The organism is Cereibacter sp. Soil_C_27, assembly GCF_057657095.1.
Genome location: NZ_JBDGJD010000002.1, coordinates 166,652 through 276,440, shown reverse-complemented (window position 1 = coordinate 276,440; position 109,789 = coordinate 166,652). Strand labels below are relative to the sequence as shown.

General features: G+C 69.2%; 106 protein-coding genes and 2 tRNA genes (2 of these 108 cut by a window edge). 77 read left to right on the top strand and 31 right to left on the bottom strand.

Annotation, left to right across the window (positions count from 1 at the left end):
- The 3 genes from AC3A5Z_RS08245 to AC3A5Z_RS08235 all read right to left on the bottom strand — a co-directional run.
- Positions 1 to 1,529 carry the 5' portion of a TRAP transporter large permease gene (locus AC3A5Z_RS08245; protein ID WP_487518891.1) on the bottom strand. The gene continues 424 nt to the left of window position 1, outside the view, so only the first 1,529 of its 1,953 coding nucleotides appear in the window; it begins with the start codon at positions 1,527 to 1,529; its stop codon lies beyond the left edge, outside the window.
- Complete coding sequence (locus AC3A5Z_RS08240; protein ID WP_487518890.1) at positions 1,526 to 2,110, bottom strand: TRAP transporter small permease subunit; 585 nt, start codon at positions 2,108 to 2,110, stop codon at positions 1,526 to 1,528. Before AC3A5Z_RS08240 ends, AC3A5Z_RS08245 begins: the two co-directional genes overlap by 4 nt.
- 208 nt (positions 2,111 to 2,318) lie before the next feature.
- Positions 2,319 to 3,572 carry an Hsp70 family protein gene (locus AC3A5Z_RS08235; RefSeq protein WP_487518889.1) on the bottom strand — a complete coding sequence of 418 codons (1,254 nt, stop codon included), beginning with the start codon at positions 3,570 to 3,572 and terminating at the stop codon, positions 2,319 to 2,321.
- A gap of 214 nt (positions 3,573 to 3,786) precedes the next feature.
- Here AC3A5Z_RS08235 and AC3A5Z_RS08230 point away from each other — a divergent pair, with 214 nt between their 5' ends.
- From AC3A5Z_RS08230 to AC3A5Z_RS08170, 13 genes are read left to right on the top strand one after another with little or no spacing between them, the layout of a single operon-like run.
- Positions 3,787 to 4,170 (top strand): NADH-quinone oxidoreductase subunit A, encoded by a 384-nt coding sequence (locus AC3A5Z_RS08230; protein ID WP_487518888.1) that lies wholly within the window; start codon positions 3,787 to 3,789, stop codon positions 4,168 to 4,170.
- Positions 4,167 to 4,787 (top strand): NADH-quinone oxidoreductase subunit B, encoded by a 621-nt coding sequence (locus AC3A5Z_RS08225; protein WP_487518887.1) that lies wholly within the window; start codon positions 4,167 to 4,169, stop codon positions 4,785 to 4,787. The genes AC3A5Z_RS08230 and AC3A5Z_RS08225 overlap by 4 nt, the downstream gene beginning before the upstream one ends.
- Positions 4,784 to 6,526 (top strand): NADH-quinone oxidoreductase subunit C/D, encoded by a 1,743-nt coding sequence (gene nuoC, locus AC3A5Z_RS08220; RefSeq protein ID WP_487518886.1) that lies wholly within the window; start codon positions 4,784 to 4,786, stop codon positions 6,524 to 6,526. Before AC3A5Z_RS08225 ends, nuoC begins: the two co-directional genes overlap by 4 nt.
- Positions 6,523 to 6,996, top strand: coding sequence for an NADH-quinone oxidoreductase subunit NuoE (gene nuoE, locus AC3A5Z_RS08215; protein WP_487518885.1), 474 nt, complete (start codon positions 6,523 to 6,525; stop codon positions 6,994 to 6,996). Before nuoC ends, nuoE begins: the two co-directional genes overlap by 4 nt.
- A complete protein-coding gene (locus tag AC3A5Z_RS08210) occupies positions 6,993 to 8,270 on the top strand; it encodes a complex I 51 kDa subunit family protein (RefSeq protein WP_487518884.1) in 1,278 nt (425 codons plus the stop codon). Before nuoE ends, AC3A5Z_RS08210 begins: the two co-directional genes overlap by 4 nt.
- Positions 8,267 to 10,822, top strand: coding sequence for a 2Fe-2S iron-sulfur cluster-binding protein (locus AC3A5Z_RS08205; protein WP_487518883.1), 2,556 nt, complete (start codon positions 8,267 to 8,269; stop codon positions 10,820 to 10,822). The genes AC3A5Z_RS08210 and AC3A5Z_RS08205 overlap by 4 nt, the downstream gene beginning before the upstream one ends.
- A complete protein-coding gene (gene nuoH, locus AC3A5Z_RS08200; protein WP_487518882.1) occupies positions 10,819 to 11,781 on the top strand; it encodes an NADH-quinone oxidoreductase subunit NuoH in 963 nt (320 codons plus the stop codon). The genes AC3A5Z_RS08205 and nuoH overlap by 4 nt, the downstream gene beginning before the upstream one ends.
- Positions 11,778 to 12,293: an NADH-quinone oxidoreductase subunit NuoI gene (gene nuoI / locus AC3A5Z_RS08195; RefSeq protein ID WP_487518881.1), complete on the top strand. Its 516-nt coding sequence runs from the start codon at positions 11,778 to 11,780 to the stop codon at positions 12,291 to 12,293. Before nuoH ends, nuoI begins: the two co-directional genes overlap by 4 nt.
- Complete coding sequence (locus AC3A5Z_RS08190) at positions 12,290 to 12,775, top strand: NADH-quinone oxidoreductase subunit J family protein (protein ID WP_487518880.1); 486 nt, start codon at positions 12,290 to 12,292, stop codon at positions 12,773 to 12,775. Before nuoI ends, AC3A5Z_RS08190 begins: the two co-directional genes overlap by 4 nt.
- A complete protein-coding gene (gene nuoK, locus AC3A5Z_RS08185) occupies positions 12,772 to 13,080 on the top strand; it encodes an NADH-quinone oxidoreductase subunit NuoK (RefSeq protein ID WP_487518879.1) in 309 nt (102 codons plus the stop codon). The genes AC3A5Z_RS08190 and nuoK overlap by 4 nt, the downstream gene beginning before the upstream one ends.
- Before the next feature lies 1 nt (position 13,081).
- Positions 13,082 to 15,121, top strand: a complete 2,040-nt coding sequence (locus AC3A5Z_RS08180; protein WP_487518878.1) for an NADH-quinone oxidoreductase subunit 5 family protein — start codon at positions 13,082 to 13,084, stop codon at positions 15,119 to 15,121.
- Entirely contained in the window at positions 15,112 to 16,557 is a 1,446-nt protein-coding gene (locus tag AC3A5Z_RS08175) for a complex I subunit 4 family protein (protein ID WP_487518877.1), read from the top strand. The genes AC3A5Z_RS08180 and AC3A5Z_RS08175 overlap by 10 nt, the downstream gene beginning before the upstream one ends.
- Complete coding sequence (locus tag AC3A5Z_RS08170; protein WP_487518876.1) at positions 16,554 to 17,903, top strand: NADH-quinone oxidoreductase subunit N; 1,350 nt, start codon at positions 16,554 to 16,556, stop codon at positions 17,901 to 17,903. Before AC3A5Z_RS08175 ends, AC3A5Z_RS08170 begins: the two co-directional genes overlap by 4 nt.
- A gap of 16 nt (positions 17,904 to 17,919) precedes the next feature.
- Here AC3A5Z_RS08170 and AC3A5Z_RS08165 read toward each other — a convergent pair whose 3' ends face one another.
- Positions 17,920 to 20,700: a pyrroloquinoline quinone-dependent dehydrogenase gene (locus tag AC3A5Z_RS08165; RefSeq protein ID WP_487518875.1), complete on the bottom strand. Its 2,781-nt coding sequence runs from the start codon at positions 20,698 to 20,700 to the stop codon at positions 17,920 to 17,922.
- A 155-nt stretch (positions 20,701 to 20,855) separates the two neighbouring features.
- Here AC3A5Z_RS08165 and AC3A5Z_RS08160 point away from each other — a divergent pair, with 155 nt between their 5' ends.
- The 3 genes from AC3A5Z_RS08160 to AC3A5Z_RS08150 all read left to right on the top strand — a co-directional run bounded on the left by AC3A5Z_RS08160 (position 20,856) and on the right by AC3A5Z_RS08150 (position 23,348).
- Entirely contained in the window at positions 20,856 to 22,331 is a 1,476-nt protein-coding gene (locus AC3A5Z_RS08160; protein WP_487518874.1) for a phospholipase D-like domain-containing protein, read from the top strand.
- Complete coding sequence (locus tag AC3A5Z_RS08155; protein ID WP_487518873.1) at positions 22,331 to 22,696, top strand: DUF4112 domain-containing protein; 366 nt, start codon at positions 22,331 to 22,333, stop codon at positions 22,694 to 22,696. Before AC3A5Z_RS08160 ends, AC3A5Z_RS08155 begins: the two co-directional genes overlap by 1 nt.
- 91 nt (positions 22,697 to 22,787) lie before the next feature.
- Positions 22,788 to 23,348, top strand: coding sequence for a DUF2585 domain-containing protein (locus AC3A5Z_RS08150; protein ID WP_487518872.1), 561 nt, complete (start codon positions 22,788 to 22,790; stop codon positions 23,346 to 23,348).
- Here the strand turns inward: AC3A5Z_RS08150 and AC3A5Z_RS08145 are convergent, their stop codons facing one another.
- From AC3A5Z_RS08145 to AC3A5Z_RS08120, 6 genes are all read right to left on the bottom strand, one after another.
- The gene (locus tag AC3A5Z_RS08145; RefSeq protein ID WP_487518871.1) at positions 23,349 to 25,979 is read right to left on the bottom strand and encodes an AAA family ATPase; all 2,631 of its coding nucleotides are present in this window, start codon (positions 25,977 to 25,979) and stop codon (positions 23,349 to 23,351) included.
- Positions 25,976 to 27,091 carry a metallophosphoesterase family protein gene (locus AC3A5Z_RS08140; protein WP_487518870.1) on the bottom strand — a complete coding sequence of 372 codons (1,116 nt, stop codon included), beginning with the start codon at positions 27,089 to 27,091 and terminating at the stop codon, positions 25,976 to 25,978. The genes AC3A5Z_RS08145 and AC3A5Z_RS08140 overlap by 4 nt, the downstream gene beginning before the upstream one ends.
- A 71-nt stretch (positions 27,092 to 27,162) precedes the next feature.
- Positions 27,163 to 28,293 (bottom strand): ABC transporter permease, encoded by a 1,131-nt coding sequence (locus AC3A5Z_RS08135; RefSeq protein WP_487518869.1) that lies wholly within the window; start codon positions 28,291 to 28,293, stop codon positions 27,163 to 27,165.
- Complete coding sequence (locus tag AC3A5Z_RS08130; protein ID WP_487518868.1) at positions 28,290 to 29,225, bottom strand: ATP-binding cassette domain-containing protein; 936 nt, start codon at positions 29,223 to 29,225, stop codon at positions 28,290 to 28,292. The genes AC3A5Z_RS08135 and AC3A5Z_RS08130 overlap by 4 nt, the downstream gene beginning before the upstream one ends.
- Positions 29,222 to 30,157: an HlyD family secretion protein gene (locus tag AC3A5Z_RS08125; RefSeq protein ID WP_487518867.1), complete on the bottom strand. Its 936-nt coding sequence runs from the start codon at positions 30,155 to 30,157 to the stop codon at positions 29,222 to 29,224. Before AC3A5Z_RS08125 ends, AC3A5Z_RS08130 begins: the two co-directional genes overlap by 4 nt.
- Positions 30,158 to 30,792: 635 nt before the next feature.
- Positions 30,793 to 31,314, bottom strand: coding sequence for an autoinducer binding domain-containing protein (locus AC3A5Z_RS08120; RefSeq protein ID WP_487518866.1), 522 nt, complete (start codon positions 31,312 to 31,314; stop codon positions 30,793 to 30,795).
- A gap of 53 nt (positions 31,315 to 31,367) precedes the next feature.
- Here AC3A5Z_RS08120 and AC3A5Z_RS08115 point away from each other — a divergent pair, with 53 nt between their 5' ends.
- The 18 genes from AC3A5Z_RS08115 (at position 31,368) to AC3A5Z_RS08030 (ending at position 48,284) form a co-directional block, all read left to right on the top strand.
- The gene (locus AC3A5Z_RS08115; protein WP_487518865.1) at positions 31,368 to 31,988 is read left to right on the top strand and encodes a helix-turn-helix transcriptional regulator; all 621 of its coding nucleotides are present in this window, start codon (positions 31,368 to 31,370) and stop codon (positions 31,986 to 31,988) included.
- Between the two features lie 132 nt (positions 31,989 to 32,120).
- Positions 32,121 to 32,822, top strand: a complete 702-nt coding sequence (locus AC3A5Z_RS08110) for an autoinducer binding domain-containing protein (RefSeq protein ID WP_487518864.1) — start codon at positions 32,121 to 32,123, stop codon at positions 32,820 to 32,822.
- 90 nt (positions 32,823 to 32,912) lie between these two features.
- Positions 32,913 to 33,545 (top strand): acyl-homoserine-lactone synthase, encoded by a 633-nt coding sequence (locus AC3A5Z_RS08105; RefSeq protein ID WP_487518863.1) that lies wholly within the window; start codon positions 32,913 to 32,915, stop codon positions 33,543 to 33,545.
- Between the two features lie 155 nt (positions 33,546 to 33,700).
- Positions 33,701 to 33,967, top strand: coding sequence for a hypothetical protein (locus AC3A5Z_RS08100; RefSeq protein WP_487518862.1), 267 nt, complete (start codon positions 33,701 to 33,703; stop codon positions 33,965 to 33,967).
- Between the two features lie 302 nt (positions 33,968 to 34,269).
- The gene (locus tag AC3A5Z_RS08095) at positions 34,270 to 35,871 is read left to right on the top strand and encodes an OpgD/OpgG family glucan biosynthesis protein (protein ID WP_487518861.1); all 1,602 of its coding nucleotides are present in this window, start codon (positions 34,270 to 34,272) and stop codon (positions 35,869 to 35,871) included.
- A complete protein-coding gene (locus tag AC3A5Z_RS08090) occupies positions 35,871 to 36,077 on the top strand; it encodes a hypothetical protein (protein ID WP_487518860.1) in 207 nt (68 codons plus the stop codon). The genes AC3A5Z_RS08095 and AC3A5Z_RS08090 overlap by 1 nt, the downstream gene beginning before the upstream one ends.
- Before the next feature lie 3 nt (positions 36,078 to 36,080).
- On the top strand, positions 36,081 to 37,868 hold the full coding sequence (mdoH, locus tag AC3A5Z_RS08085) for a glucans biosynthesis glucosyltransferase MdoH (protein ID WP_487518859.1): 1,788 nt from the start codon (positions 36,081 to 36,083) through the stop codon (positions 37,866 to 37,868).
- Positions 37,861 to 39,063, top strand: coding sequence for an OpgC family protein (locus AC3A5Z_RS08080; RefSeq protein ID WP_487518858.1), 1,203 nt, complete (start codon positions 37,861 to 37,863; stop codon positions 39,061 to 39,063). Before mdoH ends, AC3A5Z_RS08080 begins: the two co-directional genes overlap by 8 nt.
- A gap of 58 nt (positions 39,064 to 39,121) precedes the next feature.
- Positions 39,122 to 39,196: transfer RNA gene (locus AC3A5Z_RS08075), tRNA-Gly, on the top strand.
- Between the two features lie 141 nt (positions 39,197 to 39,337).
- Positions 39,338 to 39,411 (top strand) — tRNA-Cys (locus tag AC3A5Z_RS08070).
- A 139-nt stretch (positions 39,412 to 39,550) separates the two neighbouring features.
- On the top strand, positions 39,551 to 39,922 hold the full coding sequence (locus tag AC3A5Z_RS08065; protein ID WP_487518857.1) for a VanZ family protein: 372 nt from the start codon (positions 39,551 to 39,553) through the stop codon (positions 39,920 to 39,922).
- Positions 39,923 to 40,103: 181 nt separating this feature from the next.
- The gene (gene kdpF / locus AC3A5Z_RS08060; RefSeq protein ID WP_487519593.1) at positions 40,104 to 40,190 is read left to right on the top strand and encodes a K(+)-transporting ATPase subunit F; all 87 of its coding nucleotides are present in this window, start codon (positions 40,104 to 40,106) and stop codon (positions 40,188 to 40,190) included.
- 9 nt (positions 40,191 to 40,199) lie between these two features.
- Positions 40,200 to 41,882, top strand: coding sequence for a potassium-transporting ATPase subunit KdpA (kdpA, locus tag AC3A5Z_RS08055; RefSeq protein ID WP_487518856.1), 1,683 nt, complete (start codon positions 40,200 to 40,202; stop codon positions 41,880 to 41,882).
- An 11-nt stretch (positions 41,883 to 41,893) separates the two neighbouring features.
- A complete protein-coding gene (gene kdpB / locus AC3A5Z_RS08050; protein WP_487518855.1) occupies positions 41,894 to 43,918 on the top strand; it encodes a potassium-transporting ATPase subunit KdpB in 2,025 nt (674 codons plus the stop codon).
- A 12-nt stretch (positions 43,919 to 43,930) separates the two neighbouring features.
- A complete protein-coding gene (kdpC, locus tag AC3A5Z_RS08045; RefSeq protein WP_487518854.1) occupies positions 43,931 to 44,509 on the top strand; it encodes a potassium-transporting ATPase subunit KdpC in 579 nt (192 codons plus the stop codon).
- A gap of 9 nt (positions 44,510 to 44,518) precedes the next feature.
- On the top strand, positions 44,519 to 47,206 hold the full coding sequence (locus tag AC3A5Z_RS08040) for an ATP-binding protein (RefSeq protein ID WP_487518853.1): 2,688 nt from the start codon (positions 44,519 to 44,521) through the stop codon (positions 47,204 to 47,206).
- Entirely contained in the window at positions 47,206 to 47,895 is a 690-nt protein-coding gene (locus tag AC3A5Z_RS08035) for a response regulator (RefSeq protein WP_487518852.1), read from the top strand. The genes AC3A5Z_RS08040 and AC3A5Z_RS08035 overlap by 1 nt, the downstream gene beginning before the upstream one ends.
- Positions 47,896 to 47,954: 59 nt before the next feature.
- The gene (locus AC3A5Z_RS08030) at positions 47,955 to 48,284 is read left to right on the top strand and encodes a hypothetical protein (RefSeq protein ID WP_487518851.1); all 330 of its coding nucleotides are present in this window, start codon (positions 47,955 to 47,957) and stop codon (positions 48,282 to 48,284) included.
- Here AC3A5Z_RS08030 and AC3A5Z_RS08025 read toward each other — a convergent pair.
- From AC3A5Z_RS08025 to AC3A5Z_RS08015, 3 genes are all read right to left on the bottom strand, one after another.
- A complete protein-coding gene (locus AC3A5Z_RS08025) occupies positions 48,271 to 49,314 on the bottom strand; it encodes a YeeE/YedE family protein (RefSeq protein ID WP_487518850.1) in 1,044 nt (347 codons plus the stop codon). The two genes, AC3A5Z_RS08030 and AC3A5Z_RS08025, sit on opposite strands and share 14 nt — an antisense overlap.
- A 45-nt stretch (positions 49,315 to 49,359) precedes the next feature.
- Positions 49,360 to 49,719 carry an ArsR/SmtB family transcription factor gene (locus AC3A5Z_RS08020; RefSeq protein ID WP_487518849.1) on the bottom strand — a complete coding sequence of 120 codons (360 nt, stop codon included), beginning with the start codon at positions 49,717 to 49,719 and terminating at the stop codon, positions 49,360 to 49,362.
- A gap of 98 nt (positions 49,720 to 49,817) precedes the next feature.
- The gene (locus AC3A5Z_RS08015; protein WP_487518848.1) at positions 49,818 to 50,183 is read right to left on the bottom strand and encodes a thioredoxin fold domain-containing protein; all 366 of its coding nucleotides are present in this window, start codon (positions 50,181 to 50,183) and stop codon (positions 49,818 to 49,820) included.
- A gap of 80 nt (positions 50,184 to 50,263) precedes the next feature.
- Between AC3A5Z_RS08015 and AC3A5Z_RS08010 the strand changes: the two genes are divergently transcribed.
- The 11 genes from AC3A5Z_RS08010 (at position 50,264) to AC3A5Z_RS07960 (ending at position 60,406) form a co-directional block, all read left to right on the top strand.
- Entirely contained in the window at positions 50,264 to 51,001 is a 738-nt protein-coding gene (locus tag AC3A5Z_RS08010; RefSeq protein ID WP_487518847.1) for a cytochrome c biogenesis CcdA family protein, read from the top strand.
- 14 nt (positions 51,002 to 51,015) lie between these two features.
- Positions 51,016 to 51,579, top strand: a complete 564-nt coding sequence (locus tag AC3A5Z_RS08005; protein ID WP_487518846.1) for a thioredoxin family protein — start codon at positions 51,016 to 51,018, stop codon at positions 51,577 to 51,579.
- Between the two features lie 112 nt (positions 51,580 to 51,691).
- Positions 51,692 to 52,165 (top strand): sulfur oxidation c-type cytochrome SoxX, encoded by a 474-nt coding sequence (soxX, locus tag AC3A5Z_RS08000; protein ID WP_487518845.1) that lies wholly within the window; start codon positions 51,692 to 51,694, stop codon positions 52,163 to 52,165.
- Positions 52,166 to 52,192: 27 nt separating this feature from the next.
- Positions 52,193 to 52,612, top strand: coding sequence for a thiosulfate oxidation carrier protein SoxY (gene soxY, locus AC3A5Z_RS07995; protein WP_487518844.1), 420 nt, complete (start codon positions 52,193 to 52,195; stop codon positions 52,610 to 52,612).
- Positions 52,613 to 52,635: 23 nt separating this feature from the next.
- Complete coding sequence (gene soxZ / locus AC3A5Z_RS07990; RefSeq protein ID WP_487518843.1) at positions 52,636 to 52,965, top strand: thiosulfate oxidation carrier complex protein SoxZ; 330 nt, start codon at positions 52,636 to 52,638, stop codon at positions 52,963 to 52,965.
- 27 nt (positions 52,966 to 52,992) lie between these two features.
- Positions 52,993 to 53,856: a sulfur oxidation c-type cytochrome SoxA gene (gene soxA, locus AC3A5Z_RS07985; protein WP_136792964.1), complete on the top strand. Its 864-nt coding sequence runs from the start codon at positions 52,993 to 52,995 to the stop codon at positions 53,854 to 53,856.
- A 113-nt stretch (positions 53,857 to 53,969) separates the two neighbouring features.
- A complete protein-coding gene (soxB, locus tag AC3A5Z_RS07980) occupies positions 53,970 to 55,664 on the top strand; it encodes a thiosulfohydrolase SoxB (protein WP_487518842.1) in 1,695 nt (564 codons plus the stop codon).
- Between the two features lie 21 nt (positions 55,665 to 55,685).
- Positions 55,686 to 56,957 (top strand): sulfite dehydrogenase, encoded by a 1,272-nt coding sequence (soxC, locus tag AC3A5Z_RS07975; protein WP_487518841.1) that lies wholly within the window; start codon positions 55,686 to 55,688, stop codon positions 56,955 to 56,957.
- A complete protein-coding gene (locus AC3A5Z_RS07970; protein WP_487518840.1) occupies positions 56,941 to 58,128 on the top strand; it encodes a c-type cytochrome in 1,188 nt (395 codons plus the stop codon). Before soxC ends, AC3A5Z_RS07970 begins: the two co-directional genes overlap by 17 nt.
- 97 nt (positions 58,129 to 58,225) lie before the next feature.
- Entirely contained in the window at positions 58,226 to 59,488 is a 1,263-nt protein-coding gene (locus AC3A5Z_RS07965) for an FCSD flavin-binding domain-containing protein (protein WP_487518839.1), read from the top strand.
- A 15-nt stretch (positions 59,489 to 59,503) separates the two neighbouring features.
- On the top strand, positions 59,504 to 60,406 hold the full coding sequence (locus AC3A5Z_RS07960) for an MBL fold metallo-hydrolase (RefSeq protein ID WP_487518838.1): 903 nt from the start codon (positions 59,504 to 59,506) through the stop codon (positions 60,404 to 60,406).
- Between the two features lie 11 nt (positions 60,407 to 60,417).
- Here AC3A5Z_RS07960 and AC3A5Z_RS07955 read toward each other — a convergent pair whose 3' ends face one another.
- A complete protein-coding gene (locus AC3A5Z_RS07955) occupies positions 60,418 to 61,479 on the bottom strand; it encodes a YeeE/YedE family protein (protein ID WP_487518837.1) in 1,062 nt (353 codons plus the stop codon).
- A 290-nt stretch (positions 61,480 to 61,769) separates the two neighbouring features.
- On the opposite strand from AC3A5Z_RS07955, the gene AC3A5Z_RS07950 reads away from it, so the two are divergent.
- The 7 genes from AC3A5Z_RS07950 to AC3A5Z_RS07920 all read left to right on the top strand — a co-directional run bounded on the left by AC3A5Z_RS07950 (position 61,770) and on the right by AC3A5Z_RS07920 (position 66,992).
- On the top strand, positions 61,770 to 62,222 hold the full coding sequence (locus AC3A5Z_RS07950) for a c-type cytochrome (protein WP_487518836.1): 453 nt from the start codon (positions 61,770 to 61,772) through the stop codon (positions 62,220 to 62,222).
- A gap of 2 nt (positions 62,223 to 62,224) precedes the next feature.
- Entirely contained in the window at positions 62,225 to 62,842 is a 618-nt protein-coding gene (locus AC3A5Z_RS07945; protein WP_487518835.1) for a cytochrome b/b6 domain-containing protein, read from the top strand.
- Positions 62,839 to 63,504 carry a Crp/Fnr family transcriptional regulator gene (locus AC3A5Z_RS07940; RefSeq protein WP_487518834.1) on the top strand — a complete coding sequence of 222 codons (666 nt, stop codon included), beginning with the start codon at positions 62,839 to 62,841 and terminating at the stop codon, positions 63,502 to 63,504. Before AC3A5Z_RS07945 ends, AC3A5Z_RS07940 begins: the two co-directional genes overlap by 4 nt.
- Before the next feature lie 79 nt (positions 63,505 to 63,583).
- Positions 63,584 to 64,144 carry a L,D-transpeptidase gene (locus AC3A5Z_RS07935; protein WP_487518833.1) on the top strand — a complete coding sequence of 187 codons (561 nt, stop codon included), beginning with the start codon at positions 63,584 to 63,586 and terminating at the stop codon, positions 64,142 to 64,144.
- Between the two features lie 9 nt (positions 64,145 to 64,153).
- Positions 64,154 to 64,804 (top strand): winged helix-turn-helix domain-containing protein, encoded by a 651-nt coding sequence (locus tag AC3A5Z_RS07930; protein ID WP_487518832.1) that lies wholly within the window; start codon positions 64,154 to 64,156, stop codon positions 64,802 to 64,804.
- Complete coding sequence (locus AC3A5Z_RS07925) at positions 64,801 to 66,153, top strand: ATP-binding protein (protein ID WP_487518831.1); 1,353 nt, start codon at positions 64,801 to 64,803, stop codon at positions 66,151 to 66,153. The genes AC3A5Z_RS07930 and AC3A5Z_RS07925 overlap by 4 nt, the downstream gene beginning before the upstream one ends.
- Positions 66,154 to 66,221: 68 nt before the next feature.
- Entirely contained in the window at positions 66,222 to 66,992 is a 771-nt protein-coding gene (locus AC3A5Z_RS07920) for a L,D-transpeptidase (RefSeq protein WP_487518830.1), read from the top strand.
- Between the two features lie 19 nt (positions 66,993 to 67,011).
- Here the strand turns inward: AC3A5Z_RS07920 and AC3A5Z_RS07915 are convergent, their stop codons facing one another.
- From AC3A5Z_RS07915 to AC3A5Z_RS07895, 5 genes are read right to left on the bottom strand one after another with little or no spacing between them, the layout of a single operon-like run.
- On the bottom strand, positions 67,012 to 69,132 hold the full coding sequence (locus AC3A5Z_RS07915) for a heavy metal translocating P-type ATPase (RefSeq protein ID WP_487518829.1): 2,121 nt from the start codon (positions 69,130 to 69,132) through the stop codon (positions 67,012 to 67,014).
- Between the two features lie 3 nt (positions 69,133 to 69,135).
- Entirely contained in the window at positions 69,136 to 70,164 is a 1,029-nt protein-coding gene (locus AC3A5Z_RS07910; protein WP_487518828.1) for a c-type cytochrome, read from the bottom strand.
- A complete protein-coding gene (locus AC3A5Z_RS07905) occupies positions 70,154 to 71,386 on the bottom strand; it encodes a c-type cytochrome (RefSeq protein ID WP_487518827.1) in 1,233 nt (410 codons plus the stop codon). Before AC3A5Z_RS07905 ends, AC3A5Z_RS07910 begins: the two co-directional genes overlap by 11 nt.
- Positions 71,386 to 72,021 (bottom strand): cbb3-type cytochrome c oxidase subunit II, encoded by a 636-nt coding sequence (locus AC3A5Z_RS07900; RefSeq protein WP_487518826.1) that lies wholly within the window; start codon positions 72,019 to 72,021, stop codon positions 71,386 to 71,388. Before AC3A5Z_RS07900 ends, AC3A5Z_RS07905 begins: the two co-directional genes overlap by 1 nt.
- Positions 72,018 to 73,595 (bottom strand): cbb3-type cytochrome c oxidase subunit I, encoded by a 1,578-nt coding sequence (locus tag AC3A5Z_RS07895; RefSeq protein ID WP_487518825.1) that lies wholly within the window; start codon positions 73,593 to 73,595, stop codon positions 72,018 to 72,020. The genes AC3A5Z_RS07900 and AC3A5Z_RS07895 overlap by 4 nt, the downstream gene beginning before the upstream one ends.
- A gap of 177 nt (positions 73,596 to 73,772) precedes the next feature.
- Here AC3A5Z_RS07895 and AC3A5Z_RS07890 point away from each other — a divergent pair, with 177 nt between their 5' ends.
- From AC3A5Z_RS07890 to AC3A5Z_RS07875, 4 genes are all read left to right on the top strand, one after another.
- On the top strand, positions 73,773 to 75,212 hold the full coding sequence (locus tag AC3A5Z_RS07890) for a bifunctional metallophosphatase/5'-nucleotidase (RefSeq protein WP_487518824.1): 1,440 nt from the start codon (positions 73,773 to 73,775) through the stop codon (positions 75,210 to 75,212).
- A gap of 73 nt (positions 75,213 to 75,285) precedes the next feature.
- A complete protein-coding gene (gene dsbD / locus AC3A5Z_RS07885) occupies positions 75,286 to 77,073 on the top strand; it encodes a protein-disulfide reductase DsbD (RefSeq protein WP_487518823.1) in 1,788 nt (595 codons plus the stop codon).
- On the top strand, positions 77,070 to 77,870 hold the full coding sequence (locus AC3A5Z_RS07880; RefSeq protein ID WP_487518822.1) for a redoxin domain-containing protein: 801 nt from the start codon (positions 77,070 to 77,072) through the stop codon (positions 77,868 to 77,870). Before dsbD ends, AC3A5Z_RS07880 begins: the two co-directional genes overlap by 4 nt.
- Positions 77,871 to 77,924: 54 nt before the next feature.
- Positions 77,925 to 78,530, top strand: coding sequence for a DsbA family protein (locus tag AC3A5Z_RS07875; RefSeq protein ID WP_487518821.1), 606 nt, complete (start codon positions 77,925 to 77,927; stop codon positions 78,528 to 78,530).
- Positions 78,531 to 78,532: 2 nt separating this feature from the next.
- Here the strand turns inward: AC3A5Z_RS07875 and AC3A5Z_RS07870 are convergent, their stop codons facing one another.
- Positions 78,533 to 78,841 (bottom strand): metalloregulator ArsR/SmtB family transcription factor, encoded by a 309-nt coding sequence (locus AC3A5Z_RS07870; RefSeq protein WP_487518820.1) that lies wholly within the window; start codon positions 78,839 to 78,841, stop codon positions 78,533 to 78,535.
- Here AC3A5Z_RS07870 and AC3A5Z_RS07865 point away from each other — a divergent pair.
- From AC3A5Z_RS07865 to AC3A5Z_RS07835, 7 genes are all read left to right on the top strand, one after another.
- Entirely contained in the window at positions 78,835 to 79,401 is a 567-nt protein-coding gene (locus AC3A5Z_RS07865) for a YeeE/YedE family protein (protein WP_487518819.1), read from the top strand. The genes AC3A5Z_RS07870 and AC3A5Z_RS07865 overlap by 7 nt on opposite strands.
- 3 nt (positions 79,402 to 79,404) lie before the next feature.
- Positions 79,405 to 79,833 carry a DUF6691 family protein gene (locus AC3A5Z_RS07860; protein WP_487518818.1) on the top strand — a complete coding sequence of 143 codons (429 nt, stop codon included), beginning with the start codon at positions 79,405 to 79,407 and terminating at the stop codon, positions 79,831 to 79,833.
- Between the two features lie 2 nt (positions 79,834 to 79,835).
- Positions 79,836 to 80,753 carry an MBL fold metallo-hydrolase gene (locus AC3A5Z_RS07855; RefSeq protein ID WP_487518817.1) on the top strand — a complete coding sequence of 306 codons (918 nt, stop codon included), beginning with the start codon at positions 79,836 to 79,838 and terminating at the stop codon, positions 80,751 to 80,753.
- A 4-nt stretch (positions 80,754 to 80,757) separates the two neighbouring features.
- Positions 80,758 to 82,512: a SulP family inorganic anion transporter gene (locus tag AC3A5Z_RS07850; protein WP_487518816.1), complete on the top strand. Its 1,755-nt coding sequence runs from the start codon at positions 80,758 to 80,760 to the stop codon at positions 82,510 to 82,512.
- Positions 82,513 to 82,604: 92 nt separating this feature from the next.
- Positions 82,605 to 82,838, top strand: coding sequence for a DUF378 domain-containing protein (locus tag AC3A5Z_RS07845; protein WP_487518815.1), 234 nt, complete (start codon positions 82,605 to 82,607; stop codon positions 82,836 to 82,838).
- Positions 82,839 to 82,959: 121 nt separating this feature from the next.
- Entirely contained in the window at positions 82,960 to 84,747 is a 1,788-nt protein-coding gene (locus tag AC3A5Z_RS07840; RefSeq protein ID WP_487518814.1) for a YbhB/YbcL family Raf kinase inhibitor-like protein, read from the top strand.
- A gap of 45 nt (positions 84,748 to 84,792) precedes the next feature.
- Positions 84,793 to 85,644, top strand: coding sequence for a methylenetetrahydrofolate reductase (locus AC3A5Z_RS07835; RefSeq protein WP_487518813.1), 852 nt, complete (start codon positions 84,793 to 84,795; stop codon positions 85,642 to 85,644).
- 7 nt (positions 85,645 to 85,651) lie between these two features.
- Here AC3A5Z_RS07835 and AC3A5Z_RS07830 read toward each other — a convergent pair whose 3' ends face one another.
- The 4 genes from AC3A5Z_RS07830 to AC3A5Z_RS07815 all read right to left on the bottom strand — a co-directional run bounded on the left by AC3A5Z_RS07830 (position 85,652) and on the right by AC3A5Z_RS07815 (position 87,788).
- Entirely contained in the window at positions 85,652 to 86,095 is a 444-nt protein-coding gene (locus AC3A5Z_RS07830; RefSeq protein ID WP_487518812.1) for a DUF305 domain-containing protein, read from the bottom strand.
- A 73-nt stretch (positions 86,096 to 86,168) separates the two neighbouring features.
- Positions 86,169 to 87,407 (bottom strand): cytochrome P450, encoded by a 1,239-nt coding sequence (locus AC3A5Z_RS07825; RefSeq protein WP_487518811.1) that lies wholly within the window; start codon positions 87,405 to 87,407, stop codon positions 86,169 to 86,171.
- A 21-nt stretch (positions 87,408 to 87,428) separates the two neighbouring features.
- A complete protein-coding gene (locus AC3A5Z_RS07820; protein ID WP_487518810.1) occupies positions 87,429 to 87,584 on the bottom strand; it encodes a hypothetical protein in 156 nt (51 codons plus the stop codon).
- A 12-nt stretch (positions 87,585 to 87,596) separates the two neighbouring features.
- Positions 87,597 to 87,788 carry a hypothetical protein gene (locus tag AC3A5Z_RS07815; RefSeq protein ID WP_487518809.1) on the bottom strand — a complete coding sequence of 64 codons (192 nt, stop codon included), beginning with the start codon at positions 87,786 to 87,788 and terminating at the stop codon, positions 87,597 to 87,599.
- Between the two features lie 175 nt (positions 87,789 to 87,963).
- Between AC3A5Z_RS07815 and AC3A5Z_RS07810 the strand changes: the two genes are divergently transcribed.
- Positions 87,964 to 88,686: a DUF4336 domain-containing protein gene (locus AC3A5Z_RS07810; protein WP_487518808.1), complete on the top strand. Its 723-nt coding sequence runs from the start codon at positions 87,964 to 87,966 to the stop codon at positions 88,684 to 88,686.
- On the opposite strand, the gene nadE is transcribed toward AC3A5Z_RS07810, so the two are convergent.
- From nadE to AC3A5Z_RS07785, 5 genes are all read right to left on the bottom strand, one after another.
- A complete protein-coding gene (gene nadE, locus AC3A5Z_RS07805; protein ID WP_487518807.1) occupies positions 88,683 to 90,212 on the bottom strand; it encodes an NAD(+) synthase in 1,530 nt (509 codons plus the stop codon). The genes AC3A5Z_RS07810 and nadE overlap by 4 nt on opposite strands.
- 118 nt (positions 90,213 to 90,330) lie before the next feature.
- Positions 90,331 to 90,768 carry a DUF4142 domain-containing protein gene (locus tag AC3A5Z_RS07800; protein WP_487518806.1) on the bottom strand — a complete coding sequence of 146 codons (438 nt, stop codon included), beginning with the start codon at positions 90,766 to 90,768 and terminating at the stop codon, positions 90,331 to 90,333.
- Positions 90,769 to 90,840: 72 nt separating this feature from the next.
- Positions 90,841 to 91,356: a ferritin-like domain-containing protein gene (locus AC3A5Z_RS07795; RefSeq protein WP_487518805.1), complete on the bottom strand. Its 516-nt coding sequence runs from the start codon at positions 91,354 to 91,356 to the stop codon at positions 90,841 to 90,843.
- Between the two features lie 135 nt (positions 91,357 to 91,491).
- Positions 91,492 to 91,851 (bottom strand): HIRAN domain-containing protein, encoded by a 360-nt coding sequence (locus tag AC3A5Z_RS07790; protein WP_487518804.1) that lies wholly within the window; start codon positions 91,849 to 91,851, stop codon positions 91,492 to 91,494.
- 9 nt (positions 91,852 to 91,860) lie between these two features.
- The gene (locus AC3A5Z_RS07785; protein WP_487518803.1) at positions 91,861 to 92,685 is read right to left on the bottom strand and encodes a manganese catalase family protein; all 825 of its coding nucleotides are present in this window, start codon (positions 92,683 to 92,685) and stop codon (positions 91,861 to 91,863) included.
- 150 nt (positions 92,686 to 92,835) lie between these two features.
- Here AC3A5Z_RS07785 and AC3A5Z_RS07780 point away from each other — a divergent pair, with 150 nt between their 5' ends.
- Positions 92,836 to 93,405: a hypothetical protein gene (locus AC3A5Z_RS07780; protein ID WP_487518802.1), complete on the top strand. Its 570-nt coding sequence runs from the start codon at positions 92,836 to 92,838 to the stop codon at positions 93,403 to 93,405.
- Between the two features lie 42 nt (positions 93,406 to 93,447).
- On the opposite strand, the gene AC3A5Z_RS07775 is transcribed toward AC3A5Z_RS07780, so the two are convergent.
- Together AC3A5Z_RS07775 and AC3A5Z_RS07770 are read right to left on the bottom strand one after the other, a co-directional pair.
- A complete protein-coding gene (locus tag AC3A5Z_RS07775) occupies positions 93,448 to 94,491 on the bottom strand; it encodes a Gfo/Idh/MocA family protein (RefSeq protein ID WP_487518801.1) in 1,044 nt (347 codons plus the stop codon).
- The gene (locus AC3A5Z_RS07770; protein WP_487518800.1) at positions 94,482 to 95,495 is read right to left on the bottom strand and encodes an MDR/zinc-dependent alcohol dehydrogenase-like family protein; all 1,014 of its coding nucleotides are present in this window, start codon (positions 95,493 to 95,495) and stop codon (positions 94,482 to 94,484) included. The genes AC3A5Z_RS07775 and AC3A5Z_RS07770 overlap by 10 nt, the downstream gene beginning before the upstream one ends.
- A 187-nt stretch (positions 95,496 to 95,682) precedes the next feature.
- Between AC3A5Z_RS07770 and AC3A5Z_RS07765 the strand changes: the two genes are divergently transcribed.
- From AC3A5Z_RS07765 to AC3A5Z_RS07710, 12 genes are all read left to right on the top strand, one after another.
- Positions 95,683 to 96,789 (top strand): NAD-dependent epimerase/dehydratase family protein, encoded by a 1,107-nt coding sequence (locus AC3A5Z_RS07765; protein WP_487518799.1) that lies wholly within the window; start codon positions 95,683 to 95,685, stop codon positions 96,787 to 96,789.
- Positions 96,786 to 98,783 (top strand): NAD-dependent epimerase/dehydratase family protein, encoded by a 1,998-nt coding sequence (locus tag AC3A5Z_RS07760; RefSeq protein WP_487518798.1) that lies wholly within the window; start codon positions 96,786 to 96,788, stop codon positions 98,781 to 98,783. Before AC3A5Z_RS07765 ends, AC3A5Z_RS07760 begins: the two co-directional genes overlap by 4 nt.
- Complete coding sequence (locus tag AC3A5Z_RS07755; protein WP_487518797.1) at positions 98,780 to 99,883, top strand: glycosyltransferase family 4 protein; 1,104 nt, start codon at positions 98,780 to 98,782, stop codon at positions 99,881 to 99,883. The genes AC3A5Z_RS07760 and AC3A5Z_RS07755 overlap by 4 nt, the downstream gene beginning before the upstream one ends.
- Positions 99,884 to 99,894: 11 nt before the next feature.
- Positions 99,895 to 101,013: a CgeB family protein gene (locus AC3A5Z_RS07750; RefSeq protein WP_487518796.1), complete on the top strand. Its 1,119-nt coding sequence runs from the start codon at positions 99,895 to 99,897 to the stop codon at positions 101,011 to 101,013.
- On the top strand, positions 101,013 to 102,101 hold the full coding sequence (locus AC3A5Z_RS07745) for a CgeB family protein (RefSeq protein WP_487518795.1): 1,089 nt from the start codon (positions 101,013 to 101,015) through the stop codon (positions 102,099 to 102,101). Before AC3A5Z_RS07750 ends, AC3A5Z_RS07745 begins: the two co-directional genes overlap by 1 nt.
- Positions 102,098 to 103,183, top strand: a complete 1,086-nt coding sequence (locus AC3A5Z_RS07740) for a CgeB family protein (protein ID WP_487518794.1) — start codon at positions 102,098 to 102,100, stop codon at positions 103,181 to 103,183. The genes AC3A5Z_RS07745 and AC3A5Z_RS07740 overlap by 4 nt, the downstream gene beginning before the upstream one ends.
- Positions 103,184 to 103,195: 12 nt before the next feature.
- Positions 103,196 to 104,212: a UDP-glucuronic acid decarboxylase family protein gene (locus AC3A5Z_RS07735; RefSeq protein ID WP_487518793.1), complete on the top strand. Its 1,017-nt coding sequence runs from the start codon at positions 103,196 to 103,198 to the stop codon at positions 104,210 to 104,212.
- 89 nt (positions 104,213 to 104,301) lie between these two features.
- Positions 104,302 to 104,775 (top strand): DUF421 domain-containing protein, encoded by a 474-nt coding sequence (locus AC3A5Z_RS07730; RefSeq protein WP_487518792.1) that lies wholly within the window; start codon positions 104,302 to 104,304, stop codon positions 104,773 to 104,775.
- A gap of 195 nt (positions 104,776 to 104,970) precedes the next feature.
- On the top strand, positions 104,971 to 106,197 hold the full coding sequence (locus AC3A5Z_RS07725; RefSeq protein WP_487518791.1) for a quaternary amine ABC transporter ATP-binding protein: 1,227 nt from the start codon (positions 104,971 to 104,973) through the stop codon (positions 106,195 to 106,197).
- Positions 106,181 to 107,113 (top strand): ABC transporter permease, encoded by a 933-nt coding sequence (locus AC3A5Z_RS07720; RefSeq protein ID WP_487518790.1) that lies wholly within the window; start codon positions 106,181 to 106,183, stop codon positions 107,111 to 107,113. Before AC3A5Z_RS07725 ends, AC3A5Z_RS07720 begins: the two co-directional genes overlap by 17 nt.
- A 73-nt stretch (positions 107,114 to 107,186) precedes the next feature.
- On the top strand, positions 107,187 to 108,218 hold the full coding sequence (proX, locus tag AC3A5Z_RS07715) for a glycine betaine/L-proline ABC transporter substrate-binding protein ProX (RefSeq protein ID WP_487518789.1): 1,032 nt from the start codon (positions 107,187 to 107,189) through the stop codon (positions 108,216 to 108,218).
- 121 nt (positions 108,219 to 108,339) lie between these two features.
- Positions 108,340 to 109,789: the 5' portion of a mechanosensitive ion channel domain-containing protein gene (locus AC3A5Z_RS07710; protein ID WP_487518788.1), read on the top strand. The gene runs 944 nt beyond the window's last position; 1,450 of the gene's 2,394 nt are visible here — the first part of the coding sequence; its start codon is at positions 108,340 to 108,342; its stop codon lies beyond the right edge, outside the window.

Genomic DNA, 109,789 nt, shown 5'->3' with positions numbered 1-109,789 from the left:
ATCACGGCCGCCACCATCAGGATCTGGATGCAGACGAAGGGCACCGCTCCCCAGTAGATCTGCCCCGTCGTCACCGGCGCCGTCCTGAGTCCCGTCACCTTGTCGACGTAGGAGGCCTTGGGGGCCACCGAGCGCAGGTAAAACAGCGCGAACCCGAAGGGCGGGTGCATGAACGAGGTCTGCATGTTCACCCCGAGGATGATCCCGAACCAGATCAGGTCGATCCCCAACGCACTCGCCGCCGGAGCCAGCAGCGGCACGATGATGAAGGCCAGCTCGAAGAAGTCGAGGAAGAAGGCGAGGAAGAACACCAGCACCGAGACCGCGATCAGGAAGCCGGTCTCCCCCCCCGGGAGCGAGGTCAGCAGATGCTCGACCCAGATATGCCCGTTCACCCCGTAGAAGGTCAGCGAGAACACCCGAGCGCCCAGAAGGATGAACATGACGAAGGCCGAGAGCCGCGTCGTGGCGGTCAGTGCCTGCGAGACGACGCCAAAGGTCAGCCGCCCCTTGATCGCCGCGAGCAGGATCGAGCCCACCGCGCCCATCGCCCCGCCCTCGGTCGGCGTGGCGATGCCGAGGAAGATGGTGCCCAGAACGAGGAATATCAGCGCCAGCGGCGGGATCAGCACGATGATGACCTGCTGTGCCAGCCGCGACATCAGCCCCAGCTTCAGCCCCTTGTCGATCAGCGCGACGATGTAGATCACGACGACACCGACGGTCGCGCCGAGAATGTCGGCGTTCTGGCCCTGCGACTCGTAGAGCCAGAGGTGCGCGCCATAGGCGATCAACCCTGCGGCAACGAGCGCCACGACCAGCGACAGCACCCCATGCCCCAGCGTCCGCGCCTCGAGCGGCAGGGCGGGCATCGACTTCGGCGAGACGATCGAGACGACGAGCACATAGCCCATGTAGAGCCCGGTCAGGATCAGGCCGGGGATCATCGCCGCCTTGTACATGTCGCCCACCGAGCGGCCGAGCTGGTCGGCCAGCACGATCAGCACGAGGCTCGGCGGGATGATCTGCGCCAGCGTGCCCGAGGCGGCGATGACGCCCGAGGCCACGCGCCGGTCATAACCGTAGCGCAGCATGATCGGCAGCGAGATCAGCCCCATGGCAATCACCGAAGCCGCCACTACCCCCGTCGTCGCCGCCAGCAGCGCGCCGACGATGATCACCGCATAGGCCAACCCGCCCCGGATCGGCCCGAACAGCTGACCGATGGTATCGAGCAGGTCCTCGGCCATGCCGGAGCGTTCCAGCACGATGCCCATGAAGGTGAAGAACGGAATGGCCAGAAGCGTCTCGTTCGAGAGAACCCCCCAGAAACGGTCGGGCATGGTGCCGAGCAGGTTCCAGCTGAGCGTGATCGTGCCTTCGGAGAGCGGCGCGAGCTCCACCCCGATGAAGAAGAACAACAGACCATTGGCCGCCAGCGCAAAGGCGACCGGGTAGCCGATCAGCATGAAGACGATGAGGGAGGCGAACATGATCGGCGCCATGTTCACCGCGATGAATTCCATCATTTCTCCACCTCGCCCGCCAGCAGCCGACCTTCCAGTTCGGCCTGTTCATGCGCCGAGATGAAGGGGTTCGGATCCTCGATCACCCCGCGCATCACGGCGATCTTCTTGATGATCTCGGAAATGCCCTGCAGCGCCAGCATCGAGAAGCCGATCAACAGCAGCGCCTTGGCCGGCCAGATCGTCAGCCCGCCGGCGTTGTTGGACACCTCGCCGTTGCGGTAGGACAGGCTGACGTAGGGCACGAAGTACCAGATCATCAGCAGGGTGAAGGGCATGAGGAACAACAGGTGCCCCATGAGGTCGATCCAGTGCTGCACCCGGCGCGGGAAGGCGCCATAGACGATGTCGATCCGGATATGCTCGTTCTGCTTCAGCGTATAGGCCGCGGCCAGAAGGAAGGCCGCGCCGAACAGATACCATTGCAGTTCGAGCCAGCTGTTGGACGAGACGTTGAAGATCTTGCGGATCACGGCATTCGTTGCGCTGACCAGAATGGCGATGAAGATCAACCAGGCCACGCTCTTTCCGATGATCTCGTTCACGCGGTCGATCACCCGCGACAGGCCGAGTAAGCCCCCCATTCTTCCTCCCGTTCCGGTGCTCTGTTGGCGGATCTGTGCGGCACCTGTGCGATTAGCTATGTCCGAGGGCAGCACGCACGTCAATGTGGCTGCAGCGCGCCCGGGCGGCAGAAAGCGCCGGAAAACGGCGATTTCCGCTACGGAAACGACATGGCGGCGTCGTTTCGTCCGCCCTGCGCGCAATTTAGTTGCGCGAGCGCGGCCCGCCTCAGCCGAAGCGGCGCCGTGCATCCAGCGCGAGCCCGGTGCCGACGCTGCCCAGAAGATCGCCCGTGGCAATCGGCGCATCGGGTAGCGCCTCGGTCACCGCCGCGCGTAGAACCGGCAGGCTGCTGGACCCCCCGGTCATGAAGACCGTGCCGATATCGGCTGCGGCCAGCCCGGCTTGCCGCAGCACCTCGCCCAGCATCGCGCCGACCCGCGCCACCGGCGCCTCCACCGCCTGATCGAAGGCCGCGCGCGGCACCCGCACCGACGGGCCGCCGGTGAATTTCGCGATCCGCAGGATCGAGGTCTCTTCGGTCGACAGTTCCACCTTCGTCGCCTCCGCCGCCATCGCCAGCGAATGCCCGGCGCGGTTGGTGACGACGCGGATCATGCGTTCCAGGAGTTCCGGTTTCTCGGCGGTCTGGCGCAGGGCGCGCAGGTCGCTCAGCGTGCGGGTGGTGTAGAGCGCGTTGATCCGGTGCCACGTCGCCAGATCGATGTAGTAATGGCGCGGCATCAGCCCCTTGCCATTCGCGCTGCGCGAACCGAAGCCCAGATGCGGCATGATCTGCCGCAGGCTCAGAAGCCGGTCGAAGTCGGTGCCGCCGACGCGGATACCGTCATTGGCAAGAATGTCGTCCTGCCGGTCGGGCTTCCGCGCCCGCTCGGGCGAGACGCGGACGATGGAAAAGTCCGAGGTGCCGCCGCCGATGTCGACGATCAGCACCAATTCCTCCGCCGCGATCCCCTGCTCGTAATGCAGCGCCGCGGCGATGGGCTCGTATTGGAAGGCGATCTCGCGGAAGCCCAGCTTGGCCGCGATCTCCTGCAGCACGTCCTGCGCCGCGGCATCGCCTGCCGCATCGTCCTCGACGAAATGCACCGGGCGGCCCAGCACCACCTTGTCGATCCCCGGCGCCACGCGGTCGAGCCGGGCGCGCATATGGCCGAAGAATGCGCCGACGATATCGGTGAAGGGCAGTGCGCGATTGCCGACGCGGGTCTTCTCGTGGATCAGCGACGAGCCGAGCGTACTCTTCAGCCCGCGCATCAGCCGTCCCTCCTCGCCCTCGACATAGGCGGCGATGGCCGCGCGGCCGAAAACCGGCGGCTCGCCCTCGCTGTCCCAGAAGACGGCGCTGGGCAGCGTCGGCTGATCGCCTTCCAGATCGATCAGCCGCGCGCCCTGCCCATCCGCCAGTGCCACCGTGGAGTTCGAGGTGCCGAAATCAATGCCGCAGGGCGGGGGGTTCATGGTGTGACCTTCGGCTGCCGCATCGATCTTTGGGGGGTCGGGCGCGCTGGATAGCCCGAGCAAATGCCGCTGTAAAGCCGAAGCTGCACGGCAAGCGCGCGATCTGATCGAGATCAATGTGTCGCATATGCACCAAAGATAATCAGGGGGAGAAAGTCACGGAAACGGCATTTGGGACGCCAGCCCAGCCGGTCAGCCGGAAGGAGGCCACCCCATGCTCCAGCTCGTGCAATCGCTCGACTCCCGCGCCGCTCTGGCGCTGCACATCCTCCTTGTCATCCTCACCGTCACGGCGATCCTGCTGGTGGCCGGCGCGCTGCGCGAACCCAGCCGCGACGGTTTCGGCACCTATGAAAGCGGCGCGCCATCGGGCCAGCCGCTGCGCGGGCATCTGGCGGCGCAGTATTTCCTCATCGCCGTCTTCTTCATGATCTTCGACGTCGAGGTGGCGATCCTCTTCGCCTGGGCGCTGACCGCGCTGGAGCTCGGCGTGCCCGGCATGGTCGCCGCCACCGTCTTCATCCTCGTGCTCTTGGCGGCGCTCGGCTATCTCTGGATGGACGGCGCGCTGGAAACGGCCCCGGAGAAACGGTCATGAGCTGGAGCCTGAACCGCCCCGGCGCGGAACCTGCGCCCGGCGACAGCATGGCCGGCGGCCAGCTTTTCACCCGGCTCGACGATCTGGTGGCCTGGTCGCGCAAGCACAGCCTCTGGCCGTTCAACTTCGGCCTCTCCTGCTGCTATGTCGAGATGGCGACGGCCTTGACCCCGGTCTTCGATCAGGCCCGCTTCGGCGCCGAGGTGATCCGCGCCACCCCGCGCCAAGCCGACCTGCTCATCGTCTCGGGCACCGTCTTCCGCAAGATGGCCGTGCCGCTGCAACGGCTCTACCAGCAGATGCGCGAGCCGCGCTGGGTAATCTCGATGGGCGCCTGTGCCAATTCGGGCGGGATGTATGACATCTATTCCGTGGTGCAGGGCGTGGACTCCTTCCTGCCGGTCGATGTCTACATCCCCGGCTGCCCGCCGCGCCCCGAGGCGCTGATGGACGCGCTTGTGCTGTTGCAGGGCAAGATCGCGGCGGAACGGCAGCCGCTGCAGATCGTCATGGGCGAGACCGCGGGCCCCCGCCCTTTCGCCCCGCTGCCACGCCGCGACGCGAAACGCGCCGAGCGCAGCGCCATGACCCACCTGCCCGACCCGGAGGCGTCATGAGCCTCGACATGATGACCGGCGATGTGGTGCAGGCGCTGCGCGACCGTTTCGGCGCGGGCATCGTTTTCGCGCAGCCGACGGGCGAGGCCTTTCCGGTGCTCTGGCTTTCGCCCGAGATCTGGGTCGCCGCCCACCGGATGCTGCGCGACGAGATCGCGCAGCCCTTCCCGCTGCTGGCCGACCTCTGGGTGATCGACGAGACCACCCGGCAGGACCGCGAGGGCCAGCCCGCCTCGACCCTGACGCTCTGCAGCCATCTCACCTCACTCGCCCGCAACGCCGACCTGCGGCTGAAGCTGGCGACAGCAGGCAGCGCCCCGTCGCTGGTCCCGGTCTATGCCAATGCCGACTGGTACGAGCGCGAGGCCTTCGACATGTTCGGCATGGATTTCGGCCGCGAGACCCGCCGCATCCTGATGCCGCCGACATGGGACGGCCACCCGCTGCGCAAGACCCATTACGCGCGCGCCACCGAACGCCCGCCCTTCGTGATGACCGATGCCTTCTTCGCCGCCGAAGAACGCGCCACGCCGACCGATCCCGCGGAACTGGGGCTCCCCGCGATCCGCGACGGCGAAGAGCTGATGGTGCTGAACTTCGGCCCGCACCACCCCTCGACCCACGGCGTCTTCCGCATCCTTCTCGGCCTCGATGGCGAGGAGGTCGTCTGGGCCTGGCCCGACATCGGCTATCACCACCGCGGCGTCGAGAAGATGGCCGAGCGGCAGACATGGCACGGCTTCATCCCCTACACCGACCGGGTGGATTACCTCGGCGGCGTCATGTCGGAGCTGCCCTACCTGATGGCGGTGGAAAGCCTCTGCGGCATCACCGTCCCACCGCGGGCGCAGATGATCCGGGTCATGCTCTGCGAGTTCTACCGCATCATGAACCACCTCCTGTTCTACGGCACCATGGCGCAGGACGTGGGGCAGATGTCGCCGGTGTTCTACATGTTCACCGACCGCGAGAAGGGCTACGACCTGATCCAGACCGTGACCGGCGCGCGGATGCACCCGGCCTTCTTCCGTATCGGCGGCGTGGCGATGGACCTGCCTGCGGGCTGGGACGCATTGGTGCGCGACTTTCTCGACTGGATGCCGGCGCGGCTCGACGATTACGAGCGGATGGTGCTGAACTCCCGCCTGTTCAAGGCGCGGACGGTGGGCGTCGGCGCCTATGACACGGCGACGGCGCTGAACTGGGGCACCACCGGGCCGGGGCTCAGGGCCACCGGCTGCGACTGGGATCTGCGGAAGCGCCGGCCCTATTCCGGCTACGAGCAGTTCGACTTCGACGTGCCGACCGGCGCGCGCGGCGACTGCTTCGACCGGACGCGGGTGCGCGCCGACGAGATGCGCGAGAGCCTGAAGATCATCGGCCAGTGCCTCGTCCACATGCCCGCGGGGCCGGTGAAGGCCGACCATCCGCTGACCACCCCACCCCCGCGCAAGGCGATGCAGCGGGATATCGAGACGCTGATCACCCATTTCCTGCAGATGAGCTGGGGCACCAACGTGCCGCGCGGCGAGGCGACCGGTCAGGTCGAAAGCCACCGGGGCCTCTCGCAGTATTCCATCGTCTCCGACGGCGGCGCGCAGAGCTACCGCACCCGGATCCGCACCCCCTCTTTCGCGCATCTGCAGATGCTGCCGACCATCCTGCCGGGCATGACGGTGGCCGATCTGGTCGCCCATGTCGCCAGCCTCGATTTCGTCATGTCGGATGTGGACAGATGAGCCTTTCTCCCGACCTCCTCGCCCGCATCCGCGACGCTTCCGCCCATCACGGCGGCCCGCGCGCCGCCATGCTGGAGGCGCTCAGGATGATCCAGCAGGAGCACGGCTGGGTCTCCGACGCACATCTGGCCGAGGCGGCGCAGACCCTCGGCGTCGGCCTTGCCGAGATCGAGAGCCTCGCCACCTTCTACAGCCTGATCTTCCGCCAGCCGGTCGGCGAGACGGTGATCCTGCTCTGCGACGGGGTCTGCTGCTGGCTGAACGGGGGCGAGGAGGTGCGCGACGCGCTGATGGCCCGTCTGGGCATCGGCTTCGGCCAGACCACGGCCGACGGGAAGTACACCCTGATCAACATCGCCTGCGTCGGCGGCTGCGACCGCGCCCCGGCGGCGGTGCTGGGCCGCGACCGCAGGCTGGTCGGGCCGCTGTCGCCCGAGGGCGTCGCGGAACTGCTGGAGGGCGGGCTGTGACCGACCTCAAGCCGAACACCCTGCCGCTGACCGGGCGCGCCCGCGCCGACCGCCGCCCGCACAGCCTCGCCGAATGGCAGGCGCTCGGTGGCTACCGGGCAGTCGAGGCGGCGCTGAAGCTTTCGCCCGCCGAGGTGGTGGCGCAGGTCGCCGCCGCCCGGCTGAACGGGCGCGGCGGCGCGGGATTTCCGGCGGCGCAGAAATGGCGCTTCATGCCGGAGCCGGGGCAGTCTCCCGGCACGGGGCCGAGCTATCTCATCGTCAACGGCGACGAGATGGAGCCCGGCGCCTTCAAGGACCGGCTGCTGCTGGAAGCCCTGCCGCATCAGGTGCTGGAGGGCGCGGTCATCGCCGCCCATGCCACCCATGCGACCGAAGCCATCGTGTTGATCCGCGACGCCTACCGCCCTGGCATCACCGCGATGGAGCATGCCATTCAGGAAGCACGAACGGCGGGGTTGCTGGGCGGGCTGACCATCCGCGTCCACCCCTCCGCCGGGCGCTACATCGTCGGCGAGGAAACCGCGCTGATCGAGGCGCTGGAAGGCAATCGCGCCGTGCCGAGGAAGCGCCCGCCCTTCCCCGCCGCCTCCGGCCTCTGGGGCCGCCCGACCACGGTGAACAACGTCGAGACGATCTCACTGGTGCCGCATGTGATCAGCATGGGGCCCGAGGCCTTCTCCGGCCTCTCCTGGACCGACGAGGGCGGCACAAAGCTCTACGGCGTCTCGGGCCGGGTGAAGCGCCCGCAGCTGATCGAGGCGCCGATGGGCACCACCGCGCGCGAGCTGATCGAGCGCTGCGGCGGCGTCTCCGGCAACGGCAGGCTGCTGACCTTCCAGCCCGGCGGCGGCGCCACCGGCTTCCTCGGGCCGGAGCATCTCGACCTGCCGCTCGACTTCGGCCATGTCGCCAAGGCAGGCTCGATGTTCGGCACAGGCACGCTGATCGTGCTGGACGAGACCGCCTGCCCGATCGGCGCCGTCGCCCGGCACATGCGCTTTTACGCCCGCGAAAGCTGCGGCTGGTGCACCCCCTGCCGCGAGGGTCTGCCCTGGGCCTCGCGCATCCTCGACGCGCTGGAGGCGGGCACGGCAAGCGCCGCCGATCTCGACGCCCTGCGCATGATCGCCGTCGAGGGGGGCCCGCGCGGCCGCGCCTTCTGCGACCTGATGGGCGGCGCCATGGCCCCGCTCGCTTCGGCCCTCGCCCGCTTCGGCGACCGGTTCGAGGCGCATCTGACGGGCGGCTGCCCGCAGCGGAGGCTGGCATGAAGCTCACTCTCAACGGCCGCGAGATCGAGGCAGAAGCCGGGCGCGACCTGCTGACCACCTGTCTGGAGAACGGCGTCGACGTGCCGCATTTCTGCTGGCACGGCGATCTCGGCTCGGTCGGCGCCTGCCGTCTCTGCGCGGTGCGGGTCTATGACGGGCCCGAAGACCAGGTGGGCCGCATCGAGATGTCCTGCATGACCCCGGCGAAGGAAGGCCAGCGCGTCGAGACCGCCGACCCCGAGGCCGAGGCCTTCCGCGCCCATGTCATCGAATGGACGATGCTGAACCACCCGCATGATTGCGCGGTCTGCGAGGAGGCGGGCGCCTGCCACCTGCAGGACATGACCGTGGCGACGGGTCACCACACCCGCCGCAGCACCGCGCCGAAGCGGACGCATCGCAATCAGGATCTCGGCCCGCTGCTGACGCATGAGATGAACCGCTGCATCGCCTGCTACCGCTGCGTCCGCTTCTACCGCGACTACGCGGGCGGCACCGATCTGGAGGTCTTCGGCGCGCATGACCGGGTGTATTTCGGCCGCGCCACAGACGGCGCGCTGGAAAGCCCCTTCGCCGGCAATCTGGCCGAGCTCTGCCCGACCGGCGTCTTCAACGACAGGCATTGGTCGCGCCACTACGCCCGGCGCTGGGACATGAGGACGACGCCTTCGATCTGCGCCCATTGCGCCGTCGGCTGCAACGTCACGCTGTTCGAGCGTGGCGGCACGCTGCGGCAGGTGCAGAACCGCTATCATGGCGCGGTGAACGGCTCCTTCCTCTGCGACCGGGGCCGGTTCGGCATGCTGCATGCCGAGGCCCCGCGCCCCCAGCCGCGCGTTGACGGAGCGGTGGTGACGCCAGAGGTGGCGCTGGAGGCGGCGCGGGCGTTGCTGCCGGGGGCCATCGGCGTAGGCTCCCCCCGCGCCTCGGTCGAGGCGAATTTCGCGCTGCGCGATCTGGTCGGGGCGGACCGCTTCTTCGCCGGGGTGACCGAGGCCGAGGCGGCGCTGGTCGGACGGATGGCGGCGATCCTTGCCGCGGGTCCGGCGCGGATCGCCTCGGTGAAGGACATCGAGAGCGCCGATGCCGCGCTGATCCTCGGCGAGGATCTCACCGGCACGGCCCCCCGCGCCGCCCTCGCCCTGCGGGTGATGGCGCGCGGCGCTTCGCGCGATCTCGCTGCGGAGAAGGGCGTGCCGGCATGGATGGAAGCCGCCGCGCGGGTGGCGGGCGAAGGCCGGCGCTCTCCCGTGGCGCTGGTGACGCCGCTGCCCGATGCGCTCGACCCGCTCGCCGAACTGCCGCTGCGCCGCGCGCCGGAGGAGATCGGCCACTTCGGCCAAGCCGTCGCCGCCGTGCTGCGCGGCGGAGAGAGCGGCGATCCGGAAGTGCGCGCCGTCGCCGCCCTGCTGCGCGGGGCCAAGACGCCGTTGGTCATCGCCGGGGCAGGCCTCGGTCTCGCCGGGCCGGTGGAAGCGGCGGCGGCCATCGCGCTGGCGCTGGGGCCGAAAGCGCGGCTCGCGCTCTTCGCGCCGGAGGCCAACAGCATGGGTCTGGCGCTCCTCGGCGCGCCGGGGCTGGAAGGGGCCGTGGCGGCACTGGAAGCCGCGCCCGCACCGGTCATCGTGCTGGAGAACGACCTCTTCCGCCGCGCCCCGGTGGAGCGGCTGATCGCGGCGGCGACGCAGGTCATCGCGCTCGACTCGCTGGACACCCCGCTGACCGCCCGCGCCGATCTGGTGCTGCCGGTGGCGGCGCAGGCCGAGGCGGCGGGCACATTCGTCAACCATGAGGGCCGGGCCCAGCGCTTCTTCGCAGGCCGCCCGTCGAAGCTGCCCGCGGCATGGCGGCTGCTGGCGACCCTGGGCGGCAAGTCTTCAGACAGCTTCGACGCGCTGCTGGCGCGGATCGTGGCGGAGATCCCGGCGTTGGCAGGCATCGTCGACGCGGCTCCGGCAGCCGACACAGGGCCGATCCCGCGCGCCCCTGCCCGCTGCTCGGGCCGCACTGCCGACGACCTCGCCGGCCGCGTGGCGGAAGGCCAGCCGCACAACGACCCGGACTCGCCTTTCGTCTGGTCGATGGAAGGCAAGGCCGTGCCTCCCGCCCTCCTCCCCGCCCCGCAGCGCGCCGGGATGCATTCGGTCAGCGCCGTCTATCAGGCGATGGAGCGGATCGGCGGCCCGTTGAAGGGCGGCGATCCGGGGGCCCTGCTGCTCACCCACGCCACCCCTGCAGGCCCGGCCCTGCAGGATGTGCGACCGGCTGGCGAAGGGCTGATCCTCCTGCCGCTGCACGATCCGTTCCGCGGCAGCGAGACCGATGCGGCAAGCGCCATCCTCGCCGCCCGCGCCCCCGCCCCCCGGCTGGTGCTGCACCCCGAGGATGCCGCCGCGCTCGGCCTCGCCGAAGGCGCCGCCCTCCGGCTCGACGGCCAGCCCTGCCCCGCGCCGCTGAGCCTTGATCCGGCCTTGCCGCGCGGCCATGTCGGTGTCTCCGCCGGTCTCACTGCCCGCGGCGCCCGCCGCGTCAGGCTGGAGGTCCTGACATGACGCTGCTCGCCTGGCTCCTCCTCGCCACCGCCTCGATCGTCCTCCTCGCGCTTCTCATGGTCGCCGCCGGTGTCTTCACCTGGGTCGAGCGCCGGGTGCTCGGCTTCCTGCAGGAGCGGCTCGGGCCGAACCGGGTGGGGCCCTTCGGCTTCCTGCAATGGGTCGCCGACACGGTGAAGCTGATCACCAAGGAAGACGCAGCCCCCGCAGGGGCCGACCGCGCGGCCTATATCCTCGCCCCGGCCTTCGCCGCGATCCCGATGCTGGCGGGCTTCGGCGTCGTGGCCTTCGGCGAGGGCTGGGCGGTGGCCGAACTCGACATGGGCGTGGTCTTCGTCATGGGGATGCTGGCGCTCACCGTCTATGCGCTGGTGCTGGGCGCCTGGGCCTCGCGCAACCGCTATGCCATGCTCGGCGGGCTCCGGGCGGCGGCGCAGATGCTGGCCTACGAGAGCTTCCTCGGCCTGTCGCTGATGGGCGTGGTGCTGATGGCGGGCAGCTTCCGGATGTCCGACATCGTCGCGGCGCAGGACGGCCTCTGGTTCATCCTGCTGCAACCCCTCGGGGCTGCGCTCTTCTTCACCGCCGGCATCGCGGCGGCGCACCGCCTGCCCTTCGACCTGCAGGAATCCGAGAACGACCTCGTGGCCGGCTTCATGACCGAATATTCAGGCATGAGCTTCGCGCTGTTCTTCCTCGGCGAATACATCGCGGTGATGCTGGTCGCGGCCTTGGGCACGACGCTGTTCCTCGGCGGCTGGCATGGCCCGCTGCTGCCCGGCCCGGTCTGGTTCGGGCTGAAGGTTGGCGTGATCTGCCTCGCCTTCATCTGGATCCGCGCCGCACTGCCGCGACCGCGCTACGACCAGCTGATCGGCTTCGCTTGGAAGGTCGCGCTGCCGCTGGCGCTCCTGAACCTGCTCGTCACCGGCTGGATCGTCGTGGGGAGGGCCGGATGAAGACCGTGGCCGACAGTCTCTGGCGCATTGGGCGGATGCTCTTCGCCCCGAAACGCACCCGCGCATACCCCGAGGCGAAGCCCGAGCTTCCGCCGCGCTACCGCGCCCGGATCGTGCTGACCCGCGATCCCGACGGGCAGGAGCGTTGCGTCGCCTGCAACCTCTGCGCCGCCGTCTGCCCGGTCGATTGCATCGCCGTCGAGAAGGCCGAGACCGAGGACGGGCGCTGGTATCCCGAGACCTTCCGCATCAACTTCGCCCGCTGCATCTTCTGCGGCTTCTGCGAAGAGGCCTGCCCGACCTCGGCGATCCAGCTCACCCCGGATTTCGAGCTGGCCGATTATCAGCGCGCCTCGCTGGTCTATGACAAGCCCGACCTGACCATCGCCGGCGAGGGCAAGCATCCGGGCTACCGCTACTGGGATGTCGCGGGCAAGGCGATCACCGGCAAGGCCAAGGGCGAAGGCGCGCAGGAGGCGCCCCCCGTCGATCCGAAGGACCTGCGGCCATGAGCGGCTTCATCACCCTCTGGTGCGCCTCGGCGGCGCTGGCCTCGGCGCTGCTCGCGGTAACGCGGCCCGGCGTCGTGCACGGGCTGATGTGGCTGGTGACGGCGCTTCTGTCGCTCGCCGGCTGTTTCTACGCGCTGGGGGCCAGCTTTGCCGGGGCGGTGCAAGTGCTGGTCTATGCCGGGGCCATCGTCGCGGTCTTCGTCTTCGTGGTGATGACGGTGGACGCCACCCCCGAGGCGCTGGCCGAGGAACGCGCCCGGCTCGCCGGCGCCTGGCGGCTTCCGGCGGGTGTGGTGGCGCTGGTGGCACTGCCGCTGCTGCTGGGGCCGAACAGCACGGGGCTCCAGCCCGGTCCCGCGACAGTGCCGGTGAAGGCGCTGGGGGCGCTCCTCTTCGGGCCCTGGGCCATCGGGGTGGAGATCGCTTCGGCGCTGCTTCTGGCGGCGCTGATGGGCGCAAGACATCTGGGGAGGCGGCGATGAGCGGGATGACCTTCATGGCGCTCCTGGGGATCGCGGGCGGTCTCTTCGCCACCGGCCTCTTCGGCGTGCTGGCGCGGCGGACCGTGCTGTTCCAGCTGATCTCGCTGGAGATCATGCTGGGCGGCCCCGCGCTGGCCTTCATCGCCTCGGGCAGCTTCCACGGCGATGCGCAGGGACAGGGGATGTTCGTCCTGATCCTCGTGCTGGCGGCGGCCGAGGTGGCGCTCGGTCTCGCGCTCTATCTCGCGCTGCGCCGGGTTGCCGGCACCGACGACAGCGACGCCCTCAATCGGTTGAGGCGCTGAGATGCTGGACTGGCTCACCTGGTATCACATCCTCCTCCTGGTGCCCTCGCCGCCGCTGGCCGCCTTCCTCGTGCTCGGGCTCGACCCGTTCAAGCTGGGCAAGCGGGCGGTGCAGGGCATCGCGCTGCTCGGCGGCGTGGCGCCCTTCCTGATCATGGCGCCGATGACCGGCTTCTGCATCGCGGGCTCCTGCGATGGCATCGTGCCGGTCTTCACCCTCTACTTCGGCCAGTCCGAGGTGGCTCTGGCGCTGCTGCTCGATCCCCTGAGTGCGCTGGTCGCGATCACCGTCGCCACCATCGGCGCGGCGGTGATGATCTATGCCATCGACTACATGTCGGACGCCAAGATTGCCGACCTGCGCCGCTTCTTCGCGCTGATGAACCTGTTCATCGCCGCCATGCTGACCATGGTTCTCGCCGATGACAGCATCACCTTCTTCTTCGGCTGGGAGCTGATGGGGCTCTGCTCCTTCTTCCTGATCGCCTACAACACCGGCTCGTCGCAGGCCATCGCCGCCGGGCGCAAGGCCTTCATCATCACCCGCGTCGCCGACGCCTTCCTGCTCGCCGGGCTGCTTCTGCTGTTCCTCGAGGCGAACTCGGTCCGGCTGGAAACACTGATCCCGGTCGGTGCCGCCATCGACGGCAGCCGCCGCACCATCATCGCGTTGCTGCTTCTGGGCGGAGCCTTGGGCAAGTCGGCGCAGGTGCCGTTCCACACCTGGCTGCCCTCGGCCATGGCCGGGCCGACGCCGGTCTCGGCGCTGCTGCATTCGGCGACCATGGTGGCGGCGGGGGCCTTCCTTCTGGTGCGCTTCGCCCCGGTGCTGGATGCCGAGCCCTTCGTGCGCACGCTGACCGCGCTCTTCGGCACGCTGACCGCCGGGTTCGGCGCGCTCCTGGCGCTGTTCCAGACCGATGTGAAGCGGCTGCTGGCCTATTCCTCGATCAGTCAGGTCGGCTTCATGGTCTTCGCCGTGGGTCTCGGCGCGCCCGAGGTGGCGGTGGCGCATTTCGTGGTTCATGCCATGTTCAAGTCGCTGCTGTTCCTTGCGGCGGGCGACGTCACCCACGGTTCAGAATACGGCACGGCGATGGTGGCGATGCAGGGTGCGCTGCAACGCCGCCCCGCCACCTATGCCGCCTATATCGTCGGCGCGGCCTCATTGGCCGGGGTGCCCTTCATCACCGCCGGCTGGTGGTCCAAGGAGGCGATCCTGTCGCGCGCCTGGAACCTCGGCCTGCCCGGCTTCGTGCTCTGGGCGCTGGCACTGGCAACGGCGGTGCTGACCGCGGCCTATGCCTTCCGCCCGGTGCTCGCCGGGCTCGTGCCCGCGCCGCGCCAGACGGTGCAGGTGCGCCACGGGCATCAGGTGGCGCTGGCCTCGCATTACCGCGCCAGGATGCCCGGGCCGCTGATCCTCGGGCCGCTCATCGCGCTGTCGATCGGGTCGGTGCTGGGCGGGCTTCTCGTCGCGCCGATCGTCGATTTCCTCGGCGGCGTGCTGCCCCATGCCGAGCCCGGCCCGGCGCTGGCGGCGGGGATGGCGCCGCTGGGCGGGCTGGTGATCGCGGCACTCCTGACCTTCGTGCCGAGGCTTTCGGCCGGGCTCGCCAGCGCCAAGCGGATGCGGCGGGCGACGACGCTCGACCACATGGCGCAGGGCACGATCATCGAGCCCTTCGTGCGGCTGGTGCGCCACCTGAGCCGGGGCGCGCGGATCGACGCGCTCTATCAGGCGAGCTTCGTGCGGCCCTTCGTCAACCTGGTGCGCTGGCTGAACGGCTATCGCGGTGGCACGGTCGACCCGGTCGGCACGCTGCCGGTGCTGTTTGCGCTGCGCATGAAGGAGGCGGTGGTCGCGCGGATGGCCGAGGACGGCTTCGACCGGCGCTGGATGGGTTTTGCCAACGGGATGGTCCGGCTCTGGGTCGGGGCCCGCCGGGTGCAGACCGGGCGGACGAGAGACTATGCGCTGAGCCTCGCCTTGGGGATGGCCGCGCTCTTGATGCTTGCATGGGGAACGACATGGAACTGAATGCGCTGGTGCTGCTGCCGTTCTTCGGCGGGGTCGCGGCCCTCTTTGCCGGGCGCTTCGGGCGCGATGCGGAACGCTGGGTGGCCATCGGTGCGCTGGCGCTGGCGCTGCTGATACTCCTCCTGACCGTCACCGACCCGAGCGCCGGGCGCTGGCTGGCGGTCAGCCGCACCGAATGGGCGCCCGCCCTCGGGGTGCAGATCATCTTCGCGATGGACGGGCTCTCAGCGGCGCTGCTCGCGATCTCGCTGGTGCTGGGGATCGTCTCGGTCATCGTCTCGTGGAAGATGACCGAGTATGCGGGCCTCCTCAACGCCTGCCTCTGCTGGACGGTCGCGGCATCGAACGGGGTGTTCCTCTCCTTCGACCTTCTGGTCTTCGCTTTCTTCTGGGAGCTGATGATCGTTCCGGCCTTTCTTTTGATCTCGATCTGGGGCCATGGCGAGCGCGAGGCGGCGGCGCTGAAGTTTCTCGTCTTCAACGCGGTGGCCGGGCTGGGGCTGCTCGCCGCCGTCTTCTACATGGGCTCTCTGGGCGATCCCGTCACCTTCGACGCCTTCGTGCTGGCCAAGCGCGAGATCCCGCATCACGTGCAACTCTGGCTGCTTCTGGGGTTCTCGCTGGCCTTCCTCGTCAAGCTGCCCGTGCCGCCGCTGCACGCCTGGCTGCCCGACGCCCATACCCAGGCGCCGACGGCGGGCTCGATCCTGCTGGCGGGGCTTCTGCTGAAGACCGGCGCCTATGGCCTCTTCCGCTTCCCCGCCATGCTCTTTCCCGATGCGGCGGTGACGCTCGCGCCCTTCGGCCTCGCGCTGGGGGCCTTCGGCTCGATCTATGGCGCGCTACTCGCCTGCGGGCAGACCGATGCCAAGCGGCTGGTGGCCTATACCTCGGTCGCGCATATGAGCATCGTGCTGATGGGCATTTCCGGCGGGGTCTATTTCTCGATGATGGGGGCGGCGATCGAGATGGTTGCCCATGCCTTCTCGGCCTCGGCGCTGTTCCTGCTGATCGGCGCGCTCTACGACCGCACCGGCACCCGCGACCTGCGGCTCCTGGGCGGGCTGCAGCAGAGCGCGCCGCGCTTCGCCGCCGCCTTCGCGCTGTTCTTCTCGGCGGCGCTGGCCATGCCCGGAACCGCGAACTTCCTCGGCGAGGCGCTGGTCATCACCGGCATGTTCCAGGTGAACTGGATCTTCGCCTCGATCACGCTGATCTCGCTGGTGATCTCGGTCGTCTACGCCACACGGCTCTTCAAGCGGGTCGTCTTCGGCAAGACCCGCAAGACCGAGACCCCGATGACAGACCTTTCGCTGCGCGAGATGGGGCCGATCGTGCTTCTGGCGGTCTGCACGCTGCTCTTCGGCATGCTGCCGCAGCTCCTGATGGGCGTGCTGGAGCCTGCGGTCGGCGCGGCGCTGGTGATAGGCAGATGATGCAACCCCTTGCCCCGCTCGGGCCGGTGATGGCCCTCGGCCTTGGTGCCGTGCTGGCGATGCTTCTGGCCCCGCGCCAGCCGGGGCTCGCGCGGCTCGCGGCGCTTCTTGCCTTCGCGCTGGCGCTGATGCTGCTGCTCCTGCGCTGGCAGGCGCCCGCCCTGCCCTCCGCCCTGCTGCGCGACGACGCCCTGGCGCGGTTCGGGATGCTGCTGGCGATCCCGAGCGGGCTTGCCAGCCTCGTCTTCCTGCGTCCCGCCCTGCCTGCCCGCGAGGGCCCTGCGCTGGCGTTGCTGGCGACGCTGGGGGCTTTGGTGCTCTGCGATGCGGGCCATGCGGCAGCGGTGTTTCTCGGGATGGAGCTGGTCACGCTGTCGCTCATCGCGCTCTTCGTGCTGCCGCGCGACGCGCTGGCGCTGGAGGCGGGCTACAAGTTCCTGATCGTCGGCGCGGCGGGGGCGGCGACGCTGCTCTTCGGCTTCGCGCTGACCTATGCGGCCACGGGGGCGCTGGAGCTTTCGGCCTGGTCGGCGCGCGGTGTCCTCGTCAGCCTCGGCGCGGCGTTGCTGCTTGTCGGGCTCGGCTTCAAGTTCGCGCTGGTGCCCTTCCACATGTGGACGCCCGATGCCTTCTCCGGCGCGCCCGCCGCGGCGGCGGCACTGGCGGGGGTGGCCTCGAAGATCGGCGTGCTGATCGTGCTGCTGCGGATCGACGCCGCAGGCCCGCCCGAGCCGGTCTGGAGCCTCGGGCTCGGCGCGATGGGTGCGGGGTCGATCCTTGTCGGCAACCTTCTGGCGCTGCGGCAGGAACAGCTGGTGCGGATGCTCGGATATTCCTCCATCGCCCATTCCGGCTACCTTGCCGTGGCTCTGGCCTCGGGTGCCGCAAGCGCCCCGGTGGCGGTGCTCTTCTACATCGTCGCCTATGCTCCGGCGCTTCTCGCCGCCCTCTGCCTCGCCGCCCGGCTCGGCCCGCAGACGGGGCTCGAGGATCTGCGCGGGCTGGTCTGGCGCAACCCGCTCGCGGGGCTGGCTCTCGGGCTCGCGCTGCTGTCGATGGCCGGGCTGCCGCTGGCCGCCGGGTTTCTGGGGAAGTATTTCATCTTCACCGCGCTGATCGAGACCGGGCAATGGGCCCTGCTGATCGCGGCGATCCTCGGCTCGGCGCTCGGGCTCTTCTACTACCTGCGCTTCCTCGCCGTCGCCTTCCGCCGGGCGCCGGATCGGCCCGCGCTGCCGATGCCCCCTGCCGACAGCCTGCTCCTGGCCGCCAGCGCCGCGCTGACCGTGGGCTTCGGCCTCTACCCGCAGCCCCTGGTCGAGGTGATCCGCGCCGCCCTGCCCTGAGGGCGGCGCGGGATGATCAGTTCTGCACCGGCAGCGCCCAAGCCATCACAGCGTCCGAGATCGGTGTCTCCATGAAGTGGTGGCCGCCCGGCGCCAGCACGACATATTGCCGCCCGCCGGTCTCGTAGACGATGGGCGTGGTCTGCCCGCCGCCCGGCAGATCCGCCGACCAGAGCTCCTCGCCCGTCTCGATGTCATAGGCGCGGAACTTGTTGTCGGTGGTCGCTGCGATGAAGATCAGCCCGCCCGCCGTCACCACAGGCCCGCCGTTGTTCGGCGTGCCGATATCCAGCGGCAGGAAGGACGGCAGACCGAAGGGGCCGTTGCGCTCGGCACTGCCGAAGGGATGGTCCCATTTCGTCTCGCCGGTGGTCAGGTCGATGGCGCGGATCCAGCCATAGGGTGGCTCCTTGCACAGGAGACCCGTCCCCGGCACCCGCCAGCCCGCGTTCACGTCGATCGCATAGGGCGAGCCCCACATCGGATTGCCCACCTCGCCACCCGGCTCGGTCAGCGGCTGGATGCCCTGCTCGTCGGCCTCCTCGCGCGGGATCAGCTGGTTGAAGTTGGGCATGTCGTTGTAGTTCAGCACCAGAAGATTGCGCTCGGGGTCGATCGCCACGCTGCCCCAATCCGACCCGCCGTTGTAACCGGGATACTGGATGAAGGGCTTGTCGACCGTCGGCGGCGTGTATTCGCCGTCATACTGGGCACGGCGGAACTGGATGCGGCAGTAGAGCTGGTCGATCGGGCTCATCCCCCACATGTCGCGCTCGGTCAGCACCGGCTTTTCCATATCGGCAAAGCCGGAATAGGGCTGGGTCGGCGACAGGTTCTCGGGCTCCACCCCGCCCGAGGGCACCTCGCGCTCCTCCACCGGATGCATCGGCTCGCCGGTCTCGCGGTTGAGGATGTAGATCTGGCTCTGCTTCGTCGGCAGGATCAGGGCGGGCACGGTGCCGTCTTCGGTCGGCATGTCGAACAGCGTCGGCTGCGAGCCGAGGTCGTAATCCCAGACATCGTAATGCACGGTCTGGAAATGCCACGCAGGCTGGCCGGTGGTCACGTCGAGCGCGACCAGCGATGTCGCATAGTCGTTCTCCACCTCGCTGCGCAGCGCCCCGTAATAATCGACGGCAGAGTTGCCCATCGGCAGGTAGACGTGACCCAGCTCCTCGTCGCCCGCGGCGATGGTCCACATGTTCGGCGTGCCGCGGCTGTAGGCCTCACCTTCGGGCGGCATGCCGGTGAGCTCCGGGTTGGCCATGTCCCAGGCCCAGAGCAGATCGCCCGTCACCGCGTCATAGCCCCGGATCACGCCCGAGGGAGCATCGCGGTGCTGGTTGTCGCTGACCTGAGCCCCCACCACAGCCACGCCGCGCACGATGGTCGGCGGCGAGGTCACGGCATACCAGCCGGGCGCGGTCTCGCCCATGCCCTCGTTCAGATCGACCATGCCGTTGGTGCCGAAATCGGCGCAGGGCAGCCCGGTCTCGGCATCCACCGCGATCAGCCGGGCGTCGAGCGTGCCTTCGATGATCCGCGCGGCACAGGCGCCGTTGGCCTCGGGCTCGGCGTGATAGGCAACACCCCGGCAGGTCGCGCCATAGGGGATCGACTCCGGCTGGACCTGCGGGTTGTAGCGCCATTTCTCCGCCCCGGTCGCCGCGTCGAGCGCCATCATGATGTTCATGCCGGTGCAGATATAGAGGCTATCGTCAATCTTCAGCGGCGTGTTCTCGGGCGAGTATCTGCCATCCGCCTCCGGTCGCGGCATGTCGCCGGTGTGGAAGACCCAGGCCTGCTCCAGATCGGCCACGTTGTCGCGGGTGATCTGGGTCAGCGGCGAATAGCGGGTGCCGTGGAGATCGCCGCCATAGGCCGGCCAGTCGGCGCCGATGGTCATCATCTCGCGCGGACCGCGCTCGGCCACCGGCTGCGGCTGCGGCTGCGGGCTCGGCTCGGTCGCCACCGGAGCGGCGGCATCGGGAGCCTCGGCCTGCGGAGGGGGCTCGGACGGGGCCGGAGCCGCCGCCTCGGGCGCCGGAGCGGGTGCTGCCGGAGCAGGCTGCGGCACGGGCTCGGTCGGGACCGGCGCAGAGTCGGGCGCAGCCTCGGTCGGCGCCGGTGTCGCGGCTTCGGGTGCGGGGGATTCCGGTGCGGGCGCCGGGGCTGCGGGCGCAGGCGCTTCCGGCGAGGCAGCCGGAGCCTCGGGCGTTTCCGCGTCAGCTGCGGGCGCATCCGGAGCAGGCGCGTCGGGCGCCGGAGCCTCGGGCGCGGGCACTTCGGCTTCGGGAGCCGGGGCGTCAGGGGTCTCCGCCGAGGGCTCGGCCGGCGTCTCGTCCTGCGCCAGCGCGGGCACCGGGGCGCCGGTCAGGCCGATGGCAGCCAGGAGCGCGATCGTCGCCGGGCCGGCCATGCGGCGCAGGCGCGCGCGGTGCAGGCCGGGGATCGTCAGCAGAACCAGCACCAGCATCACCGTCGGTGCCACGATGCGCGGCACCAGTGCCCAGCCGTCCAGCCCGACCTCCCAGAAGGCCCAGACCAGCGTCAGCACCCAGACGATGAAATAGATCGGCACCGCCTCGCTGCGGCCCTGCAGCATCGTGCCGCCGCTCAGCATCAGGCCAAGCCCTGCGAACAGGTAATACCATGAGCCGCCCAGCAGGGCGAGCCACAGCCCGCCGACGCCAAGGATCACCCCCAGCACCACCAGAACGACACCGAGCACCTTCGCCCACCACCACGAGGGACCGCGATAGGTGGGATCGAGGGGCGTACGGGTCATGTAGGTCATAAGATTGGGGTCCTTTGACGAATGCGTGAGCGCGACGTTACCTTGCGAACGGCGGAACGCCGCCGAAAGTTCCCGTTCCGCCGGGGGAACCGTCGCCCGGCTGAGGCATTGGGAGGCGCAACCCGGCTGGCTGCCGCCCCACCTGCACCGGACACATGCCCTTAGAAAAATCTCTCCTCCGCCCCTCCGAAACCTGCTGGCGCATCGAACCTTCCGAGCGCCTCAGCGTCATCGTTGATGCCGCCGACTACTTCGCCACGATCCGCTCGGCGGTGCAGCTGGCCAAGCATTCGGTGCTGATGATCGGCTGGGATTTCGACACCCGCATCGAGCTGGAACCGGGGGCCGATACGTCGGAGGTGCCGACCCGGCTCGGCGACTTCCTGAACTTCGTGGTCGAGGCGAACCCCGACCTGCATGTGCATGTGCTGAAATGGGATCTCGACTGGCTGCCCGCGCTCGGCCGCGGCTCGACGCCGCTGATGGTGCTGGACTGGATGACCAACGAGCGCATCCGCTTCAAGCTCGACGCGGCGCATCCGGTGGCCTCGGCGCATCACCAGAAGATCGTGGTGATCGACGACGCGCTCGCCTTCTGCGGCGGTATCGACATGACCGGCGACCGCTGGGACACGCCCGACCATCTCGACGATCACCCCCACCGCCGCCGCCCGACCACCCGGCGGCGCTATGGTCCGTGGCATGACGTGACGACGGCGGTGAACGGCGAGGCGGCGCGCGCCTTGGGCGATCTGGCGCGGCAACGCTGGAAGGCGGCCACCGACGAGGATCTGGCCCCGCCGCCGCAACGCGAAGCGCTCTGGCCCGAGGGCCTGGAGCCGATGCTGGAGGATGTCGATGTCGCCGTGTCGCGCACCCTGCCCGCCCATGGCGAGCGCGAGGGCGTGCACGAGATCGAGAAGCTCTATCTCGCCGCCATCGCCGCGACGCAACGGACGATCTATATCGAGAGCCAGTATTTTGCCTCGCGCAAGGTCGCCGAGGCGATGGCCGCGCGGCTGCGCGAGGATGACCCGCCCGAGATCGTGGTGGTGAACCCCGAGACCGCGGACGGCTGGCTCGAAGAGCAGGTCATGGGCTCATCGCGGGCAATGCTGCTCAAGATGCTGCGCGAGGTCGATCACCGCGACCGCTTCCGCATGTATACCCCGGTCACCTTCAAGGGCGTGCCGATCTATGTCCATGCCAAGGTGCTGGTGATGGACGACAAGCTGCTGCGCGTCGGCTCCTCCAATCTCAACAACCGCTCGATGGGCTTCGACACCGAGTGCGACCTGTCGGTCGAGGCCCGCCCCGACCGGCCCGAGCTCAGCGAGAAGATCGTCGACCTGCGCACCCGGCTGCTGGCCGAGCATCTGGGTGTGACGCCCGAAGCCATCGTCTCGACCATGGAACGCAAGGACGGCTCGTTGATCGCCACGATCGAGGCGCTGCGCTCGCCCGGGCGGTCGCTGGTGCCTTTCGTGCCGCCGGATCTGAACGGGCTGCAGGAGACGGTGCTGGCCGACAGCGACCTGCTCGACCCCGAGCGCCCCTCGCACATGTGGGGCAAGCGCCGGCGCCGCAAGGCGCGGCTGCAATGGCTGCCCTTCTTTGGAAAAGACGCCTGATGCCCCAGACCAACCTGACCCCCGAACAGCGCGACGCCGAGATTGCCCGGCTCGACCAGCTGGCCCGCCTGCTCGACTCGCAGTTCGGCATCCTCGGCTTCCGCTTCGGCTGGGACGGCATCGCCAGTCTCGTGCCGGTGGTGGGCGATGCCGCGACCATGCTGCCCTCGGCCTATCTGATCTGGCGCGCGCGCGAGCTCGGCCTGCCGGCCTCGGTCCTGCGCAAGATGGCCTTCAACACTGCCTTCGACTTCGTCGGCGGCAGCGTGCCGGTGCTGGGCACGGTGTTCGACCTGATGTTCAAGGCCAATCTCAAGAACATGGCGCTGTTGCGCAAGCATCTGAACGACCTGCCGCCGCGCTGAGCTTCGCCCCGCAAGCAACTGTCCAGCCGCCGTTTTTCAGTCACGACGAAAGCTGTGGACGGCGCGCGGGCGATATGCTTGGCTCCGCCGCATGTCGAACCGCCTCCTGCCCTACTGGATCGTCACCGGCCTCGTGCTGGCCACCGCCCTCTGGCTGCTCTGGGCCGGGCGCGTGCCGATCTGCGACTGTGGCTACATCAAGCTCTGGCATGGCGAGACCATGAGCTCCGAGAACTCGCAGCATCTGAGCGACTGGTATACACCCTCGCATCTGCTGCACGGCATCCTCTTCTACGGCGCGCTCTGGCTCGTCGCCCGCCGCCTGCCCGTCGGCTGGCGGCTGCTGCTCGCCACGGCAGTCGAGGCGGCTTGGGAGATCGTCGAGAACTCCGACGCGATCATCGAACGCTACCGCGCGGTGACGATCTCGCTCGACTATTACGGCGACTCGGTCGTCAACTCCGTGGCCGACATCCTCGCGATGATCGCAGGCTTCTGGCTGGCGCGGGCGATTCCGGTCTGGGCCTCGGTGCTGATCGTCATCGGCTTCGAGGCGCTGACCGCCGTGGTGATCCGCGACGGGCTGGCGCTGAACGTGCTGATGCTGCTGCATCCGCTGGACATGGTGCGCGACTGGCAGGCGGGCGGCTGATCAGGCCGGCCCGATCCGCACCACCGCCCGCTCGCCGCCCAGCCCCGCGAAAGCGCGCTGGCGGCAGGTCAGCACGAGGATCTGCTGATCCTTCGCCACCCGGTGCAGCGCGGTGAACATCGCCTCGATCCGCGCATCGTCGGAATGGACCAGCGCATCGTCGAGGATCAGCGGCACAGGCTGGCCGTTGCGGGCGAAGAGCCGGGCGAAGGCCAGACGGGTCAGGATGGCGAGCTGCTCGCGCGTGCCGCCCGACAGCACGGCCAGATCCTCGGCCACCCCATTGCGGTGCAGGGCGGCGGGCAGCAGCGTGCGATCGTCAAGATGCAGCTCCGCCCCGTCATGCAGGATGGCGAGCAGCGGCGCCAACTCCTGTGTCACAGGGCCGAAATAGGCGTCGCGCGCCGCCACCCGCGCCTCTTCCAGCGCGCGGCGCAGGCGGGCGAGCGCCGTCACCTCGGCCTCGTAGCGCGCGGCACGGGCACGGGCGGGCGGCAGCGCACCGCGCACCTCCTCCAGCTCCTCCTCGATCCCGGCATCGGCCTGGATCCGGATCGCCCCTTCCAGCTCGGCGATCCGCTGCGCCAGCCGGGTGCGGTCGCGGGCCGCGAGATCGACGACGCTCTGCGCCCGGTCGCGGCGGGCAAGCGCGGTGTCGAGGTCGGGCGCGGCGGCGATCAGCGTTTGCAGCGCCGCCTCGCGCTCGGTCCGCAGCGTCTCGGCCTCGGCCAAGCGGCTGCGCGCTTCGGCGCTGCGGCTGGCGTGCAGCGCCGGGTCACCCGCCTCGGCCCGCGCCGTGTCGAGCGCTGCTCGGGCGGCATGGTCGGCGGCCTCGGCGCGGGCCAGACGGTCGCCCGCCTCCACCGCTGCCTGATGCGCGCCGCGGGCCGTGGCCAGCGCCCCGGCCTCCGCTGCCTCCGCCGCCTGCAGCAAGGGCTCCAGCAGCGCCGGGTCTTCGGCCTCGGCGCCGCCCGATCCTGCCTCGGCTTCGGCCCGGGCGAGCGACTGGCGCAGCGCCTCGATCCCCTGCGGCGCGGTGTTGGCGAGAAGCTCCGCCGCCTGACGGCTCTCCTCCCGCGCCGAAGTTGCGGCTGTCAACTTTTGCCGCGCCTCGGCCAGGGTCTCGGCCGCACAGGCCGCCAGCGCGCGGGCCAGCGCGGATTCGGCGGCGGAAAGACGGGCGGGCAGATCGTCCTCCGCCCGCTCGCCCGGATCGACGGTGAGCTGGCCCAGCCCCGGCAGATCCAGCAGGCTGCGCCCGGTGAGCCGCAGCGGCTCCAGCACCGGCGCGCCATCCTGCAGGGCGCGGGCCGCGCCGGAATAGGCGAAGTGCAGCGTCACCGCCCGCGCCCCGGCGATGGCGGTGAGCCGGTCACGCTCCGCCGCCGCCACTTCGGCAGCGGCCAGCGCCTTGGGCGTGACCGGCAGGGCAGCGGCGCGGGCCTCGGCGGCCTCCTTGCGGCTGCGGAAAGCCTCGGCGCGCTGGATCGCATCGCGGAGCGAGGTTACCGCCTGCGCCGCCTTGGCCGCCAGCGCCGCGCGCTGCGCCAGTTGCAGCCGCGACCGCAGCCCGGCCACCGCGGCGCGAGCCGCCTCGCCCGCCGTGGTGGCATTGCGATCCTCGTCGCGCACGGCCTGCGCCGCCGTGGCCAGCCGCGCGACCTCGCCCGCCGCAGCAGCCTGCCGTGCCTCGGCGGCGACCAGCCGCCCGGCCAGCGCATCCAGCGCCTCGAGATCGCGCCTGCTGCCCTGCCCGGTCAGCACCGCCATCTGCACCGCCTGCCGCGCGCGCTCCACCTGTTCGGCATGGGCCAAGGCCGCTTCATGGGCGGCGCGAGCCTCGCGCAGGCTGGCCTGCCGCGCGGCCTCGGCCTCCGGATCGTCGAGCGCCGTGCGCTGCCGCTCGGCCTCGCGCCGCTCGCGCAGCGCGCCGGAGAGGGCGGCAGCCTTGGGGGCCAGCAGCGCCTCGCGGTCCTCCAGCGCCTTCACCTCGGCCTGCGCCCGGTGCCACTCGCCCCCCGCCTTGGGGCGAAGCTGGCTGGTAGCCAGCCGGTCCAGCTCCGCCGCGCTGCGCGCTAGAACCGCATCCATCCGCCGCCCGCCGGTCATCATGTCGATCTCGCCCGCGACCGAAGACAGAAGACCGCGCCGGGTGGCGAGCAGGCTCTCGCGCTCGTTGCGCTCGGCGGCGGAGGAGCCCTCCGGCTCCAACCCCAGAAGGCCCTGACGGACCCAGAGGAGGCCGGAGGGGCCCGAGAGCCCGCCGTCGATCAGCCGGTCGATCCAGGCCTCGGCCTCGTCATCCTGCGCGAGGATGCGGCCCGTGGCGTCCAGCACCCGGGCGCTGGCGCGGCCGAGCCAGCGCTTTTCCAGACGGAAGCGACCGTCCTTCGTGTCGACCTCCACCGCCACCTCGGGCGTGGCGCCGGAATGCGGCTGCAGGGATTTCACCGCCGCCGCCTTGCTGCGGTGGCGTTCGAAGAACAGCGCGTGCAACGCGTCGAAGAAGGTTGATTTGCCGAATTCGTTCGGCTCGGCCAGGACGGTGATGCCGTCGCCGATCCCGTCCAGCGTGGCGGTCTGACCGGCGAAACGGCGGATGTTGGTGAGGGAGATCGACCTGAGCTTCATGCCGCAACCTCTTGCGCGAACGAGAAAAGCCGCGACAGCGCGATGGCCGCCGCCTCGCGCGCCGGGGGGGATAGCGAAGTATCGTTGGTTTCGGCCAGCAGCGCCTCGGCGGCGGCGCGCAGGGCGCCGGCGCGGTCGATGAGATCGAGATCCTCGGGCCGCGCCTCGGTGCCCAGGGCGGTGAGGTCGCTGGAGAACCAGCCGAAATCCGGGGCCGCCGCCTCCAGCGCCGTCTCGAGCTCAGCGCGCTCGGGCAGCGTCAGACGGCCCTGTGCCTGCACCCTGAGCAGCGTGTCGCGGCGCTGGCCGAGCGCGGGCAGCGTGGCGGCCAGCCGCTGCGCCAGCGCCTCGCCGGGCAGCAGGTCGAGCGCCAACGTATGCCACCGCAGGCTGCCGGTCGCGACCCGCTCCACCACCGGCGGCGCGCCCGGCGCCGCGAGCGCGACGACCAGCGCGCCCGCCGCATCGGCATGCTTGAACCCGTCGGCCTCGGGCGTGCCGGAATAGCGGGTGCGGTCGCCGACGGCGAGCGCCCCGTGCCAGTCGCCCAAGGCGAGATAGTCGAGCCCCGCCCGCTGCGCGCGGTCGGGCGGGATGATGCCGGGCACGCCCTCGTCGGTGAAATCGGTGACGGCGCCATGGGCAAGGCCGATGCGCAGCCCCTCGCCGCCCGGCTCCATCCAGTCGGTCAGGTCGCGCCCCGGACGGCGCTGGGTGCAGGGCGCGGGATAAAGCGTGACGCTGGGGGTCAGGGCCAGCGGCTGCGGCTCCAGCGCCAGCCGGAGGTTCGGCGCGGCATCGCCGGCGATGCGGCGCCAGAGCTCGGTCGCGGCAAGGCTGTCGTGGTTGCCGGGCAGCAGCACCCAAGTCAGGTCGGGCGCGGCCGCCATCGCCCGCAGCGCCTGACGCAGCGTGTCGGGCGCGGGTGTCTCGGCGTCGAACGTGTCGCCCGCCAGCAGCACCACCCCCGCGCCCCCTGCCCGCGCCGCTTCGGCCAGCCGGGCGATCGCGCCATGCCGCGCCTCGCGCAGCCGGTTGCGGATGCCCTCGGGATAGCCGCCAAAGGGCTTGCCGAGATGCAGGTCCGAGCTGTGCAGAAAGCGGAAGGTCATGGCGGCTCCTGAGATTCGGGAAGCCGCATCCTGACCGATCGGCTGCCGGGGTGTAAGAACCCCTCGGGCCGCTAGTCCAGCGTCTGGCGGTAGCGGCGCAGCGCGATGGCGACGATGACCAGCATGATCGCCCCCAGCGCCAGCATGTCGGGCGCGATCTCGGAGAGCCCCGCGCCCTTCAGCATGACCTTGCGGGTCACGCGCAGGAAATGCGTGGCGGGAATCGCCGCACCGAGCACCTGCGCCCAGCCCGGCATGCCGGCGAAGGGGAACATGAAGCCCGAGAGCAGGACCGAGGGCAGGATGGTGAAGAACGAGAGCTGCATCGCCTGCATCTGCGAGCGCGCTACGGTGGAGATCAGGAAGCCGAGGGCGAGATTGACGATGATGTAGAGGTTGAAGCCGGCGAAGAAGGCCAGCGGGTCGCCGAGGAAGGGCACGTCGAAGACCAGCCGTGCCGACAGCAGGAAGACTCCCGTCTGCACGTAGCCGACGAGGATATAGGGGGTGATCTTGCCCAGCATCACCTCCAGCGGGCGGACGGGGGTGGCGATCAGCGTCTCCATCGTGCCCTTCTCGCTTTCGCGGACGATGGCGACGGCGGTGATCATCACCATGGTCATCGACAGGATGACGCCGAGAAGGCCCGGGACGATGTTGGTGGCGGTGCGCTGTTCCGGGTTGAACTGGCGGTGGATGGTCACCGCGAAGGGCGGCGGGCTTGCGGCGCTGGCGGCGAGCGGGCCGGTCAGAGTGTCCTGCATCGCCCGCTCGACGATGCCGCTCATTGCCGCCGCGGCGCCGCCGGTGACGGCGGGGTCGGAGGCGTCGGCGGAGAGCAGGACATGGGGCGAGAGGCCGCGCAGCGTGTCGCGCTCGAAGCCGGGCGGGATGACCACGACGAAGCTGGCGCTGCCGTCGCGCAGGGCAAGGTCGCCCTCGGCGCGGCTGGTCACGATGTCCTGAAAGTCGAAATAGTCAGAGGTCTGCATCCCCATCAGCACCGCGCGGGTGACCGGGCCGGTATCGGCCATCTCGACCAGCGTCGGCAGGTGCTTGGGGTCGGAGTTGATGGCGAAACCGAAGAGGAAGAGCTGCGTGATCGGGATGCCGATCATCATGGCGAAGGTGACGCGGTCGCGCCGCATCTGGACGAATTCCTTCACCAGCACCGCCAACAGCCGCCCGAGCGAGAAGCTCATGGCGCGGCCCCAGCGAAATTGTCCTTCGCGCTGGCCATGAGATAGATGAAGGCCTCCTCCAGTCCGCCCTTCTGCCGCTGCCAGCGATGCGTTCCGCGCGCGGCGCCCTCCTCCGCCACCCGGTCGAGCGCCGGCGCGTCGGTGCCCGAGACATGCAGCACCGCGCCGAAGCGGGCGACCTGCTCGACCCCGGGCCGCTTGCGCAGCTCGGCCTCCAGCGCCGCGATGTCGGGGCCCTCCACCCGCCAGGTGACGAGGCCGATCATGCCGGGGATCTTGGTCGCGGGGCCGGCGATCAGTTTGCGGCCATAGGCGATGTAGGCGATGAAGTCGCATTGCACCGCCTCGTCCATGTAGTGGGTCGAGACCAGCACGGTGACGCCCGCCGCCGAAAGACGGCGGATCTCGTCCCAGAAGTCGCGCCGCGCCTTGGGGTCCACCCCCGCCGTCGGCTCGTCGAGAAGCAGCAGGCGCGGCGCGTGGATCATGCAGGCGGCCAGCGCCAGCCGCTGCTTCCAGCCACCGGAGAGCGTGCCCGCCAGCTGCCCCGCGCGGTCGGTGAGGCCGAGGCCCGCCAGCGCCTCCTCGACCTTGGCGCGGCGGTCGGGCACGCGATACATGCGGGCGATGAAGGCAAGGTTCTCGCGGATCGTCAGATCCTCGTAGAGCGAGAAGCGCTGGGTCATGTAGCCCACGTTCTCCTTGATCCGCTGCGACTGGGTCAGGATGTCGTAGCCGAGGCACTGGCCGCTGCCCGCCTCGGGGGTCAGCAAGCCGCACATCATGCGGATCGTCGTCGTCTTGCCCGAGCCGTTCGGACCGAGAAAGCCGTAGATCGCGCCCTTCGGCACATCCATGTCGAAACCGTCGACCACCTTGCGCCCGTTGAAGACCTTGGTCAGCCCGCGGACGGAGATGGCGAGCCCGGTCATGGCGCGAGCGAGACCGGCTGGCCCGGCAGCAGCCCCGACCCCGGGCTGAGCCGGGCCTCGGCGCGGAACACCAGCCGGTCGCGCTCGTCGCGGGAGTAGAGGATCGGCGGGGTGAACTGCGGATCGGAGGCGAGCCGCGTGATGCGGGCGGTGATGCCCGGCGTGCAGCCGTCGCAGGTGACGGCGAGCCTGTCGCCGAGGGCGGTGGCGGCCCGCTTCGGCTCGGGGATGAAGAAGATCGCCTTCAACTCGCCCGGCTCGAAGATCGCCAGCACCGGGGCACCGGAGGCCGCGACCTCGCCCACCTCGAAGAAGCGCCGCTCGACGAGGCCCGAGATCGGCGCGGCGAGGCTGCGGTCGCGCAGCGCGATGCGGGCGGCCTCGGCCTCGGCCCGCGCCATGTCGAGGCTGGCCTCCGCCGCCAGCCGCTGCGCATCGCGGGCGGGAAGCTGCGCCACCTCCAGCTCGGCCGAGAGCTGCTCCAGCTGCGCCTCGGCACTCTCCACCGCTGTCAGGTCGCGGTCCACCTCGGCCTGCGGCACGCGGCCCTGCTCCAGCAGGCGCTGCGAGCGGGCGAGCGTGGTGCGGGCAAGATGCAGATCGGCCTCGGCCCGGTGCAGCGAGGCGCGCACCACCGCGATCTCGGCGGCGCGGCTGCCGGTCTGCAGGTTGTCGAGATTGGCCCGCGCCACGGCAACCGCCGCCGTCGCTGCCGCGAGGGCAGCGGTCTGGCTGTCGCTTTCCAGCGTGACGAGGATCTGACCGGCGCTCACCGCCTCGCCCTCGGCCACCGCCAGCGAGACGATGCGACCCGCGGTCAGGGGGGAGACGTAGACGTAATCGGCCTCGACATAGCCGTTGTAGACCGGCTCGGCGGTGCCGAAGCCAAGGGAGGCGAAGCCGGCGAGAAGGGAGTCGAGCAAGCCGCTCATGGAAGGACCGGATCGATTCGCGGTGGCGGAGGAAGACATACTTTGGTCGGGGGCATCGGTCGGATGCGACCTATGCGTGTAGGTGAACCCGGTCGAGAGGATGGCGGAAATGTGGGGATAATATCGGCGCTTGGCGGGTGGCATGCCAATTCGGACGGGTGCGGTGTTATGGCGAAGCGCTTAATCGGAAGCCGGTCCAAGAGGGTGGCGCGGGGCTGTCGCTGATCGTGACGCAACGTTATCGGGCGAAGGTGCAATGCGCCCCGGAAGACACACGCATTCAATTGCGCGTGTTCGCCCGGGAGCATCAACCGGGCTCGCGCCGGGCAATTCCGACCTGTGGAGACATTCGACGTGAGGGCAACTGCGGGACGCAACGGGGACCCCGCGGTTGCGCAGGGTGAAGCATCGGCATGCCCGCCCGCGCGACGACGGGGCGTCGAGCGAGGGGAAAACCAGCGGTTGGGGGCTTCGACCTGCGGCATGGCCGAGTGATAGCCGACGACTCGGGACGCGACCAGCTTGCCGGCGGGATGCCGATCCGCAGCGCGAAAGCTATCTTCTTGAGCACCAATGGCTTACAGGGGGTTCTTCAGGCCCGCTATGAGCTGCGGCATAGTGCCGCAGACCAAGGCTCAGTCGTGCTTCAGCCCGACCGCCAGACCGCGCAGGGTCACCAGCGTCTCTTCCGTCGCGCTGCCCAGCGACTCCGTCGCGTCATGCATGCGCTGCACATGGTCGGCGGCATAGGCGATTTCCGCTTCGGTCAGAGGGCGTTCGGCGTGGCAGAAGAAGCCCAGCGTGCGCGAGCCGGCATCGCCGACGGAGACGACAATACCGTAGCGCAGCCCGTATTCCGCAGCCTTCACCATCATTCCCGCCTCGTCGTCGGCGCGAAGATCGTCCCAATTGCAGATGCCGGTGTGGCTCAAACCCCATCGAATCGTGGGATCGGTAAAAATAAGCGCATTGCCGTTGTAATAGTCGATCCACGCTTGCGGATAGGTCTGATACAAGAGCGTCGGATTGGCGAAGCGGATTCTCACGCCGATGGCAAAGCGCCAGTCGGAATGGTCGTTGAGGTCACGAAGGATATCTCGGACGTTGGTAACGCTCACCATGGTTGGCACATGCCCATAGGTTGTGTATCTCGACAAGGCGCGGCATCATCACCGTGCGATATGCACACTCTACGGTCTGCCGGACAACAATGGAACAGCTTAAGCTCATGCACCTGTCAGATATGAAAGGGGCATTCGCGCGCGTGGCACCTGCCGGCTTCTATGTCGCACTCCGCGTCGGATTCTACGCCCCGGAGGACGAGCTGAATGCCTTTCCCGAGGACTGGGTGGAGCACTACACCACCCGCGGCCTTGCCGTGCAGGACCCGTTGATGCGCTGGACCTTCAGCAACCACGGCGCCCGCCGCTGGAGCGAGATCGACCTGCCCGACCCGTCGCATGTGCTCAACGGCTACCGCGACTACCAGCTGCGCTACGGCGTGACGGTCTGCCTTCCGGGGCGCGGCCCCTCGCCGAAAAAGAGCTTCGGCATGTTCGCCCGATCGGACCGCGAAATGCAGGATCAGGAGATCGAGGAGCTGACGCATCTGCTCTCGGCGCTGCATGTGACCGAGCAGCAGGCCCTGACCGAGAGCCAGGTCGAGGTGCTGCGCATGCTTTCGACCGGCATGCGCTACAAGCAGATGGCCTATGAGCTGGGGATCTCGGAAAGTGCGGTGAAGGCGCGGCTGAAGAGTGCGGCGCTCAGGATGAACGCCAAGACGGCGGCGCAGGCGGCCTCGGTCGCGGCGAGCCGGGGGATGCTCTAGGTTGCGCCGATGCGGCCGGGGAGATGACGCGAAGAAGACACAATTGTGGCACTCCCCGCCCGCGGGGTTAGGTGATATAAGGCCCGAACTGCAACGAACGCAGCGCGCGCTGTTAGCCGGAGTGCCGGAGGCATGGACATCATCGACCTGAGTGTGGCGACGAAGACGTCGGAGAACTATCTTGGGTTTCTCGATCAGGTCTGCGACCGGCTGGAGCTGGACTTCGCCTCCTATGCCACGACGAGCCCGATGACCGGCGCCGTGCAGGGCTATGCCAACTATCCCGACCGCTGGAAGATGCATTACATGCAGCGCAACCTGCATCGGGTGGACCCGACGATCCACAAGTCGGCGCTGAGCATCGCGCCGGTGGACTGGAACCGCTTCGAGCGGGACGAGAAGTTCAAGGCGGTGTTCTTCGCGGCGGGCGATTTCGGCATTTCCACCCAAGGGCTTACCGTGCCGATCCGCGGCCCCTACGGCGACCGCGGGCTCTTGAGCGTGACGCGCAGCTGCACGCGCGAGGAATGGGACAAGCTGAAGCGCAACGTGATCGGCGAGCTGCAGGTGGCGGCCGTCCATCTGCATGACGCGGTGATGCGCTCGGACGTGATCTCGCAGGCGCTGCGCCAGCCGAAACTGTCGCGGCGCGAGAAAGAAATCCTGCAATGGGTTGCAGCCGGCAAGTCGCAGGTCGATATCGGAGACATCTTGTGCATCTCGCATCGGACGGTCGAGGTGCATCTGAGATCGGCGCGCGAGAAGATGGGCACCCTCTCCACCGTGCAGGCTGTCGGGCGGGCCATCGGGCTGGGTTTGATCTACCCCCGGTAAATCGTTCGATCTACGGGTTTCCCCTCATTTAAGATTGGCAAGAAGCCGCGCATCTTACCTGCAGGCCACAAACCGCAGGGGACCGCAACCATGATCTTCGTTATCGACTCGTTGAATAAACACGAGTTTCCCGCCCTTCTTGACGATATGTTCCGCCTTCGCAAGCGCGTGTTCGCCGACCGGCTCGGCTGGGACGTCCGCGTGTCGAACGGCATGGAGAAGGACAAGTTCGACGATCTCGACCCCGCCCATGTGATCAGCGTCGACGACAACGGCGAGGTCGTGGGCTGCATGCGTCTGCTGCAGACGACCGGCCCGCACATGCTGTCTGACATCTTCGGCGAGCTGCTCGATGGCGAACCGCCGCTGCGCAGCGCCACCGTCTGGGAGGCCACCCGCTTCTGCGTGGACACAGAGCGTCTGACCCGCGGGATGGAGCGCAACTCGATCTCCTACGTCACCAGCGAAGTGATGATCGGCGCCTTCGAGTTCGCCATGTCTGCCGGTATCAGCGATGCTGTCGCCGTGATCGACCCGGTGATGGACCGCGTGCTGAAGCGCTCGGGCAACGCCCCCTACGGTTACCTCGGCTCGCCCAAGCCGATGGGCAAGGTGACGGCGCTGGCCGCGCTGATGGACTGCTCGGAAGAGCGCATCCGCTCGATCCGCGACTATGCCGGCATCCGTCACGACGTGACCCTGCCCCAGCGCGTCAACGCCTGATCTCCCCTCCTGTGGCCGCAGGGGCGGCGGAACACCGCCGCCTCCTGCACCTCTCTCTGGTAAAGGGCATCGCTTGCCCTAGGTTTGAAGGATGAATGATCCTTGAACCCACCATGAGACGAGTGATGGCCCTCCCCACGCGAAACAGATCCAACTTGACGCGCTTGCGGCCCCGCCGCAGCACCGCGCATGGGCCCGGCCCCGGATCCGACCGTCACGCCTGGATGGTGCCGCATCTCATCTCGTTGATCCGCTACGCCGAACTGAACGGCCTGCGCGATGCCGAGCTTGCCCTGACCGAGGCTACCGAGATCATCGCGCCCACGGTCCACCCCTCGAACCAGCCCCCATCCCCGCCGCCGCGACGTCCCGACGCAGCCCCGGCGCAGGTCGTGCAGATGACCGATCTGCGCAGGCCCTGAGGCCCGCGACTCTCCCCGTCCGATGACTGTTTCCCCATCTTTTCCACCCTTTGCGGGTTGCCGTTAAATCGCGCACAAATCGGCAGGTTTTGCCCCGGCAAGAGCTTTCTGCACGCGCAAAGCGAGTATCGCCCGGAAAGCGAGCGAACTCTGCCACATAGTTTGGCAAATTAACGCTCAGACAGGCGGCAGACCAGTGCCCGACCTTGCAACGTCACCCTCGCCGACCATATAGCAAGTGCCGACGCGAATCTGCCAGCTGCACAACGCAAGCCCTTGGAAAACAAACCCAGTTGCACCATATGACCATATCAGCGACCTCCCCCTCCCGGTTGACACGTCGCCGCCTGCTCATGGCGGCGTCCTCCTCCGTCGCGCTGGCCTCCGGCGCTGCGCTGGCATGGCCCGCCCTTGCCCAGGATGCCGCGGCGCCCGCCGCTGCACCGCAGCAATTCAGCTTCGACACGCTCGCCGAAGAGATGCGCGTCGCCGCGACCGAGCCCTTTGTGCCGGGCGAGAAGCCGACGGGCTTTCTGGGCGATCTGAAATACGACGATTACCGTCAGATCCAGTTCAACCCCGAGAAGGCGCGCTGGGAGGGCACCGACAGCCTGTTCCGCGTGCAGGCCTTCCACATGGGTTGGCTCTTCGGCGAGCCGGTGCGGATGTTCGAGGTGGCCAATGGCGCCGCGACCGAGATCCAGTTCTCGACCGACGACTTCATGTATTACAACGAGCTGGCCGCCCGGGTGGCGCCGCACACGCCGCTGCCCGGCGTTGCGGGATTCCGGCTGAACATGCCGCTCAACCGGCCCGACATCTACGACGAGCTGGTGGCCTTCCTCGGCGCCAGCTACTTCCGGGCGCTGGGTCAGGGCAACTCCTACGGCATCTCGGCCCGCGGTCTGGCGATCAACACCGCCTCCTCCGAGCCCGAGGAATTCCCCCGCTTCTCGCGCTTCTATCTGGAGCGTCCGGCAGCTGGCAGCCATACGGCGGTGGTCTATGCCACGCTCGACAGCCCCAGCGTGACCGGCGCCTACCGCTTCGTCATCACGCCCGGCGCCGAGACGGTGATGGACGTGACGGCGCGGCTGTTCTTCCGCACCGACGTGGCGCAGCTTGGCGTCGCCCCGCTGACCTCGATGTTCCTCTTCTCCGAGAAGAACCGGGCGCTGTTCGACGACTACCGCCCCAATGTGCATGACAGCGACGGGCTGCGCATCCGCCGCGCGGATGGCGACATCCTGTGGCGTCCGCTGAACAACCCGCCGCGTCTGTCTGGCAGCTATTTCGCCGAGGAGTCGCCGCTGGGCTTCGGCCTCTACCAGCGCGACCGCGCCTTCGACAACTATCAGGACACCGAAGCGCATTACGAGCGCCGGCCCTCGGTCGAGGTCGAGCCGCTGGGCACCTGGGGCAAGGGCGCCGTGCGTCTGGTCGAGATCCCGACCGAGTTCGAGGTGAATGACAACATCGTCGCCTTCTGGGTGCCCGAGGGCGCCGTGAAGTCCGGCGATGCGCGCGAATTCGCCTACCGTCTGCGCTGGGGCATGATGGAGGAAGATCCGCGGGCACCTCGCGCGCATGTGCACGAGACGCGCTCGGGCCATGGCGGGGTCTCGGGGGTGGAGAACACCAACGAGTCGCGAAAATTCGTGATCGATTTCAAGGGCGGGATGCTGGCGGCGCTGCCTGCAGATGCCGAGGTGGAGCCGATAGTCACTGCACGCAATGCGGATATTCATTCTGCGACGCTTGAACGGATCGAAGGAACCGACATATGGCGTATCGTGCTGGACGTGGCCGCTGCAGAAGGCGCCACTGTGGAACTCGGGGCTCATGTCGCGGGTTACGGTAGCAAGCTCACAGAAACCTGGCTCTATCAGTGGATCAAAGCATAATGCTGAACCATTCTGCCCTGTCGCGCGCCGAAGATGACGCCCAGCTTCAGGACGCCGCGCTTGATATCGACGCCCTCGTCGAGGGTCTTGGCGCCCCTCCCGTGGCGCCCTGTGCCATGCCCAAGCAACAGCTCGAGGCGGATCGGCCCGCCTGGCTCTCGGCTCTGCGCCTCTTCGGAGCGCGCGCTCCGAGGGCGAGGCTCTGATCCATGTCCGGGGCCCGGCCCCTTGGTGCCAGTGTGCTCGTCGCGCGGGGGATCGCCTTTGCGATCAGCCTGCTTGCGGCGGCCGGGGCCTTCTTCCTGTTCCTGCAGTTCGGGGCCGCTGACGGCCTCGACTCGATGGACATCGTCCGCAGCGTCCTGATCCTCGCCTCGACCTCTTGGCTGGCTTGGGGCGCGACCCATGCCATCCTCGGCCTCTTCACCCGCCCGCGTCCCCCCGCCAATGTCGTGCCCGGCGCGCCGATCAGCGGGCGCACGGCGATCCTCGTGCCGGTCTACAACGAAGATCCGGTCTCGACCTTCTCGCGCATCGCGGCGATGGATGCCTCGCTGGCCGCCACGCCCTATGCGCATCTCTTTCATTTCGCCATCCTGTCCGACACACGCGACGAGGCTATCGCCGCGCGCGAGCGGCTGTGGTTCCTGCGGCTGCTGCGGGACCGCGATGGCGAGAAGCGCATCTTCTACCGCCGCCGCACGGTGAACAAGGGCCGCAAGGCCGGCAATATCGAGGATTTCTTCCAGCGCTCGGGCGGCGCCTACGAGTTCGCCGTGATCCTCGACGCCGACAGCCTGATGGACGGCGAGACCATGGTCGAGATGGTCCGCCGGATGGAGGCGCAGCCCGACATCGGTCTCCTGCAGACGCTGCCGGTCGTCACCCGCGCCCGCGCCCGCTTCGGCCGCGCGATGCAGTTTTCAGGCGCGCTGCACTCGCCGGTCTTCGCGCGCGGTTTGGCGATGATGCAGGGCAACACCGGCCCGTTCTGGGGCCACAACGCCATCGTCCGCGTCCGCGCCTTCGTCGAGAGTTGCGGCCTGCCCGAACTCAGCGGCCCGCCGCCCTTCGGCGGTCCGGTCATGTCGCATGACTATGTCGAGGCGGCGCTGCTGGCCCGTGCAGGCTGGACGGTGCGACTCGACGACGATCTGAAGGGCTCGTTCGAGGAAGGGCCCGAGAACCTGATCGACCACGCCAAGCGCGACCGCCGCTGGTGCCAGGGCAACCTGCAGCACTCGCGCATCGTCGGCGCGCCCGGGCTGCTGCCGTGGAACCGCTTCGTCTTCGTGCAGGGCATCCTATCCTACATTGCGCCGCTGTTCTGGCTCGGCTTCATCATGGCCAGCATCGCCGCGCCGTTCTTCGCCCCGCCGCTCGACTATTTCCCGGTGCCCTACTGGCCCTTCCCGGTCTTCCCGAGCGACGAGACCTGGAAGGCCATCGGCCTTGCCGTCGGCATCTTCGGGCTCCTGCTGCTGCCCAAGCTGGCGATCGCCTTCAACGCGATCATCGCCGGTCGCGCCAAGGGCTTCGGCGGCGGCTTCCGCGTCGTGGTCTCGACGCTGGCGGAGCTCGTCTTCTCCAGCATCACCGCGCCGATCCTGATGATGTTCCAGACCCGCTCGGTGGTGCAGGTGGTCATGGGCCGCGATAGCGGCTGGCCCACCAACAACCGCGGCGACGGGGGGTTGAGCCTAGGCGAGGCTTGGTCGGGCAGCCACTGGATCGTGACTTGGGGCGTGCTGGGGCTTGGCGCGACCTACGGCTTTGCGCCGGGGCTAGTGCCGTGGCTGCTCCCGGTGGCAATCCCGATGATCCTGTCGCCGGCCATCATCGCGCTGACCTCGCGCCCCAGCCGCTCGGCGCTCTTCACCTCGCCGATGGATATCGACCCGGCGCCGGTCATGCTGGCCCAGACCGCCATCCTCGAGGCGTGGCAGAGCACGGAGCAGCCGCAGCCCTCTTCCGAACTGGCGGCACAACATGCCTGACACCTTCCGCCCCCTGCCCGCAACCGGACGCGATCAGCGTCTGGATGCGTTCCGCGGCCTTGCGCTGGTGATGATCTTCATCAACCACGTCCCCGGCACGATCTACGAGCATCTGACGAGCCGCAACTTCGGCTTCTCCGACGCGGCCGAGGGATTCGTGGTGATGTCGGGCATCGCCGCCGGTCTGGCCTATTCCGCCGGGTTCCGGCCGCAGCCGACTTGGCTCGGCGCGCGCAAGATCTGGCGGCGGGCCTGGACGCTCTACATGGTGCATCTGCTGACCAGCATCTGGGCCATCGCCGTCTCGGCGGCGGCGGCGCTCTGGTTCGCGGCACCGCAGCTGCTGCACGAGAATCAGGTCTGGATCCTGTTCAAGAAGCCGCTCGGCTTCCTCGTCGGCCTGCCGATGATGACGCATCAGCTGGGCTACACCAACATCCTGCCGCTCTACACGGTGCTGCTGATCGTGGCCCCCGCACTGCTGATCGTCGGGCTGCGCTGGCCGAAGCTGCTGCTGGCGGGCTCGATCCTGCTCTGGGCGGCCTCGGGCCAGTTCCGGCTGAACCTGCCGAACTTCCCCAATCCGGGCGGTTGGTTCTTCAACCCCTTCTCCTGGCAACTGCTTTTCGTCGTGGGCCTGCTGACCGGGATCATGATGAAGCAGGGCCGCCGCTTCGTGCCTGTGCTGCCTTGGCTGCAATGGGCGACCGGGGGCTTCCTGCTCCTGTCGCTGATCTGGTCAAAGACACCCGCGGTCGCGGCGGTGCTGGGGCATGGCATGTGGATGCTGGATCAGGCGGGGCTGCCATGGTTCATCACGGTTTTCGACAAGACCTTCGTCACCGCGCCGCGGCTGCTGCATATCCTCTCGCTGGTCTATCTGATGTCCACGCTGGGTTGGGTGCGGCGCGCGGCGGCCTCGCAGGCCATGCGGCCGATCGCTCTGCTGGGGCGGCATTCGCTGCCGGTCTTCGCCACGGGCACGGTGCTCTGCTTCGCGCTGCAGGGCGTGAAGGACGTGCTGGGCGATCATTTCCTGCTCGACACGCTGCTGCTCGCCGGCGGGTTGGCCATCCAGTATGTGCTGGCGCTGCTCACCGAGCGCTGGACGGTGAAGCCCGGCAAGGCCCCCGTCGCCGCGCCGCAGGCGGTGGTCGAGCTGCCGCGTCAGGCCCCTGCTCCGCAACCCGCATGAAGCTGCGGAAAGGGGCTTGCAGCCTCCGCGAACAGGCGCTATCACGCGGCCACGGAGTGCGGGCGTAGCTCAGGGGTAGAGCATAACCTTGCCAAGGTTAGGGTCGTGAGTTCGAATCTCATCGCCCGCTCCAGATACCAGATCGGAAAGTGGTCGCCTCGGGCGGCCATTTTCGTTTGTGCCAAGCCCTCGGCGATCCTCTGCGATAAACGTGCCCGGCGCATGATAACGGCTTGACGTTCGCCGGTGGAAAACCTAATCAAACCCCGGCTCCGGCGGGTTGGCGGAGAGGTTACGCAGCGGATTGCAAATCCGTGAAGACCGGTTCGATTCCGGTACCCGCCTCCAGATCTCCTTGGCTCCATTCGCCCGGATATCGTGCGCCTTGCTTCGCCCTCGGGCAAACCGGCGCCTGCTCCCTGCCTTGCACAAGAATGTCAGCCGGCGTGGCTTGTCGTCCCGCCTGTCCTGCCGCTAGAAGCGCCGGATGCATCGCACCTCCCCTCTCTCGCTCCGCCTGTCGCTTGCGGTCACCTGCGCCCTCGCGGCGGTGATCGGCTATGGCACGCTGTTTCCCGGCGCAGCGTCGCCGGTGGCCGGGGGCAACGACAAGCTGCAGCATTTCCTCGCCTTCGCCGGGCTCTCGATGCCGATCAGCCTCGCCCGGCCCCGCTGGGCGATCTGGACGGTGGTTCTGGCGCTGGTCTACGGCGGGGTGATCGAGGTGATCCAGCCCTTCGTCGGGCGCGACCGCAGCCTTCTCGATCTCCTGGCCGATGTGATGGGCGCCTCCTGCGGCGCGGGGCTGGCCATCGCGCTCAACCTGCTGCTCACCCGGACGCGCGCGCTGAACCGCTGATCTTTACGCTTTCTTGACGCCGCCCCCGAGCTTCCGAATGGCGCCTTTACGCGCGCCGGGAGGAGGATCGGGCGACCGTCAAGGAGCATTCACATGACCGACCTCATCTACCTGACCCTCGGCCTCGCCGGGTTCGGCGCCTTCGCGGCGGCGACCCGCGCCATCGGGCGGCTCTGATCCCATGTTCGAGCTTGGTTTTGGCCTCGCCGTCGCGGCGGGGATCTTCGGCTTTCTGATCCTCGCGCTGCTGCGCCCCGATCGGTTCTGAGGTGCCGCGATGACAGAGATTTCCGCCCTCCTCCTCTTCCTGCTGGCGCTGACCCTCGGCGGTTGGCTCCTCGCGCGCCATATGGCGCGCGTCTATTCCGGCGACCACACCCTGCTGTCGCCCCTGCTCGCCCCCGTGGAGCGGGGGCTGGTGACCTTGGCGGGCGCCGCACGTCCGCAGGGCTGGGCAGACTATGCCATGGCCGTGCTGGCCTTCAACGCGGCAGGGTTCCTGCTGCTCTATGCGATGCTGCGGCTGCAGGGCGTCTTGCCGCTGAACCCCGACGGCATTGCCGGCATGGCGCCCGACCTCGCCTTCAACACCGCCGTCAGCTTCGTCACCAACACCAACTGGCAGGCCTACTCGGGCGAGGCGCAGGCCAGCTACTTCAGCCAGATGCTCGGGCTGACCGTGCAAAACTTCGTCTCGGCGGGCACCGGCATGGCGGTGGGCGTCGCGGTGATCCGCGGCTTCACCGCGCCGAGGGGCCGGACACTCGGCAATTTCTGGACCGACCTGATCCGCTCGGTGCTCTATATCCTGCTGCCGCTGGCGGCGGTGCTGGGGATATGCCTTGCGCTTCAGGGCGTGCCGCAGACCCTACTCGGCGCAGTGAAGGCCACCATGCTGGAAGGCGCCGAGCAGGTGATTGCCCGCGGACCCGCCGCGGCGCAGGTGGCGATCAAGCAGCTCGGCACCAATGGCGGCGGCTTCTTCGGGGTGAACTCGGCCCATCCGTTCGAGAATCCGACGATCCTGTCGGACCTGCTGCAGACCTACGCAATCCTGCTGATCCCCGTAGCCTTCTGCTTCCTCTTCGGCCGCATGGCGGGCGATGCCCGGCAGGGCTGGGCGATCTTCGCCGCGATGGGGGCGCTGTTCGTCTCGGGCCTTGCGGTGATCGTCTGGCAGGAAAGCGCGGGCAACCCGCTGCTGCAGTTGACAGCTGGCAACATGGAGGGGAAGGAGCAGCGCTTCGGCCCGGTTCTCTCTGCCCTCTGGGCGGTGGCGACCACGGCGGCCTCCAACGGCTCGGTCAATGCGATGCATGACAGCTTCATGCCGCTGTCCGGGCTGGTGATGCTGCTGAACATGCAGGTGGGCGAGGTGATCTTCGGCGGCGTGGGCGCCGGGCTCTACGGCATGCTGGTCTATGTCGTGCTGGCGGTGTTCCTTGCCGGGCTGATGGTCGGGCGGACGCCGGAGTACCTCGGGCGCAAGATCGAGGGGCGCGAGGTGGTGCTGGCGATGCTGGCCTTCCTGTCAATGCCGCTGGGCATTCTCGTGGGCTCGGCGCTGGCCGCCAGCCTGCCCTCGGCCCTCGCCTCGGTGCAGGATGCGGGGCCACATGGCTTTACCGAGATCCTCTACGCCTATTCCTCGGCCACCGGCAACAACGGCTCCGCCTTCGCTGGCTGGGGGGCGGCGCTGCCTTGGCAGACGACGGCCATCGGGCTTGCCATGCTGCTCGGGCGCTATGCCATCATCGTGCCGATGCTGGGCATCGCCGGGTCACTGATCCGCAAGCAGCCCGCCGCCGCCACCGCGGGCTCCTTCCCCACGCATGGGCCGCTCTTCGTGACCCTTCTGGTGCTGACCGTGCTGATCCTCGGCGCGCTCACCTTCTTCCCGGCGCTGGCGCTGGGGCCGATCGCCGAACTTCTCGCCCTGGCTTCCGGCCAAAGTTTCTGAGGGACAGACCCATGACCAAATCCTCCCAACCTGATGCCGCGATGACGGGGCTCTTCCCGGCGGCCTTCCGGGCCTCCTTCGGCAAGCTGAACCCGCTTCAGCTGATGAAAAACCCGGTGATCTTCGTCACCGCCGTCGTTGCGGCGATGACCACCCTGCTCGGGCTCGCAGGGCTGCCCACCGACCCGGGCAAGGCGGTGCTTGCACTGCATATCTCGCTCTGGCTCTGGTTCGCCGTGCTCTTTGCCAATTTCGCAGAGGCGCTGGCCGAGGGCCGGGGCAAGGCGCGGGCCGACAGCCTGCGCGCCAGCCGCAGCGACACCATGGTGAAGCTTCTGGCCGACCCGGAGGCGCAGGAGGCGACGCATGTCTCCTCCGCAGGGCTGCGCAAGGGCCAGATCGTGCTGGTCGAGGCAGGCGACCTGATCCCGACGGACGCCGAGGTGATCCGCGGCGTCGCCTCGGTGGACGAGAGCGCCATCACCGGCGAGAGCGCGCCGGTGATCCGCGAGAGCGGTGGCGACCGCTCGTCAGTCACCGGCGGCACGCGGATCGTCTCGGACAGTCTGGTGCTGCGCATCACCGCCGAGCCAGGCAGCAGCTTCCTTGACCGGATGATCGCACTGGTCGAAGGGGCCGAGCGGAAGAAGACCCCGAACGAGATCGCGCTGAACATCCTGCTCGCCGGGCTGACGCTGATCTTCCTCTTCGTCACCGTCACGCTGGAGCCCTTTGCCCGCTTTGCCGGGGCCTCGATCCCGGTGGTGTTCCTCGGCGCGCTCTTCGTTACGCTGATCCCGACCACCATCGGCGGGCTGCTCTCGGCCATCGGCATCGCCGGGATGGACAGGCTGGTCCGGGCAAATGTCATCGCCAAGTCGGGGCGCGCGGTCGAGGCGGCGGGGGATGTGGACACGCTGCTGCTCGACAAGACCGGCACGATCACCTTCGGCAACCGCATGGCAGCCCGCTTCTTGGCCGCCGACGGCATCACCGAGCGGCATCTGGCGGCGCGGGCAATGCTCGCCTCGCTGGCCGACGAGACGCCGGAGGGCAAGTCGATCGTCGAGAAGGCGCGCGGGCTGGCGGGGGCGGTCACTGCCGGCGGCACACCCATCGTCTTCTCGGCGCAGACCCGGCTCTCGGGGGTCGACCTGCCCGACGGCACGCGGCTCCGCAAAGGGGCGGTTGATGCGGTGCTGCGCCACACCGGGCAGATGCCCGATGCCCGGCTGACCGCCGAGGTCGAGGCCATCGCCCGGTCGGGCGGCACCCCGCTTCTGGTGTCGGAGGATAACCGCATCCTCGGCGCGATCCATCTGAAGGACGTGATGAAACCCGGCGTCCGTGCCCGCTTTGCCGAGCTGCGCAGCATGGGCATCCGCACCGTGATGATCACCGGCGACAACCCCCTGACCGCCGCCGCCATCGCCGCCGAAGCCGGGGTCGACGATTTTCTGGCCGAGGCCACGCCCGAGATGAAGCTCGACTACATCCGCAAGGAGCAGGCGGGCGGACGCATGGTTGCCATGTGCGGCGACGGCTCGAACGACGCCCCCGCCCTCGCGCAGGCCGATGTCGGGGTGGCGATGAACTCGGGCACACCGGCGGCGAAGGAGGCGGCGAACCTGATCGATCTCGACAGCGATCCGACCAAGCTGATCGAGGTGGTGATGGTGGGCAAGCAACTGCTGATCAGCCGGGGCGCGTTGACGACCTTCTCGGTGGCCAATGACGTGGCGAAATATTTCGCCATCCTGCCCGCCATGTTCATCGCCGCCTATCCCGGTCTTGCCGCACTGAATGTCATGAGTCTTGCGAGCCCGCAGAGCGCGATCCTGTCGGCGGTCATCTTCAACGCGCTGATCATCGTCGCCCTGATCCCGCTGGCGCTGCGCGGTGTCGCCTACCGGCCCGCCTCGGCGGCGGTACTCTTGAGGCGCAACCTCGCGATCTACGGGCTGGGCGGGATGGCGGTGCCCTTCGTCGGGATCAAGATCATCGACCTGGGCCTCGTCGCCCTCGGCCTCGCCTGAAAGGAGCTTTCCATGCTTGCCATCCTCCGCCCAGCGCTGACCATGCTCGGCGCCATGACCCTCCTGACCGGGCTTGCCTACCCGCTGGCGATGACCGGCATCGCCGGGGCCCTCGCTCCCGAGGCGGCGCGAGGCAGCCTGACCGAGCGCCAGGGCACTGTCATCGGCTCGGCGCTGATCGGTCAGGGCTTCGCCGGGCCAGCCTATCTCCACTCCCGCCCCTCGGCGAGCGGTTGGAACGCCGCTGCGACAGGAGCCAGCAACCTCGGCCCCACTTCCGCGGACTTGCTGGCCGCGGTGGCCGAGCGTCGCGCGGCCTATGAGGCCGAGACCGGCGCGCCGGCGCCGATCGATGCCGTGACAACGTCAGGCAGCGGGCTCGATCCGCATGTCTCACCCGAGAACGCCGCCGCTCAGGCCGCCCGCATCGCCAAAGCCCGCGGCGTCGATCCGGCAGCGGTGCGCGAGATCATCGCCGCACGGGTCGAGCAGCCGTGGCTCGGGCTCTATGGGCTCGCGCGGGTCAATGTGCTGGCGGTGAACCTCGCCCTTGACGAACGCTTTGCGCCCGCGTCCCTTGCGAGCCAGTGAGGAGGCGCCATGCCCGAAGTCGACACCCGCCCGGAACCCGAGGCTCTGCTGGCCGAAGCCGGGCGCGAGGGGCGCGGGCGGCTGAAGATCTTCCTCGGCGCCGCCCCCGGCGTCGGCAAGACCTTCGCCATGCTGGAGGCCGCCCGCGCCCGGCTGGCCGAAGGCGTTGACGTGCTGGCGGGGGTGATCGAGACCCACGGGCGGGCCGAGACCGAGGGCCTGCTGCGCGGCATCCCCGAGGTGCCGCGCCGCCCCAGCTACTACCGCGGTCGCATCCTGTCGGAGATGGACACCGACGCGCTGATCGCCCGCCATCCGCAACTGGCGCTGATCGACGAGCTGGCGCACAGCAACGTCCCCGACAGCCGGCACGAGAAGCGCTGGCAGGATGTGGAGGATGTGCTTGCTGCCGGGATCGATGTCTGGACCACGCTGAACGTGCAGCATGTCGAGACGCTGAACGACATGGTGACGCGGATCACCGGGGTCAGGGTGCGGGAAACCGTGCCGGACCGCATCCTCGACACCGCAGACGAGATCGAGCTGGTGGACCTGCCGCCGGACGAGCTGATCGCGCGGCTGCGGGCGGGCAAGGTCTATGTGCAGGATCAGGCGGCGCGGGCGGTGCAGAACTTCTTTGCCAAGGGCAACCTGACCGCGCTGCGCGAGCTTGCCATGCGCGCAGCCGCCGACCGGGTGGATGCGCAGCTGCGCGAGCACATGGCGCTGAATGCCATACCCGGCCCCTGGCCCGCGCAGGAACGGCTGATGGTCTGCGTCTCCGACAGTCCCGCCGCGCGCAATGCCATCCGGGCGGCGAAACGTTCCGCCGACCGGGCGCGGGTGGAATGGATCGCGGTATCCGTCGCCTCGCCCCGCACCGAGGCGCTGCCCGAGGCCGCGCGGGAGGCGCTGGCACAGTCCCTGCGGCTGGCCGAGCGGCTGGGCGCCACGGTGGCGAGCCTGCAGGCGGAGGCCGATGTGGCGCAGGAGATGCTCGACTTCGCCCGTCGCAACAATGTGCGCCGCATCATCCTCGGCCGCCCCCGCAAGCGCGGGCCGCTGGCGCGGCTGCTGCACCCGTTCCGCGCCTCGGTGGCGCAGCGTCTGCTGGAGGGTGCGACCGATTTCGAGGTGACGCTGGTCTCGGCAGAACGCGGCAGTCCGCGCAACGCGCCGCAACGTCCGTCGGTCCGGCTTCAGGGCTGGGAGGAGGCGGTGCTCTGGGCGGTGGCAGTGGCGGGCGGGACAACGGCAGCCTCATGGATCGTCGACCGTCTGGTGCCGGTGGCCAGCCTGTCGCTGATCTACATGACCGGGGTGATCCTCGTCGCGACGCGGGTCGGACGCCGGGCCTCGGCGCTGACGGCGATGCTGGGCTTTCTCGCCTACAACTTCTTCTTCACCGATCCCCGCCTCACCTTCACCGTCACCCGGCAGGACCAGATCCTGACCTTGATGCTCTTCCTTGCCGCCTCGCTGCTGACCGGCAGTCTCGCGGCGCAGCTGCGCTCGCGGATGATCGCGCAGCGCGCCGCCGCTGACCGGACCAGCAAGCTCTACGACTTCAGCCGCCGCGTCGCCGTCGCAGCTCAGGCCGAAGAGGTGATCTGGGCGGCGGTCAGCCATGTGAGCATGACGCTCGGCTGCCGCAGCGTGCTTCTGGCGCCGGACGGGGCGGAGGCGCTGCGGGTGGCCGGGGGCTTTCCGCCCGAGGACCGGCTGGAGCTGCGCGACATGACGGCTGCCACCTATGCCTGGGAACGGGGCGAGGAGGCCGGGCGCGGTTCGGCCACCCTCCCCGCCGCCGATTGGTTCTTCCTGCCGATCCGTTCCGGCGACCGCCGTCTAGGGGTGATCGGCGTCAGCTACGACGACGGGCGCAGCTTTTCGCCGGTGGACCGGCGGCTGCTGGAGGCGCTGATCGATCAGGTCGCGCTGGCGATGGAGCGCATCCGCTTGGCCGAGGATCTGGAGGATGCGCGGCTTGCCTCGGAGACCGAGCGGCTGCGCACGGCGCTCCTGTCCTCGGTGAGCCACGATCTGCGCACGCCGCTCGTCACCATCATCGGCGCAGCGGGCAGTCTTGCCGCGCCCGCCGTGGGTCTGTCGGATGCCGGGCGCATCGCACTGGCCGAGAGCATCCGCGACGAGGGTGAGCGGCTCGATCGCTATGTGCAGAACCTGCTCGACATGACCCGGCTCGGCTATGGCGCGCTGAAGACCAAGGCGGTGCCGACCGATCTGGCGGATCTGTTCGGCTCGGCGCGGACCCGGTTGGCAACCGTGCTGCGCGACCATCCGCTGCGCATGGACCTGCCGCCCGACCTGCCACCGTTGCAGATCGACCCGGTGCTGACAGAGCAGATTCTGGTCAACGTTCTGGACAATGCCGCGAAATACGCGCCGCCCGGAACGGCGGTGTGGGTGGAGGCACGGGTTGACGCCGGGCACGCGGTGATCTCGATTGCCGACGAGGGGCCGGGGATTCCGGTGGCGGCGCGGGAGAAGGTCTTCGACATGTTCTATCGGGTGGAAGGCGGAGACCGGCAGCGGGCGGGCACCGGGCTCGGGCTTGCGATCTGCCGCGGGCTGACCGAGGCGCAGGGCGGCACGATCCATGCCGAGGCGGTGGAGGCAAGCGGCCGCGGCACCCGCATCGTCCTCGCCCTTCCGCTGGCAATGGAGCGCGGCTGATGCCGGGGAGCCGCATCCTCGTCGTCGATGACGAACCGCCGATCCGCCGCTTCCTGCGCGTGGCGCTGGAGGCCGAGGGCTATCACGTCACCGAGGCGGGCACGGCGCGGGAGGCCATCGACCGCACCGCGCTCGACCAGCCCGCGCTGGTGATCCTCGATCTGGGCCTGCCCGACCGCGACGGGCTGGAGGCACTGCGGGCGATCCGCGAGTGGTCCACTGTGCCCGTACTGATCCTGTCGGTGCGCAGCGACGAGGCGGGCAAGGTGGCGGCGCTCGACGCAGGCGCGCAGGACTACGTGACCAAGCCCTTCGGCATACAGGAGCTCTTGGCCCGGCTGCGCGGCCTCCTGCGCGACCGTGGTGCCGCCGAGGGACCGGGGGCGGTAATCGAGGTGGGCGGGCTGCGCATCGATCTGGCGGCGCATCGCGTGGCGATCGACGGGGCGGAGGTGAAGCTGACGCGGCGCGAGTTCGACCTGCTGCGAATGCTTGCGGCCCAGCCGGGGCGGCTGGTGACGCAGGCCTCGATCCTGCGGACGATCTGGGGCGCGGCCCATGCCGAGGACACGCAGTACCTGCGGGTCTACATCCGGCAGCTGCGGGCCAAGATCGGCGACGACGCCACCAACCCTCGCTGGATCTTCACCGAGCCGGGCATCGGCTACCGTTTCCGCGATCAGGGCTGAGGGCCGGGGAACGCAGCGGCGCTTCGAGGCATTTCCCCGGAGCCTGTGCCGGAGACACGATGCCCCTTCTCACCCCCGACAAGCGCTACATCGTCGTGCGCGGCAGGCTGTGGCGTGCGGCCAATCCGGGGCTTCCCGAAGAGGAGCGCGCGCGGCTCGTCTCGGCGCTGATGGCGGCGCGGCGGGCGGTGAAGACGGCGCGGGGTGCGGGCGACCGGGAGGCCGAGGACGCGGCGCATGACGCGGTGGAGGCCGCGAAGGTGGGGCTGGGGGAGCGCGGCCCGGTCTGGTGGCGGGACGGCGCGCCGGACCTCAACCGCCGGATGGCCCGCACGACGCCCTATGCCGAGTGGTTCGCGGCAGAGGAGCCGAGGCTCAGCCCGGATTGAAGCCCGCGATCAGCTGGCGCAGCCCTACCATCGCGCCGATGATGATGGCGATCAGCGTCACCGGCCCCGACCATGCAAGCGCCGCCATCGCCGAGACGCCCTGCCCGATCGAGCAGCCCATCGCCACCACGCCGCCGATGCCCATCAGCACCGCCCCGCTGACCTGCCGCCCGAGCTCGCGCGGGTCCTCGCAGGCCTCCCAGCGGAAGAGCCCGCGCAGCAGCGAGCCGAGCAGCGCCCCGAGCATCACGCCGAGCACCGAGCCGACCGAGAAGTTGATCCCGCCGGCGGTCGAGGTCATCAGGAACAGGAGCGTGCGCCCGACCGGGGCGGTGAAGGAGGGCCCCTCGACCCCGACCTCGCCAAGGCTCTCGTTGAAGATCCAGGTGGTGCCGGCGAAGCACCAGACCACCGCCAGCCCTGCGGCCACGGCCCAGGCCATCGTCGCCGGACGCGCGCGCAGCGGCGCATGCGACAGCGCCCAGCCGACAAGCGCCAGCGCGATCACCGCCACCACCAGCAGCGGCGGCAGGCCGATCCGCCCGAGATCGTGCAGGATGCCCTGCGGCCCGGTCGCGGGGGGCTGCGGGAACAGGACCTCGCGCAGCGGCGCCAGCGGCCCCGACAGGGCAATGAAGCCGAAGATGCCCATCACCACCACCACGACGAGCGAGCGCAGATCGCCGCCGCCAAACCGCACCAAGGCGCCGAAGCCGCAGTTCCCGGCCAGCGCCATGCCATAGCCGAAGACCAGCCCGCCGATGATCGAGGCGGCAGGATTCCAGCTGATCGCGTGGTAGAAGGTCGCGCCGAGCTCGATGAAACCGGCCATCGCCAGAAGCTGCGTGCCCAGAATTGCCGTGCCGAGCACCAGCCCCCATATCCGCAGCCGCGTCTGGTCCTGACCGTAGACGGCCGCCTCCAGCGCGCCCAGCGTGCAGAAGTCGCCCAGCCGCGCCGCAAGACCCAGCACGACCCCACCGACCAGCCCCACCATCGCGGCCAGAAGCCCCGTCGGGAATGCCTCCATCTCCGTCTCCTCCCTTCCAAACCCTGTCGTCGGACAGGGGCAGTCTCAGCCCGGACGCCGGTCTTTCGCCGGTTCGGCAAACAGCAGGGCAAGCAATTCGATGAGCTCCGTCACCTTTGGATCGAGGAGCGAGTAGTAGATCGCCTGACCTTCGCGCCGGGCACTGACCAGACCTTCGAGCCGAAGCCGGGCGAGTTGCTGGCTGACGATAGCCTGACGCGACATCAGCAGGTTTTCAAGCTCGGTCACGCTCTTGGGGCCGTCCCTGAGATGGCACAGGATGGTGAGCCTCCCCTCGTGCCCCAGGGCCTTCAGGAAGGTCGACGCCTCCTCGGCGCGGCGAACCAGACAATCCAGCGGCGGTCGTGCCGGGTTTTCGTCAAGATTGTCGCCCACTTCGCCCACGTGCCGCCCCGGTTGCCCTGTCACGGGACACGTTATCCCGGCTCGGCGGAAATCGAAACATCACTCGGCAGAGATTTCCCTTTCGGGGCATCCCGGGCTCACCCCGGGGGCGGCGACGCCTTCTCGATGAGCGCGCCGAGAAGCGGCCAGAAGAATTCCTCGCCGGGATAGCCCTCGAGCCGGCCCAGTTCCTGCCCGTCGCGGGCGAGGACGAAGGTCGGGGTAAAGACCGGCGGCGCCTTGAGCGTGACATCGGCGGGCAGCGGATCGCGCAGTTGCAGCCGGCGCAGCGGGGCGGCGCGGCCCTCGTCGGTGAGCGGGTATTCCGGCGCCACCTCCTCGTTCCAGCGGGCGCAATAGATGCAGCCGGGCTGCTCGAACATCAGAAGCTCGAGCTCCGCCGCCGGGGCAGCCGAGGGAAGCATCAGGACGGAAGCGATGAGGATCTTGCGGAAGCGGCCCACGTTGACAGCCTTATTGAAACATAGGAATATACTAATGTAACTTTGCCATAGGGGCAAGGCACCGCTTCGAGGAGGGGGCGATGCTGGAGATGACCTTTGGCGGGGCCGCGCTGGCGGGACTTCTGTCCTTCCTGTCGCCCTGCATCCTGCCCATGGTGCCGTTCTACCTGTCCTACATGGGTGGCCTGTCGGTGCGCGAGCTGCGCGACGGCGGCGCGATCGCGCCCGGTGCGCAGGCGCGGCTGGTGCTGCAAGCGGTGCTCTTCGCACTTGGCGTGACGACGATCTTCGTGCTGCTGGGCCTCGGAGCCACGGCGCTCGGCGGGGTCTTCGTGCAGTGGCGCGGCGTGCTGTCCTGGGTTGCGGGCGGGGTGCTGATCCTGTTCGGGCTGCATTTCCTCGGCCTCCTGCGCATCGGGCTGTTCTACCGCGAGGCACGGGTGCAGACGCAGGCCAAGCCGACCACGCTGGCGGGCGCCTATCTGATGGGCCTCGCCTTCGGCTTCGGCTGGACGCCCTGCGTGGGCCCTGCCCTCGCCGCGATCCTGATGGTGGCGAGCGGGATGGGCGAGATCTGGCGGGGCGGGGCGCTGCTTCTGGTCTACGGGCTGGCGATGACCCTGCCCTTCGTGATCGCCGCGCTCTTCGCCGTTCCCTTCCTCGGCTGGATCGCCCGCCACCGCGCAATGATGGGCCATGTCGAGAAGGCCATGGGCGTCATGCTCATCATCTTCGGAGTGCTGATCGCGACCAACTCCGTCAACCTGATCGCCGACTGGATGATCCGCAACTTCGACTGGTCCGCGACGCTGAGTTAAGGGAAGGACATACCGTGAAACGATTTGCCCCGCTAGCCGCTGCCCTCTGCCTGATCGCCTCGCCGCTGCTTGCGGTCGAGCTGGGCGACGACGGGCTGCACAAGCCGACATGGCTGCGCGAGACCTTCAAGGACCTGCGCGAGGATCTGGCCGAGGCCAATTCCGAAGGCAAGCGCCTGCTGATCAGCATCGAGCAGCGCGGCTGCATCTACTGCACCAAGATGCATGAGGAGGTCTTCCCCGACGCCAGGATCGACCAACTGATCCGCGACACTTACTTCGTCGTGCAGATCAACCTCTTCGGCGATGTCGAGGTCACCGACTTCGACGGGACGGTGCTGCCGGAGAAGGACATGGCGACTCGCTGGGGCGTGATGTTCACCCCCACGCTGGTCTTCCTGCCCGAGGACGTGCCGGAGGGCGAGACCGCCGCCGACGCTGCAGTTGCGATGATGCCGGGGGCCTTCGGCAAGGGAACCACGGCGGCGCTGCTGACCTGGGTGAAGGACCACGGATACGAGAATGGCGAGCATTTTCAAAAGTTTCTGGCCCGCCAGATGACCCCCGTCGAAGAGTGACGCAATGCCGCAGCGCAGAATATAGAAATATTCGCAGATTACTATATTCCTGTTGCGTTGGGTCAGTCTCCGCTTCTATTCTCGACTAAAGGAAAGATCAGGGAGGATCGCAATGACTCGCCGGCTTTGGTCGGCGGCCTTGGCGGCTTTGTGCGCCGCCACGCCCGTCGCAAGTGAAACCGCCCCCAAGGACGTCGCCTTTCACGAGGGGGCGGTCGATGCTCCCCTGTCCGGCACTCCGGGGAATCCCGAAGCCGGCGTGAAGGTGATGACGACCAACGCCCTAGGAAACTGCGTGGCCTGCCACACCGTCGCGGCGCTGCCCGATGTGCAGTTCCCCGGCAACATCGCCCCGCCGCTGGACGGCGTCGCGGACCGCTATTCCGAGGCGCAGCTTCGTGGCATCGTGGCCAATGCCAAGATGACCTTCGAGGGCAGCTTCATGCCCGCCTTCTACAAGACCGACGGCTTCGTCCGCCCCGGCGACGGTTTCACCGGCAAGGCTGCCGAGGGCGAGTTGCCGCCCATCCTGAATGCACAGCAGATCGAGGACGTGGTCGCCTACCTCATGACACTCAAGGAGTGAGGCGACCCAATGCTCAAGGAGATCAGAATGAACCTGTCCAGACGTGACACCCTGATGTTCGGCCTCGGTGGTTTCGCCACCCTGGCCCTGCCCGGCGCGCTCTCGGCCGCCACGGTCGAGGAACTCGCCGCGCCCTTCACCGGCGGCGCGACGCCCGGCACCGGCGGCATCACCCTGACGATGCCGGAGATCGCCGAGAACGGGAACACCGTCCCGGTCGAGGTCGACGCCCCCGGCGCCGTGGCCATCCTGCTCCTGGCCAGCGGCAACCCCGAACCGGCCGTCGCCACCTTCACCTTCGGGCCCGCCGCCGCGAACCAGCGCGCCGCCACCCGCATCCGGCTTGCCCAGACGCAGGACGTGATCGCGATGGCCAAGATGGCGGACGGCTCCATCGTGCAGGCGTCGGCGACCGTCAAGGTCACCATCGGCGGCTGCGGCGGCTGAACCAAGGGATCGAGGAGAGAAACATGGCAGAAGATGCAAAACCCCGCGTGAAAGTGCCGAAGTCGGCTTCGGCCGGCGAGGCCGTGACGATCAAGGCCCTGATTTCGCACAAGATGGAATCCGGCCAGCGCAAGGATGCGGAAGGCAAGCTGATCCCGCGCTCGATCATCAACCGCTTCACCTGCGACTTCAACGGCGCGAATGTCGTCGACGTGGCGATCGACCCGGCGGTCTCGACCAACCCCTATTTCGAATTCGACGCCAAGGTCGATGCGGCAGGGGAATTCAAGTTCACCTGGTATGACGACGACGGCTCTGTCTACGAAGACAGCAAGTCGATCGAGATTGCCTGAGCGGACGGGACATTAGGGAGGATAGCCATGCACCGCACAGCCAAGTCGATCGCCGCACTGGCCCTGGGCCTCGCCCTGACGGGCATGGCGTCCGCCGACCCGGTCGAGGACACGCTGACCGTCGAGACCGATGATGGCCCGCTCACGCTGACCACCATGACCTCGGCGCCGGACCATCTGAAGGATACGATGGATACCATCTGGTCCGGCTGGCACTACCGCGAAGACGATACCCGCGACATGGAACGGGACGACTTCGACAATCCGGGCATGGTCTTCGTCGACCGTGCAATCGACAGCTGGAACGCGCCGCAGGGCGCCAAGGGCGAAAGCTGCGCCGGCTGCCACGAGGGGCCGGAGAGCATGGCCGGGCTGCGCGCCGTCCTGCCGCGCGTCGATCCGGAGAGCGGCAAGCTGATGCTGATGGAAGACCACATCAACAGCTGCGTCACCGAACGGATGGGTCTCGAAGCCTGGAAGCTGACCGGCGACGAGATGAAGGACATGCTCGCCCTCATCTCGCTGCAGTCGCGCGGCCAGCCGGTGAACGTCGCCATCGACGGCGCCGCCGCCCCCTTCTGGGAGAAGGGCAAGGAGATCTACTACACCCGCTTCGGCCAGCTCGAGATGTCCTGCGCGAACTGCCACGAGGACAACCAGGGCATGATGATCCGCGCCGACCACCTGAGCCAGGGCCAGATCAACGGCTTCCCGACCTACCGGCTCAAGGATGCAGGTCTCCTGTCCTCGCAGCAGCGCTTCATCGGCTGCGTCCGCGACACCCGGGCCGAAACCTTCAAGGCCGGCTCGGACGAGTTCAAGGCGCTGGAGCTCTACGTCGCCTCGCGCGGCAACGGACTGTCGGTGGAAGGCGTCTCGGTGCGCCACTGACACCGTCGCGGCCGCCCGCCGGCCGCGACAGCATGTGAAATCACGTTACGGATCGGCCCGGTCGGCGTCATGATGGAGCCCGGCCTGCCATTCCCGACGACAGGGAGACGCGCATGATCACGCGCCGCGAGTTTTTTCAGGCCGCATTGGCCACGTCGGCGCTGTATGGCGCGTCCGGGCTCGGCAACTGGGCGCGGCTTGCCGCCCAGCAGGCGCTGACGCAGGACCAGCTGCTGCAGTTCGACGACTTCGGCAATGTGACCCTGATGCACATCACCGACATCCACGCCCAGCTGAAGCCGATCTGGTTCCGCGAGCCGGAGGTCAACATCGGCGTCGGCGAGGCCAAGGGTCATGTGCCGCATGTCACCGGGCTCGAATTCCAGAAGATGTTCGGCATCGCACCGCAATCGCCCGAAGCCTATGCGCTGACCTATCCGGATTTCGAGGCTCTCGGTCGCGCCTATGGCAAGATGGGCGGCATGGACCGCGTGGCCACGGTGGTCAAGGCGATCCGCGCGGCGCGGCCCGACGCGATCCTGCTCGACGGCGGCGACACCTGGCACGGGTCGATGACCAGCTTCCTGACCAAGGGGCAGGACATGGTCAACGTGATGAATGCCCTCGGCGTCGAGGCGATGACCAGCCACTGGGAATGGACCTACGGTTCGGACCGGGTGAAGGAGATCGTCGAGACCCAGCTGAAATTCCCCTTCCTCGGCGCCAACATCTTCGACGCCGAATGGGACGAGCCCGCCTTCGAGCCCTACAAGATCTTCGAGCGCGGCGGCCAGCGCATCGCCGTGATCGGTCAGGCCTTCCCCTACATGCCCATCGCCAACCCGCGCTGGATGTTCCCCGAATACAGCTTCGGCATCCGCGAGGAGCGGATGCAGGAGATGGTCGACGAGGTGCGCGCCGAGGGGGTGGATCTGGTGGTCTGCCTCAGCCACAACGGCTTCGACGTGGACAAGAAGATGGCCTCGCGCGTCAAGGGGATCGACGTGATCCTGACCGGCCACACCCATGACGCTGTGCCCGAGCCGGTGCTGATCGGCGAGACGATCCTGATCGCCAGCGGCTCCAACGGCAAGTTCCTGTCGCGCGTCGATCTCGACGTGCGCGACGGGCGAATGATGGGCTATCGGCACAAGCTGATCCCGATCTTCTCGGATGTCATCACCCCCGACCCCGAGATGGCCAGCCTGATCGACGCCGAGCGCGCACCATTCAAGGCGGATCTGGAGGAGAGGGTCGGCACCACCGAAACCCTGCTCTACCGCCGCGGCAGCTTCAACGGCACCTGGGACGACCTGATCTGCGAAGCGATCCGCTCGGAGCGCGACGCGCAGATCTCGCTCTCGCCCGGCGTGCGCTGGGGCACCACGCTGATGCCCGGCGACGCGATCACCCGCGAGGACATCCACAACGTGACCTCGATGACCTATGGCGCCTGCTACCGCAACGAGATGACCGGCGAGACGCTGAAGACCGTGCTCGAGGACGTCGCCGACAACCTGTTCAACACCGACCCCTACTACCAGCAGGGCGGCGACATGGTGCGGGTCGGCGGGCTGTCCTATGCGATCGACGTGTCCAGGCCGATCGGCACGCGGATCTCGGATCTCAGGCTCACCGACAGCGGCGAGGCGATCGAGCCGTCCAAGGCCTATACCGTCGCGGGCTGGGCCTCCGTCAACGAGGGCACCGAGGGGCCGCAGATCTGGGATGTGATGGAATCCCACATCCGCAAGCTCGGCACCGTGACCTTGCAGCCCAAGAACCCGGTCACCGTGACCGGCCTCTGACAGACGAAGGAGAGTTCGCCAATGACCGACGAACCAAAGAGCGGCACGTCGCGCCGCGGATTTCTGCGGACGTCCGCCCTCGCGGGCGCAGGCCTCGCCGCCGGGGCCACCGCCGCCCGCGCGGAAGCCGCCGACCCGCTCATCACCGAGGTGCAGGACTGGGCCAGCGCCTTCGGCGATCCCGTCGACGCCACGCCCTACGGCATGCCGATCAAGTTCGAGAGCCATGTGGTGCGGCGCAACGTGTCCTGGCTGACCGAGAGCCCGGTCTCCTCGATCAATTTCACGCCGATCCACGCGCTGGAAGGCACGATCACCCCGCAGGGCTGCGCCTTCGAGCGCCACCACTCGGGCGCGATCGAGATGTCGAAGCAGGACTACCGGCTGATGATCAACGGTCTGGTGGACCGTCCGCTGGTCTTCACCTTCGAGGATCTCTTGCGGTTCCCCCGCGCCTCGACCACCGCCTTCCTCGAATGCGCGGCGAATGGCGGGATGGAATGGGCGGGCGCCCAGCTCGAAGGCTGCCAGTTCACCCAGGGCATGATCCACAACATGGAATACGTCGGTGTGCCGCTGCGCGTCCTGCTGGAAGAGGCCGGCGTGAAGCCCGAGGGCAAGTGGATCTATGCCGAAGGCGCCGATGCCTCCTCCAACGGTCGCTCGATGCCCTTGGAAAAGGCCATGGACGACGTGATCGTCGCCTTCTTCGCCAATGGCGAGGCGCTGCGCAAGGAGCATGGCTATCCCGTGCGCCTCGTGGTGCCGGGCTGGGAAGGCAACATGTGGATCAAGTGGCTGCGCCGGATCGGGGTCTACGATCAGGCGGTGGAAAGCCGCGAGGAAACCTCGAAATACACCGACCTCATGCCGGATGGCCGGGCGCGCAAGTGGACCTGGGTGATGGACGCGAAATCCGTCATCACCGCGCCGAGCCCGCAGGTGCCGATCCGGCACGGCAAGGGCCCGCTGGTCATCACCGGCCTCGCCTGGAGCGGCAATGGCGCGATCAGCCGCGTCGATGTCTCCACCGACGGCGGCAGGAACTGGCAGACCGCGCGTCTGACCGGCGACTCCAAGCCCAAGGCGCTGGTGCGCTTCCACCTCGACATCGACTGGGACGGCGAGGAGATGATGCTGCAGTCGCGCGCCCTCGACGAGACCGGCTATGTCCAGCCGACCAAGGATGCGCTGCGGGAGATCCGCGGCCTGAACAACGTCTATCACAACAACGGCATCCAGACCTGGTGGGTCAAGGCGGATGGGGAGGTCGAGAATGTCGAAGTCGCGTAATCTGGCGCTCGGCGCAACGATCCTCTCGGCCCTCGCCGCCCCGGTCGCCGCCGACCCGCTCGGCCTCGGTCGCCCTGCCCTGCCGGAAGAGGTCACGGCCTGGGACGTGAGCGTGCTGCCCGACGGCACCGGCCTGCCTGAGGGCTCGGGCGACGTGCTGACCGGCGAGGAGGTCTTCGCCGAGAAATGCTCCTCCTGCCACGGCGAATTCGCCGAGGGGCTCGACAGCTGGCCGGTGCTGGCGGGGGGTGAAGGCACCCTGACCGACCGCCGGCCGGTGAAGACGGTGGGCAGCTATTGGCCCTATCTCTCCACCGTCTTCGACTACATCCACCGCTCGATGCCCTTCGGCGCGGCGCAGACGGTGAGCGTGGACGAGACCTATGCGATTACCGCCTTCCTGCTCTATTCCAACGGGCTGGTGGAGGATGATTTCGTCCTGTCGAAGGCGAATTTCCTGGAAGTGGCGCTGCCCAACGCCGAAGGCTTCTACGCCGACGACCGGCCCGAGGCGGAATACGCGCTGTTCAAGGGCGAGCCCTGCATGACCGATTGCGCGACCGAGGTGACTGTCACCAAGCGCGCGGCCGAGCTGAACGTGACGCCGGAAGACCCGGACGGGCGTCCGGCGGGCACCCTGCCCGACCTGCGGATGGCCGCGGCCGAGACCGCCCCGCCCGCGTCGCCGGACGCCGAAGCGACAACGCCCGAGGCGCCCGCCACCCCGGTCGTCGCAGGCGACGCCGCCCCGGCCAGCGCGCCGGAAGCCGAGGCGCCTGCGCAAACTGCCGCCGCCGAGGCCCCCGCGGCAGAGGCTCCTGCCGCCGAAGCCGCTCCGGCCGCTGCCGATCCGGCGCTGATCGCGGCGGGCGAGACCGTGTTCAAGAAATGCGCCGCCTGCCACAAGGTCGGGGAAGGCGCCAAGAACGGGGTTGGCCCCTCGCTGAACGGCGTGGTGGACGGCCCGGCAGCGCATGAGGAAAAATTCAAATATTCCAAGGCGCTGCTCGAACAGGCCGAGGCCGGTCTGGTCTGGGATCACGCCTCGCTCGACGCCTTCCTCGCCAATCCGAAGGCCTTCCTGAAGGGCACCAAGATGTCCTTCCCGGGGCTGAAGAAGGAAGAGGACCGCACGGCGATCATCGCCTATCTCGCGTCGATCCCGAAGTGAGCCGAGCGCCGGTGCCGCCCCCGTGGCGGCGCCGGTTTGCCGCTGGAACAGCCGCCGTCCCGGCTCCGTCGGGCCGGCCTCCTCTGGAGGTGACGACATGACCCTGACGCGACGCCTGTTCATCGGCGCAAGCTGCGCGGCCTCCGGCCTGCTTGCCGCTCCGGCGCTCCGGGCCCAGACGCGCCCCCATGTCGTCGTCATCGGCGGCGGCGCCGGCGGCGCCACCGTCGCCCGCTACCTCGCCCGCGACAGCGGCGGCGCGCTCGACGTGACGCTGGTCGAGACGAACCCGGTCTACACCACCTGCTTCATGTCGAACCTCTACCTCGGCGGCATCCGCAGCTATGAAAGCCTGCAGCACGGCTACGGGGCGATCGGCGCCGGGGTGACGGTGATCCACGACACCGCGACGGCCGTCGACCGCGAGCGCAAAAGCGTGACGCTGGCCGGGGGCCAGACCCTCGCCTACGACCGGCTGGTGCTGGCGCCGGGGATCGACTTCGTCGAGGATGCGGTGCCCGGCTGGTCGGTTGAACGTCATGCAGAGATCATGCCCCATGCCTACAAGGCCGGGCCGCAGACCCAACTGCTCAAGTCCATGGTCGAGGCGATGCCGCAGGGCGGCACCTTCGCGCTGGTGGCCCCGCCCGACCCCTACCGCTGCCCGCCCGGCCCCTACGAGCGCGTGAGCATGATCGCCACGCTGTTCAAGCGGACGAACCCCACGGCCAAGATCCTCATCATCGACCCGAAGGAAGGCTTCTCCAAGCAGACGCTCTTCGAGAATGCCTGGCTGAAATACTACGATGGCATGATCGACTGGATCGGCCCCGACTTCGGCGGCGATCTCGTCGAGGTGCGGCCCGAGACGATGGAGCTGGTGATCGACGGCGAGGTGCAGAAGGTCGACGCCTGCAACGTCATTCCCGCGCAGGTGGCCGGGCGCATCGCCGCCGCCGCCGGGGTGACGGATGACAGCGGCTGGGCTCCGGTGGCGCCCGAAAGCCTGCGATCGAAGATCGACGAGACGGTCTTCGTGCTGGGCGACAGCGCGCGGCAGGGCGACATGCCGAAATCGGCCTCGGCGGCCAACAGTCAGGCGGCAGTGGTGGTGCGGGCAATCCGGGCCGACCTGCTCGGAACCGAGCTTCGCAAGGCGGACTATGCCAACACCTGCTGGTCGCTGCTGGCGCCCGACGACGGCGTGAAGGTCGGCGGCACCTACGAGGCCACGCCCGAGAAGATCGCCTCGGTGCATCATTTCATCAGCGAGGCGCATGAAGATGCAGCCCTGCGCAAGGCCACCTACGAGGAAAGCATCGGCTGGTATGACGGCATCACCGCCGACATCTTCGGCTGATCCGGGAGAACGACCATGCTGAGCCGCCGCCACTTCCTTGCCACCGCCCTAGCCGCGCCGCTCGCGCCGCGCAGGCTCTGGGCCGCCTCGACGCTGACCTCGGGCTCCTGGCAGCTCGACACGCTGTCGGATGGCAACCTGATGCTGCCCGGCGATTTCGTGCTGGGTGGCATGCCCGAGGCCGAGATGCGGGAGATCGTCAGCCGCTACGGTCTGGCCACCGACCAGCTGACCCCGCCCTGCAACGTGACCCTGCTGCGCGACGGCACGAACACGGTGCTGTTCGACGTCGGCGCCGGGCCGGATTTCCAGTCTTCCGCAGGCAAGCTGGCCGAGAGCCTCGAGGCGCTTAGCGTGGCGCCGGAGGACATCACCCATGTTCTCTTCACCCATGGCCATCCCGACCACCTCTGGGGTCTGCTCGACGAGTTCGACGAGCCGGTCTTTGCCAATGCCGAATATGCCATCGGTCAGGCGGAGTTCGACTACTGGACCGACCCCGAGACGGTGGACAGCATCGGCGAGGCGCGCACCACCTTCGCGGTGGGCGCGGCGCGGCGGCTGGCGGTGATCGCGGACAGCGTGCGCAAGCTCGGCGATGGCGAGGAGGTGCTGCCCGGCGTCGCCGCCCGGCTGACCCCCGGCCACACGCCGGGACACATGTCCTTCGAGCTGGCCGCGCCCTCGCCCGTCATGGTGCTGGGCGATGCCATCGGCAACCACCACATCGGCTTCGAGCGCCCGGACTGGGCGTCGAACTCCGATCAGGACAAGGATCTTGCCGCGACCACCCGCAGCGCGCTGCTGGAGCGGCTGGCGGCCGAGCAGATGATCCTGATCGGCTATCACCTGCCCGGCGGCGGCATCGGCCGGGCCGAGAAGGCGGGCAGCGGATACCGCTACGTCGCCGATCTCTGACGGGGGCCAGCTCAGGCCGCCAGCGGGGCGCGGCGCTGATCGACGAGAAAATCGGTCAGCCCCGCCCCGATCCACATGCAGAGCAGCGCGAGCCATGCCGTCGCCACGAAGATCGAGCTGCCGGTGACGCCGGAGCCGATGGCGCAGCCGCCGGCCAGCATGGCGCCGAATCCCATCAGTACCGCACCCAGCATCGAGCGCCGCATCTGGCTTTCACCGTCGAAGCCCTGAAACCGCAGCTCGCGCTTCTGCCCGGCCGAGATCAGCGCCCCGAGGAACACCCCCGGCACCAGCCCGATATCGAAGTCGAGCGCCGGGGAGTCGGTAAGGAAGAACATCAGGAAATTCGCGGAAGGCCCCGAAAAGGTTGCAGAAGTCACCGTCGTCGGCTCGAAGGCGACCTGCGACAGGCTGAAGGTCAGCACCCAGCCCAGAGCGACGGCGAAGCCCACGCCCGAGGCGAAGACCAGCGCCTGCCAAGGCATCTGCCGATGGGCCGCAAGCCACAGCGCCACGGTGGCAAAGCCGAGCCCGATCACCAGCCCCGCCGCATCGGGCAGGCCCGCCAGCGCCAGCAGGTTCACGTTCGCCCCGCCCGGCGTCACCCAGAGCCCGGCAAGCCATTGCCTGAGCGGCGCGAGCCAGCCATGCAGCGACATCTGCGCCACCACGGCGAAGATCAGCCCCGAGATCACCGAGCGCAGGTTGCCGGTTGCCGCCAGCACCAGAAGCCGCCCCGAACAGCCGCGCGCCAGCACCATTCCCGCGCCGAACATCAGCCCGCCCAGCACCGCGCCCGACCACGAGCCGGTCACCGCCATCATCCGCGCCTCCTCGGCGCGGAACAGGCCGAGCATCTGCGCGCCCTGCACCCAGATCATCGCGGTGGAGAAGGTCAAGAGCCAGACCGCGACCCGGTCGCCCAACTGGCCGCGGGCGAATTCGACCGTCGCCGCCCGCAGGCAGAAGGAGGAGCGATGCGCGGCGATGCCGAAGACCAGCCCGGTCAGCACGCCGATCAGCGCGGCCAGGGTGGCCTCGTCCACCAGATCGAGAAACAACGTCACGTCCATGCCGACCTCGCGGGAAATCCTCTGCCCCGGAATAGCCGAGAGCAGGGCAGGAAAACTTGATTCATCTCAATCCCTTTTCCGCTCCGCCGGATTTTCCGCGCCCTGCAGGACCGATCGCCGCATGGCGCCGCAAAGACATATGCATCATTGAAGATATGTCGTCCCGCTGCGCCGCTGCCGCCGCGCCAACTTGCCGCAGGCTGCGGCGGGCAAGGCCGCGACGGATCGCGGCGGGGCGGGCCGTTACAGCTCCGACTGCACGTCGCAGTTCTGTCGAAAGGAAAAAGTGAATGCGTCCTCTCCTCCTGTCCTCCCTCCTCGCCCTGCTGCCGCTGACAGCCGTGGCCGACCCCGGCGAAACGGTCGAGGCCCGCCGCGGCTATTTCGCGCTGGTTGGCACCGAATTCGGTCCGCTCGCCGCCATGGCCAAGGGCGAGATGCCCTATGACGCGGCGTTGGCCAAGGCCCATGCCGCCGACCTCGTCGCGCTGGCGAGCTATACCCAGGGCGATCTGCTGCTCCCCGGCACCTCCAGGGCCGAGATGCCCGGCAAGACCCGCGCCACGGCGAAGATTTTCGAGGACCCGACGGATTATGCCGCCAAGGGCACGGCCTTCCATGAGGCGGTGATGGCGCTGAACACGGTGGCGGGCGAGGGTCAGGCGGCGCTCGCCCCGGCGGTTGGCAAGCTCGGCGGCACCTGCAAGGGATGCCACGAGGATTACCGCGCCAAGGACTTCTGAGCATGGGCAGCCCGGACACCCCTCCCGCCGTCAAGACGCTCCGGCTCTGGGACCCGCTGTTGCGGCTGTTCCACTGGGCGCTCGCGCTCTGCGTCGCCGCCGCATGGGGGCTCGGCCATTTCGGCCCCGACGTGATGACGCTGCATTTCGCCTTCGGCTATGCGGTGCTCGGGCTGCTCGCCTTCCGCCTGCTCTGGGCGCTGGTCGGGCCGCGCCCGGCGCGGCTGTCCAGCCTGATCTACGGGCCACGCCGCATGCTGCGCTACCTCGCGCATCTGTTCCGGCGCAGCCCCAGCGGCTGGCGCGGCCACAACCCCCTGGGCGGGCTCTACATCCTCGTGCTTCTGACGGTGCTGCTGGCGCAGGGTCTGACCGGGCTTTTCGCCGATCCGGAAGATTACATCAACACCGGCCCTCTTGCCGCGCAGGTGCCGATCGGCTTGTCTCGGACCTCCCTTGGCTGGCATGATCGGCTGGGAAACATCATCGCCGGACTGGTCGCGCTGCATCTGGCGGCGATCGGCTTCTACCGCTTCTGGAAACACGAGGATCTGATCCGCCCCATGATCACCGGGAAGAAGACCTGCCTGACCGATGCCGATGCGGGGCCTGCCGCATGACATGGATCGACGCCATGGGCCCCTTCGAGCCGCGCGACCGCGCCCGGCTCGAGGCGCTGCTGCCGATGCCCGTGCCGCGCGGCACGGTGCTGTTCCGGCCCGGCGACCCGGCGCAAGGCTTCGTCGTCATCCTTTCCGGCCGGGTCGAGGTCTTTCTCACCGGCCCGACCGGGCGCGAGATCCTGCTCTACGCGGTGGAGCCCGGGCAGAGCTGCGTGCAGACCACGCTCAGCCTGATCGGCGACGAGGTCTATGCCGGCGAGGCGATCGCCGCCACCGACTGCCGCATCGTCGTCATCCCGAAGCCGCTGTTCCTGCGCCTGCTGAACGAGAGCGCCCCCTTCCGCCAGTTCGTCTTTGCCGCCTTCGCCGCGCGGATGCAGGACATGACCGCGCTTCTGGAGCGCGTCGCCTTCCAGCGCATCGAGATCCGGCTGGCCGCGGCGCTTCTCGCCGCTGCTTCGGGTGACCGGGTGGCTGCCACGCAATCCGATCTGGCCGCCCGCATCGGCACCGCGCGCGAGGTGGTCTCGCGCCAGCTCGACAGTTTCGCCAAGCGCGGCTGGGTGCAGACCGAGCGCGGCTCGATCCGGCTGTTCAACCTGCCCGAGCTGCGCCGCATCGCCATGGCCGATGCCCCGGCGCATCCGGCACGGGGCTGAAGACGCCGCGCATCTCTTAAGGCCCGCTTAAGTTCCGGCAGGCACTGGCTTGGACCGATCCAAGCAAGGAGATCCAGCCATGTCCTCTCACCAGCCACCCCGGCCCCTGTCGCGCCGTGCCTTCGGGCTCGGGACCGTGTCGGTGCTGCTCGCGGCGCCGAGCCTCGTGCGGGCCGATGCGCGCTCGAACATCTCCAGCTTCCGCACCCAGCACTGGAGCGACCATTTCGACCAGCTGGGCCGCGGCGTGATCCTGGCCGACCTGACCTCGCGCGCCGTGCATTACTGGGGCCCGAAGGACGACACCTACCGGCTCTACCCCAGCTCGATCCCGATGCGCGAAGACCTGACCAAGCGCGGCAAGACCGAAATCGTGCGCAAGCGCGTCGGCCCGGACTGGACGCCGACGCAGTCGATGATCGCCGAGAACCCGGAGCTGCACTACATGCCGCCCGGCCCCGACAATCCGCTCGGCACCCATGCGATGTATCTCAGCTGGCCCGCCTATCTGATCCACGGCACGCATGATACGCGCAAGATCGGGCGGGAGTCTTCCTCCGGCTGCGTCGGGCTCTACAACGAGCATATCGCCGAGCTCTATTCCATGGCCGAGGTCGGCACCCAGGTGCTGCTGTTCTGAAGAGAGAGAATGCGGATACTCATAGTCGAGGATGATGCCGTCTTGCTGGTCGGTCTGCGGCTGGCCGGGTTCAGCCCCGAAGCGGTGACCAGCCTCGACGACGCCCGCGGCGCGCTTGCCGCGGGCCAGTTCGATGCGGTGGTGCTGGACCTGATGCTGCCCGACGGCTCCGGCCTCGACCTGCTGTCCGAGCTGCGCGCCGCCCGCGATCCGGTGCCGGTCCTGGTGCTGACCGCGCGGGACCGGCCCGCCGACAAGGTGCGCGGGCTCGATCTCGGGGCGGACGACTATCTGGGCAAGCCCTTCGAGCTGACCGAGCTTGCGGCGCGGCTGCGCGCCTTGGGCCGCCGCCCCCCCGCCATGACCGACGCGCAGCCGACGTGGAACGGAGTGACGCTCGATCTGGCCTGCCTGCTGGCCCGGCGCGGCGACGAGCCGATCCCGCTGTCGCTGCGCGAATTTTCCGTGCTGCGCGCACTGATGACCCATCCCCGCGCGGTGCTGAGCAAGAGCCAGCTCGAAGAGCGGCTCTATGGCTGGCAGGAGGACGTGGAAAGCAATACGATCGAGGTGCATGTCCACAAGCTGCGCGCCAAGCTCGGTCACGGCTTCATCGAGACCGTGCGCGGCGCGGGCTACCGTCTGGCGGAACCGGAATGACCTCGATCCAGCGCCGGCTCTTCGTCGTGCTTATGGCGGCCACCGGCGCGATCTGGCTGTCGGCGGCGGTCTGGATCCAGTCCTCCACGCGCAGCGAGTTGAACCGGGTGCTCGACAACCGCCTGGCCGAGGCCGCGCGCATGGTGGGCAGCCTCGTCGACGAGGACGGGCTGCAGTTGAACGCGGCGATGGATCTCGCCGCCCCCGCCCTGCCCGGCGAGGCGGCGCACAGCTATGCCCGCCAGCTCTCCTGCCAGGTCTGGGGGCTGGACGGCACCCGCCTCGCCGGCTCGTCGCAGGCGCCCAAGGCTCCGCTCTCCACCTCGCCGCAGGGCTTTTCCGAGCGCGAGGTCGAGGGGCTGATCTGGCGTGTCTATACCCATGTGGACGAGGCGCGCGGCATCCGGGTGATGGTGGGCGACAGCCTGCAGATCCGCGAGCGCCTGCTGACCGACATGGTGATGGGGCTGATGTGGCCCACGCTCTTCATCCTGCCGCTGCTCGCCGCCGCGATCTGGATCAGCCTGCGCCGGGGGCTCAGCCCGCTGCGCCGCATCGCCGAACAGCTCGGCCGCCGCGGTGCCGACGATCTAGCGGCGCTCGAGGCCGAAACTCCGCGCGAGGTGGCGCCCATGGTGACGGCGCTGAACGGGCTCTTCGACCGGGTGCAGGCGACGCGGCGGCGCGAGCAGGAGTTCACCGCCTATGCCGCGCATGAGCTCAAGACCCCGCTCGCCGGGCTGAAGATGCAGGCCGAGGTCGCCCGGCTCGCGCCGGACGCAGCGACGCGCGATCACGCGCTGGCCCAGATCCGCCGCGCCGTCGATCGCTCTGACCGGCTGGTGCATCAGCTGCTCGACATGGCCTCGGTCGATCAGGGCGCCGAGGAGGGCCATCCACGCAGCCTGGGCGAGATCGGCGCCGAGGTGCTGGAGCTTGCCACCCCAGTCGCCCGCGCCCGCGGCGTCGTCCTGCGCCCGCGCTGTGACGACAGGCTGGCCCGGCAGGCGCATCCGACGCCGGGGCTGCTGATCGCCGCGCTGCGCAATCTGGTGGAGAACGCGATCCACGCCAGCCCCGAAGGCGGCACGGTGGAGCTCGAGATCCGGGCCGAAGGCGCTGGCTGGCTAGCCGAGGTGCGTGACGAGGGCCCGGGCATCGCCGATGCCGACCGGGCGCGGATCACCGAGCGCTTCTACCGCGGCAGCGCCACCGGCGAGGGCAGCGGGCTCGGCCTCGCCATTGTCGAGGCGGCGGCGCGGCGGATGGGCGCGAGGCTGACGCTGAGACGCAAGGGCCCGCGTGGCGAGATTGCCCGGCTGAGCTTCGATGGGATCGCGGAGGTTTAAGGCGGGCTTAAGCAAGGCGCGCGAGGGGGAAGGTCGTCCCGCACCCTGCGATCCAGAAGGAACCCCGAATGCGTCTTGCCACCTCCCTCTCCCTTCCCCTCATTCTCGCGCTTGCGGCCTGTGCCCAACCCACCGTCACCGCCACCCCGCAGCCAACCGCCACCGCCGTCGATCCCGAGCTGGTCTCGATGTATGCCCAGCTGCCCGACGGCGACGTGACCATCCCGGCGATTTCGCCGAAATGGCTCTCCGAGCGCAACAAGCGCACCGAGGTCGATTACTGGACCGACGAGAAGCCCGGCACCATCATCGTCGATCCCTTCGCGCGCTATCTCTATCTGGTCGAGCCGAACAACCGCGCCATGCGCTATGGCGTGGCCGTGGGCGAGGAAGGCCGGGGCTTTTCCGGCGAGGCGACGATCCCCTTCACCCGCGAATGGCCGCGCTGGACGCCGACGCAGAACATGATCAAGGAAGACCCCGAGCAATACGGCCCCTATGTCGGCGGCATGGACGGCGGGTTGCAGAACCCGCTGGGCGCGCGGGCGCTCTATCTCTTCCGCGGCGGCAAGGACACGTTCTACCGCATCCACGGCACCTCGAACCCCTGGTCGATCGGCCATGCCACCTCGGCAGGCTGCATCCGGCTCTACAATCAGGACATCGTCGATCTGCACGAACGGGTGAAGCCCGGTGCGCATGTCGTCGTGCTGACCGAGGCCGAGACCGGCAAGGGCACCGTGCCCCCCGGCACGCCGCTGCCGCCGGTCGACTATTCCGAGACGCTGGCCGCGAGCGATCCGGGCGCCACGGCTGCCACGATGCCTCCGGCCCAGTGATGGCCGGGGCGGCGCGGGATCAGCCCTCCAGCGCCGCCCGCGCCACCACGGCCTTCCGCGGCTTTCTCTGCCGCAGGCCGAGCCGCAACGTGTTGGCGACGACCGACAGCGAGCTCGCCGTCATCGCCAGCGCTGCAAGCTCGGGTCTCAGCAGCCCCAGCGCCGCGGCCGGCAGTGCCACGGCGTTGTAGCCCACCGACAGCACGAGGTTCTGCCGCGCGATCCGCCGCGAGGCCCGCGCCAGCGCGAGGATCGCGGGCAGCCGCTCGATCCCGCCCGAGACGATGGCCACATCCGCCGTCTGCCGCGCAGCCCCATGCGCTCCCGCGATCGACAGGCCGCAGGCGCTGGCGGCGAGGGCCGGCGCGTCGTTCACCCCGTCGCCGATGAAAGCCACCGGCCCCGCGAGCTCCCGCACCAGCGCTGCCTTGTCCTGCGGCGTGCAGCCGGCATGGACATCCGCGATGCCGAGCGCCCGCGCCACCCGCTCTGCCGGGGCTGTGGCGTCGCCTGTCGCCATATGCAGCCGCAGCCCCGCGGCGCGCAGGCGCCCGGCCACTTCAGCGCTCTGCTCCAGCAGCACATCCTCCAGCACGATCTCACCCAAAGTCACCCCGTCGCGGCTGACTGCCAGCCGGCTCCGCCCGTCGGGCGAGAGTGCCGCGGTGCCGACATGAATGTGCCGCCCCGCCTCGTCTTCGGCCTCGGCATGGCGCATCCCGCGCCTGCCGCCCGTCCCGAGCTCGCCATGCCGCGCGATCACCGCCCGGGCCACCGGATGCTCGATCCCGGTCTCGGCCCGCGCTGCCGCCGCCAGAAGCTCGGCCTCGGGAATGCCCGGCGCGGGCTCCAGCGCCACGATGCGCGGGATGCCCTCGGTGAGCGTGCCTGTCTTGTCGAAGACGATGTCGCGCGCATCGGCCAGCCGCTCGAAGGCGAAGGGCTCACGGATGCGCACCCCCATCCGCGCGGCACACCCCGCCGTGCGCAGCCGCACCAGCGGCACCGCCACCGCCAGCGCGCAGGGGCAGAGCCCGGCCAGAAGTGCCAGCCCCTGCACCAGCGCCGCCTCCACCGGGCGGCCAAGGGCGAGCCCGAGCGCGACCGAGGCCAGCGCCAGCAGCAGGATGCCCCGCACCAGCCAGCCCGACCAGAGCTCGGCCATGCCACGCTCGGCGCCCCCGCGGGCGATCTCCAGCGCGATGGCCCCGCCCATCCGGTCGATCTCGCGGTCGCCGGGTTCGCGGTCCACCTCGACCACCAGACGCGCGCTCAGGTTGACGCTCCCGGCCTCGATCCGCGCACCCGCCGCCACGGCGACCGGGCTGCTCTCGCCCGTCAGCACGGCGCGGTTCACGAGGCTCTGGCCGGAGACCACCACCCCGTCGACCGAGGCCGCCTCGCCAGCATCGACGATCACCCGCGCGCCCAGCGGCACCTCGGCGGCGGCGACGCGGCGGCGGTCCGCCTGCAACGTCGCCAGCTCGGGCGCGGCCTCCTCCATCGCCCGCAGCGCCGTCAGGGCCGAGCGGCGGGTGGCGGTGTCTATAAGCCGCGCCAGCAGGAGAAGCGTGACCAGCATCGTCGCCGTGTCGAACCAGACCACCGGACTGCCGCGCAGCAGCGCCGCGACCGAGAGCAGCATAGCCCCCAGCGCCCCTGCGGAAACCAGCAGGTCCATCCCCGGATCGCCCAGCCGGATCGAGCGCCAGCCCATCCAGAGAAACCCCGCCCCGGCCCAGAACACCACCGGCAGCGCGAAGAACCCCGAGCCAAGCGCGATCCACCAGGCGGTCTCGGGGGCAAGACGGGCGAAGTAGAGCACCAGCGCCAGCGCCATCGACCACATGCCCGCGACCACGGCCACCGCCAGACGGATGGCAAGCTGCCGCGCCTGCGCCGCCAGCAGCGCCTCGAGCTCCTCCGGGCGGCGGTTGTCCACCAGCCGGTAGCCTGCCTTGGCCACCCGTCCAGCCAGGGCCGCGCGGTCGGTTGCCGCCTCCTCCCAGTCGATCAGCGCCGAGGCGGTCAGATAATGCACCCGCGCCAGCCGCACCCCGGGCAGCGCCGCAAGCTGGCGCTCGAGGCCCCGCGCGCAGCCCGCGCAGGCCAGCCCCTCGACCGCGAAGAGCCGACGCATGGCTCAGTCCGCCCCGGCTTCGGTGCCCGTTCCCAGAAGATGGCCATCGACCATCTGGCCATAAAGCGTCTCGTCGCCGTCGTGGTTTTTCAGCCGGTTCTCCTCGATGGTGCCCTTCTGGCGCGGGTCCTTCGGGCGTTCGTGGCTGTCGACGAAGGCCGCCACGTCCCAGGCTTCCTGATCGCTCAGCCGTCCCGGCTGCGACAGCGGCATGTTGTGCTTGATGAAGGCGGCGGCGGTGTCGATCCGCCCCATGCCCGCACCCCAGTTGTAGCTGTCCGGTCCCCAGAGCGGCGGGAAGATGTAGCGGCCGTTGATGTCCTTCTGACCCTGCCCCTCGGCGCCGTGGCAGACGGCGCAATTGGCGGTGAAGACCTCGGCCCCGCGCCCGAGGTCATAGCCGCCCTCGGGCTTCTTCACGCTGCCGAAGCCGATGCCGTCAAGCTTGGTGTTCGTCGGCGCGCCCGAGGCCAGCCAGTAGAAATAGCTTTCCAGATCGCGGTAGATGTCGTCCCCGTGCGGCGGCGCCTTGCCAGAGGGCGAGGCCTGCGCGTTCATCGAGTAGTTGAAGCAGCCCATCACCCGGTCTTCCATGGTGTTGATCTGGTCGTTCTTGGAACGGTATTTCGGATAGGTGACCCAGGCCGCCCACATCGGCGCCGATTGCGGCTGCCGCCCGGCGTCGAGGTGGCAGTTGGAGCAGGACAGCCCGTTGCCGACATGATCGGCAGCATTGGTGCCGGTGTTGGTGAAGATCGCCATGCCGCGCTTCACCGCATCGCCGAACTTGTCGTCGGGAATGGTCGCCGGATCGGGCGGCACGAAGCGGCCCTCCTCGGGCTCGGCGGCGGCGGTCTCGCGCACCTCCTCGCCGGTGATCCAGCGCGGCGCCAGCTCCAGCTCCACCGCCAGCGTGCCGAGGGCGACCAGCGCAAGCCCGCCCCCGGCGGCCCAGATCAGGCGGCGGGCGGCATCGCCCTTGCCGACCTTGTCGGATTTGGCGTCAGGACGGCTTTCCGGTTCATTGCGCATCGGGAACTTCCCTGTTCAGGGCCATCTCTCCCGCCGGGACCGGCGGCAGCGAGGCCAGATAATCGGCAACCGCGCGACGGTCGGCGGTCGAGAGCGCCTCGGCGATGCGCTGCATCAGGCCGAGCGGCGAGTTGGTGCGATGCCCGCCCGCCCATGCGGCGAGCTGCGAGGCGGTATAGGGCGCGTGCTGCGCCGCCAGCGCCGGGAAATTCGGCGTGACCCCGAAGCCCGAGGAGCCGTGGCAGGTGAAGCAGGCCGGAACGCCAAGCGACCAGTCGCCGCGCAGCGCCAGCTCCTCGCCCCGCGCCAGATCGGCGGAGAGCGTCGGGCGGGCGGTGCTCGGCACCCTGAGACCGGCGAAATAGCGGCCCAGCGCCAGACCCTCGGCCTCGTCCAGCCCCTGCGCCACCAGACGCATCGACTCGTTGCTGCGGCTGCCATCGCGGAAGGCGGCGAGTTGGTCGGCCACATATTCCGCCGGAAGCCCGGCCAGCCGGGGTGTGTTCTCGTTGCCCTGCCCCAGATCGCCATGACAGCTGGCGCAGGCCCAGATCGAGCCGCGGCCCTGGAACACCAGCCCCAGCGTTGCGGCCTCCGGCGCGTCGGGGGCGGGCAATGAGGGCACTGCGGGCTGCGGCGGAAGTCCGGGGACCAGCGTCGCGATCTCCTGCCCGCCGCGGAAGCTCGGCGCATCGCCCACATCCAAGCGCACCGCGGCCACGTCCTCCTCGCTCAGCCGCGCCGCGGAACCGCCGAAGCCGGTCCCGACATAGGTCGCGATCTGCGCGATCTCGTCATTGCTCAGCGCGCTGGCAAAGCTCGGCATATGGCCGTCGAAGCTCTTGCCCGCGACGGTGATCGGCCCGTCGATACCGCGCAGCAGGATACGCGAGACCACTTCAGGCCCGCCCGCCACCACTTCCGACCCGGCGAGCGGCGGCACCGCATCGTGCAGGCCCAGCCCGTCGGGCTGGTGGCAGGTGGAGCAATTGGCCAGAAACAGCGCCCCGCCCTCGCCCAGCGGCGGATCGGTGGCGGCGACATGCTCCTCCACCCGCTCGTCCTGCGCGGTCACCACATCCTGCCCGGTGTCATAGAGCATGAAGGCGCCCCAGATCGCCAAGGCGATGGCGATCCACAGGACCGGCAGCGGGATGCGCGAATATTCCTCGTAGGGCTCGAAGGTCTCGTCGGGGCGGAGGTTCTTCGTTTCGTCGGCCATCACTCGGTCTCCCCTTCGCCTGCGGGTGCTTCACTGGCGTAGCCGTCGTCGCGCAGCGAATCCGGCGGCGCGAGATGGGTGCGGTCGAGCGACCGAAGATAGGCGACCAGATCCAGCGCCTCCGGCCCGGCCACGACCACACCACTTGCGGGGCCGAACCCCTCGGGCAGTGCCACCACGGTATCGCCCGGCGCGGCCTCGGCCTTCTCCCCGAAGAGGAAGGGATAGGCGGGCATGATCGACCAGTCGAAGATCGCCCGCGGCTGGTAGAGATGCGTCAGGTGCCAGGCCTCGGAGGGCAGCCGCGCGCCGACGTTCAGCAGGTCCGGCCCCGTGCGCATGGTGCCGAGCTGATGCGGCGCGTCATAGGCGTAATCCGAGGCCACCGCCGGCCGGCCCCAGCCGCGCTCGCCATCCGGCGCCTGATCGGCGGAGCGGGGCTGCTGGCTGTGGCAATAGACGCAGCCGAGCGACACATAGACGTCGCGGCCGCGCTGCTCGGCCTCGGTGTAGGGCCGCAGCGCCTCGGGAACGGTGCGGGCGTTGATCTGCATCCCTGGCGCAATCACCAGCATCAGCGTGGCGAAGGCGAGGATGGCGAGCGACAGCAGCGCGAGCGGGAAATAGCGGTTCATGCTGCGGCCTCCGGGCGCACGGCAGGCGCGCGCGCGGCAAGGGCGATGCCCAGAAGGTTGAGGGCGAAGACGATATGGCCCAGCGTCATCAGGGTTCCGCCAAGGCTGCGGGCCTGCAGATAAGGCAACATCAAGGTCACGCTGTCCGAGAAGGGCCGCGCCGCGTCGAGCATCGCCAGCCCCTGCAGCACCCCGCCGATGGAGAGCGAGAAGAAGTAGATGGCGAAGCCGATCGTCACCAGCCAGAAATGCAGCTTCAGGAGCCCCGGCCAGGGGAAGGCCCGGCCCGTCGCCCGCGGCAGGATATGATAGGCCGCGCCGAACAGCACCAGCGACACGAAGGCATAGGCGCCGAGATGGGCATGGCCCACGGTGTAATGGGTGAAATGGGTGATGGTGTTGACGGAGCGAAGCGCCTCGATCGAGCCCTGGAACGAGGCCAGCGTGTACATCAGCGCCCCGAAGGAGATGAAGCGCAACGGCACGGATTCCTTCAGCGCCCAGAAGTTGCGGGCCACGGTCACATGCTGGTTGATCGCCACCGCGATCACCGGCACGAACATCATCACCGAATGCACGACCGAGAGCGTCACGACCCAGGTGGGCACCGGCCCGCCGATCAGGTGGTGAATGCCCACCTGGCTGTAGAACAGCGCCAGACCCCAGAAGCCGAGGAGCGAGACTGAATAGCTGTAGATCGGTTTGCCGATGATCTTGGGGATGAAGTAATAGGCCGTCCCCACCCCCAGCGGCGTGAGCCAGAGCCCCAGCACGTTATGGGCAAACCACCAATTCACCGTGGCCTCCTCGACGCCCGAATGGAGGCCGGGGATATTGGCCACCACGAAGAGCACCGGGAACCACAGGATCGCGGCGAGGAAATACCAGCCCGAGACGTAGATGTGATGCACCTGCCGCGCCCGCGCGGTGCGGATCAGCGGCGCGACGAAGCACGCGCCCGCCGCCGCCAGCAGCATGTCCACCTGCCACGGGATCTCCAGCCACTCCTCGCCATCGGTCCAGCCCGAGGCGATGGCCAGCCCGCCGCAGACCACGGCGATGTTCCAGAGCACCGTTCCCAAGATCACCATGCGCGGCGCGCGCAGCGGCGTGTGGAAGATGCGCGGGATGATCCACATGACGCAGGCGACCCCGGCCTGCGACAGCCAGCCGTAGATCACCAGATTGAGATGCAGCGTCCGCATCCGCCCGAAGGTCAGCGGCGCCGTGAAATCCAGCCAGTCCGGCCAGTGCAGCTTCAGCGAGGCGATCAGCCCGAAGACCGAGCCCGCCACCAGCCAGACCGTCGCCGCCGCGATCAGCGCCAGCACCGGCGGCGCCGAGACGGCGTCGATGCCCGAGCGCACCGGATCGTAGTGATGCGGCTTCAGCGCATCGCCCTCCTCGGTGCCCTCGCTGTCGAGATGGCCCTGCTCGCCGGGCCGGAAGATGGTCTCGGCATCGGACTGGTCGATGGTGATCTGGCGGTTGGCGATCGCCCAGATCAGGAAGGCGAGCGCGAGCAGCGAGACGACGAAACTGAGGGCCAGCAAGAGGCCGAGTGTAATGGGCATGGTACCTTCCGGGCAACTGGAGCCGTCCGGCCGGGCCGGACAAGGACGGGCTGTTGGGCCCCGAGTCTTAAGGCAAGCTTAAGCTCGGCCGTCCGTTGGCCTGCCCGGAACGGCGGTCTTCAGATGCGGTTAAGCTTCCACCGGCAGCCTCGCCTGCCCAGACGAAGGAAAGACGCCATGCCCACCCGCCTCACGCTCCTGCAGATCAACGACACCCACGGTTACCTCGAGCCGCATGCCGAGCTGTTCTGGACCGCCGGGGACCCCGAAGTGCGCACGGCCGGCGGCTTCGCCCGGATCGCCTCGATCTTCGCCGAGGCGCGGCAGGAAAACCCCGGCGGGGTGCTGGCCTTCGACAATGGCGACACCTTCCACGGCACGCCCGAACTGGTCGAGAGCCGGGGCGCCGCGGCCGTGCCGATCCTGAACGCGCTGGGGCTTTCCGCGATGACCGGGCATTGGGATTTCGCCTATGGCCCCGCCCGCGCCGCCGAACTGGCGAGCGCGTTGCGCTACCCCTTCCTCGCAGCCAACTGCCACGCGCTCACCCCCGAGGCGCCGCGCTTCGCGCCGACGACGGTCTGCGAGGCTTCGGGCCTGCGGATCGGCGTCATCGGCCTTGCCGCGACGATCCTCGACAAGACCATGCCGCCCGCCTTCTCCGAAGGGTTGCGCTTCACCGACGGGATCGAGGAATGCCGCAGCCATGCCGCCCGGCTGCGCGACGAGGGCTGCGATCTGATCCTCGTGCTGTCGCATCTCGGCCTGCCGCAGGATTGCGCGCTGGCCGATGCGGTGCCGGGGATCGACCTGCTGATCAGCGGCCACACCCACAACCGTCTGCAGACGCCGGTGGAGCGCAACGGCGCGCTGCTGATCCAGTCGGGCTGTCACGGCAGCTTTGTCGGGCGGCTCGATCTGGAGATCGAGGCAGGGCGGATCGTCAAGGTCGCCCACCGGCTGATCCCCGTCACGGAGGAGATCCCCGAAGAGCCGGAGATGGCGCGGCTGGTGGCCGATGCCTGCGCCGCCACCGCCGCGCTGAAAGATCGCATCGTCGGCCAGACCCCGGTGCTGCTGCACCGGGCGAGCTGTCTCGACGCGCCGATGGACGATGCGCTGCTCGCCGCCATCGCCGCGGCGGCGGGCACCGAAATTGCCTTCTCCAACGGTTGGCGCTACGGTGCGCCGATCGCGCCCGGGCCGATCACCGAGCACGCGCTGCGCTGCATCGTGCCGACCGACCCGCCGGTCGAGACGGTCGATCTGACCGGGGCCGAGATCCTCGCGATGATGGAGGCCAATCTGGAAGCCACCTTCAGCGGCAGCGCCTTCCGCCAGCGCGGCGGCTATGTGAAACGCTTCCGCGGGCTCACGCTGAACGTGAAATTGGAGAACCCGGAAGGTCTGCGTATCGAGATGGCCTTCGGCCCCGACGGCAGCCCGCTGCACCCCGAGGCGGTCTACCGCGCCGCCTTCATCACCACGCAGGGCGTGCCCAAGGCCTTCGGCAGCAACCGCCAGCGTGCGGGCGTGACGGCGGTGGAGGCGCTGCGGCGCTGGTTCGCCGCCCACCCCGCCGTGCCCGAGGGCGTCGGGCGGCTGCGCATCACCTGAGCCTCGCGGCGGCGTGATGCCGGGAGGCGACGCCGTTAAGCCCGGCTTAAGCCACTGCGGCGAAGCGGGCGGCATGCAGATGATCCTCGCGCTTCGCCCCGCCCTCCTGTCCCTGATCCTCGCTTTCGGTCTCGGCCTCCTCGCCCCCGCCCTTGCCCAGGAGGGCGGGTTCTCCGTTCCCGGCAGCTTCAGCTCCGTCTCCAAGCCGCGCACGGCAGACGAGGCCTTCGTGCTCGGCGTCGAGCCGCGCGGCGGGACGGTGCATCTGAGCTGGGAGGTGACGCCCGGCTATTACCTCTACCGCGAGTTCTTCAAGGCCCGGGCCGCCGACGGCAGCGCGCTGAGCCTCACCCTGCCGGAGGGCGAACCGAAGGAAGACCCGACCTTCGGCACAATGCAGGTCTATCACCATGACGTGGCGCTGGACCTGCCCGCCGAGGTCTTCCCCGTCACGCTGACGTGGCAGGGCTGTCAGGACGGCGGCATCTGCTATGCGCCGATCACCCGCAGCATCTCCGCCGATGGCGCGGTCGCCACGGCAGCGCTCGCGGTGTCCGGTGCCGAGCCGCAGGGCACGGGGCCGCGCATGGCCTCGGAGCCGGGGCTGGTGGACAGCATCGCCGCGCGGGGCGGCTCGTCGCTGGTGATCCTCGCCTTCTTCGGCTTCGGCCTGCTGCTGGCTTTCACCCCCTGCGTGCTGCCGATGGTGCCGATCCTGCTCGGGATGCTGTCGCGGCAGGGCGAAAGCCTGACCGCCACGCGCGGCGCGGTGCTGTCGGGCGTCTATGTGTTCGCGATGGCCACGGCCTTCGGGTTGCTGGGGGTCGTCGCGGCCCTGTTAGGGCAGAACCTGCAGGTCGCGCTGCAATCGCCCACCGCCCTCGTCGCCGTCGCCGCGCTCTTCGGTCTGCTCGCGCTGTCGAGCTTCGGCGCTTTCGATCTCGCCCTGCCGCACTCCGTCACCACGCGGCTCGGCAGCCTCGGTCAGGGCCATCGCGGCTCGACCTTGGGCGCGGCGGGGCTCGGCTTCACCTCGGCGCTGATCGTCGGGCCCTGCGTCACTGCCCCGCTGGCGGGGGCGCTGCTCTACATCGCGCAGAGCGGCGACATGCGGCTCGGCGCGGCGGCGCTCTTTGCGCTGGGGCTCGGTCAGGGTGTGCCGCTGCTGGTCGCCGGAACGCTGGGCGCCCGCGCCCTGCCCCGCGCCGGGGTCTGGATGGAGGCGGTGAAGCAGGTCTTCGGCTTCGTCTTCCTCGGCATGGCGGTCTGGCTTCTGGGCCGCATCCTGCCCGGGCCGGTGTCGCTGGCCCTCTGGGCGCTGCTCGCCATCGGCCTCGGTCTCGCCTTGGGCGCACTCGAGCCCGCCACGACGCTGCGCCGCCATCTGGCGCAGGGCGCGGGCGTGGCCGCGCTGATCGCCGCGCTGGCGCTGGGGCTGGGTGCTGCGGCAGGCGGCGACGATCCGCTGCAACCCTTGGCCGGGCTTGGCGCAGGCGAGGCCTCCGCCGAGACGCTGGCCTTCGCCGAGGTCACCGACAGCGCCGCGATGGACAGCGCCCTGCCGCAAGGTGCGCCGGGGCTGATCTATGTCACCGCCGACTGGTGTGTCACCTGCCGCACCATCGAGCGCGAGGTGCTGGACGATCCCGAGGTGATCGCGGCGCTCGGCGACCGGACCTTGGTGAAGGCCGATGTCAGCGACTTCGATGGCGCCTCGCAGCGGATGCTGGACCGTCTGCAATCGGTCGGCCCGCCGACGATGATCTTCCTCGACCGGATGGGAGCCGAGACGCCGCAGACCCGGCTGATCGGCGATTTCGCCGCCGACGAGGTCGTGGCCAGCGCCGGGGCCGCCCGATGATCGCGCTCGGTCCCTTCGTGCTGTCCGCCGACCGCTTCTCCGCCGGGCTCGGCATCCTCGTATTCCTGATCGCCGTCGCCGTTCTGACCCGCTCCGCCGGGCGCGGGCCCGAGCGGCGGGCGACGCAGGCGGTGGTGCTGGGCGTGATCGCCGCGCGGCTGGCCTTCGTGCTGGCGAACCTGCGGGTGTTCCTCGAGGACCCGCTCACCGTGCTCTACCTCTGGCAGGGCGGCTATCTCTCGCTCGTCGGCGTCGTGGTGGCGGCGCTCTGGCTCGGGCGCAAGCTGCGGCGGATGCCGGATCAGCTCGGCGCCTTCGCCATAGCCCTGATCCTCGGCGCCGCCTCGTGGAACACCATCCGCCTGCTCGCGCCCGAACCGGGGGCGAGCCAGCTGCCGACGCAGACGCTGGCAACGCTCGACGGTGCCGTTACCGGTTTCGCGCCGGGACAGCCGGTGGTCCTGAACCTCTGGGCCAGCTGGTGCCCGCCCTGCCGCCGCGAGATGCCGATGATGACCGAGGTCGCGGCGGAGGAGACCGAAGTGGGCATCGTCTTCGCCAATCAGGGCGAGGGCGAGGCGATCATCCGCCGCTTCCTCGATCAGGAGGATCTGCCCGGCGCCGATGTCTGGCTCGATCCGTCGAGCACGCTTCTGGCCGAGTTCACCGTGCCGGGCCTGCCCGCCACGCTGTTCTTCGACGCCTCGGGCGCGCTGCACCACATCCACATGGGCGAGATTTCCCGCGCCGCCCTCCTGTCGCGGATGGACGAGATCCGCCCCGGCGGCACTCCTTAAGGCTGGGGTAAGTTGCGCGGGCTTGGTTGGCGCCGAACAGCAGAAGGACAGACCATGCCGCTTACCCGTCGCAGCCTCATCGCCGCCAGCGCCTCGCTGGTCCTCGCCCCGGTCGCTCTGCGCGCGCAGAGCTATCCCGATCCCGGCGAGGTGCTGAACGATCCCGCCGCCCCGGTGCTCGGCAATCCCGAGGGCGACATCACCATCGTCGAGTACTTCGACTACCAGTGCCCCTATTGCAAGAAGGGCCACCCGGTCCTGACCGAAGAGGTCGCCAAGGACGGCAACATCCGTCTGCTGCTGAAGGACTGGCCGATCTTCGGCGCGGCCTCGATCTATGCCACGAAGAAGGTGCTCGGCGCGCAGAAGCAAGGCGCCTATGCCGCGGGGCTCGAAGCGCTGATGGCGACCGAGGGGCGGCTGAGCGAGGGGCAGATCGACGATCTGCTGACGGGCGCGGGGGTCGATCTCGCCCGGGCCGATGCCGATTATGCCGCCGAAAGCGCCCGGTGGGACGGGCTGCTGGACCGCAACGACACTCAGGCCTCGGCCTTCGGCTTCATGGGAACGCCCGCCTACATCATCGGCATGACGATGTTTCCGGGCGCCATCGACCGCAATACCCTGCGCGAGGCGATCAAGGGCGCCCGCGGCGCCTGAACTCAGCGCGGGGCGCAGAAGGTGTCGTAGAGCGCGGCCATCAGCGCCTCGGTCTCTGCATCGCCCAGCCGGTAGTAGATCGTCTTGGCGTCGCGCCGCGTGGCGACCATGCCCGCGGCGCGCAGCTTGGCGAGGTGCTGGCTCAGCGCCGACTGGCTGAGCCCGACCGCCGCCTGCAGCGCGCCCACCGACCGCTCGCCCTGCGCCAGTTCGCACAGGATCAAGAGGCGCCGCGCATTCGCCGCCAGCGCCAGCCGGGCGGCGACGTGCTCGGCCCTCGCCTCCAGATCCTCCAGCAAGGTCGGTGTCATTTTTTCCTGTATCTTTGTTGCATATATTAGCTATCACTCATATGTGCCCTGTGCGAGGCCGATCCGCAACGGGTCCGAGGCAGAAAAGAAACCAAGGAGAACAGATGGGTCCGGTCGTTCCAACGGAATTCACACCCTGGATGTCGCTGCTCGGCGGCGTGCTGATCGGCCTGAGCGCCGTCATGGTCATGGCGCTGTTCGGCCGCATCGCAGGGATCGCCGGCATCACCAATGGCGTGCTCGGCGCCGTCGCCCCGGTGAAGGGCGCCGCGACCGACCGGGGCTGGCGGCTGGCCTTCATCCTCGGCCTCGTCGCCGCGCCGCTCGCGGTGGTTCTGGCCGGGGGCGAGGTCACCCAGACGGTGTCCGAGAACCTGCCGGGCATGGCGCTCGCCGGGCTGCTGGTCGGGCTCGGCACGGCGCTCGGGTCGGGCTGCACCTCGGGCCACGGGGTCTGCGGCCTCGCCCGGCTCTCGCCCCGCTCCGCCGTTGCCGTGGGGACCTTCATGGCCGCGGCGGTTGTCACCGTCTTCCTGCTGCGCCACGTCTTCGGAGCCTGATCCATGCGCCTGATCCTCGGTTTTCTCAGCGGCCTCACCTTCGGCTTGGGCCTCGTCGTCTCGGGCATGTCCGATCCGGCCAAGGTGCTCAACTTCCTCGACGTCTTCGGCGCATGGGATCCGAGCCTCGCCTTCGTCATGGGCGGCGCCACCCTCACCGCTTTCGTCGGCTACCGCTTGGCCTGGCGCCAGCCGGAGCCGGTTCTGACCGACAGCTTCGACATGCCCGACACAAGGAAGATCGACCGCCCGCTGCTGACGGGCGCCGCACTCTTCGGCATCGGCTGGGGCATCGGCGGCTTCTGCCCCGGCCCGGCCTGGGCGGCGCTGCCGCTCCTGTCACCCGCGATCCTCGTCTTCCTGCCCATGATGCTCGTCGGGCTCTGGCTCGGCGCGCAGTTGAAATCAATGCCAGTCGTCAAAGGAGCGTGACCATGAGCGACCCGAAACTGAAGCAGCGCGTGGTGCGCCACTCTCCCTCCCGCGGCGCGGGCAGCCCGGACGTCTGGGGCCTCTACGAGCCCGACACCGGCTCGATCCAGTATGTCTGCGCCGATCCCGCGACGCAGCAGGCGGCGCTGATCGACGTGGTGTGGAACTTCGACGCCAAGCATTACCGCTTCTCGACCGGCAGCATGGATCAGGTGCTGGAACTGGTGCAGCAGCAGGGGCTCAGCGTCGCCTGGGTGCTCGACACCCATCCCCATGCCGATCACGTCATGGCCTCGGCCCAGCTGAAGGAGCGGACCGGCGCGCCCAATGCCATCGGCGCCAAGGTGGGCGAGATCGCGAAGATCTGGGCCGAGATCTACAACCTGCCCAACGCCTTCGACCCCGCCCGCGATTTCGACCGGCTGTTCGCCGAGGGCGAGACCTTCGCGCTTGGCGCGCTCGAGATGCGGGTGATGCTCTCGCCCGGGCATACGCTGGGCTCTATCACCTTCGTCTGCGGCGATGCGGCCTTCACCCATGACACGCTGATGCAGCCCGATGTCGGCACCTCGCGCGCCGACTTCCCCGGCGGGGCCGCCTCGGACCTGTGGAGCTCGATCCAGGCGATCCTCGCCCTGCCCGCCGATACACGCCTGTTTGTCGGCCATGACTACGGCACGAAGGAGCGCGACGAGCCGATGTGGGAGGCGACGGTGGCCGAGCACAAGGCGAAGAACGTCCATGTCCGCGACGGCACCATCCGCGAGGACTGGATCGCAAAACGCGAGGCGCGCGACGCCACCCTGCCCCTGCCCGACCGCATCCTTGCGGCGCTGCAGATCAACCTGCGCGGTGGCGGGCTGCCCCCGGCCGAGGATGACGGGCGGCACTATGTGAAGCTGCCGCTGAACCGTTTCTGACATCATGACGCTTGCCCGCTACCTGCCGATCCTCGACTGGGGCCGCCGCTACGACCGCGCCGCGTTCAGCGGCGATGCTCTGGCGGCGGTGATCGTCACGATCATGCTGATCCCCCAGTCGCTCGCCTATGCGCTGCTTGCAGGGTTGCCGCCGGTGGTCGGGCTCTATGCCTCGATCCTGCCGCTGGTCGCCTACACGCTGTTCGGCACCAGCCGGACGCTTGCGGTGGGGCCGGTGGCGGTGGTGTCGCTGATGACCGCGACCGCGGTGGGGGCCGTGGCCGAGCCGGGCAGCGCCGACTATCTGGCAGCGGCGGTGGCGCTCGCCTTCCTTTCCGGCGCGATGCTGCTGGTGATGGGGGTGTTCCGGCTGGGGTTCGTGGCGAACCTTCTGTCGCATCCGGTGATCTCGGGCTTCATCACCGCCTCGGGCCTGCTGATCGCCGCAGGACAACTGCAGCACATCCTCGGCGTCAGCGCGGGCGGGGCCGAGATGGTCACGCTGCTCTCCGGCCTCTGGACCGCGCTGCCCCAGACCAACCCGGCAACGCTGGCGGTCGGCGTTCTCACCACGGGCTTCCTGTTCTGGGCGCGGCGCTCGCTGAAGCCGCTGCTGACGCGGCTCGGCCTGCCGACAGGCGTTGCCGCCGCCCTGGCGCGCACCGGGCCGGTGCTGGCGGTCGGCGGGTCGATCCTCGCCGTGGTGCTTCTCGATCTCACGCGCTCCGGCGTGGCGGTGGTCGGCGCCGTGCCCAAGGGCCTGCCGCCGCTCTCGCTGCCGCCGATGGACCCCACGCTCTGGCTCGCCCTGCTGCCTGCGGCCTTCCTCATCTCCATCATCGGCTTCGTCGAATCCGTCTCGGTCGCGCAAACGCTGGCGGCCAAGCGTCGGCTGTCGATCCAGCCGGATCAGGAGCTGATCGGCCTCGGCGCCGCCAATCTCGCCGCCGCCTTCTCGGCAGGCTATCCGGTAACCGGCGGCTTCGCCCGCTCGGTCGTGAACTACGATGCGGGTGCGCAGACCCCGGCGGCGGGGGCCTTCACCGCCATCGGCCTCGCCCTCGCCTCGCTGTTCCTCACCCCGCTGCTGGCCAACCTGCCGATCGCCGTTCTGGCCGCCACGATCATCGTCGCCGTGCTGAGCCTCGTCGACCTCGCGGCCCTGCGCCGGACCTGGCGCTATTCGCGCGCCGATTTCGCCGCGCTCGCCGCCACCATCCTCGTGACGCTCGGCGCCGGGGTGGAACCCGGCATCGTCAGCGGCATCGCCGTCTCGGTGCTCCTGCATTTGTGGCACACCTCGCGCCCGCATGTCGCCGTGATCGGGCAGGTGCCGGGCACCGAGCATTTCCGCAACGTCCGGCGGCATCAGGTGACCTGCGAGCCCGAGGTGCTGAGCCTGCGGATCGACGAGAGCCTCTATTTCGCCAATGCCCGCACCGTCGAGGACATCGTGCAGCAGGCGGTGGTGGCCCAACCCGGCGTGCGCCATGTGGTGCTGAACTGCGCGGCGGTGAATGCAATCGATTCCAGCGCGCTCGAAAGTCTGGAGCTGATCATGCACCGGCTGGAGGATCAGGGCATCCGGCTGCATCTCTCGGAAGTGAAGGGCCCGGTGATGGACCGGCTGGCCGCCACCGACTTCCTCAAGGGGCTGACGGGTCAGGTGTTCCTGTCGCATTATCAGGCGCTTCTCCACCTCGCCCCGCCCGACGGGAACCGGCCCGACCCGCCCGCGCTGCAGGCCACGGCCTCCTGAGCGACCCGCGGCACCAGGCGATCGCGCGGCAACCGGAACAAACAGTCGCAAGCTCCGGTTGCAGGGCCCTACCCCCAGCATCCGAGGTCCCCATGCGCACCCTTAATCTGATCACGCTATTCCTCATCATCGTCGGCGGTCTGAACTGGCTTCTCGTCGGCCTCTTCCAGTTCGATCTCGTCGCCGCCATCTTCGGCGGCCAGACCGCCCTTCTGGCACGGCTCGTCTACATCCTCGTCGGTCTCTCGGCCCTGTGGCAGCTCGGCCCGTTCTTCCGCTCGTTCAACCGCGACGAAGCGCACATCCAGGGCAGCACCCACCGCTGACCCTGTCGCTGGCGTCGGGCCCCGGGTCCGGCGCCGCGGAGGCGCGGCCTCCCCCGCATGCACCGGAACGAACGGCACCGCCGCCGGTTCACCGCCAGAGTTTTCCCCATGGAGGCCCCTCATGTCGATCCGCTTCGCCCGGTTCATCGTCCTGCCCGCCGCCACGCTGATCCCGCTCGCCGCCCTCGCCCAGCCGCAGGGCGAGATCGGGCTCTATTCCGACGCAACCGTGCAGGGCAGCATCCTCGAGCCGCGCCCCGTCGTCGTCACCGACGATGCCGAGCTGGCGGGGCTCCTGACCGTGCCCGAGGGCTTCTCGGTCGAGGTCTTCGCCCGCGACCTGAAGAACCCGCGCATGCTGGCCGTCTCCGACGCCGGTCGGCTCTATGCCACGCGGCGCGATGTGGGCGACGTGATCCTGATCGAGGATGCCGATGGCGACGGCATGGCCGAGGGCTTCCGCACCGTGGCCACCCGCCCCGGGATGCATGGCATCGCCGTCGACGGCAGCACCGTCTATCTCGTCACGGTCAATGACGTCTACACCGCCGAGGTCGCCGAGGACGGCAGCTTCGGTGAACTCACCCGCATCATCGACGACCTGCCCGACGGCGGCCAGCACCCGAACCGGACGCTCGCCCTCGGCCCGGACGGCATGCTCTACATCTCCGCCGGCAGCACCTGCAACGCCTGCGCCGAGACCGGCGCCGAAAGCGCCACGATGCTGCGCGCCAAGCCCGACGGCTCCAGCCGCAGCATCTTTGCCAGCGGGTTGCGCAACACCATCGGCTTCGGCTGGCACCCGGAGACCGGCGCGCTCTGGGGCATGGATCACGGCATCGACTGGCTCGGCGACGAGGCGCAGATCGAGGAGCTGAACCGGATCGAGCAGGGCAAGAAGTATGGCTGGCCCTATGTCTACGGCATGGGCGAGGCCAATCCGCAGGACAATCCCCCGGCCGAGATCACGCTGGAGCAATGGGCAGCGATGTCCACCGACCCGGTGCTGGGATACACACCGCATGCAGCACCGATGCAGATGGCCTTCCATCCCGGCGGCGGCCTGCCGGAGGAGTATCGCGGCGACGCCTTCGTGGCGATGCGCGGCTCGTGGAACCGCCGCCCGCCCGCGGGCTACGAGGTGGTGCGGATCGATTTCGACGACGCGGGCGAGCCGCAATCGGTCGAGCCCTTCCTGACCGGGCTGCTCCTCCAGCAGGCAGACGAGAGCTACGGCTTTCTCGGGCGACTGGCCGGCGTCGCGGTGGCTCCGGACGGCGCGCTCTATGTCGGCGACGACACCAATGGCGTGATCTACCGCATCAGCCACGAGTCCGGCCCAGGCAAGGTTGCCGCAGCGTCGCCGCCCGATACCGTGCCCGCGCCGCCCGCCTCGCAGGTGGCGCTGGAGCTGGTGGACCCCTCGGGAGATGCCACCATCGCGGTGACCGCGCCCTTCGAGCCCGAGGGCGTGATCCCCGCCCGCCATGCCGCCGGGGCCGAGGATATTTCGCCCAAGCTCGGCTGGGCCGAAGTGCCGGAGGGCACGCAGTCCTTCGTGCTGATCGTCGACGATCCCGATGCCGAAAGCGCGAAGCCCTTCACCCACTGGCTCGCCTATGACATCCCCGCCAACGTCACGGCGCTGCGCGAGGCAATGCCGCCCGATCCGCAGCTCACCGACCCCGAGGGGCTGAAACAGGGCCGGAACAGCCGCGGCGCCGCCGGCTGGACCGGGCCGAACCCTCCGGCCGGCGATCCGGCCCATGCCTATCACTTCCAGATCTTCGCGCTGGACGTGCCGAACCTCGGCATCGACCCGGGTGCGGCGCGCGAGGCGGTGCTGGCCGCGATGGAAGGCCATGTGCTGGCGGAAGGCGAGATCGTGGGCCGCTTCGCCCGCGACTGACCGAAAGCGCGGGCGGGCGGCCTCGCGCCCGAGACGGGAGTCCTGATGAGAGACGCAACAGCTAGCGATCTGGCGGCCCTTCTGGCGGCCTGCTCGATGGAGATCACGGCGCGGGACAGCGATGCCCGCGCCATCGCGCTGCAGCGGATGCCACAGGGCACCGAGATCTTCATCGCCGATCTGCCGGACCAGCCGCCCGAGGTGGTGCTGGAGGCGGCAACCGCGCTGCGGCAGGGCGGGCTGGAGCCGGTGCCGCATCTGGTGGCGCGCAACCTGCGCAGCCGCGACGACCTCGACGACATCCTCGCCCGGTTTTCCCGCGAGGCGCAGGTGACCCGCGCCTTCGTCACCGCAGGCGACCGCGCGGAGCCGCAGGGGCCCTACACCTCGGCGTTCGATCTGCTGGAAACCGGACTTCTGCAGGGCCACGGCCTGCGCCACCTGGCCTTTGCCTGCTACCCCGAGGGCCATCCCCGCATCGCCTCAACCACGCTGGACGCAGCCCTGCACCGCAAGCTGGCCCTCGCCCGCGAGCGCGGGTTCGAGACCAGCCTCGTCTCGCAATTCGCCTTCGACGCCGACCCGGTGCTGGCCTTCCTCCGCCAGTTGCGCGCCAGCGGCATCGACGCGCCGCTCAGGCTCGGCACGGCCGGGCCGAACCGGCGCGGGCTTCTGCTGGATCAGGGGCGCGAGCTCGGCATCGGCGGCTCGCTCGCCCGGATCGAGGACGGCGAGGCCGAGGACCGGGTCACGCCCCGGCGCTACCTCTTGCCGATGGCCGAGGCGCTGGCCGCCGAGCCCGGGCTGGGAATCAGCGGCGTGCATCTTTTCGCCTTTGGCGAGACCGATGCGGCGCTGGACTGGGTGGCGGCGCAGCGCGCAGCCGCTGGCGCGTAGCGGCGCCTCACTTCAACTTGTCGATCAGCCGTGTCATCTCCGCGATCTCCTCGCGCTGGGTCTCGATGATGCCATCGGCCAGCGCGCGCGCCCGCGGATCGGTGATCGTCGCACGCTCGCTGGTCAGGATGGCGATGGAATGATGCGGGATCATCGCCCGCATCCACGACACCTGATCCACCGTCACCTGCGACCGCACCAGCCAGAGCGAGCCGGCAAAGACGACCACCGCCCCGCCGAGGATCGCGAGATTGACGCGGCGGTTCGGATACATTCCCCACATGAAGCCCAGCATGACCGCGGCCATCACCGCCCCCATCAGGAGCGCCATGTAGGCCCGCGTCTCGCTGAAGAAGATATGATCCAGCGCGTAGGTGTTGAGATACATCAGCCCATACATGACCAGCGTCGAGGTGGCGATCATCGCGGCGAAGCGTGCATAGGGTGTCATGGTCTGCCCTCCGGTTGTTCCCGGGACCAACAGGGGGCGCAGCGGCTTGTTCCTGAGGGCGCCGGTCCGGGGGTCACGCCCCGCTAGCGCGGATGTTGGCGAGGATCAGGTTGCTCGCTGGCCGTGCGGGCATCCGGTTCAGCGGCAGCGCCAGATCCTGCGGCGGCACGTCGTAAACCATCGTCTCGACCAGGAGCCGCCCCGCCTCGCGCATCGTGGCCACCGTCAGCCGCTCGCCCGGGCAGCGATGCGTCTCGTGCGGATCGCCCGCGCCCTGCGGGATGAAACGATCGTCGAACCGCCGCCAGTCCAGATCGCGGCCCGGATCGAAGCGGGCGGGATCGGGGAACAGCCGCGCATCATGCGTCGTGCCGTAGAGGTCGAGGATCACCCAGTCGCCGCTGCCGAAGTCGTGGCCCTGCCAGCGGAACGGCGCGCGCACCGTGCCGGCGATCAGCGGGAAGAACGGATAAAGCCTGCGCACCTCCTCGGCGAAGCGCCGATAGTCCTCGTCCTCTGCCCCGCTGAGCTTCGCCCGCCACTCCGGATGCGCGTGCAGCGCCATGGCGAGGAACATGATGTACCGACCGATCGCCACCACCGGGCGCAGGATGTTGAGGATCTCGACAACCGCCGCTTCGGTGCTGAGCAACTGGCCATCGGCATCGCGATGCTCGAGCAGCCGGCGCAACGGCGCCTCCTGCGGCACGTCGCGCTTGCCGCTGCGCGCCTCGTCCACCACCCGGCGCAGCCAGCCCTCGGTGCGCCGCCGCCGCAGCAGCGCGGCCAGCACCGCCGGGCCGACGCTGCCCGCGTTCTCGATCATCGAGGTCAGCTCTTCCGTCCGGGCAAGGGGCACCCCCAACCAGCGGCAGATCGCGCGGGTCAGCACCTGATTGACCTCGTCATGCAGCACGATCCGGGGCCGCTCGCGCCAGCCCTGCAGTGCAGCCAGCCATTCCGCGCGGAACAGCCGCAGGAAGCTTTCCTCGGCCGCGTCGCTCATCAGCAGGGCGGTGAACAGCGCCTTGCGCTGACGATGCGCGGCGCCGTCCATGGACTGCACGCTGCCCTTGTCCTGCAGGAGCCGCATCGTCGTCGGTGGCATCGCCCCGTTGCGGCGGGTGAAGCGGCCCGGGTGGTAGAACAGCGCCGCAGCCTCCTCGCCGCGCAGGCAAGTGGCCCGGCGCAGCATCAGCCTCGTGTGGAAGGCATCGGTTGCCAGACGGTCGCAGAGGCTGGAGATGAAGCCGTAGCCCTCGCGCAGGAAGGCGAGGGTCTGGTCGAAGCCGGGGAGCTGCGGGATGGTCATGGCGCCCCTACGCTCGCACGGTCAGCCGCCGCCGATCGGCGTGACGATGCGGCCCGTGCCCTTGCAGTCCGGGCATTCCACCCCGTCGGCCCGCCCCGAGCCCTCGCAGCGGCGGCAGATGTTCTCGCCGCTGCCGGGGGCGTCGGCGGGCACTTCTTCAGGTGTCTCGGCTGACATGGCGCTCTCCTGTCATTCGTCCTGCGGGGCTTCGGTCACGTCCTGTCCCGGCTGCTTCTGCGAGCGGTGCGGGCCGGGCTCGTCGGGCTTCTCGCGGTGCTTGCCGGCGGGGTCGATCTGCTGCTGGCGCTGGTCAATGGTGTTGCCCTCGTGGCGCAGCTTTTCGTTCTGGCCTGCGGAAACGTCCTTGTCGTGATCGGTCATGTTGCGATCCTCCTCCTCTCTGAACCGACCGGCAGGCCAAGAGTTCCAGCCGGGGGCGGCGCCACGCGGGAACGTCCGCCCCGCCCGCAGGTTGCAGGGCCAGTCGGAACGCACCCGGCGCCCCTTCCCCCGCAGCGCGCCCCCCGTGGCGCGCCACACAGCAAGGAGCCGCATCATGGCAGGCTACCCCCCTTTCAACCGGCTGAAGCCGGTGGCCGAGGACATCTGGATCGTCGATGCCCCGCCGATCCATCCCGCCGGGATCGTGCTGCCGGTGCGGATGACGGTGATCCGGCTGGCCGACGGCACGATCTGGCTGCACTCGCCCACCGAAGCGGATGCGGCGCTGCGGCAAGAGATCCAGAGCCTCGGCCCGGTGCGGCATCTGGTGGCGCCGAGCATCGGGCATTGGACATTCCTCACCGACTGGCAGCGCCACCACCCCGAGGCGCTGGTCTGGGCGGTGCCGGGGCTGAGGGACCGCGGGCAGGTGAAGACCTCGGGGCTCAGGATCGATCACGATCTGGGCGGGCAGGCGCCGGAGGCGTGGCGCGAGGAGATCGAGCAGAGCGCGATCCTGACGCCGCTCGCCTACCGCGAGTTGGCCTTCCTGCACCGCAAGACCCGCACGCTGGTGCTGACCGATCTCATCTCCAGCATCGAGCCCGAGGGGCTGGCGACGCGGGCCTATGCGGCGGTAGCGGGCGTGGGATTTCCCGCCGCGACGACCCCGCGCTATCTCCGCCCGCCGCTGCGGCTGGGCGGCGCCTCGGTGCGGCAGGCGGTGGAGGCGTTGCTGGCCTGGCGGCCGGAACGGGTGATCTTCGCCCATGGCCGCTGGTTCGAGACCGAGGGCACGGCGCGGCTGCGCAATGCCCTCGCCTGGATGATCCGCTAGGCTCCCGGCTGCTCGGCCATGCGCCGCTCCAGCGCCTGCTGGCCCGCGGTCAGCGCGGCCCGCAACGTGGCGGCGATCACCTGTTTCGGCGGGCCGTCGAAACGGTGCTCCACCACCTCGGCCTCGGTGCCGCGACGCAGGATCGCGATGCAGACCCAACCCGGCGGCTTGCCCTGATCGGCATCCGGCCCGGCGACGCCGGTGATGGCGATGGCGAGCCCCGCCTCGGGTGCCGCGGCCAGCGCGCCGGTCGCCATGCGCCGGGCCACCTCCGGATCATAGACCGTCCGCTCGGCGATCAGCGCCTCGGGGACCCCCAGGGCCGCGCACTTCATCCCCGGGCTGTAGGTCACGAAACTGCCCGACAACGCGTCGGCACAGCCCGGCACCTGCGCCACGCAGGCCGCAAGCAGCCCCGCCGTGCAGGATTCGGCCGTGACCAGCGTCTGCCCCGAGCCCTGCAGCGCGCGCACCAGATGCTGCGCCAGATCCTGCAGCTCGCCGGAAAAGCTCAGCATCGCCTCATCCGCGCGCAGCACCGCCGGGCGGAACAGCCGCGTCTCCAGCGCATCGAGCGGGGCATAGCGGTCGGCCTTGGGGTGATCGAGGCGGATCGGGTTCACCCGCTTGTGCCAGGTCGCGCGCATCCGGGCCAGCACCGTCCCCAGCACCAGCTGCGCATGGCGGTCGTCGTCCATGCCGAGGGCGAAGGCGAGATGCTGGGTGGAGATGCCGGGCTCGTCGCGCAGGGCGTCGAGCAGCGCGAAGATCGTGATGTCCCATTCGAGATAGGTCGCGCCGATCTGCGCCTCGTCGCCGCCGCCGATGCCCAGGCCGTCGGTCGGCATGGCGCGCCATGTCCGCTCGGGCACGCCGTAAGCCCGCGCCATCCACGGCACTTCCCAGCTTTTCAGCAGCGACTGCACCGGCGCCAGATCGCCGACATCGCCGTGCAGGGTCCAGAAGCCCGCGCCGAGCTCCGAGAAATTGTCGGTGCTGGCCACCAGCCCGCCGAAACGATGCGCCTGATCGTAGAGCGTCATCATCCGCAGCCGCGCGCGCAGATTGCCCCGCCGGGTGCGCTCGGCGGTCTCATCGCTGGCGGCAAGCGCCGGGTCGAGCCCTTCGAGACTGGCGATGGCGGCCTCATAGGGGCCGGAGAGATCGAGATGCAGATGCTCGAGCCCCAGCGCCGCGCAGGCCTCGACGCCGCGCTCGGTCTCGATCGGGTCCTGCTCGATCGGCAGGGTCAGGCCGATCACCCGCCAGCCCGCCGCTTTCAGCAGGGCCGCCGTCAGCGCGGAATCGACGCCGCCCGACATGCCGAGAACCGCCGTGCCGATCCCGGCCTGATCGCGATAATCGGCCAGATCCTGCACCAGCCGCCTGCCGACCTCGGTCAGATCCTCGGGCGGCAGGAACAGCCCCTCGGCAATCTGCGCCTCGAGCCGGGCGGCAAACCACGGCGAGAGCGGCTCGGCCAGCCGCTGCCGCGAGAGATCGAGGATATCGTCCTGCAGCGTCATCTGCCCGCTCCCTTGCCGCTATCCTTCCGGGCACTCATCTCGCCGCCAGCTCCTGCGCGTGGCGCTGGTGCTGCTGCAACACGGGCAGCGTTTCGGTGGCGAAGGTCTTCAGCGCGCCCTAGGGGCCTTGGGTCGAGAAGGCGGTGAACAGCGCCACAGCGTCTTCATGCGCGGCGATCTGCGCCTCGAGATAGGCCGCCGGAAAAGTCTCGCCGGTGCTGGCCGTCTTCAGCGCGTCGAGCTTTTCGGTGTGCTGCGCGTCGATCTGGGCGGGGATGGTGATACCGTCCTGCCGCGCGGCGAGCTGCAGCCGTTCGCCCGCCGCCTCGTGGTCGTTGATGATGCCGCGGGCGAAATCGATCAACGGCTGGTTCGACTCCGCCGTCTCGCCCACGGTGACCGATTGCAGCGCCAGATTGCTCGACTCGACCTCGAAGGCATTGGAAGACGCCGCCTGTTCGGCGAAGGTCTGGGGAGAAGGCGTCGCCGGGGTGCTCTGGGCGAAGACCGGGGCGGCGGCGAGAAGGAGTGCGGTGGCAAGGGGGAAAAGTGTCATCGGGAAATTCCTCGGTTCTGGGCAGGGAAGCGGGCGCGGGTAGGGCGGCGGCAGGATGCGCCGCCCCGGTCTTCAGACATCCGCGCGCTGGCCACCGGCCTTCAGCATGATGAAGCGTTCGGTCACGGCGTCGATGTTCTGCGCAAGCCACTCCGCCATCCGCCGCTCTTCCTCAAGGTTCTGCTCGAGGAGCGGCACCGCCGAGGAGGCGCCGCTGAGCCGCGCGGTGGTGATGAGCGACGTGTAGGCCGCGATCTCGAAATTCTCGAAGGCGAAGTTGGCCATCGAGTTCTTCAGGATCTCGTCCGGGGCGACAGTGTGGCCCATCGCCGCCATCGACCCCGAGAAGGACAGCATCGTGTCCTTCAGCCCCGACGCGCTCTCGTCGAGCCCGGCGAGGATGTCGTCGATCCGCTCGATCTGGCCTTCGGTCTCGCGGATGTGGCGCTCCAGCATAGCCGAGACGTCGGGATAATGCTCCAGCCGGTTGAGCTGCGGCTGCATGATCGACAGCGCCTGCTTCTCCATCGCATGGGCGTTCTTCAGCCCGGAGATGAAGACTTCGTTCGCGGTTGCTACGTTGTCCATGGTGTCTGCCTTTCGCAATGACGGGGTTGCGCGACCGGGGCGGCGGGAGGTGCCGGGGTGGTCGCGATGGTCTTGTCGTCAGGCCGCAGATCCGCGCGAAACGGGTCTGCGCAGGGTGGCGCGCCGGCCCGGCGCTCAGGCCCGCGCCGAGAGATAGACGCTGAGCCCACCGCCCTCGGCCACGCGGGCCTCGGCTGCGGCGCCATTGTCCATCAGCACGGCGAGGATGCGAGAGGGCTGGCCGGGCAGGTAGCCCAAGGGAAGCCCCTGCCCCGTCTCGATCCGGATCGAGAGCGGGTCGAACCGCCGCTCCGGGTCGCGCCTGAGCCGCAGCCGGTCGCCGGGCTGGGGTGCAGGCGTGGCGGGGAAGCGGTCGCGGCTGGCGATATAGGTGTCGAGCACCCTCAACCCCTCGCTGCGGGGGCTGGCGCCCGCCGCCAGCGGCAGGGACGCAAGCGCCCCGCCCCCGGCCAGCAAAAGCTGTCTGCGGTCCATGGCGCCCCCCTAGAGCTGCTCGGCCTGAGCGCCGGAATTCTCGCGCGCCCGGCCGAGGTTGGGCTCTTCGCCCATCGGCTCCATCGGCCGCGAGGTGAAGCTGCCGTTGCCGTCGATCGAGGCGCCCTCGCTCCAGCGGCCCTGCACCGGCTCGCTGCCGTCGCGCTGGAAGCCGAGGAACGCATAGCTGAAGTCCTGGTTCTCCTCGGATTGCGGGAAGCTGTTCGGGATCGGGAAAACGTTCTCGTTCCCGCCCAGCTCTTCCACCGCGGCCAGCCACTGGTTCTGGTGCATCGTGTCGCGGGCGATCAGATAGGCCAGCATCTCCTTCATGCCCGGATCGTTGGTCATGTTGTAAAGACGGGTGGCGAGGATGCGCCCGGTCGATTCCGCCGTCACATTGGCCCCCATGTCGGCGGCGATGTTGCCGCTGGCATAGATGTGCGACATGTCGAAAGGCACGCCGTCGCTGTCCACCGGCATGGCCGACATCCCCGCGGAGAGGAGGTGCTTGAGGTTGATCCCCCCGAGCACGGCGCCCGCGACCGGATCGGCGGCGGCGGCTTCCTGCAGCGTCAGCGGCGCGCCTTCAAGGTTCAGGGCAACGGCCGTGGCCAGCATCTCGATATGACCGAGCTCTTCGGCAGCGGTGTTCATCAGCAGGTCGCGGTATTTCGGGTTGCCCCGGGCGCCGCAGGCCTGGAAGAAGTATTGCATCGCCACACGGATCTCACCCTCGACCCCGCCGATCGCCTGCTGCAAGGCCCGCGCGAACAGCGGATTCGGCGTCTCCACCCGCACCGGAAACTGCAGCTTCTTGTCAACGTAGAACATCTGGGTTCTCCTGATTGTGAGGTCCGGTGAACATGCCGCATCGGTCGATGTTCCCGCCCCGGACCGCTTTGCGTCGAGGCATCGCGGGAACAGAGCCTTCATCCGCTGGTTGCTTGGCAGGCCGACAGACGGCCACGAGAGGAGCTTTCCATGATGAATCCTTCCCCCCAGACCGGCCAGCGGCTCACGCTCTCCGCGCTCTACGCCAGCCGCGAGGAGGCCGAGCGGGCGCGGCTGCGCTTGCAGGCGCTGAGCCTGCCGCAGGACGGGCTGCATGTGATCTACCGCGCCGGCGACCACGATCCGCAGGACAGCGCGAGCGACCTCGGCAGGCTCTCCCTGCCCGAAAAGGACGAGCAGCTTTTCGCGGAAGCCCTGCGCCGTGGCTGCGCGCTGGTCGCGGTGACGGCGGTGACCCCGGATCAGGCCGGTCCGGTGCGCGCCGCGCTCGAGGAGGGCGCGCTCGACGTCGACGACAAGGCGGCGGAATGGCGCGTCGAGGGCTGGAGCGGCCAGCATGACGGCCAGATCCTGCCCGACGGCGTGCGCGGCACGACCCGCGACGCCTCCTACACCAATCCGCGGACCGGCAATGGCAGCGACCTTCTGGACGAGTCCTACGAAGGCCCGTCCGTGCTCGCCGGCGTGCCCGGCAGCGCAGCGGAAGAACCCAGAGGCCACGTCCGCAGCTACTCCGGTCGCGATCCCTCCAAGGGTTGAGCCCCGGCAGGGCGTCCCCCCATTCGGAGGGACGCCGCCTGCCTAGCGCGCGGCGAGGCCCGCCGCCTCGGGCGTGCCACCTGCGAAGACCGCCGCATAGATGCGGTCGAGACAGTCGTGCAGATGGATCAGCTCGCCCGCCGCCGGATCGAAGCCCGGGCTTTGCGCCAGCCGCTCGGCAAAGGCCACGGCGGCGCGCCCGCCCCAGTCGTCCGGCCCCTCGGTCAGCACCCGGCGCTGGTTGCCCTCGAACCGGTGCGAGTCGAAGTCGTAGAACGAGCCGCCGCGGTTGCGCATCGACGCGCCACCCTCGGTGCCGAAGAACTCGCAGCCGATCACCGCGTCGCAGCCTGCCTGCAGCTTCCACGAGCAGGTCAGCCGGATCACCGCGCCGTCGGTCAACCGCAGCGTGGCAATGGCGAAATCCTCGACATCGGCCGCCGTCGCCGGGCGCCCTCCGGCAAAGAGATGCGCCTCGACCCCCGCCACCTCGGGATAGCCCAAGGGCCGCAGCGCCATGTCCAGCAGGTGCACCCCGAGATCCATCAGGCAGCCGCCGCCCGACAGCGCCCGGTCGTAGAACCACGGCTTGTCCGGGCCATAGGCGTTGTGGAAGGTCGCATCCACCGCGAAGACCTTTCCCAGCCCGCCGCCGACCAGAGGCGAGATCGCCCGCATCGCCGCCGTCTGGCGGTAGGAGAGATCGACCTGCAGCAGCCGGTCCCCGCGCCGCGCCGTCTCGACCACCTGCCGCACTTCGGCGCCCGTGCGGCCCAGCGGCTTCTGGCAGAAGACGGCACAGCCCGCCTTCAGCGCCTCCAGCGTCTCGGCGGCATGGCGCGCGCTGGGGGTGGCGATGACCACGCCCTCTGGCCGCAGGGCAAGCAGATCCGCCAGCCCGTTCCCCAGCCCGGCCTCCGGCGCAAGCGCGCGGGCGGCCTCGACGGCGGCGGGGTCGGGATCGGCCAGACCGACGATCTCGGCGACGCCGGCATCGCGGATCGCCTCCATCCGGTGCCGCCCGATCCAGCCGAGCCCGAGAAAGGCCAGCCGGGGGCGCCTGCCCTCCGCGCCCGTCACCCGCACAGGATCAGCGCCTTCATGAAGCCCTCCGGCCTGTCGCGTGTCGCATTCAACGCCACGTCGAGCTGCTCCAGCGGATAGCTGTGGGTCATCAGCGGCCAGGGATCGAGCCGCCCGTCGGCCACCGCCTCGATCGCCTCGCGGATGCCACGCATGTAGATCTCGGGCTTGCGCTCATGGGCGTTGATTACGTCGATGCCGCGCCAGTTCCATTGCTGCATGTTCACCTGACGCGGCCCGTCCTGATGGTAGCCCGCGATCACCAGACGCCCGCCTTCGGCCACCAGCTCCCCCGCCAGATCCAGCGGACCCTGCTTGCCCACCGCCTCGATCACCACGTCGCAGAACCGCCCGTTGGTCAGGTGGCGCACCTCCTCGACCACGTTGTCGTCGAGTGGCAGCGCCCGCGCCGCGCCCATCTGCCGCGCCATCGACAGCGCGCCGTCGCGGCGCGAGATGGCGATGACCTCGGCCCCGACGCCCGAGGCGAGCCGCGTCAGCAGCGCGCCGAGAAAGCCGATGCCGATGATCGCGACCCGGTCGCCGCGCCCGATGCCGGAGCGGCGGAAGATGTTCATGGCGCAGCCGAGGGGCTCCGCCGGAAAGGGCCGGCCCTCAAGACTGTCGGGCAGCGGCACCACCAGCGCCTGATCCAAGACCTCATGCGTGGCAAAGCCGCGCTGGCCCAGAAAGGCAACCCGCTGGCCCGGCACAAGGCCCGAGACGCCGGGGCCCACCGCCTCGACCCGGCCCCAGCCCTCGTGGCCCAGCGCCCCCGCCTCGGTCGGAAAGCTCATCCATTCCGGCCCGGCCCAAGGCCCGAGGTTGGAGGCGCAGACCCCGCAACCCTCCAGCCTGACGCGCAATTCGCCCTCGCCCGGCTCCGGCAGCCGCGCGGTGACCACCTCGATCCGCCCGGCGCCGGTCAGCCGCACGGCCTGCATCAGCGCCTCGCCCGTGCGAGAGGTTTCGTCCGCCTTCGAGAGGTCGGGAAGTGGTTGGTCCATGCGGTGCTCCTGCCAGCTCGACCCGCCGTGAACCAGAGCGCCAGACAAATGTTCCGGTAGAAGAAGTTCCTTCCCCTGTTGGCCAGCGGGATGCGGCGCGCTGGCTGGAACATTATCCCAAGCCTCAGGTTCGGCATCATCTACGTCATCCACAATGACATCATCTTCACAACATCGGGAATTTCCAATGGCGAGAATTTTGGTCACCGGGGGCTGCGGGTTCATCGGGCGTCACGTCGCCGAGGAGCTGATCGGCTGCGGCTATGAGGTGCGGCTTTACGATGCGCTCATCGATCAGGTGCATGAAGGCGTGCCGGTGACGCTGCCCGAGGGGGCCGAGGTTGTCCGTGGCGACATGCGCGACGCCGAACGGCTGCGCGGCGCGCTCTCGGGGGTCGATGCCGTTCTGCATCTGGCGGCAGAGGTCGGTGTCGGCCAGTCGATGTACGAGATCGCCCGCTATGTCGGCGCCAACGATCTGGGCACCGCGGTTCTGCTGGAAGAGCTGATCAGGCAGCCGGTGTCGCGCATCGTCGTGGCCTCCTCGATGAGCGTCTATGGAGAAGGCTACTATGCCACGCCCGACGGCATCCTGCTGGAAACCATCCGCCGCAACGCTGCCGATGTGCGCGCCGGGATCTGGAACCCGAAGAGCCCCGAAGGCATGGAGCTTTCGGCCATGCCCACCGACGAGCGCAAGCGCGTTGATCTGGCCTCGATCTATGCGCTGACCAAATATGCGCAGGAGCAGGCGGTGCTGATCCACGGCGCGGCCTATTCGGTCGATGCGGTGGCGCTGCGGCTCTTCAACGTCTTCGGTGCGGGTCAGGCCCTTTCCAACCCCTACACCGGGGTGCTGGCGAATTTCGCCTCGCGGCTGGCCAATGGGCAGCGTCCGACGATCTTCGAGGATGGCGAGCAGAAGCGCGATTTCGTCCATGTCCGCGACGTGGCGCGGGCCTTCCGTCTGGCGCTGGATAAGCCCGATGCGGCGGGGCATGTCATCAACATCGGCTCGGGTCAGGCCTATACCATCTCGGGCGTTGCACGGCTCTTGGCTGGCGCGATGAACCGTCCCGATCTGGTGCCCGAGATCCTCGGCAAGGCGCGCTCGGGCGATATCCGCAACTGTTTTGCCGACATCGAGAAGGCCCGCCAGCTCCTGGCCTTCGAGCCGGAATACCGGCTGGAGGACTCGCTCGAGGAGTTCGTCGCCTGGGTCGGCAGCATGGCGGCGATCGACCGGGGCGCCGACATGCGCAGACAGCTCGAAGAGCGGGGGCTCGTCACATGAGGCAGGACTTCGGCTTCGTCGAATGGTTCCGGCCGGGCGAGCACGATCTGGTGGAGGAAGCGCTGGCGGGCATCGGCAAGAGCGGCGCGCGCCACCTGCGCACCCATCTGAGCTGGGCCGAATATGTGGCGCCGGGGGGAGAAGCCTGGTTCGACTGGCTGCTGCCCCGGCTGGGCGCCGAGATCGACCTTCTGCCTTGCGTGCATTACACCCCTCCCTCGCTGTCGCGCACCGGGAAATCCTCGGGCGCGCCGCATGATCTCAAGGCCTATGCCGATTTCGTCGATCACATCCTGACGCGGCACGGCAAGCATTTCTCGCATGTCGAGCTGTGGAACGAGCCGAACAACCTGCTCGACTGGGACTGGCGGCAGGATTCCGATTTCCAGCTGTTCTGCGAAATGGTCGGCGGCGCCGCCTATTGGGTGAAGCAGCGCGGCTGGAAAGCGGTGCTCGGCGGCCCCTGCCCCTTCGATCCGCTCTGGCTCGACCTGATGGGCACGCGCGGTGTTCTGGCCGAATGTGCCGCCGTGGGCTTCCACGGCTTCCCCGGCACATGGGACAGCGAGGCCGCGGCCTGGGGCGGATGGGATCTGCACCTGGGCGAGATGCGCGCGGTGATCGACCGCCACAACCCCGAGGCCGAGATCTGGATTACCGAGACCGGCTATTCCACCTGGCGCAATGACGAGGTGGAGCAGGCCCGCCGCTTCGGCCGGGCGCTGAACGCCCCGGCGGACCGCGTCTATTGGTATGGCTGGCGCGATCTGGCCTCCGACGTGGCGATCCAGGAAGGCCTGTGGTTCGATCCGCGCCACTATCACCTCGGCGCCGTCGATGCCGCCAACCAGCCCAAGCTTCTGGCGCGGCTTCTGATCTCGGGCGGCGTGACCGCCGTGGCCGAGGTCACCCGGCTGGCGGCCCCGACGCTGACCGCAGCGGTCAAGCCCGTGGTCGTGACCGGCGGCAGCGGCTTCATCGGCTCGAACCTCGCCGAGGATCTGCTGAGCACGGGTCACGAAGTCATCCTGATCGACAATCTCAGCCGCCCCGGCGTGGACGACAACCTGCGCTGGCTGAAGGAGCGGCACGGCGACCGGCTGCATCCGGTGATCGCCGACCTGCGCGACGAGCGTGCCATGGCCGAGGCGATGCGCGATGCCGCGGCGGTCTACCACCTCGCCGGGCAGACGGCGGTGACGACAAGCCTCACCAACCCGGTCGATGACTTCGAGATCAACGCCCGCGGCACGCTGAACGTGCTGGAGGCGATCCGTGCCACGGGCCGCGCCGTGCCGGTGATCTTCGCCAGCACCAACAAGGTCTATGGCGCGCTGGAAGACATGGCGATGGAGGCGGTGGACGACCGCTACATCCCCGCCGACCCCGCCCTGCGCGCCGGCGTGGCCGAGGATCGACCGCTCAGCTTCTGCACGCCCTACGGCTGCTCCAAGGGGGTGGCGGACCAGTATGTGCTCGATTACGCCAAGTCCTACGCCATCCCCTCGGCGGTGCTGCGGATGTCCTGCATCTACGGGCCGCGCCAGTTCGGCACCGAGGATCAGGGCTGGGTCGCGCATTTCCTGATCCAGGCGATGAAGGGCAACCCGATCTCCATCTATGGCGACGGCAGGCAGGTGCGCGACGTGCTGCATGTCTCCGATGCCGTGGCGGCCTATCGCCGCCTGATGGCGCATCTGGCGGGCGGCGGCAAAGGCGCGGCCTACAACCTCGGGGGCGGGCCGGAGAACGCGGTGAGCCTGCGGCTGGTGCTGGCCGAGATCGAGCGGATCGTCGGCCACCGGGTCGAGGTGCATCACTCCGACTGGCGGCAGGGCGATCAGCTCTACTTCGTGGCCGACACCTCGGCGCTCGGGGCCGAGATCGGCTGGCGCGCCGAGGTGCCGTGGCGGCAGGGGCTGGCGGGGCTGGCCGAATGGCTCGCCGCCCATCGCGGGCTGGCGCTGCCGGAGCCCGCGAGGCTGCGCGCATGACGGCAACCGCCCCCGGCCTCTCGGTGCTGATGACGCTCGATGCCGTGGGCGGCGTCTGGCGCTATGCGATGGATCTGGCGGCGGGGCTGGCCGAGGACGGGGTGCGCGTCGTCTTCGCAGGCTTCGGCCCCGAACCCTCGCGCGCCCAGCGCCGACAGGCCCAGCAGATCGGCACGCTGGAATGGTGCGATGCGCCGCTCGACTGGCTGGCGCGCGGGCCGGAGGATCTGAAGGCCGTGCCCGGCCTGATCGCCGCCGTCGCCCGGCGGCACCGGGTCGATCTGCTGCACCTCAACGCGCCCAGCCAAGCCGCCGGGCTCTCCGTCCCGGTGCCGGTGATCGTCGTCGCCCATTCCTGTATCCCGACATGGTTCAGCACCATGCGCAGCGGCGGCCTGCCGTCCGACTGGATGTGGCACCGGATGGTGAACCACCGCGGCCTCGTCGCCGCCGACATGGTTCTGACCCCCTCGCGGGCGCAGGCCCGGCTGATCACCGACACCTACGGCCCGCTGCACACGCTGCGTGTCATCCCCAACGCCAGCCGCTTCGCCCCGCCGCCGCCGACCCAACCGCGCGAGCCCTTCGTGTTGGCCGCCGGCCGCTGGTGGGACGAAGGCAAGAACGCCGCCGTGCTGGATGCCGCCGCGGCTGGGACCGATGCGCCGATCGTGCTGGCCGGGGCGACCGTCTCGCCCAACGGCGACCGGGTGGCGCTGCCCGACTGCCTGCTCAAGGGCGAGCTGCCGCCCCTGGCGCTTGCGGGGCTGATGGCGCGGGCCTCGGTCTTCGTCGCGCCCTCGCTTTACGAACCCTTCGGCCTTGCGGTGCTCGAGGCGGCGCGGGCCGGGCTGCCCTTGGTGCTGGCAGACATACCCACCTTCCGCGAGCTCTGGGAGGGGGTCGCACTGTTCTTTCCGCCGCATGATGCCGAAGGGCTGGCGCGGATCCTGAACGGGCTTCTGGCCGACGAGCCGCGCCGCCGCGATCTGGGTCGCGCCGCCGAGGCGGCCTCGCAGCGCTTCACCATCGAGGCGCAGACCGCCGCCACCCGCGCGCTCTACTCCGAGCTCTGCCCGCTTTCCGAACTTCAGACCTGAAGGATCCTTGCATGCGTTTCCTGTTCTACAGCCATTCGCTCGTCTCCGACTGGAACCACGGCAATGCCCATTTCCTGCGCGGCGTGATGCGCGACCTGATCCAGCGCGGCCACGAGGCCAAGGCGCTGGAGCCCGTCGCGTCCTGGAGCCGCCAGAACCTGCGCGCCGATCAGGGGCCCGAGGCCGAGGAGGACTTCTTCCGCGGCTTCCCGGATCTGGTCTCGGAGCAGTATGACGACGGCTTCGACCATGCCGCGGCGCTCGACCGGGCCGATGTGGTGGTGGTGCATGAATGGACCGACCCCGCGCTGGTCGCCGAGATCGGTCGCGCGCGCCGCGACGGCGGGCGGTTTCTCCTCCTGTTCCACGACACCCACCACCGCGCCGTCAGCGCCGACGGTGAAATCGGCGGGCTCGATCTTTCGGGCTATGACGGGGTGCTGGCTTTCGGGGAGACGCTGCGCGAACGCTACCTCGCGTCGGGCTGGGGGCGGCAGGTCTTTACCTGGCACGAGGCAGCGGATGCGACGCTGTTCCGTCCGATGCCCGGGGTGGAGAAGACCGGCGATCTGATCTGGATCGGCAACTGGGGCGACGGCGAGCGCAGCGCCGAGCTGGAAAGCTTCCTCATCGCCCCCGCCGAGCATCTGGGCCTCGACGCCACCGTGCGCGGCGTGCGCTACCCTGAAGCGGCGCTGGAGCGGCTGGCGGCGGCGGGGATCGCCTATGACGGCTGGATCGCCAATGCCCGCGTGCCCGAGGCCTTCGCCCGGCACCGCGTCACCGTCCACGTGCCGCGCCGCCCCTATGTCGAGGCCCTGCCCGGCATCCCCACCATCCGCGTCTTCGAGGCGCTGGCTTGCGGCATCCCGCTGGTCTCGGCGCCGTGGAGCGACAGCGAGGGGCTGTTCCGCAGCGGCACCGACTACCTCATCGCCCGTGACGGCGCCGAGATGGAGCGGCACCTGCAGGCGGTGCTGCACGACTCGGCCCTGGGCGATGAGCTGATCGCCAACGGGCTCGAGACCATCCGCGCCCGCCACACCTGCACCCACCGGGTTGAGGAGCTTCTGGGCATCGTCGCCCGGCTCACCGGCAGCGCCCGACAGGGCAAGGAGGAGGCCGCCTGATGAAGACGATCGCATTCTACGGCTCGAGCCTGCTCTCGGCCTACTGGAACGGCGCCGCCACCTATTACCGCGGCATGCTCAAGGCGCTGGCCGACCGCGGCTACCGTATCACCTTCTACGAACCCGACGTCTACGACCGCCAGCAGAACCGCGACATCGACCCGCCGGACTGGTGCCGCGTCGTGGTCTATGCCGGCACGGTCGAGGCGCTGCGTCAGGTGGCGGCCGAGGCGGCCGAGGCCGATATCGTGGTGAAATGCAGCGGCGTGGGCTATGAGGACGATCTCCTGCTGACCGAGGTCATGCGGATCGCCCGGCCCGGCGCGCTGCGCATCTTCTGGGATGTGGATGCTCCGGCGACGCTGGCAGAGCTGCGCGCCGCCCCCGACCACCCGCTGCGCCGGATGCTGCCCGAACTCGATCTGGTGCTGACCTATGGCGGCGGCGAGCCGGTGGTCGCCGCCTATCGCAGCCTCGGCGCCGCCGATTGCGTGCCGGTCTACAACGGGCTCGACCCGGCGACGCATCACCCGGTGGCACCGCAGGACCGCTTCCGCGGCGATCTGGCCTTCCTCGGCAACCGCCTGCCCGACCGCGACGCGCGGGTGGCGGCCTTCTTCACCCATCCCGCCCATGCCGTGCCCGAGGCACGCTTTCTGCTGGGCGGATCGGGCTGGAAGGATGTGGCCCTGCCGCGCAACACCCACCGTCTGGGCCATGTCCCCACCGCCGACCACAACGCGCTGAACGTCAGCGCCCGGATGGTGCTGAACATCGCCCGCGACAGCATGGCCGAGAACGGCTTTTCGCCCGCGACGCGCGTTTTCGAGGCGGCGGGGGCCGGCGCCTGCCTGATCACCGACGCCTGGGAGGGGATCGAGCTGTTCCTCAAGCCCGACGAGGAAGTGCTGGTGGCCCGGGACGGTGCCGATGTCGGCGAGTTCGTCCGCAGCGTCTCGCCGGAACAGGCCCGCCGCATCGGCGCCGCGGCGCTGCGCCGCGTGCTGGCCGAACACACCTACGACCAGCGCGCCGAAGGGCTCGACGCGCTGCTGATCCGCCGTTTCGAGCTGCAGGCCGCGTCATGACCCGGCCGCTCGACATCGTCGTTCTGGGGCTTGCGCTCTCCTCCTCCTGGGGCAACGGCCATGCCACCACCTTCCGCGCCCTGCTGAAGGGGCTGAGGGACGAGGGCCACAATGTCCTGTTCCTCGAGCGCGACGTGCCCTGGTATGCGCAGAACCGCGATCTGCCCGACCCCGACTTCTGCGAGTTCCGGCTCTACCAGGATCTGCCGGGGCTGATCGCCAGCTGGGGCGAGCGCATCCGCGCCGCCGATGCGGTGATCGTCGGCTCCTATGTCCCCGAGGGCGAGGCGCTGATCGACCGGGTGGCGGCACTGGAACCGAAGCTCTTCTGCTTCTACGACATCGACACCCCGGTGACGATGGCACTGCTCGACGAGGGCAAGACCGAGTTCCTGAACCCGCGGCAGATCCCGCTCTTCGACATCTATTTCTCCTTCTCGGGCGGGAAGGTTCTCGACCATCTCGAGACCCGGCGCGGGGCGCGGCGAGCGCTGCCGCTCTACTGTTCGGTCGATCCGGCGCAGTATCGCCGGGTGGAGGCCGATCCGGTCTGGGATCTGGGCTATCTCGGCACCTATTCCCCCGACCGCCAGCCGACGCTCGAGGCCTTCCTGATCGAGCCCGCGCGCCGCCTGCCCCACCGCCGCTTCGTGGTGGCGGGGCCGGGCTATCCCGATGACATCGACTGGCCCGCCAATGTCGAGCGGATCGACCATCTCGGCCCTGCCGACCATCCCGCCTTCTACAGCCGCCAGCGCTTCACGCTGAACGTGACCCGCGCGGCGATGCGGCGGATGGGCTGGTCGCCCAGCGTCCGGCTGTTCGAGGCGGCGGCCTGCGCCACGCCGATCCTCAGCGACGACTGGCAGGGGCTCGACGAGCTGCTGCCAGAGGGCGAGGCCATCGTCATCGCCCGCAGCACCGAGGACGTGCTGCAGGCGCTGGAGCAGACCGACGAAACCGCGCGCCGCGCCATGGGCGAAGCCGCGCGCGACAGGATCTTGCAGGCCCATACGGGCCGCATGAGGGCACGCGAGCTTGCCGCCGCGCTGCATCACTCTACGGCAGAAACAGCGATCTAGAGGAAGACAGAGATGTTGAAGAAGACCGCGGAACGAACGGTGCTGGTGGCGGGTGGCGCGGGGTTTGTCGGGTCGCATCTGTGCGAGGCGCTGCTCCGGCAGGGCCACAGGGTCATCTGTCTGGACAGTTTCCTGACCGGCTCCATGGCCAACGTGCAGGCGCTCTGCAATTTCCGGGAGTTCCGGCTGATCCGGCACGAGGTGATCGACCCGGTGGATCTGTCGGAACATGTCGACCGGGTCTACAACCTGGCAAGCCCCGCCTCCCCGCCGCAATACCAGTCCGATCCGGTGCACACGATGTTGACCAACGTCGTCGGCACCAAGAACCTGCTGTCCTTGGCGGCTGAAAATGGCGCGCGCTTCCTGCAGGCCTCGACCTCCGAGGTCTACGGCGATCCGGAAGAGCATCCGCAGCGCGAGGATTACCGTGGCCATGTGAACTGCACCGGCTCGCGTGCCTGTTATGACGAGGGCAAGCGCGCCGCCGAGGCGCTGTGCTACGACTTCCGGCGCGCGGGCAGCGATGTGCGGGTGGCGCGGATCTTCAACACCTACGGCCCGCACATGCAGGCCGATGACGGGCGGATCGTGTCGAACCTCATCGTGCAGGCGCTGAAGGGCGCGCCGCTGACGGTCTACGGCACCGGCCAGCAGACGCGATCCTTCTGCTATGTCTCCGATCTCGTCGCAGGCCTCATGGCGCTGATGGAGGCCGAGACCGCGCCGGAAGGTCCGGTCAATCTGGGCAATCCCGACGAGTTCACCATCGAGGAACTGGCAGGCATGGTGCAGCGGCTGATCCCGAACGGCTCGCGCGTCGAATACCGCCCCCTGCCCGAGGACGACCCCCGCCGCCGCCGCCCCGACATCTCCAAGGCGCGCGAGCTGCTCGACTGGCAGCCCCGCGTGCCGCTGGCCAAGGGCCTGCCCGAGACCATCGCCTGGTTCTCGATGGTGGTGGGCGAGACGGGGACGGCCCTGCCCGGCAAACCTGCCGCCCCGGCGGCGCTGGCCGCAGGGGCCTGAGGCTCCCTCCCGGCGCGCCGCCCTCGCGCGCCGGGAACCGCTATTCCCCGTGCGGCGGGAACAGCTCCCCTTTCCGGCGGTTGGTCGGCATGGAACCCATGATATTTGACACCTGGCAGGGCCTTTTCCGCGTCGTCTTCGTGGGGCTTGCCGCCTACGGTGCGCTGATCCTCATGCTGCGCGCCTCCGGCAAGCGCACGCTCAGCAAGATGAACGCCTTCGATCTGGTGGTGACGGTGGCGCTCGGCTCCACTCTCGCCACCGTGCTCCTCAACCGCTCCGTGCCTCTGGCCGAGGGGGTGCTGGCGCTCGCGCTCCTCGTCTACCTGCAATATGCAATCACCTGGGCCTCGGTCCGCTCCGAGCGGTTCCAGAGCCTCGTGAAGAGCGAACCCTCGCTTCTCGTGCATGACGGGCACTACCTCGACGGGGCGCTGAAGCGGCAGCGGGTCACGCGCGAGGAGGTGCAGGCGGCGCTGCGCCAGAGCGGCCAGAGCGAGCTGCAAAACATCGCCTCGGTGGTGCTGGAGACCGATGGCACCCTGACGGTGATCCCCCGCTGAAACAGGCCCTTGCGGGCCAAATCGGCGTAACGGTTGAACTTCTCGGCCATCCCCGCTATACACGCCGCATCATAGACACATGGCCAAGGGCAGTCGCGCGATCCGAAAGGATCGTGGGTCGTCTGCTTTTGCCCATTCGGCTCGCGTCACGGCCTCCTGTTTTTTCGGGAGGCCGGCGGCGCCTTCAGGAGGCTCATGCAGGCGAAACTATCCGTCAGGAACGTATACAAGATCTTTGGTGAAAACGCTGCCCCGGCGCTTCAGCTGGTCCGTCAGGGCGAAAGCAAGACCGACATTCTGGAACAGACCGGCGCGACCGTCGGTGTGCAGGATGCCAGCTTCGACGTCGCGCAAGGCGAGATCTTCGTGGTCATGGGCCTGTCCGGCTCGGGCAAGTCGACGCTGGTGCGGATGCTCAACGGGCTGATCCCGCCGACCTCGGGCGAGATCCGCATCGACGGCGAGGATATCGCCGCCTGCGCCCCGACAATGCTGCGGCGCATCCGGCGCGAGAAGATCGCGATGATCTTCCAGCACTTCGCCCTCTTCCCGCATTGGACCGTCGCCGACAACGTGGCCTACGGGCTCAAGGTCAAGGGCGTGGCCGCCCCGGAGCGGCGCAAGCGCGCGATGGAGACGCTGTCGCAGGTCGGGCTCGACGCCTGGGCCGACAGCCTGCCCTCCGACCTCTCCGGCGGCATGCAGCAGCGTGTCGGTCTGGCGCGCGGTCTGGCCACCGGCCCCGAGATCCTGCTGATGGACGAGCCCTTCGGCGCGCTCGACCCGCTGATCCGGCGCCAGATGCAGGACGAGCTGCTGACGCTGCAGCAGACGCTGAAGAAGACCATCGTCTTCATCACCCACGACCTGAACGAGGCGCTGCTTCTGGGCGACCGGATCGCCATCATGAAGGACGGCCAGCTCGTGCAGATCGGCACCGCGCAGGAAATCGTCACGGCGCCGGCGGATGACTATGTCGCGGCCTTCGTCGCCGACATCGACCGCGGCCGCGTCTTCACCGCCGATGACATCTCCGGCCCGCCCGCCTCGGTGCAGCTGCGCAGCGACACCGCCGATCAGGCGCTGCGCCTGATGGAGGATGCCGACAGCCACGCCCTGCATGTCGTCGATGGCGACCGGCTGGTGGGGCTCGTGACCTACAAGGATCTCACCGCGCAGATGGGCCGGATGCCGGGCCCTTCCGGCAGGCTGGGACAGGCGCTGATCACCGAGTTCTCCTCGGTGGACGGCAATGCCCAGCTCCACACGCTCTATGCCGCCGCGGGCTCCGGCCTGCCCATCGCCGTGACCGACAAGCGCGACCGGCTGGTCGGCGTGGTCCAACCGCGCAACGTGCTGGCGCAACTCTCCGCCGAAGCCGGCCCCACCCAGACGGAGGCGACCGATGCTCAGTCCCGCTGATCTTGTCACCCTGCCCTTCGATGACTGGGTGAACGCCTTTGTCCGCGGCTGGCTGGTGCCGAATTTCCGCCCCGCCTTCCGCGCGGCGCAGGTGCCGGTCACGCTGGTGCTGAACAACCTCAACGCCTTCTTCCTCTTTGTCCCGATGCTCCTGACCACCGCGGCCTTCGCGGCGGTGGCCTGGCGCGTCGTGGGCCGGGGCATGGCGGTCTTCACCCTGCTGGGCTTTGCCTTCATCGACATGATCGGCCTCTGGCCCGAGACCATGACGACGCTGGCGATGATCCTGACCTCGGTGATCTTCTGCGCCGTCATCGGCATCCCGCTCGGGATCCTCTCGGCGCGCAGCGACCGGATGTGGAAGGTGACGCGGCCGATCCTCGACATCATGCAGACGATCCCCTCCTTCGTCTATCTGGTGCCGATCGTGATGCTCTTCGGCGTCGGCATGGCGCCGGGCATCATCGCGACGATCATCTTTGCCCTGCCGCCGATCGTGCGCCTGACCAACCTCGGCATCCGCAACGTGCGCGGCGATCTGATCGAGGCGGCGCATGCCTTCGGCTCGACCGGCTGGCAGATGCTCTGGGACGTGCAGCTGCCACTGGCGCTGCGCACCATCATGGCCGGTCTGAACCAGACGCTGATGCTCGCGCTGTCGATGGTCGTCATCACCGCGCTGATCGGCGCGGGCGGGCTGGGGCTGGTGGTGAACACCGGGCTCGGACGGCTCGACGTGGGCGGGGCGACGGCGGGCGGCGTGGGGATCGTGATCCTCGCCATCGTGCTCGACCGCATTACGCAGGGGCTGGCGGAAAAGGCGAAGGTCGGGCGGCTGTCGCTGCGCCAGAGCCTCGTCAACCTCTTCCGGTTCCAGGGCTCCGGCTCTGGCGCCGCAATCAAGAAGGCGGGCTGAACCCGCCCTTCGCAGGGCCGGCATCCGGCCGGCCCTCCCTCACTGAAAGTCAATCGGAAGGAGACCGCAACGCATGTTCCGTCTCACGAAATCGCTTACCTCCGCCGGCGTCCTCGCCCTGCTGACCACCACCGCCGCCACGACCGCGGCCCTAGCCCAGGACAACCCCGGCGAGGGCGTGACCGCCGTCATGGCCCAGCCCACCTGGGACACCGGCTGGTTCCACACCGAGATCTACAAGCAGCTCATGCAGGAGCTCGGCTATTCGCTGGGCGACACCATGACCCTCGACAACCCGGCCTTCTACCAGTCGGTCGCCTATGGTGACGTCTCGCTCTGGGTCGATGGCTGGTTCCCGCTGCACAACACCTACCGCGACGCCTTCGAGTCGGGCGCCGAGATCGTCGGTGCGGTCGCCAAGGGCGGCGCGCTGGAAGGCTACCTCGTCGACAAGGCCTCGGCCGAGAAGTTCGACATCACCTCGCTCGATGACTTCAAGCGCGAGGAGGTGCAGGAAGCCTTCGACCGCGACGGCGACGGCAAGGCCGACATGGTCGCCTGCCCGCCGGGCTGGGGCTGCGAGATCAACATCGAGCATCACCTCGACGCCTACGAGCTGCGCGACCACATCAACCCGATCAAGGCGGGCTACTCGGCCTCGATGGCCGATGCGGTCGCGGCCTACGGGTCGGGCGAGCCGATCCTGTTCTACACCTGGACGCCGAACTGGACCGTGAACGAGCTGGTGCCGGGCGAGGATGTCGTCTGGATCGAGGTGCCGGAAGTCGATCTGCCGGGCGACATGATGGAGCTGGCCGATGCCGCGACCCGCGAGGGCGTCACCGGCTGCGTCAGCGATCCCTGCAAGCTGGGCTTCCCGGCCAATGACATCGTGCCGGTCGCCAACAGCGACTTCCTCGAGGCCAACCCCGCCGTGCGGGCGCTGCTGACCGAGGTCGAAGTGCCGCTGGCCGACATCTTCGCGCAGAACGCCGCGATGAACGCCGGCGACGCCGACATCGAGACGCAGGCCAAGGCCTGGATCGCCGACCACCGCACCGAGGTGGACGGCTGGCTCGAGACCGCGCGCGCCGCCGCGAAGTAAGCGACACGACGGAGGGCCGGGCGGATCGCCCGGCCCTTTCCCCCACATGATCCTGCCATCCCGGCGTTTCTTTGACCCGAAGGGCTTGGCAGAGACGCGCGGAGCACTCTTTAAAAGACCCATGTCCAGAATCGCAAAATCCCTCGCCGCTTCGCTGCTTCTCGCCCTTTCGCTGCTCTTTGCAGGCCTCTCCCCGCCCGTGCTGGCCCAGATCCCCGGGCTCCCCGGCGGCGGCAGCGCCGAGGCCGAGGCGGAGACCGCCACGCCCGCCGCCTCGCTCCTCGAACTCCTGAGGGACGACACCGCCCGTGCCGCGCTGATCGAGGAACTGGAACGCGCGGCGACCGCCACCACCACGGCAGAGCCCGAACCCGCCGCCCCCTCCGCCGAGATCCTCTCCTTCGGCCGCGGCGCCGCGCTCTTCACCCAGAGCGCCGCCGAGGCCGCCGCCGAAAGCGTGCAGAGCTTCTGGACCGCGCTGAAGGCCGCGCCCGCCCTCTTCGACGATCTGGCCGGCCTCGATCTGGGCATGCTCGGCGGCGCCTTCACCGAACTGCTGCTGCTGATCCTCTCCACCGCCACGATCTTCCTGATCCTGCGGCGCTTCGCCATCCCCACCTATCGCCGCATGGGCACGCGCGCACGCTCGGCCACGATGATGAGCCGTATCCTGATCTATGTCGGGGCCGTGGCCATCGACATCCTGATCGTGATCGGCGCCTGGGCCATCGGCTATGTCGTGGCGATCGCGGTCTTGGGCAATGCGGGCCAGATCGGCATCCGCCAGACGCTCTATCTCAACGCCTTCCTCGTGGTCGAACTGGCACGCACCGCCATGCGCTTCGTGCTCTCGCCCTCCACCAAGGATCTGCGCATCGTGGCTCTCGGCGATACCGCCGCGCGCCGGCTCTCCGCCGCGATGAGCTTTAGCATCGCGCTCCTGGGCTATGGGCAGCTCCTCATCGTGCCGATCGTCGACGAGAGCGCCTCGATCGCCGCCGGACGCGGGGTATCGGCGCTGATCTCGGTGATCGGCGTGCTGTTCCTCGCCTTCCTCGCGGTGCGCCACCGCAAGTCGGTGGCCGAATGGCTGCTGCACGAGACGCAGCCCGTCGCCCCGAGCCAGCCGGTGATGCCCGAAGCCGCCGCCCCCGCGCCTTCCAGCGCGCAGGAGATCGACCCGAACCTTGCCGCCGACATCGCCGCAGGCACCGCCGAGGCGCCGCCCCCTGCCGAGGCCGAGGCGGTCGCCGCCGAGGCCCCGCCGCTCTGGGAGGAGAAGCCGCATGTGACGCGCCGCTCGCCCGCGCTGGTGGCGCTGGCGCAGTCCTGGCACTGGGTCGCGCTCGCCTATCTCGCGGTGCTGCTGCTCCTGTCGCTCGTCAGCTCGGGCAACGATGCCATGGGGCCGACCTTCGCCTCGCTGCGCATCGCCGGGGTGTTCATCGTCGGCTTCATGCTGTCGGGCGCGCTGGCCCGGGCGATCGCCCGCGGCGTCCGCCTGCCCTCGGCGACTTCCGAGCGGCTGCCCCTGCTCGAAGGGCGGCTGAACCGCTTCGTGCCGCAGGTGC

What these genes read in the sequence shown, in the direction of transcription:
- AC3A5Z_RS08240 (WP_487518890.1), bottom strand. Translation starts at nt 2,110, where the DNA reads ATGGGGGGCTTACTCGGCCTGTCGCGGGTGATCGACCGCGTGAACGAG.
- AC3A5Z_RS08235 (WP_487518889.1), bottom strand. Translation starts at nt 3,572, where the DNA reads ATGAACCCCCCGCCCTGCGGCATTGATTTCGGCACCTCGAACTCCACG.
- AC3A5Z_RS08230 (WP_487518888.1), top strand. Translation starts at nt 3,787, where the DNA reads ATGCTCCAGCTCGTGCAATCGCTCGACTCCCGCGCCGCTCTGGCGCTG.
- AC3A5Z_RS08225 (WP_487518887.1), top strand. Translation starts at nt 4,167, where the DNA reads ATGAGCTGGAGCCTGAACCGCCCCGGCGCGGAACCTGCGCCCGGCGAC.
- nuoC (WP_487518886.1), top strand. Translation starts at nt 4,784, where the DNA reads ATGAGCCTCGACATGATGACCGGCGATGTGGTGCAGGCGCTGCGCGAC.
- nuoE (WP_487518885.1), top strand. Translation starts at nt 6,523, where the DNA reads ATGAGCCTTTCTCCCGACCTCCTCGCCCGCATCCGCGACGCTTCCGCC.
- AC3A5Z_RS08205 (WP_487518883.1), top strand. Translation starts at nt 8,267, where the DNA reads ATGAAGCTCACTCTCAACGGCCGCGAGATCGAGGCAGAAGCCGGGCGC.
- nuoH (WP_487518882.1), top strand. Translation starts at nt 10,819, where the DNA reads ATGACGCTGCTCGCCTGGCTCCTCCTCGCCACCGCCTCGATCGTCCTC.
- nuoI (WP_487518881.1), top strand. Translation starts at nt 11,778, where the DNA reads ATGAAGACCGTGGCCGACAGTCTCTGGCGCATTGGGCGGATGCTCTTC.
- AC3A5Z_RS08190 (WP_487518880.1), top strand. Translation starts at nt 12,290, where the DNA reads ATGAGCGGCTTCATCACCCTCTGGTGCGCCTCGGCGGCGCTGGCCTCG.
- nuoK (WP_487518879.1), top strand. Translation starts at nt 12,772, where the DNA reads ATGAGCGGGATGACCTTCATGGCGCTCCTGGGGATCGCGGGCGGTCTC.
- AC3A5Z_RS08180 (WP_487518878.1), top strand. Translation starts at nt 13,082, where the DNA reads ATGCTGGACTGGCTCACCTGGTATCACATCCTCCTCCTGGTGCCCTCG.
- AC3A5Z_RS08175 (WP_487518877.1), top strand. Translation starts at nt 15,112, where the DNA reads ATGGAACTGAATGCGCTGGTGCTGCTGCCGTTCTTCGGCGGGGTCGCG.
- AC3A5Z_RS08170 (WP_487518876.1), top strand. Translation starts at nt 16,554, where the DNA reads ATGATGCAACCCCTTGCCCCGCTCGGGCCGGTGATGGCCCTCGGCCTT.
- AC3A5Z_RS08165 (WP_487518875.1), bottom strand. Translation starts at nt 20,700, where the DNA reads ATGACCTACATGACCCGTACGCCCCTCGATCCCACCTATCGCGGTCCC.
- AC3A5Z_RS08160 (WP_487518874.1), top strand. Translation starts at nt 20,856, where the DNA reads ATGCCCTTAGAAAAATCTCTCCTCCGCCCCTCCGAAACCTGCTGGCGC.
- AC3A5Z_RS08155 (WP_487518873.1), top strand. Translation starts at nt 22,331, where the DNA reads ATGCCCCAGACCAACCTGACCCCCGAACAGCGCGACGCCGAGATTGCC.
- AC3A5Z_RS08150 (WP_487518872.1), top strand. Translation starts at nt 22,788, where the DNA reads ATGTCGAACCGCCTCCTGCCCTACTGGATCGTCACCGGCCTCGTGCTG.
- AC3A5Z_RS08145 (WP_487518871.1), bottom strand. Translation starts at nt 25,979, where the DNA reads ATGAAGCTCAGGTCGATCTCCCTCACCAACATCCGCCGTTTCGCCGGT.
- AC3A5Z_RS08140 (WP_487518870.1), bottom strand. Translation starts at nt 27,091, where the DNA reads ATGACCTTCCGCTTTCTGCACAGCTCGGACCTGCATCTCGGCAAGCCC.
- AC3A5Z_RS08135 (WP_487518869.1), bottom strand. Translation starts at nt 28,293, where the DNA reads ATGAGCTTCTCGCTCGGGCGGCTGTTGGCGGTGCTGGTGAAGGAATTC.
- AC3A5Z_RS08130 (WP_487518868.1), bottom strand. Translation starts at nt 29,225, where the DNA reads ATGACCGGGCTCGCCATCTCCGTCCGCGGGCTGACCAAGGTCTTCAAC.
- AC3A5Z_RS08125 (WP_487518867.1), bottom strand. Translation starts at nt 30,157, where the DNA reads ATGAGCGGCTTGCTCGACTCCCTTCTCGCCGGCTTCGCCTCCCTTGGC.
- AC3A5Z_RS08115 (WP_487518865.1), top strand. Translation starts at nt 31,368, where the DNA reads ATGGAACAGCTTAAGCTCATGCACCTGTCAGATATGAAAGGGGCATTC.
- AC3A5Z_RS08110 (WP_487518864.1), top strand. Translation starts at nt 32,121, where the DNA reads ATGGACATCATCGACCTGAGTGTGGCGACGAAGACGTCGGAGAACTAT.
- AC3A5Z_RS08105 (WP_487518863.1), top strand. Translation starts at nt 32,913, where the DNA reads ATGATCTTCGTTATCGACTCGTTGAATAAACACGAGTTTCCCGCCCTT.
- AC3A5Z_RS08095 (WP_487518861.1), top strand. Translation starts at nt 34,270, where the DNA reads ATGACCATATCAGCGACCTCCCCCTCCCGGTTGACACGTCGCCGCCTG.
- AC3A5Z_RS08090 (WP_487518860.1), top strand. Translation starts at nt 35,871, where the DNA reads ATGCTGAACCATTCTGCCCTGTCGCGCGCCGAAGATGACGCCCAGCTT.
- mdoH (WP_487518859.1), top strand. Translation starts at nt 36,081, where the DNA reads ATGTCCGGGGCCCGGCCCCTTGGTGCCAGTGTGCTCGTCGCGCGGGGG.
- AC3A5Z_RS08080 (WP_487518858.1), top strand. Translation starts at nt 37,861, where the DNA reads ATGCCTGACACCTTCCGCCCCCTGCCCGCAACCGGACGCGATCAGCGT.
- AC3A5Z_RS08065 (WP_487518857.1), top strand. Translation starts at nt 39,551, where the DNA reads ATGCATCGCACCTCCCCTCTCTCGCTCCGCCTGTCGCTTGCGGTCACC.
- kdpF (WP_487519593.1), top strand. Translation starts at nt 40,104, where the DNA reads ATGTTCGAGCTTGGTTTTGGCCTCGCCGTCGCGGCGGGGATCTTCGGC.
- kdpA (WP_487518856.1), top strand. Translation starts at nt 40,200, where the DNA reads ATGACAGAGATTTCCGCCCTCCTCCTCTTCCTGCTGGCGCTGACCCTC.
- kdpB (WP_487518855.1), top strand. Translation starts at nt 41,894, where the DNA reads ATGACCAAATCCTCCCAACCTGATGCCGCGATGACGGGGCTCTTCCCG.
- kdpC (WP_487518854.1), top strand. Translation starts at nt 43,931, where the DNA reads ATGCTTGCCATCCTCCGCCCAGCGCTGACCATGCTCGGCGCCATGACC.
- AC3A5Z_RS08040 (WP_487518853.1), top strand. Translation starts at nt 44,519, where the DNA reads ATGCCCGAAGTCGACACCCGCCCGGAACCCGAGGCTCTGCTGGCCGAA.
- AC3A5Z_RS08035 (WP_487518852.1), top strand. Translation starts at nt 47,206, where the DNA reads ATGCCGGGGAGCCGCATCCTCGTCGTCGATGACGAACCGCCGATCCGC.
- AC3A5Z_RS08030 (WP_487518851.1), top strand. Translation starts at nt 47,955, where the DNA reads ATGCCCCTTCTCACCCCCGACAAGCGCTACATCGTCGTGCGCGGCAGG.
- AC3A5Z_RS08025 (WP_487518850.1), bottom strand. Translation starts at nt 49,314, where the DNA reads ATGGAGGCATTCCCGACGGGGCTTCTGGCCGCGATGGTGGGGCTGGTC.
- AC3A5Z_RS08010 (WP_487518847.1), top strand. Translation starts at nt 50,264, where the DNA reads ATGCTGGAGATGACCTTTGGCGGGGCCGCGCTGGCGGGACTTCTGTCC.
- soxX (WP_487518845.1), top strand. Translation starts at nt 51,692, where the DNA reads ATGACTCGCCGGCTTTGGTCGGCGGCCTTGGCGGCTTTGTGCGCCGCC.
- soxY (WP_487518844.1), top strand. Translation starts at nt 52,193, where the DNA reads ATGAACCTGTCCAGACGTGACACCCTGATGTTCGGCCTCGGTGGTTTC.
- soxZ (WP_487518843.1), top strand. Translation starts at nt 52,636, where the DNA reads ATGGCAGAAGATGCAAAACCCCGCGTGAAAGTGCCGAAGTCGGCTTCG.
- soxA (WP_136792964.1), top strand. Translation starts at nt 52,993, where the DNA reads ATGCACCGCACAGCCAAGTCGATCGCCGCACTGGCCCTGGGCCTCGCC.
- soxB (WP_487518842.1), top strand. Translation starts at nt 53,970, where the DNA reads ATGATCACGCGCCGCGAGTTTTTTCAGGCCGCATTGGCCACGTCGGCG.
- soxC (WP_487518841.1), top strand. Translation starts at nt 55,686, where the DNA reads ATGACCGACGAACCAAAGAGCGGCACGTCGCGCCGCGGATTTCTGCGG.
- AC3A5Z_RS07970 (WP_487518840.1), top strand. Translation starts at nt 56,941, where the DNA reads ATGTCGAAGTCGCGTAATCTGGCGCTCGGCGCAACGATCCTCTCGGCC.
- AC3A5Z_RS07965 (WP_487518839.1), top strand. Translation starts at nt 58,226, where the DNA reads ATGACCCTGACGCGACGCCTGTTCATCGGCGCAAGCTGCGCGGCCTCC.
- AC3A5Z_RS07960 (WP_487518838.1), top strand. Translation starts at nt 59,504, where the DNA reads ATGCTGAGCCGCCGCCACTTCCTTGCCACCGCCCTAGCCGCGCCGCTC.
- AC3A5Z_RS07955 (WP_487518837.1), bottom strand. Translation starts at nt 61,479, where the DNA reads ATGGACGTGACGTTGTTTCTCGATCTGGTGGACGAGGCCACCCTGGCC.
- AC3A5Z_RS07950 (WP_487518836.1), top strand. Translation starts at nt 61,770, where the DNA reads ATGCGTCCTCTCCTCCTGTCCTCCCTCCTCGCCCTGCTGCCGCTGACA.
- AC3A5Z_RS07945 (WP_487518835.1), top strand. Translation starts at nt 62,225, where the DNA reads ATGGGCAGCCCGGACACCCCTCCCGCCGTCAAGACGCTCCGGCTCTGG.
- AC3A5Z_RS07940 (WP_487518834.1), top strand. Translation starts at nt 62,839, where the DNA reads ATGACATGGATCGACGCCATGGGCCCCTTCGAGCCGCGCGACCGCGCC.
- AC3A5Z_RS07935 (WP_487518833.1), top strand. Translation starts at nt 63,584, where the DNA reads ATGTCCTCTCACCAGCCACCCCGGCCCCTGTCGCGCCGTGCCTTCGGG.
- AC3A5Z_RS07930 (WP_487518832.1), top strand. Translation starts at nt 64,154, where the DNA reads ATGCGGATACTCATAGTCGAGGATGATGCCGTCTTGCTGGTCGGTCTG.
- AC3A5Z_RS07925 (WP_487518831.1), top strand. Translation starts at nt 64,801, where the DNA reads ATGACCTCGATCCAGCGCCGGCTCTTCGTCGTGCTTATGGCGGCCACC.
- AC3A5Z_RS07920 (WP_487518830.1), top strand. Translation starts at nt 66,222, where the DNA reads ATGCGTCTTGCCACCTCCCTCTCCCTTCCCCTCATTCTCGCGCTTGCG.
- AC3A5Z_RS07915 (WP_487518829.1), bottom strand. Translation starts at nt 69,132, where the DNA reads ATGCGTCGGCTCTTCGCGGTCGAGGGGCTGGCCTGCGCGGGCTGCGCG.
- AC3A5Z_RS07910 (WP_487518828.1), bottom strand. Translation starts at nt 70,164, where the DNA reads ATGCGCAATGAACCGGAAAGCCGTCCTGACGCCAAATCCGACAAGGTC.
- AC3A5Z_RS07905 (WP_487518827.1), bottom strand. Translation starts at nt 71,386, where the DNA reads ATGGCCGACGAAACGAAGAACCTCCGCCCCGACGAGACCTTCGAGCCC.
- AC3A5Z_RS07900 (WP_487518826.1), bottom strand. Translation starts at nt 72,021, where the DNA reads ATGAACCGCTATTTCCCGCTCGCGCTGCTGTCGCTCGCCATCCTCGCC.
- AC3A5Z_RS07895 (WP_487518825.1), bottom strand. Translation starts at nt 73,595, where the DNA reads ATGCCCATTACACTCGGCCTCTTGCTGGCCCTCAGTTTCGTCGTCTCG.
- AC3A5Z_RS07890 (WP_487518824.1), top strand. Translation starts at nt 73,773, where the DNA reads ATGCCCACCCGCCTCACGCTCCTGCAGATCAACGACACCCACGGTTAC.
- dsbD (WP_487518823.1), top strand. Translation starts at nt 75,286, where the DNA reads ATGCAGATGATCCTCGCGCTTCGCCCCGCCCTCCTGTCCCTGATCCTC.
- AC3A5Z_RS07880 (WP_487518822.1), top strand. Translation starts at nt 77,070, where the DNA reads ATGATCGCGCTCGGTCCCTTCGTGCTGTCCGCCGACCGCTTCTCCGCC.
- AC3A5Z_RS07875 (WP_487518821.1), top strand. Translation starts at nt 77,925, where the DNA reads ATGCCGCTTACCCGTCGCAGCCTCATCGCCGCCAGCGCCTCGCTGGTC.
- AC3A5Z_RS07870 (WP_487518820.1), bottom strand. Translation starts at nt 78,841, where the DNA reads ATGACACCGACCTTGCTGGAGGATCTGGAGGCGAGGGCCGAGCACGTC.
- AC3A5Z_RS07860 (WP_487518818.1), top strand. Translation starts at nt 79,405, where the DNA reads ATGCGCCTGATCCTCGGTTTTCTCAGCGGCCTCACCTTCGGCTTGGGC.
- AC3A5Z_RS07855 (WP_487518817.1), top strand. Translation starts at nt 79,836, where the DNA reads ATGAGCGACCCGAAACTGAAGCAGCGCGTGGTGCGCCACTCTCCCTCC.
- AC3A5Z_RS07850 (WP_487518816.1), top strand. Translation starts at nt 80,758, where the DNA reads ATGACGCTTGCCCGCTACCTGCCGATCCTCGACTGGGGCCGCCGCTAC.
- AC3A5Z_RS07845 (WP_487518815.1), top strand. Translation starts at nt 82,605, where the DNA reads ATGCGCACCCTTAATCTGATCACGCTATTCCTCATCATCGTCGGCGGT.
- AC3A5Z_RS07840 (WP_487518814.1), top strand. Translation starts at nt 82,960, where the DNA reads ATGTCGATCCGCTTCGCCCGGTTCATCGTCCTGCCCGCCGCCACGCTG.
- AC3A5Z_RS07835 (WP_487518813.1), top strand. Translation starts at nt 84,793, where the DNA reads ATGAGAGACGCAACAGCTAGCGATCTGGCGGCCCTTCTGGCGGCCTGC.
- AC3A5Z_RS07830 (WP_487518812.1), bottom strand. Translation starts at nt 86,095, where the DNA reads ATGACACCCTATGCACGCTTCGCCGCGATGATCGCCACCTCGACGCTG.
- AC3A5Z_RS07825 (WP_487518811.1), bottom strand. Translation starts at nt 87,407, where the DNA reads ATGACCATCCCGCAGCTCCCCGGCTTCGACCAGACCCTCGCCTTCCTG.
- AC3A5Z_RS07820 (WP_487518810.1), bottom strand. Translation starts at nt 87,584, where the DNA reads ATGTCAGCCGAGACACCTGAAGAAGTGCCCGCCGACGCCCCCGGCAGC.
- AC3A5Z_RS07815 (WP_487518809.1), bottom strand. Translation starts at nt 87,788, where the DNA reads ATGACCGATCACGACAAGGACGTTTCCGCAGGCCAGAACGAAAAGCTG.
- AC3A5Z_RS07810 (WP_487518808.1), top strand. Translation starts at nt 87,964, where the DNA reads ATGGCAGGCTACCCCCCTTTCAACCGGCTGAAGCCGGTGGCCGAGGAC.
- nadE (WP_487518807.1), bottom strand. Translation starts at nt 90,212, where the DNA reads ATGACGCTGCAGGACGATATCCTCGATCTCTCGCGGCAGCGGCTGGCC.
- AC3A5Z_RS07800 (WP_487518806.1), bottom strand. Translation starts at nt 90,768, where the DNA reads ATGACACTTTTCCCCCTTGCCACCGCACTCCTTCTCGCCGCCGCCCCG.
- AC3A5Z_RS07795 (WP_487518805.1), bottom strand. Translation starts at nt 91,356, where the DNA reads ATGGACAACGTAGCAACCGCGAACGAAGTCTTCATCTCCGGGCTGAAG.
- AC3A5Z_RS07790 (WP_487518804.1), bottom strand. Translation starts at nt 91,851, where the DNA reads ATGGACCGCAGACAGCTTTTGCTGGCCGGGGGCGGGGCGCTTGCGTCC.
- AC3A5Z_RS07785 (WP_487518803.1), bottom strand. Translation starts at nt 92,685, where the DNA reads ATGTTCTACGTTGACAAGAAGCTGCAGTTTCCGGTGCGGGTGGAGACG.
- AC3A5Z_RS07780 (WP_487518802.1), top strand. Translation starts at nt 92,836, where the DNA reads ATGATGAATCCTTCCCCCCAGACCGGCCAGCGGCTCACGCTCTCCGCG.
- AC3A5Z_RS07770 (WP_487518800.1), bottom strand. Translation starts at nt 95,495, where the DNA reads ATGGACCAACCACTTCCCGACCTCTCGAAGGCGGACGAAACCTCTCGC.
- AC3A5Z_RS07765 (WP_487518799.1), top strand. Translation starts at nt 95,683, where the DNA reads ATGGCGAGAATTTTGGTCACCGGGGGCTGCGGGTTCATCGGGCGTCAC.
- AC3A5Z_RS07760 (WP_487518798.1), top strand. Translation starts at nt 96,786, where the DNA reads ATGAGGCAGGACTTCGGCTTCGTCGAATGGTTCCGGCCGGGCGAGCAC.
- AC3A5Z_RS07755 (WP_487518797.1), top strand. Translation starts at nt 98,780, where the DNA reads ATGACGGCAACCGCCCCCGGCCTCTCGGTGCTGATGACGCTCGATGCC.
- AC3A5Z_RS07750 (WP_487518796.1), top strand. Translation starts at nt 99,895, where the DNA reads ATGCGTTTCCTGTTCTACAGCCATTCGCTCGTCTCCGACTGGAACCAC.
- AC3A5Z_RS07745 (WP_487518795.1), top strand. Translation starts at nt 101,013, where the DNA reads ATGAAGACGATCGCATTCTACGGCTCGAGCCTGCTCTCGGCCTACTGG.
- AC3A5Z_RS07740 (WP_487518794.1), top strand. Translation starts at nt 102,098, where the DNA reads ATGACCCGGCCGCTCGACATCGTCGTTCTGGGGCTTGCGCTCTCCTCC.
- AC3A5Z_RS07735 (WP_487518793.1), top strand. Translation starts at nt 103,196, where the DNA reads ATGTTGAAGAAGACCGCGGAACGAACGGTGCTGGTGGCGGGTGGCGCG.
- AC3A5Z_RS07730 (WP_487518792.1), top strand. Translation starts at nt 104,302, where the DNA reads ATGGAACCCATGATATTTGACACCTGGCAGGGCCTTTTCCGCGTCGTC.
- AC3A5Z_RS07725 (WP_487518791.1), top strand. Translation starts at nt 104,971, where the DNA reads ATGCAGGCGAAACTATCCGTCAGGAACGTATACAAGATCTTTGGTGAA.
- AC3A5Z_RS07720 (WP_487518790.1), top strand. Translation starts at nt 106,181, where the DNA reads ATGCTCAGTCCCGCTGATCTTGTCACCCTGCCCTTCGATGACTGGGTG.
- proX (WP_487518789.1), top strand. Translation starts at nt 107,187, where the DNA reads ATGTTCCGTCTCACGAAATCGCTTACCTCCGCCGGCGTCCTCGCCCTG.